The sequence below is a fragment of the Variovorax sp. GW821-FHT10D07 genome (genome assembly GCF_059415325.1).
The window spans coordinates 223678-339020 of sequence record NZ_JBWKMZ010000006.1 but is presented as its reverse complement, the minus strand read 5'-3'; the positions used below and the strand labels follow the sequence as shown (position 1 = coordinate 339020).

The 115343-nt window shown below is 68.4% G+C and carries 83 protein-coding genes (2 of these 83 only partly in view); 44 read left to right on the top strand and 39 right to left on the bottom strand.

Annotation, left to right across the window (positions count from 1 at the left end; translation table 11 throughout):
* The 6 genes in view from AC07PU_RS20245 to AC07PU_RS20220 are tightly spaced (at most 38 nt apart) and all read left to right on the top strand, a layout consistent with a single transcriptional unit that may run on beyond the window.
* Positions 1-345: the 3' portion of a nuclear transport factor 2 family protein gene (locus AC07PU_RS20245; RefSeq protein WP_495319898.1), read on the top strand. It extends 93 nt beyond the left edge of the window; 345 of the gene's 438 nt are visible here — the last part of the coding sequence; the start codon falls outside the window, past its left edge; its stop codon occupies positions 343-345.
* A gap of 38 nt (positions 346-383) precedes the next feature.
* Positions 384-1565 (top strand): ATP-NAD kinase family protein, encoded by a 1182-nt coding sequence (locus AC07PU_RS20240; protein WP_495319896.1) that lies wholly within the window; start codon positions 384-386, stop codon positions 1563-1565.
* Positions 1566-1601: 36 nt separating this feature from the next.
* Positions 1602-3005, top strand: a complete 1404-nt coding sequence (gene gcvPA / locus AC07PU_RS20235; RefSeq protein ID WP_495319894.1) for an aminomethyl-transferring glycine dehydrogenase subunit GcvPA — start codon at positions 1602-1604, stop codon at positions 3003-3005.
* Positions 3002-4588 carry an aminomethyl-transferring glycine dehydrogenase subunit GcvPB gene (gcvPB, locus tag AC07PU_RS20230; protein ID WP_495319892.1) on the top strand — a complete coding sequence of 529 codons (1587 nt, stop codon included), beginning with the start codon at positions 3002-3004 and terminating at the stop codon, positions 4586-4588. Before gcvPA ends, gcvPB begins: the two co-directional genes overlap by 4 nt.
* 12 nt (positions 4589-4600) lie before the next feature.
* Positions 4601-5581, top strand: coding sequence for an LLM class oxidoreductase (locus AC07PU_RS20225; RefSeq protein ID WP_495319890.1), 981 nt, complete (start codon positions 4601-4603; stop codon positions 5579-5581).
* A gap of 20 nt (positions 5582-5601) precedes the next feature.
* Positions 5602-7650, top strand: coding sequence for a prolyl oligopeptidase family serine peptidase (locus tag AC07PU_RS20220; RefSeq protein WP_495319888.1), 2049 nt, complete (start codon positions 5602-5604; stop codon positions 7648-7650).
* A gap of 42 nt (positions 7651-7692) precedes the next feature.
* Here the strand turns inward: AC07PU_RS20220 and AC07PU_RS20215 are convergent, their stop codons facing one another.
* From AC07PU_RS20215 to AC07PU_RS20205, 3 genes are read right to left on the bottom strand one after another with little or no spacing between them, the layout of a single operon-like run.
* Positions 7693-8442: an SDR family NAD(P)-dependent oxidoreductase gene (locus AC07PU_RS20215; protein ID WP_495319886.1), complete on the bottom strand. Its 750-nt coding sequence runs from the start codon at positions 8440-8442 to the stop codon at positions 7693-7695.
* Positions 8443-8502: 60 nt separating this feature from the next.
* Positions 8503-9054, bottom strand: coding sequence for an ester cyclase (locus tag AC07PU_RS20210; protein ID WP_495319884.1), 552 nt, complete (start codon positions 9052-9054; stop codon positions 8503-8505).
* A gap of 3 nt (positions 9055-9057) precedes the next feature.
* Positions 9058-10116: an alpha/beta fold hydrolase gene (locus AC07PU_RS20205; protein WP_495319882.1), complete on the bottom strand. Its 1059-nt coding sequence runs from the start codon at positions 10114-10116 to the stop codon at positions 9058-9060.
* A 309-nt stretch (positions 10117-10425) separates the two neighbouring features.
* On the opposite strand from AC07PU_RS20205, the gene AC07PU_RS20200 reads away from it, so the two are divergent.
* The 9 genes from AC07PU_RS20200 (at position 10426) to AC07PU_RS20160 (ending at position 23413) form a co-directional block, all read left to right on the top strand.
* Complete coding sequence (locus AC07PU_RS20200) at positions 10426-11079, top strand: TetR/AcrR family transcriptional regulator (RefSeq protein WP_495319880.1); 654 nt, start codon at positions 10426-10428, stop codon at positions 11077-11079.
* Entirely contained in the window at positions 11076-11279 is a 204-nt protein-coding gene (locus tag AC07PU_RS20195) for a hypothetical protein (RefSeq protein ID WP_495319878.1), read from the top strand. Before AC07PU_RS20200 ends, AC07PU_RS20195 begins: the two co-directional genes overlap by 4 nt.
* A gap of 535 nt (positions 11280-11814) precedes the next feature.
* On the top strand, positions 11815-13143 hold the full coding sequence (locus AC07PU_RS20190) for an EAL domain-containing protein (RefSeq protein WP_296783944.1): 1329 nt from the start codon (positions 11815-11817) through the stop codon (positions 13141-13143).
* Positions 13140-13916, top strand: coding sequence for a hypothetical protein (locus tag AC07PU_RS20185; RefSeq protein WP_495319875.1), 777 nt, complete (start codon positions 13140-13142; stop codon positions 13914-13916). The genes AC07PU_RS20190 and AC07PU_RS20185 overlap by 4 nt, the downstream gene beginning before the upstream one ends.
* 80 nt (positions 13917-13996) lie before the next feature.
* Positions 13997-14569, top strand: a complete 573-nt coding sequence (locus AC07PU_RS20180; RefSeq protein ID WP_495319874.1) for a hypothetical protein — start codon at positions 13997-13999, stop codon at positions 14567-14569.
* A 13-nt stretch (positions 14570-14582) separates the two neighbouring features.
* Entirely contained in the window at positions 14583-15998 is a 1416-nt protein-coding gene (locus tag AC07PU_RS20175) for a CsgG/HfaB family protein (protein ID WP_495319872.1), read from the top strand.
* A gap of 89 nt (positions 15999-16087) precedes the next feature.
* Entirely contained in the window at positions 16088-20788 is a 4701-nt protein-coding gene (locus tag AC07PU_RS20170) for a beta strand repeat-containing protein (RefSeq protein ID WP_495319870.1), read from the top strand.
* 438 nt (positions 20789-21226) lie between these two features.
* Entirely contained in the window at positions 21227-21973 is a 747-nt protein-coding gene (locus AC07PU_RS20165) for a Crp/Fnr family transcriptional regulator (RefSeq protein ID WP_093345249.1), read from the top strand.
* Between the two features lie 144 nt (positions 21974-22117).
* Positions 22118-23413, top strand: a complete 1296-nt coding sequence (locus tag AC07PU_RS20160; RefSeq protein ID WP_495319867.1) for an EAL domain-containing protein — start codon at positions 22118-22120, stop codon at positions 23411-23413.
* A gap of 190 nt (positions 23414-23603) precedes the next feature.
* On the opposite strand, the gene AC07PU_RS20155 is transcribed toward AC07PU_RS20160, so the two are convergent.
* Together AC07PU_RS20155 and AC07PU_RS20150 are read right to left on the bottom strand one after the other, a co-directional pair.
* Positions 23604-24353 (bottom strand): SDR family NAD(P)-dependent oxidoreductase, encoded by a 750-nt coding sequence (locus tag AC07PU_RS20155; protein ID WP_495319865.1) that lies wholly within the window; start codon positions 24351-24353, stop codon positions 23604-23606.
* 127 nt (positions 24354-24480) lie between these two features.
* Positions 24481-25227 (bottom strand): SDR family NAD(P)-dependent oxidoreductase, encoded by a 747-nt coding sequence (locus tag AC07PU_RS20150; protein ID WP_495319863.1) that lies wholly within the window; start codon positions 25225-25227, stop codon positions 24481-24483.
* A gap of 159 nt (positions 25228-25386) precedes the next feature.
* On the opposite strand from AC07PU_RS20150, the gene AC07PU_RS20145 reads away from it, so the two are divergent.
* The gene (locus AC07PU_RS20145; protein WP_495319861.1) at positions 25387-26295 is read left to right on the top strand and encodes a LysR family transcriptional regulator; all 909 of its coding nucleotides are present in this window, start codon (positions 25387-25389) and stop codon (positions 26293-26295) included.
* 21 nt (positions 26296-26316) lie between these two features.
* Here AC07PU_RS20145 and AC07PU_RS20140 read toward each other — a convergent pair whose 3' ends face one another.
* Together AC07PU_RS20140 and AC07PU_RS20135 are read right to left on the bottom strand one after the other, a co-directional pair.
* Positions 26317-27414 (bottom strand): alpha/beta hydrolase family protein, encoded by a 1098-nt coding sequence (locus tag AC07PU_RS20140; protein ID WP_495319859.1) that lies wholly within the window; start codon positions 27412-27414, stop codon positions 26317-26319.
* Complete coding sequence (locus AC07PU_RS20135) at positions 27411-28382, bottom strand: SDR family oxidoreductase (RefSeq protein WP_495319857.1); 972 nt, start codon at positions 28380-28382, stop codon at positions 27411-27413. The genes AC07PU_RS20140 and AC07PU_RS20135 overlap by 4 nt, the downstream gene beginning before the upstream one ends.
* A gap of 83 nt (positions 28383-28465) precedes the next feature.
* Here AC07PU_RS20135 and AC07PU_RS20130 point away from each other — a divergent pair, with 83 nt between their 5' ends.
* Positions 28466-29095, top strand: a complete 630-nt coding sequence (locus AC07PU_RS20130) for a TetR/AcrR family transcriptional regulator (protein WP_296783919.1) — start codon at positions 28466-28468, stop codon at positions 29093-29095.
* 125 nt (positions 29096-29220) lie between these two features.
* On the opposite strand, the gene AC07PU_RS20125 is transcribed toward AC07PU_RS20130, so the two are convergent.
* The 11 genes from AC07PU_RS20125 to AC07PU_RS20075 form a co-directional block, all read right to left on the bottom strand.
* Positions 29221-30651 carry an aldehyde dehydrogenase family protein gene (locus AC07PU_RS20125; protein WP_495319854.1) on the bottom strand — a complete coding sequence of 477 codons (1431 nt, stop codon included), beginning with the start codon at positions 30649-30651 and terminating at the stop codon, positions 29221-29223.
* A gap of 22 nt (positions 30652-30673) precedes the next feature.
* Positions 30674-31375, bottom strand: coding sequence for an ABC transporter ATP-binding protein (locus AC07PU_RS20120; protein ID WP_495319852.1), 702 nt, complete (start codon positions 31373-31375; stop codon positions 30674-30676).
* On the bottom strand, positions 31362-32147 hold the full coding sequence (locus AC07PU_RS20115; protein WP_208510471.1) for an ABC transporter ATP-binding protein: 786 nt from the start codon (positions 32145-32147) through the stop codon (positions 31362-31364). Before AC07PU_RS20115 ends, AC07PU_RS20120 begins: the two co-directional genes overlap by 14 nt.
* Positions 32144-33094, bottom strand: a complete 951-nt coding sequence (locus AC07PU_RS20110; protein WP_495319849.1) for a branched-chain amino acid ABC transporter permease — start codon at positions 33092-33094, stop codon at positions 32144-32146. The genes AC07PU_RS20115 and AC07PU_RS20110 overlap by 4 nt, the downstream gene beginning before the upstream one ends.
* Positions 33091-33963: a branched-chain amino acid ABC transporter permease gene (locus AC07PU_RS20105; protein ID WP_093345272.1), complete on the bottom strand. Its 873-nt coding sequence runs from the start codon at positions 33961-33963 to the stop codon at positions 33091-33093. Before AC07PU_RS20105 ends, AC07PU_RS20110 begins: the two co-directional genes overlap by 4 nt.
* A gap of 11 nt (positions 33964-33974) precedes the next feature.
* A complete protein-coding gene (locus AC07PU_RS20100) occupies positions 33975-35138 on the bottom strand; it encodes an ABC transporter substrate-binding protein (protein WP_495319846.1) in 1164 nt (387 codons plus the stop codon).
* On the bottom strand, positions 35135-35965 hold the full coding sequence (locus AC07PU_RS20095; RefSeq protein WP_495319844.1) for an NAD(P)-binding domain-containing protein: 831 nt from the start codon (positions 35963-35965) through the stop codon (positions 35135-35137). Before AC07PU_RS20095 ends, AC07PU_RS20100 begins: the two co-directional genes overlap by 4 nt.
* On the bottom strand, positions 35965-37323 hold the full coding sequence (locus tag AC07PU_RS20090) for an MmgE/PrpD family protein (RefSeq protein ID WP_495319841.1): 1359 nt from the start codon (positions 37321-37323) through the stop codon (positions 35965-35967). The genes AC07PU_RS20095 and AC07PU_RS20090 overlap by 1 nt, the downstream gene beginning before the upstream one ends.
* A gap of 9 nt (positions 37324-37332) precedes the next feature.
* Positions 37333-38271, bottom strand: coding sequence for an NAD(P)-dependent oxidoreductase (locus AC07PU_RS20085; protein ID WP_495319839.1), 939 nt, complete (start codon positions 38269-38271; stop codon positions 37333-37335).
* Between the two features lie 197 nt (positions 38272-38468).
* Entirely contained in the window at positions 38469-39473 is a 1005-nt protein-coding gene (locus AC07PU_RS20080) for a helix-turn-helix domain-containing protein (protein ID WP_495319837.1), read from the bottom strand.
* A gap of 91 nt (positions 39474-39564) precedes the next feature.
* The gene (locus tag AC07PU_RS20075; RefSeq protein ID WP_495319835.1) at positions 39565-41064 is read right to left on the bottom strand and encodes a GGDEF domain-containing protein; all 1500 of its coding nucleotides are present in this window, start codon (positions 41062-41064) and stop codon (positions 39565-39567) included.
* A 35-nt stretch (positions 41065-41099) separates the two neighbouring features.
* Here AC07PU_RS20075 and AC07PU_RS20070 point away from each other — a divergent pair, with 35 nt between their 5' ends.
* Positions 41100-41273 (top strand): hypothetical protein, encoded by a 174-nt coding sequence (locus AC07PU_RS20070; RefSeq protein ID WP_495319832.1) that lies wholly within the window; start codon positions 41100-41102, stop codon positions 41271-41273.
* Between the two features lie 404 nt (positions 41274-41677).
* Here AC07PU_RS20070 and AC07PU_RS20065 read toward each other — a convergent pair whose 3' ends face one another.
* Positions 41678-42340, bottom strand: coding sequence for a Crp/Fnr family transcriptional regulator (locus AC07PU_RS20065; protein WP_495319830.1), 663 nt, complete (start codon positions 42338-42340; stop codon positions 41678-41680).
* Positions 42341-42364: 24 nt separating this feature from the next.
* Positions 42365-42664: a hypothetical protein gene (locus AC07PU_RS20060; RefSeq protein WP_495319828.1), complete on the bottom strand. Its 300-nt coding sequence runs from the start codon at positions 42662-42664 to the stop codon at positions 42365-42367.
* 556 nt (positions 42665-43220) lie between these two features.
* Here AC07PU_RS20060 and AC07PU_RS20055 point away from each other — a divergent pair.
* Positions 43221-44501 (top strand): hypothetical protein, encoded by a 1281-nt coding sequence (locus AC07PU_RS20055; protein WP_495319826.1) that lies wholly within the window; start codon positions 43221-43223, stop codon positions 44499-44501.
* Positions 44502-44578: 77 nt separating this feature from the next.
* On the opposite strand, the gene AC07PU_RS20050 is transcribed toward AC07PU_RS20055, so the two are convergent.
* On the bottom strand, positions 44579-45121 hold the full coding sequence (locus AC07PU_RS20050; protein ID WP_495319824.1) for a hypothetical protein: 543 nt from the start codon (positions 45119-45121) through the stop codon (positions 44579-44581).
* Between the two features lie 277 nt (positions 45122-45398).
* On the opposite strand from AC07PU_RS20050, the gene AC07PU_RS20045 reads away from it, so the two are divergent.
* Positions 45399-46559: an acyl-CoA dehydrogenase family protein gene (locus tag AC07PU_RS20045; RefSeq protein ID WP_495319822.1), complete on the top strand. Its 1161-nt coding sequence runs from the start codon at positions 45399-45401 to the stop codon at positions 46557-46559.
* Between the two features lie 33 nt (positions 46560-46592).
* On the opposite strand, the gene AC07PU_RS20040 is transcribed toward AC07PU_RS20045, so the two are convergent.
* Positions 46593-47588: an NADPH:quinone oxidoreductase family protein gene (locus AC07PU_RS20040; protein WP_495319820.1), complete on the bottom strand. Its 996-nt coding sequence runs from the start codon at positions 47586-47588 to the stop codon at positions 46593-46595.
* Positions 47589-47740: 152 nt separating this feature from the next.
* Between AC07PU_RS20040 and AC07PU_RS20035 the strand changes: the two genes are divergently transcribed.
* A complete protein-coding gene (locus tag AC07PU_RS20035; protein WP_495319818.1) occupies positions 47741-48862 on the top strand; it encodes a CaiB/BaiF CoA transferase family protein in 1122 nt (373 codons plus the stop codon).
* 2 nt (positions 48863-48864) lie between these two features.
* Here the strand turns inward: AC07PU_RS20035 and AC07PU_RS20030 are convergent, their stop codons facing one another.
* The 7 genes from AC07PU_RS20030 to AC07PU_RS20000 all read right to left on the bottom strand — a co-directional run bounded on the left by AC07PU_RS20030 (position 48865) and on the right by AC07PU_RS20000 (position 56717).
* Positions 48865-49908, bottom strand: a complete 1044-nt coding sequence (locus AC07PU_RS20030; RefSeq protein WP_208513207.1) for an AraC family transcriptional regulator — start codon at positions 49906-49908, stop codon at positions 48865-48867.
* 71 nt (positions 49909-49979) lie between these two features.
* Positions 49980-50960 carry a Bug family tripartite tricarboxylate transporter substrate binding protein gene (locus tag AC07PU_RS20025; RefSeq protein WP_495319816.1) on the bottom strand — a complete coding sequence of 327 codons (981 nt, stop codon included), beginning with the start codon at positions 50958-50960 and terminating at the stop codon, positions 49980-49982.
* A 13-nt stretch (positions 50961-50973) separates the two neighbouring features.
* Entirely contained in the window at positions 50974-52539 is a 1566-nt protein-coding gene (locus AC07PU_RS20020) for an AMP-binding protein (protein ID WP_495319814.1), read from the bottom strand.
* A 147-nt stretch (positions 52540-52686) separates the two neighbouring features.
* Positions 52687-53520, bottom strand: a complete 834-nt coding sequence (locus AC07PU_RS20015; protein WP_495319812.1) for a ChbG/HpnK family deacetylase — start codon at positions 53518-53520, stop codon at positions 52687-52689.
* The gene (locus AC07PU_RS20010) at positions 53517-54515 is read right to left on the bottom strand and encodes a glycosyltransferase family 2 protein (RefSeq protein WP_093345303.1); all 999 of its coding nucleotides are present in this window, start codon (positions 54513-54515) and stop codon (positions 53517-53519) included. Before AC07PU_RS20010 ends, AC07PU_RS20015 begins: the two co-directional genes overlap by 4 nt.
* 77 nt (positions 54516-54592) lie before the next feature.
* Complete coding sequence (locus AC07PU_RS20005) at positions 54593-56038, bottom strand: sensor histidine kinase (RefSeq protein ID WP_495319809.1); 1446 nt, start codon at positions 56036-56038, stop codon at positions 54593-54595.
* A complete protein-coding gene (locus AC07PU_RS20000; protein ID WP_495319807.1) occupies positions 56028-56717 on the bottom strand; it encodes a response regulator transcription factor in 690 nt (229 codons plus the stop codon). The genes AC07PU_RS20005 and AC07PU_RS20000 overlap by 11 nt, the downstream gene beginning before the upstream one ends.
* 182 nt (positions 56718-56899) lie before the next feature.
* Here AC07PU_RS20000 and AC07PU_RS19995 point away from each other — a divergent pair, with 182 nt between their 5' ends.
* The 6 genes from AC07PU_RS19995 (at position 56900) to AC07PU_RS19970 (ending at position 65057) form a co-directional block, all read left to right on the top strand.
* Positions 56900-58039, top strand: a complete 1140-nt coding sequence (locus tag AC07PU_RS19995) for an efflux RND transporter periplasmic adaptor subunit (protein ID WP_495319805.1) — start codon at positions 56900-56902, stop codon at positions 58037-58039.
* Positions 58032-61127, top strand: coding sequence for an efflux RND transporter permease subunit (locus AC07PU_RS19990; RefSeq protein ID WP_208513204.1), 3096 nt, complete (start codon positions 58032-58034; stop codon positions 61125-61127). Before AC07PU_RS19995 ends, AC07PU_RS19990 begins: the two co-directional genes overlap by 8 nt.
* A 13-nt stretch (positions 61128-61140) precedes the next feature.
* Positions 61141-62658 carry an efflux transporter outer membrane subunit gene (locus AC07PU_RS19985; protein ID WP_495319803.1) on the top strand — a complete coding sequence of 506 codons (1518 nt, stop codon included), beginning with the start codon at positions 61141-61143 and terminating at the stop codon, positions 62656-62658.
* Entirely contained in the window at positions 62655-63026 is a 372-nt protein-coding gene (locus AC07PU_RS19980) for a RidA family protein (RefSeq protein ID WP_093345317.1), read from the top strand. Before AC07PU_RS19985 ends, AC07PU_RS19980 begins: the two co-directional genes overlap by 4 nt.
* On the top strand, positions 63026-63379 hold the full coding sequence (locus AC07PU_RS19975; protein ID WP_495319800.1) for a hypothetical protein: 354 nt from the start codon (positions 63026-63028) through the stop codon (positions 63377-63379). Before AC07PU_RS19980 ends, AC07PU_RS19975 begins: the two co-directional genes overlap by 1 nt.
* A gap of 61 nt (positions 63380-63440) precedes the next feature.
* Positions 63441-65057: an ArnT family glycosyltransferase gene (locus AC07PU_RS19970; protein ID WP_495319798.1), complete on the top strand. Its 1617-nt coding sequence runs from the start codon at positions 63441-63443 to the stop codon at positions 65055-65057.
* A 25-nt stretch (positions 65058-65082) separates the two neighbouring features.
* On the opposite strand, the gene AC07PU_RS19965 is transcribed toward AC07PU_RS19970, so the two are convergent.
* The 5 genes from AC07PU_RS19965 to AC07PU_RS19945 all read right to left on the bottom strand — a co-directional run bounded on the left by AC07PU_RS19965 (position 65083) and on the right by AC07PU_RS19945 (position 73101).
* Positions 65083-66483, bottom strand: a complete 1401-nt coding sequence (locus AC07PU_RS19965; RefSeq protein WP_495319796.1) for a sensor histidine kinase — start codon at positions 66481-66483, stop codon at positions 65083-65085.
* On the bottom strand, positions 66483-67184 hold the full coding sequence (locus AC07PU_RS19960; protein ID WP_208508160.1) for a response regulator: 702 nt from the start codon (positions 67182-67184) through the stop codon (positions 66483-66485). Before AC07PU_RS19960 ends, AC07PU_RS19965 begins: the two co-directional genes overlap by 1 nt.
* 64 nt (positions 67185-67248) lie before the next feature.
* Entirely contained in the window at positions 67249-68814 is a 1566-nt protein-coding gene (locus AC07PU_RS19955; RefSeq protein WP_495319794.1) for an efflux transporter outer membrane subunit, read from the bottom strand.
* Positions 68815-68830: 16 nt separating this feature from the next.
* Positions 68831-71965 carry an efflux RND transporter permease subunit gene (locus AC07PU_RS19950; protein WP_495319792.1) on the bottom strand — a complete coding sequence of 1045 codons (3135 nt, stop codon included), beginning with the start codon at positions 71963-71965 and terminating at the stop codon, positions 68831-68833.
* Complete coding sequence (locus AC07PU_RS19945) at positions 71965-73101, bottom strand: efflux RND transporter periplasmic adaptor subunit (RefSeq protein ID WP_495319989.1); 1137 nt, start codon at positions 73099-73101, stop codon at positions 71965-71967. The genes AC07PU_RS19950 and AC07PU_RS19945 overlap by 1 nt, the downstream gene beginning before the upstream one ends.
* 289 nt (positions 73102-73390) lie before the next feature.
* Between AC07PU_RS19945 and AC07PU_RS19940 the strand changes: the two genes are divergently transcribed.
* The 3 genes from AC07PU_RS19940 to AC07PU_RS19930 all read left to right on the top strand — a co-directional run bounded on the left by AC07PU_RS19940 (position 73391) and on the right by AC07PU_RS19930 (position 78752).
* Entirely contained in the window at positions 73391-73711 is a 321-nt protein-coding gene (locus tag AC07PU_RS19940) for a hypothetical protein (protein ID WP_208508156.1), read from the top strand.
* 217 nt (positions 73712-73928) lie between these two features.
* Positions 73929-74825, top strand: coding sequence for a hypothetical protein (locus AC07PU_RS19935; RefSeq protein WP_495319789.1), 897 nt, complete (start codon positions 73929-73931; stop codon positions 74823-74825).
* A 72-nt stretch (positions 74826-74897) separates the two neighbouring features.
* Positions 74898-78752 carry a patatin-like phospholipase family protein gene (locus AC07PU_RS19930; RefSeq protein ID WP_495319787.1) on the top strand — a complete coding sequence of 1285 codons (3855 nt, stop codon included), beginning with the start codon at positions 74898-74900 and terminating at the stop codon, positions 78750-78752.
* A gap of 19 nt (positions 78753-78771) precedes the next feature.
* On the opposite strand, the gene AC07PU_RS19925 is transcribed toward AC07PU_RS19930, so the two are convergent.
* Entirely contained in the window at positions 78772-79482 is a 711-nt protein-coding gene (locus tag AC07PU_RS19925; protein ID WP_490876820.1) for a peptidoglycan-binding domain-containing protein, read from the bottom strand.
* Positions 79483-79908: 426 nt separating this feature from the next.
* On the opposite strand from AC07PU_RS19925, the gene AC07PU_RS19920 reads away from it, so the two are divergent.
* From AC07PU_RS19920 to AC07PU_RS19910, 3 genes are all read left to right on the top strand, one after another.
* Positions 79909-81390 carry a hypothetical protein gene (locus AC07PU_RS19920; RefSeq protein WP_495319785.1) on the top strand — a complete coding sequence of 494 codons (1482 nt, stop codon included), beginning with the start codon at positions 79909-79911 and terminating at the stop codon, positions 81388-81390.
* Between the two features lie 111 nt (positions 81391-81501).
* The gene (locus AC07PU_RS19915) at positions 81502-82680 is read left to right on the top strand and encodes a cell wall hydrolase (protein ID WP_495319783.1); all 1179 of its coding nucleotides are present in this window, start codon (positions 81502-81504) and stop codon (positions 82678-82680) included.
* A 21-nt stretch (positions 82681-82701) separates the two neighbouring features.
* A complete protein-coding gene (locus AC07PU_RS19910; protein ID WP_495319781.1) occupies positions 82702-85527 on the top strand; it encodes a peptidoglycan-binding domain-containing protein in 2826 nt (941 codons plus the stop codon).
* Between the two features lie 59 nt (positions 85528-85586).
* Here the strand turns inward: AC07PU_RS19910 and AC07PU_RS19905 are convergent, their stop codons facing one another.
* The 3 genes from AC07PU_RS19905 to AC07PU_RS19895 are packed head-to-tail and all read right to left on the bottom strand — an operon-like array spanning position 85587 to position 90023.
* On the bottom strand, positions 85587-87980 hold the full coding sequence (locus AC07PU_RS19905; RefSeq protein WP_495319779.1) for a CHASE2 domain-containing protein: 2394 nt from the start codon (positions 87978-87980) through the stop codon (positions 85587-85589).
* Positions 87981-87987: 7 nt separating this feature from the next.
* Positions 87988-89286, bottom strand: a complete 1299-nt coding sequence (locus AC07PU_RS19900) for a FecR family protein (protein WP_495319777.1) — start codon at positions 89284-89286, stop codon at positions 87988-87990.
* On the bottom strand, positions 89286-90023 hold the full coding sequence (locus AC07PU_RS19895) for a response regulator transcription factor (protein ID WP_208512853.1): 738 nt from the start codon (positions 90021-90023) through the stop codon (positions 89286-89288). Before AC07PU_RS19895 ends, AC07PU_RS19900 begins: the two co-directional genes overlap by 1 nt.
* A gap of 314 nt (positions 90024-90337) precedes the next feature.
* Here AC07PU_RS19895 and AC07PU_RS19890 point away from each other — a divergent pair, with 314 nt between their 5' ends.
* The 3 genes from AC07PU_RS19890 to AC07PU_RS19880 all read left to right on the top strand — a co-directional run bounded on the left by AC07PU_RS19890 (position 90338) and on the right by AC07PU_RS19880 (position 105765).
* A complete protein-coding gene (locus tag AC07PU_RS19890) occupies positions 90338-104377 on the top strand; it encodes an ESPR-type extended signal peptide-containing protein (RefSeq protein WP_495319775.1) in 14040 nt (4679 codons plus the stop codon).
* A 17-nt stretch (positions 104378-104394) separates the two neighbouring features.
* Positions 104395-105270, top strand: a complete 876-nt coding sequence (locus AC07PU_RS19885; RefSeq protein ID WP_495319773.1) for an OmpA family protein — start codon at positions 104395-104397, stop codon at positions 105268-105270.
* Between the two features lie 69 nt (positions 105271-105339).
* The gene (locus tag AC07PU_RS19880) at positions 105340-105765 is read left to right on the top strand and encodes a hypothetical protein (RefSeq protein WP_208512857.1); all 426 of its coding nucleotides are present in this window, start codon (positions 105340-105342) and stop codon (positions 105763-105765) included.
* Between the two features lie 13 nt (positions 105766-105778).
* Here the strand turns inward: AC07PU_RS19880 and AC07PU_RS19875 are convergent, their stop codons facing one another.
* A complete protein-coding gene (locus AC07PU_RS19875) occupies positions 105779-106549 on the bottom strand; it encodes a winged helix-turn-helix domain-containing protein (protein ID WP_495319770.1) in 771 nt (256 codons plus the stop codon).
* A gap of 349 nt (positions 106550-106898) precedes the next feature.
* Here AC07PU_RS19875 and AC07PU_RS19870 point away from each other — a divergent pair, with 349 nt between their 5' ends.
* The 8 genes from AC07PU_RS19870 to AC07PU_RS19835 all read left to right on the top strand — a co-directional run.
* On the top strand, positions 106899-107381 hold the full coding sequence (locus AC07PU_RS19870; RefSeq protein ID WP_495319768.1) for an SMI1/KNR4 family protein: 483 nt from the start codon (positions 106899-106901) through the stop codon (positions 107379-107381).
* A gap of 276 nt (positions 107382-107657) precedes the next feature.
* Complete coding sequence (locus AC07PU_RS19865) at positions 107658-108437, top strand: sulfite exporter TauE/SafE family protein (RefSeq protein WP_495319765.1); 780 nt, start codon at positions 107658-107660, stop codon at positions 108435-108437.
* A gap of 208 nt (positions 108438-108645) precedes the next feature.
* Complete coding sequence (locus AC07PU_RS19860) at positions 108646-110142, top strand: ATPase domain-containing protein (RefSeq protein WP_495319763.1); 1497 nt, start codon at positions 108646-108648, stop codon at positions 110140-110142.
* Between the two features lie 10 nt (positions 110143-110152).
* A complete protein-coding gene (locus tag AC07PU_RS19855; protein WP_495319761.1) occupies positions 110153-111868 on the top strand; it encodes a response regulator in 1716 nt (571 codons plus the stop codon).
* 57 nt (positions 111869-111925) lie between these two features.
* Complete coding sequence (locus AC07PU_RS19850; protein WP_495319759.1) at positions 111926-112954, top strand: cupin domain-containing protein; 1029 nt, start codon at positions 111926-111928, stop codon at positions 112952-112954.
* A gap of 61 nt (positions 112955-113015) precedes the next feature.
* Complete coding sequence (locus tag AC07PU_RS19845) at positions 113016-113600, top strand: carboxymuconolactone decarboxylase family protein (RefSeq protein ID WP_490877241.1); 585 nt, start codon at positions 113016-113018, stop codon at positions 113598-113600.
* Positions 113590-114666: an acyl-CoA dehydrogenase family protein gene (locus tag AC07PU_RS19840; RefSeq protein WP_495319756.1), complete on the top strand. Its 1077-nt coding sequence runs from the start codon at positions 113590-113592 to the stop codon at positions 114664-114666. The genes AC07PU_RS19845 and AC07PU_RS19840 overlap by 11 nt, the downstream gene beginning before the upstream one ends.
* On the top strand, positions 114663-115343 hold the 5' portion of the coding sequence (locus AC07PU_RS19835; protein WP_495319754.1) for an ABC transporter ATP-binding protein. 183 nt of this gene lie beyond the right edge of the window; 681 of the gene's 864 nt are visible here — the first part of the coding sequence; the start codon lies at positions 114663-114665; the stop codon falls past the right edge of the window. Before AC07PU_RS19840 ends, AC07PU_RS19835 begins: the two co-directional genes overlap by 4 nt.

Sequence of the window (115343 nt, the reverse complement as noted above, 5' to 3'; positions counted from 1 at the left end):
CACGCGCTCTCCACGCCCGACTCGGGTGTCGCCGCGTACTTCGCGGACCCGGACATCGTGATCGCCGGCTCCGGCCTCGACGAGTACTTCATCGGACCCGAGAAGGCACAGGCCGGCGTGCGATGGGTGACCACGCTGGGTATTCGGTGGGAGCCGAAGGTCGTCCTGTGCTGGATGCAGGGCGACATCGCCTGGGCCCAGATCCGCATCGACGGCCACAAGATGGAAGCCGGTGCGTCGGCGGTGGTGCCCTACGTGGCGACCGGGATCTTCAGGCGCAAGACCGATGGCTGGACCTGGCTCTACTGGGGCGGGGGTGAACCGCAGAAGGAGCCGCGCCTGTAGTGCGGGCGCGATGCCCGATGTCGAACAGGACCACCCCGATGACTGACCGGAACGTGCTGGTTGCCGCCACCGGCGACGCGTCCCCTCGCCGAGTCGCGAGCGCGAAGAAGATCGGCCTCATCGTCAATCCGATCGCAGGCATGGGCGGGCGCGTCGGCCTCAAGGGGACCGACGGTGCCGGCGTGCTGGACGAGGCGAGACGACGGGGTGCGCGGCCGGTCTCGAGCGAAAGAGCCCTGCAGGCGCTCAAGAAGCTGGCGGCTTCGAAGGCCGAGTTCTCGCTGGTCACGGCGCAGGGAGACCTTGGCGAGGATGTCGCGCGGCAGGCCGGCTTGCATCCGGTCGTGGTCCACGGCAAGCCGCATGCGGGCAGCACCCCCGCGGACACGCGGGAGGCAGTGGCCGCGATGCTGCGCGAGTGCGTCGACCTCCTGCTGTTCGCAGGGGGCGACGGCACCGCGCGCGACGTGCTGAGCGTTGCCGGTGATCGAGTGCCGATGCTCGGAATTCCAACGGGCGTGAAGATGTACTCCGCCGTTTTCGGCACGAGCGCCCTGAACGCGGGCGACCTCGCGGCACGCTTCGTCGAAGGCGATCCATCGGTGCGGCTGCGCGAGGCCGAGGTGATGGACATCGACGAGATGGCGATGCGGGAAGACAGGATGTCGGCCCGACTCTACGGCTACGCCCAGAGCCCGCATCACCGCCAGCTGGCGCAGAACGCCAAGGCCGGATCGGGGTTGTCCGAGAACGTGGCGCTCGAGGCCGTGTCGCGGCAACTGGCCCGCCAGATGCGCCCCGGCTGCCTCTACATCCTGGGGCCGGGCACCACGACGCGCCGCGTGATGTCGGCACTCGGCTTGCCCAAGACGCTGCTGGGCGTGGACGCCGTGCTCGACGGCGCACTCGTCGGCGCCGACCTCGATGAGCACGCGCTGCTCGAACTGATGCAGGGGCGCGAAAGCTACATCGTCGTCAGCGTGCTCGGCGGGCACGGCAGCCTGTTCGGACGAGGGAACCAGCAGATCAGCGCGGACGTGATTCGCCAGGTCGGACGCGACCACATCCAGATCGTCGCGACCCTCGAAAAACTCGTCGCCCTGGAATCGGGTGCGCTGCACGTCGATACGGGCGACGAAGAAGTGGACGCCATGTTGAGCGGCTACCTGCCGCTTCGCACGGCGCCCGATCGCACGGTGTATTTCAAAGTCAGATCGTGACCCTATCCATGCCAGATTCAAGTGAAGGAACTCCAGATGCATAACGGTACCGCCCATCCCTACATGGCGAACTCGGTCCCCGCGATCAAGCGGGAGATGCTCGACGCCATCGGCGTGGAAACCATCGAAGAATTGTTCGAGCAGATTCCGCGCGAGCATCGCCTGCAGCGTCCGATCGACCTGCCGCCGGCGCTCACCGAAAGCGAGCTGCGACGGCACATGGTGACGACGCTCGCCAGGAACAGGACCGCCGAGCAGAACCTCAACTTTCTCGGCGCCGGTTGCTGGCAGCATCACGTGCCTGCTGCCTGCGACGAGGTCGTGCGCCGCAACGAATGGCTGACCTCGGTCTTCGGCGAGCCCAGTTCCGACCATGGCCGCAACCAGGCGTGGTTCGAGTTCTGCAGCCAGCTCGGTGAGCTGCTCGACATGGACCTGGTCGGGCTGCCGGTGCGAAGCTGGGGCGTTGCCGCCGGCCACGCCATTCGCATGGCATCGAGAATCACGAGCCGCAACGAGGTCGTCGTCGTTCGTGCGATCGACCCCGAGCGACTCGCGGTCATCCAGAGCCTGTGCGAGCCGGTCGACATGGCCAGCCATATCGCGATACGCATGGTCGACTACGACCCTGCGACCGGCTTGATGGATCTCGACCATCTGCGCGCGACGCTCACGTCGAAGACCGCTGCCGTGTACTTCGAAACGCCGTCGTACTTCGGTGTGATCGAGCAGCACGGCGCGCAGATCGCCGAGTTGGCCCACGCCGTGGGGGCCGAGGTGATCGTCGGCGTGGACGCCATCTCGCTGGGCGTGCTGTCCGCCCCTGTCAACTATGGTGCCGACATCGTCGTGGGAACGACCCAGCCGCTGGGCGTGCACATGAACGGCGGTGGCGGCGCCGCCGGCTTCATCGCTTCGCGCGACGAGGAGCGCTATGCGCACCAGTATCCGACGCTGTTCATCAGCATCTCCGAGACCACCAAGGAGGGCGAGTACGGATTCGGCCTGAGCCTGTTCGAGCAATCGTCGTACGGGCTGCGCGACAAGGGCAACGACTGGACCGGGCATTCCGTGTACATGTGGGCGATCGCCAATTCGGTGTACATGGCCATGATGGGTCCCCAGGGCTTCGAGGAAGTCGGCGAGCTCATTCTTCAGCGAGCGCACCATGCCGCCCGGCTGCTGGGCCGGATCCCCGGGGTGCGCGTCGTCTTTCCCGAGGGCTTCTTCAAGGAGTTCGTCGTCAACTTCGACGGCACCGGAGTGCCCGTGGCGCAGATCAACAAGCGGCTGCTCGCGCTCGGCATCTTCGGCGGCAAGGACCTGAGCAAGGACTTCCCGGCGCTCGGCGCCAGCGCCTTGTACTGCGTGACCGAAATCCACACGCTGGCCGACATCGAGCGCCTGGCCAACGCCATCCAGAAAGCGATCCAACCATGAACACCAAGCTGCGCGAATATCACGCTCCGGTATGGAGCGAGCCCGTCATTCTCGAAATGGGCCATCCAGGGCGCCGAGGCGTTCTCTTCTCTCCCGTCGAAGACAAGGTGCGTGCCATGGTCGGCGACGCCGCGAACCTGATCCCCTCGACCATGCGGCGAGCGCGCAAGCCCGCGCTGCCGGAGCTGTCGGAGCCCGAGGTGCTCTACCACTATCTGCGCCTGTCCCAGCAGACCCTGGGCATGATGAACATCAGCCTGTTCGGCACCTGCACGATGAAATACAACGCGCAGATCAACGAGGCGATGGCCTGGCGGCCCGAGGTCACGCACTTGCATCCGTACCAGGACGAGGACACGATGCAGGGCGCGCTCGAGATCGTCCACGGGATGGACAAGATCCTGCGCGAGCTGTCGGGCATGGACCAGTTCGTGTTCCAGGCCGGCGGCGGCGCGGACGCCGCCTACACGAGCTGCGCCGTGACCCGGGCCTACCACGCGGCACGCGGCGAGCTCGCGCAGCGCGACGAGATCATCACCACGATCCAGACCCATCCCAGCAGCGCGGCCACCGCCGCCGCGGCCGGGTTCAAGGTCATCACGCTGATGATCGAGGAGAACGGCTATCCGTCGCTCGAAGCGCTCAAGGCCGCCGTCTCGAACCGCACGGCCGCCTTGATGCTCAACAACCCCGACGACATGGGCGTCTACAACCCGGAGATCCGCGAGTGGACCCGCATCGTGCGCGAAGCGGGAGGCATCAGCTTCTACGACCACGCGAACTTCAACGGTGCGATGACCAAGATCCGCGCCCGCGAGCTGGGGTTCGATGCCTGCATGTTCATGCTGCACAAGACCTTCGGTGCGCCCAAGAGCGGCGTGGGTGGCCCCGCGGTCGGCGCCTATGGCTGCTCGGCCGAACTTGCGCCTTTCATGCCCAAGCCGCTGGTGGCGTTCGACGGCGAGCGCTATCGCCTCGACTACGACCGGCCGCAGAGCTGCGGCAAGATCCGCGAGTTCTGGGGCAACCTGCCGGTGATCGTCAAGGCCTATGCGTGGTCGCGTTCCATGGGGGCCGAAGGCATGGCCGAGGCCTCGGACCTGTCGGTGCTCGCGAACAACTACATGGAGCGTGGCCTGCTCGCGATTCGCGGCGTCACGCGCTCCCATCCCGATGCGAAGAGCCCGCGCCTCGAGATGACGCGCTACAGCCTCCAGCAGCTCAAGGAAGACACCGGTGTCGACGTGCATGACGTGCAGAACCGCATGGCCGATTTCGGCATCGACCCGATGTGGACCAGCCACCATCCGTGGCTGGTTCCCGAGCCCTTCACGCCGGAGGCGGGCGAGATGTATGGCAAGGAAGCCCTCGACACCTGGATCGCCGTGCTGGCCCGGATCTCGGACGAAGCCTATTCGACGCCCGAGATCGTGAAGACGGCTCCGCACAACCAGGCGGTGCACCGACTGAAGAACGCGTTGATCGACAACCCCGAGCACTGGGCCATGACCTGGCGCGCCTACCAACGCAAGAGCAAGCTGGAAAAGTCGCCTTTGGCCGAACCGCCGCGGCACGGGCACTGAGTTGGCCAAGGCATGACGAACTTCGACCAGCACCCCGGTTACTCGGCCATGTTCAAGGACGGGCACCTGACGCTGGGCCTCTTCTTCGCGATCGAGTCCTACCAGGGCGCGATCCCGGAGATGGACGTGTCCAGCCAGGTCGGCATCGCGAAGATGGCCGAGTCGCATGGCTTCGCGGCGCTCTATTTCAGGGACGTGCCCCTGAATGTGCCCTCCTTCGGCGACGTGGGGCATATCTACGACCCCTGGGTGTTCATGGGCCATGTGGGGGCGCACACCTCGCGCATCGCGCTGGCCACCGGCAGCATCATCACGACGCTGCGGCATCCCCTGCATGTCGCCAAGGCCGCCGCGTCCGTGGACCGGCTTTCGAACCAGCGCCTGGTGCTGGGGCTGGCCACCGGCGACCGGCCGACGGAATTCGCAGCCTTCAACCAATCGCTCGACAACCGCGGCGAGCTGTTTCGTGAAGCACTCGCCGTCATGCGTACGGCCTGGCGGGAGGACTTCCCGCGTGTCGCCACACCCAGGGTCGACCTGTCGGGTGGCGACACGCTGCCCAAGCCGGCGCTGCGCGACATTCCGGTGCTGGTCACGGGCCACTCGCGCCAGTCCGTCGCGTGGATCGCGCAGCACGCGGATGGATGGCTGCACTACCCGCAGAACGTGGACCCGCAGGCCCGAACGATCCGCCAATGGCGCTCGCTGCATCAGGGCTTCAAGCCCTTTGCCCAGTCCCTCTACCTCGATCTGGCCGAAGATCCCGATGCACCACCCACGCCCATCTTCCTGGGCTTCAAGTCCGGCCACCGTTTTCTCGTCGAGTACCTCGGCGCCTTGAGGGACATTGGCGTGAACCACGTCGGCTTCAATCTCAAATACGGATCGCGCCCGGCGGCCGAGGTGGTCCAGGAGCTTGGCGAGTTCGTGGTGCCGCATTTCCCTGCGCATGCGGTATCTCGAGATCTCACTAAAGACAAGGCTGGAAGCTGAACAACGTGTCCGAACCCCTCATGACCAAGATGGCCTATCCCACAACCCGTCGTGTCGACGTTGTCGACGAATTGTTCGGCCGGAAGGTCGCCGATCCTTTTCGCTGGCTCGAAGCCGACGCGCGCAGCGATGGCGACGTGGCCGCCTGGATCCAGGCGCAGAGCGCGCTGACGGCGGGCGCCTTGGCGTCGCTGCCCGCGCGCGATGTCTTTCGCGAGCGGCTGACCGCGCTGTTCGACCACGAGCATCTCACCGCGCCCCACCCGCGTGGCGGGCGCTACTTCCACCTGCGCCAGTCCGGCCTGAAGAACCAGCCCACGCTCCTCGTGCGCGAGGGCGTGGAGGGGGAGGACCGCGTGCTCCTCGATCCCGACACATGGTCCGACGACGGCACCGTCGCGCTGGCGGAGTGGGCCGCATCCAGGGACGGCCGCCATGTCGCCTATGCGGTTCAGGAGGGCGGTACCGATTGGCGGACCATCAAGGTCGTCGATGCGGCCACCGGCGAGGTGCTCGAAGACAAGGTCGAGTGGGTCCGGTTCACGGCGATCGCCTGGGCCGCCGACGGTTCCGGCTTCTTCTATGCACGCTATCCCGAGCCTGGTGATGGCGCCACGTCTCAGGCGGCCCTTGCCAACCACGCGGTCTACTTTCATGCGATTGGTACGCGGCAATCGGACGACAGGTTGTTGCATGCGACGCCTGAGCGGCCCGAGCTGCTGCATTTTCCCGATGTCACCAGCGGTGGCCGCCATGCGCTGATCTACTCCACGCCGGGCTCACAGACCAATTCGCTGACCGTCGTGGATCTCGCTAGCGACGGTTGGGAGACGCACACGCTGGTCGTGGATTTCGACAACGAATGGACGGTGGTCGGCGACATGGGCAGCACGCTCTATGTGCTGACCAGCCATGCGGCGGAGCGCCGCAGGATCGTGACCCTCGACCTCGCGGCCGAGAATCTGGTCGCGGTCGAACTGGTGCCCGAAGACGCCGCGGTGCTGAGCCATGCCTGGCTGGTCGGCGGGCGCTTGATGGCCACCTATTTCGTCGACGTCAAGAGCGAGATCCGGCGCTACACGCTCGACGGCCAGCCCGACGGCACGATCGCGTTGCCGGGCATCGGCAGCGCGGGCGGCTTCCAGGGCCATCGCGACGACAACGAAGCCTTCTTCGTCTTCACCAGCTTCAATGCGCCGACCACGATCTATCGCTACGACGTGGCCGCCAACACGCAGGCCGTGTGGGCGGCGCCGAAGGTGGGCGCCGATCTGGAACGCATCGTGGTCGAGCAGCATTTCTACGGCGCGAAGGACGGCACCCGCGTGCCGATGTTCATCGTGCGGCGCGACGACGTCGTTGGCGCGGCGCCCACGCTGCTGCACGGCTACGGCAGCTTCGGCATCAGCATGGTTCCGTTCTATTCACCCGACCAGCTGGCGTGGGTCGAGCAGGGCGGCGTGCTGGCCATTGCCAACATCCGTGGCGGCGGGGAGTACGGCAAGGCCTGGCACAACGGCGCGCGCGTGGACAGGAAGCAGACCAGCTTCGACGACTTCATCGCCGCCGCCGAGTATCTGCACGACCGCGGGATCGCATCCGAGGATGGCCTGGCGGTCCATGGGGAATCCGCCGGCGGCCTGCTCGTGGGCGCGGTCGTCAACCAACGCCCCGAGTTGTTCGCGGCCGCCTTGCCGGGCGTCGGGGTGATGGACATGCTGCGTTTCAACCAATTCACCGGCGGCCACCTGTGGACGGGCGAGTATGGCGATCCGGCAGACCCGGCGCACTTCGACACCTTGCTGGCCTACTCGCCGTATCACAACGTGGCCGCCGGCAAGCGCTATCCCGCAATCCTCGCCACCACGGCAGACACCGACGATCGCGTGGTGCCCGCACACACCTTCAAGTACATCGCGGCGATCCAGGCCGCCGACGCCGGGTCGCGGCCGCATCTCGTGCGCATCGAGACGCGCGCGGGCCATGGTGCCGGCAAGCCGATGACGAAGGTGATCGACGAGCTGGCTGACAAGTGGGCGTTCGCCGCGCATTGGACGGGGCTGAAGTAAAGGCGACCGTGGCGCTGGTCGCCGCTGGTCAGGCGTGCCTTGTCACGCAGTCCATCCGCCGTCGGCGTTGATGGCCTGGCCGGTAATGAGACGGCCGTGCTCCGATGCGAGGAACGCGACGAGCGCGGCGACTTCTTCCGGCTTGCCGTAACGTCCGATGGCCATCATCCTGGCGTGCGCGACCGCGTGCGGATTCCGGTCCGGATCCGCCGGATTCATTTCGGTGTCGGTTGGTCCGGGATTGACCGTGTTCACGGTAATGCCACGGCTGCCGAGTTCCCGCGCCAATGCACGCGTGAGTCCCGCCACCGCCGCTTTCGACGCGGTATAGATCGAGAGTCCGGGAAAATTGGCCACCTGCCCGAAGGCGGATCCGATGGCCACGATCGTGCCGCCGTCCTGCATGTGCGGAACCGCAGCCTTCGCCGCTTCGAAGACGCTGCGCACATGGATGTCGAAAGTGGCGTCGAAGCGATGGCCATCCAATTCATCGATGGGCGCGGCGTCGAACACGCCGGCGGCGGACACCAGAATATCGACCTTCCCGAATTCGGAGACGACCGCTTCTACAGCACGCGCGGTCGCGCCACGTTCGAGCGCGTCGGCCTGAATGGCAAAGCCCTTGCGACCGGCCTGGCGTACCTGCTCGATCACCGATTGAGCACGCTCGGCCGAACGCGCATAGGTGATGGCGACGTCGGCGCCTTGGCGCGCCAGCGTGAGCGCGATCGCCGCGCCGATGCCACCACTGCCGCCGACAACGAGTGCGGTCTTGTTGGAGAGTTCGATCATGAAGATTTCCTTGGTCTTGATTGCTGTGGATGTGGGATGCGGGGCTCGTGTCGGCTTTGTCTACTTCTTGCCGGCAAGCTGCCGCTGAACCTCGAGCACGTCGATCGCGTAGTTCTGTTCGTAGAACTTCCCGTCGCGCACTTTGTGAAATGCGAACTCGCCGTACTCCACCGTGACTCCGGTGGGTTGGAGTCCAAGCCATTGCTTCGCCGGGGTGCCGATGTTGTAGAGCCGGGCGGCGACGGTATCTCCGTCGATCGCGAGATCGACGACCCGCCACTTGAAGTCGGGCACGGCTTCGATGTGGCCCTTCAACGACGCGATGACGTCATCGCGGGTGATCGTTTTTCCGTGCTGGGTCAGCCGCTCATGGACGAACTCCGTCATGCGATCCATGTCGTGCGCATTGAGCGCGTCTATGTATCGCTCGAAGAATGCCTTGAGTTCGCTTCTGGACATCGCCGTGCCTCCTCGGGTGTGGGTTGAGATAGGGGACTGAGCGAACGCCGCGCCCGCATGCATGAGCGCCATTGCGCCACCCAGTGCGGTGGTCTGCATCACGAAGTCGCGCCGTCCTTGTGGAGAATTCATTTCGTCCATCTCGCTCGCCATCTGTCAGCGGCGGCCTTGACGCTCTGCGGAGCGCAAGAAATTCAGCGTGAGATCGGCGACTTGATCGGGCGCTTCCTCGGCGATGTAGTGGCCGCTCTCTTGAATGTGGACCATCTGCGGGTTGACGATGCGGGCTCGCATGAAGTCGACCAGCAGGGGATTACCGAGGCCGCCGATTCCCAACGAAGGAACATCGATCTGCTTCGGATAGGCAGCGTTGTCCTCGAGATCCTGAGGGAAGGCCTTGTACCAGCCGTTCCCGCCGCGTATGCCGTCCGGCGTGTTGTAGGCATTGGCATAGACGGCGCGGTCGCGCTGCGTGAGTGCATCCTGCTTGTAGAGCAGGTTCTTCCAGAACCAGTCGAGGTAGATATGCGCTCTCCCTTCGATCAGCGCTTCAGGCAACTGATCCATTTGGTGGAATGCGAACCACCAGATGAAGAAGTGATCCTTGAAGGGTCCTGACAGCGGCTTCGCGGGCACCATCTTCAGGTCGGCAACGGATGCAGGAAGCGCGGAGACATCGAGATAGACGGTGGAAAGCGTCGCCTCAGGGAATTGGGCGGCGAACGCGTAGGCGACATGCGAGCCGATGTCGTGCCCGACGATGTGCGCGCGTTGATGGCCCAGGCTCTTGAGAAGCTCGCGGATATCGACGGCCATGTTCTTCTTGTCGTAGCCACCTTCGGGCTTGCTCGACGTTCCCATGCCCCGAAGATCCACCGCGATGACGCGATGGTTCCGCGCCAGCGCCGGCATGATCTTGTGAAAGGCCCACCAGGTCTGCGGCCAACCCGGCATCAAGATGACCGGCGTGCCTTGCCCGCCTTCGACGTAATGCAGCCGGGTGCCGTTCACATCGGCAAAGCCGTTCTTGAAGCCCTTCAGCTCGCGCACGAGGGCTTCATCGGAGACATCCATCGAAGCGTAGGGATTGCCTTTGTCGGTGGTCTGGGCCGATGCCGCCGCTGGCAGAAAAAGGCTCAAGCCAAGAAGGACGGCGCTCAGGTTGCAGCGTGCCAATGCCATCAAGCCCGAAGACCGTGTGTGCGCGAGTCCCATCGAATTCCTTTCGTTGCAAGTTGCCGAATCACAAGACGTTCAAGCAGGGCGCGGTCTTCACTTGGGCCTCGCAAGGTGAAAGCGACCTGGAATCGTTGAATTATGTGGTGATCGATAAAGTATTGCAACCGTCCGCCAGAAAGATGTGGGGATTCGACCGCCAGCCCGACCTGGCTGCCAGGGAGGTCTCACCGCGTCGACGTGTCATCTATCTGTAACGGTGCGATAAGATGCCACGGAAGCAGGTCGTCCTGACCCGGAGAGATCCGGCCAGCACTGCTCGAAAATTTGTCTTATATGTATCGAGCGATGAAGAAATCGATCAACACGGAAACCGAGTCGTCGAAGATCGAACGCAGCAGAGGACGGCCGCGCGAGTTCGATCGCGCCAAAGCTCTGGAGCAGGCGACGCGACTGTTCTGGGCCAAGGGTTACGAAGCCACCTCGATCTCCGACCTGATCAAGTCCATGGGGATTGCATCCCCGAGCCTCTACGCTGCGTTCGGTTCGAAGGAGGCGCTCTATGCCGAGGTGATTCGCCACTACGGCGAAACGCAGGAGCCGCATTTCTGGAATGGATTCCAGGCGGCTGCGAAAGCGCGCGATGCGGTCAGGTGGCTGTTGATGGATACCGCCGTTTTTCTGAGCGGATCGCCGGGCGAGCACTCCAATGGATGCATGGTGGCGCTCTCATCGGTGGGCGTCGGCAATGAGAAGTTGGCCGAGCAACTTCGATCGGCGCGCGGGGTCGGTCTGCAGCGACTCAGGGATCGCCTTCGACAAGCGGTCGAAGAAGGCGAGATTGCGAGCACCACGGATATCCATGCGCTCGCACGCTTCGTACAGACGGTGCAAAGCGGCATGTCGATACTGGCGCGCGACGGAGCGACCCGCGAGGAGTTCGAGGGCATCATCGAGATCGCGATGCTGGGTTGGGATGCTCGAACGAATGGCCAGGGGTGATTGCGCCTGCCCAGGTTGTCGTCGAATTGCCGCCGGTCTTGCGTGAGCATCACTTGTTGATGCGGCTCATGCGGGCGATCACCAGGAGTGAACGCATTGCCATTTTCGTAGCACCCACCGGCACGCCGGATCTGGAACAACAGGCAATTCCGATCTGCGCGAAGCCAGGCCAATGCACGCTCATCGCGAGCGACAAATAGCACGTATCTCCGCGTGTGGCCTATCCCACAAATACGGTAGAAGCCCGCGATCGTTGCGTGGGGAAAACAGCGCGCCGGATGCGGGGCCGCGTTACTGCGAAATGTTTCCCAAAAGTGAATGCATTCACATACTCATTCTGCGCACCTACCTGTTTCCTACCGTTATCTGTAGTATCCATTCGTACTACAGCTTGCAACGGAGATAACGATGACGATCGCGCGTGCTATAGGCAGCTCACCTTAGACAGTGCCGCCAGGGATCTCGACAGCTCGCCCTAGCGCACCACTCGAGCATTAACCGCCCACAGCGGTAGCCGGTCGTCAGAACGTAGACGACTCGCCCACGACCCCAGACGCCCCCTTCGCTCAACGAGCCGCTTCGGCTCGTATGGATGGGTGCGCCTGCGCGAAAACAGCCGGACTCCATGCAAAGACCCGCGTGCTGCGGGAGGGATGAGTCTTGCCGTTCGAAAAACAACCGACGTTGCCTCGCCCGAGGTCGACGCTTTCGAAACAAGACTCTGGAGAGTTTTGGATGCTTGCCCTATCGCCCAGCGGGGGACATCGTTTCTTTGCTGGACTTCATGCCCGCACGACGGTTTCGCCTCGTACGCTGATCTCTTCGATCGCGAGCGCTCACAACCGCACCGATGCAACTGCCAGTCAGTTGCAGCAACGTGCGTGCGCATACGTCTTCATCGGGAATCTTCCACAGCTCTCGCAGGCATACGGCATCGATTTCGCGATGGCCGTCAGTCGCGAGGTCCGCCGCCGACTCTGTTTCTCGTTCGTTCGCACGGAGAGCACCGACTTCGCCTTTCTGCGTGATGACTGCTACTTGCTGTGGTCTAACGAAAGTTTCCCCGTTCCGGTTGACTCCTCGCTGACTTCGGCCTGCGAACGCCTCGAATCCTTGCTCGCACATGTGGCCAAGCGTCCGATCGTGTACCGCGGTATCGCAGCGCTGGTGCAACTGCACAGCGACTGGATCGACGTACGCCCTCCTGCGGAGATGGACAGCACGGACGTCGAGCTCGCGCTATGGACGGCCCAGCAATGCGCGGAGTTCGAGCCGATGGAGCTGGATGGCTGGCGCCATCGATACCGCAGCGACATGGACGTCGCCGTGCGGGTGGCCGACGCGCTGTCCCGAGGATTCCTCAGCATGTCCTGGCGCCCGGTGGTCGGCGTGTATGGCGGCTCGACCTCCCTGTATCACTCGCTCGTTGCAAGCGCGGGGCCGGTGCCGGAGGAAAGCCGCGCCGATGCAGTGCGCGACAGCCTCTATGGGCCGTGCCTGGAGCGACTCGGCCTGGCGCGGCTGTGGGATCGCCATGCGATGCGCAAGACCCTGGCGATCCTGCGTCAGCGCCCGGCGTTGCGTCTCGGCGTGCGCCTCTCGACGCAAAGCGCGCACTGCGATCACTGGTGGACCTCCCTCTTCGCCGCGCTGCAGACCGAGCCGATGCTCGCTTCGCGCCTGGTGGTGGAGTTCAGCGCGAGCGGCGCTGTCTGCGCACTCGAGGCCATGCGCAAGTTCTGCAGCCGCCTGCAGGCCCTGGGTTGCCGTATCGCAGTTCGCAACCTCGGATGCCGCGACGGTGACCTCGCCATCGTTCACGCCTGCCGTCCCGACATCGCAAAGGTCGATCCGTCCTTCTTGCGTCGAGCCCGCGGCGGCGAGTTCGGACTGGAAGGGCTGCAGGAGATGGTGTCGCTGGCCGGCCACCTGGCGACCTATGCGGTCGTCGATGGCATCGAGCGCGAAGAAGACATGCACCTGGCACTGCGCGCAGGAGCCCAGTGGCTGGAGGGCTCCTTTCTCGAGAGCGCGAAGCTCGGGCGAGGGGAGGCGTACGCGTGAACGGCGAGATGCACATTCTTCTCGCGCGCATGGGTCTTCTGCTGGAACAGCTGCAGGAGACCGTGGGTGACCTGCTCGTTTGCAATGACTCGAACCGGCACCGGGTGCAGCTTCCGCCCGCCACGAAGCCCGCGCCGGGTGAAGCCGACAGCGCGACCGATGCCCAGTATCTGGCGCTCGAGGAGGCCATCCGCCAGCAGCGAAGAAGCGAGGTCCGCGAAAAGCTGCGTCCCGGCCGGCCCGTGGCGGCGCCCGCCGCCGCGGCAGAGGTCTCGTTGGGCTCGAGCAGTTGGCGGCTCGCGATGAATGGTTGGCGACTCGTGGCCGATGAGAAGGGCTTCGAGGTACGACTGCGTCCGCAGGAACGCTCGCTGCTGTTGCGGGTGGCTCATGCGCCGAGCCAGTTCCTCGCGCCGCACGAGGTCCGGGAACTCAATCGCTCGCTCGCCACCTCGGCCGTTGATGTCGCCGGTGCCTTCGTCCCCGGGCGCGACGAGGACGCGGAGGAGGGCGAGACATCGATCGATCTGCTGCACACCAAGGTCATCGGCCGTCTGCGTCGGCGCATGCGCACGCATGGCCATCTGCTTCCGCTGCGCACCTCCGCGGCAGGCAGCGTCTACGTCGATGAAGGCGGCGATCTCCCGCGCCAGATTCGGCGTCGGCCCGGCGTTTCCAAGACCCGTCACTCGCAACGAAGCGACAAGTCGCAGATCGCCCTGCACCTGGACATCCGCTCCTCCTCGACAGAGCACACGGGCGGCGCGACATGAGCGCGTTGCCTTCTGCCGTCTCCGCCGGCGGCCCTTCGCCCAGGCCCTCCCACCGCACTCCACAAGCAAACGGACACCTCATGACCACTTCATCTCACCCCCACCCAAAGCTCTGGCGCGTGCACGACATCACCCGATCGCTCGAGAAGGGTCTTGTCGCAGCCTGCCTGATCGCTGGCGCGGGCCAGGGGATGGCGAACAACGTCGGAGAGAACTCCGCGTGGCAGTTCCAGACCTCGGCCGACAAGGCCAACCAGGCCGCCATCCAGGACATGGTCCAGCGGCGCAAGGCCGGCAGCTACGGTGCCGCCAGCACCACCAACAACACCTACATCCAGCGCCAGTTCAACTGCGACGTCAGCGCGACCGCGCAGGGCAACCAGGGCTCGAACAGCACCGTTGCCAACTCGCCGAGCACCAGCGGCGCCGCGGCCACCTCGACCGGCAACGACAACACCGGCTGGAGCGGCAGCGGCACGGTGAGCACCGGCCAGGCCAACGCCGGCACCGTCGGCTCCCAGGTGAACGGCTCCACGACCACCGGGGTGCAGGGCTGGGCAGCCCAGGCACTCAACTCCAACCAGACCAACAGCGGCAGCCAGAGCGCAAGCGTCAGCGGCAGCACCGCCTGTGCCTACGGAACGCTCAACTGACGGAAATCCAGTCATGACATCGATCACCTTCGCTCGACCACGCCCGATGCCCACCACGGCGGTACGCACGCTCGGTGCGGCCGTTGCACTCGCCGCACTCGCGGGCTGCGTCACCGCCCCGCAGGAACGTGCCGCGCCCAAGGAAGCCCCCATCGTTCTCGGACCGGCCGTGCGCGACAACGTGACGCCGATGGAGGCCGTGCTCGCCTGCTATGGCGATCACGTCGCCGCCACTTCCAGGCCTCCCATCGTGGTCTCCGTGGGAGACGTGAAGGACTACACCGGCAAGTACAGCATCAACGAGGGCAATGCCATCACGCAGGGCGGTGCGCTGATGGTGTATTCGGCCCTGGGCAAGATGGGCGGCGCGGTCCAGGTCGCGGAGCGCTTCGATCCGGTCATCGCGGAGCGCGAGCTCGGCTATGCCGACCGTCGGCAGCTCGGCGACGGCCGCTCGCACCAACTGGCGGGTCCGGCCGGCAACCAGGTGGTGCCCTGGCTGCCTTACTTCGGCGGCTCGATCAACAAGTCCGACTACTTCATCGTCGGCGGCATCACCGAGCTCAACTACAACATCAACTCGGGTGGCGCCGAGTTCGCCGTCAACCAGGTCGGCATCAAGGCCAGGACCTTCAGCCAGTCGGTGGGCGTGGACCTGCGCATCGTCGACACCCGCACGCTGATGATCCTCAAGACCATCAGCCTGACCAAGCAGTTCAACGGCTACGAGGTCGGCTTCAACGTCTTCCGCTTCTTCCGCAACGACCTGTTCGACGTGGACGTCGGCGCCAAGGGCCAGGAGCCGGTGCAGCTGGGCATTCGCGCGGCGCTGGAAGAGGCCGTGGTCCGGCTGGTCGCCGCCGTCACCAAGGTCGACCCGAAGCCCTGCCTCGGGATGCGCGTGTTCGATGAACTGCCGCGCCAGTCGGCGGAGTCGCTTCGCAAGGTTCCCAACCCGATCGTCGATTCCAGCGGCGCGCGCGTGCTCACGGGCGAGGCCGTCAACGCGGCCAGCAACGCATCGTCTGTCAACACAGGCGACGGCGCGAGCGTGCAGATCCCGTTCGAGTTCGGCGCCGCGGCACTGACCGGCGGCACCTTGAATCTGCTCGACCAGATCGCGGCGGCCGCCGCCAAGGCACCCACCGAAGTGGTGCTGGTGGCGCGCGACACCGAGAACTGGGACGCGGGCAAACGCGATCTGCTGACGGACCAGCGCATCGGCGTCGTGACATCGGCGCTGGTCTCGCGCGGGATCGCCCCCGGCGGCATCAGCGTGAGCTGGCGGCCCGACAAGGCCGACACGGCCATCCATCGCGACGGTCCAGGGCTGCAAGAGGTCGCCAAGTTGCGCGTCCAGGGCGCGGGCTCGGGCAAGGGCGGGCCGGTTCAACCAGCCCGAGAGGAGAACACACGACGAGGGAGCTAAACCGCACTGAAAGCTGAACGCCACCACCACATCGATCCTCCGGATCCACCGAATTTTCGGAACTTTTGATCAATACCCAAGGAACTTCCATGAAGAAGACTCGCAATCTCCAGTCGCGTGCCATCAAGGCGCCGGCACTCAGCCGCGTCGGCCTCGCCGTGCTCGCCAGCTTGGCTGCCGGCGGCGCCATGGCCGCACCGCCCGAACTGGGCGCGACCACCACCATCAACGCGACCACCTCGACCGCCACCGCCTCGGGCTTCCTCACCGTGGATTCGGTGCAGACGAAGTCGCAGCCGGTGTCGGCGACCGCCGCCGGCCAGCAGATCGGCATCACGGTGGACGGCGTGCAGACCGGCACGTCGAACACCACGACGCAGAACACGGTGAACGCCACGGCCAAGGCCAATGAGTTCTCCAACGCGATCGACCTGTCCCTGACCGGCAACACGATCGCGCTCGATGGCGCGGCATCGCTGGGCGTGCAGACCAACACCGGCGCCATCACCAGCAACGCGAGCGGCAACTCGGTGGGCGTGAACCTCAATGGCTTCTCCTCGGGCGGCGCCTCGAACACGCAGAACACGATCTCGGCCACCACCGTGATCAATGGCGGTGCCTCCTCGGTGGCGGGTACCGTTCCGGTCGACTACGCCTCCAACGCCCCCGGCATCACCACGAGCACGCATTCGGTCGCCACGAACAGCAGCCAGGCCTCGGGCAGCATCGTGGTCACCACGGCGCAGCAGGGCACCGGCCCCGCATCGTCCGCGAGCGCCAGCGGCAATGCCGTCACGCTCGATCTGACCGCGGACGGCGCGAACGCCGTGAGTTCGGCGCCCGCGCTCGACGGCAACACCGTCTCCGCCACGCTCAAGGGCAACGCGGCGACCAACACCGCCTCGATCCAGGCCGGCGGCGCACCGACCTTCGCCGGCTCGGCCGTCGTGAGCAACCTGCAACTGAACCAGGGCGTGGGCGTGACGCACAACGCGTCGAACACCGCCACCTCGATCGATGCCACGATCGGCAGCAACGGCACGGGCACCACCAACGTGTTGAACGGTGCCCTGTCGGTTCAAGGCAACACGATCTCCAGCGCTGCCACGGGCAACGAAGCCCTGGGTGCCGCCGGCGTCGCCGGCAACCGCATCGTGCTGGCTGATGGGATCTCCGTCGCCGGTTCGGGCGACCCGACCGTCAACAGCAGCACCTACAGTGCCGGCAGCCAGAGCTCGCAGCTCGGTGCGGACCTCGCGATCCTGAACACCCAGGGCAATGTCGGCGTGGCGCTGCAAGGCTCCACCAATGCCGCCAGCGTGACCGCCACCGTGCAGTCGATCGACGGCGGCGCGGCGACCGTCTCGGGCAACGCGATCACCTCCGCGGCCACCGGCAACGCCGTTTCCAGCGCCATTGCGACCGGCCAGAACGGTGCGACCTTCTCCGCCACCGCCGCGCTCGCGAACCAGCAGAGCAACTTCGGCGGCGGCGTTTCGGCCGTCACCGCACCGTCGATCATCGGTGCTGCAACCGGCCTGGAAAACGGCACCACCAAGGACAGCACGGTGGCCGTCGAGCAGAACCGCGCTGCCGCTTCCGCTTACGGCAACAGCGCGACCCAGAGCCTTTCGCTGGCCGCCAACGCCTTGCCGCTGGGCGCCGGCGCCACCGTCCTGAGCGGTGGCCGCACGCCCGATGGCAACGTCTCGGCCAGCGGCGCCGCCACGATCACCAGCCTGCAGAGCAACTACGCCAGCCCGGTTTCGGCCACGCTGGGCGGCTCGTACGTGGGCGCGTACGTCGACTCGCGCGGCACCGGCGGTGACACCATCACCGGCAGCACGGTCAGCGCGAGCAAGAACACGCAGGAAGCCGTCGGCCTGGCCAACAGCGCTTCCAACACGCTGTCGCTCACTGGCACGAGCATCGGTTCGGGCGCAGGCATCGCGAACATCCAGGTGGTGGACGCAGCCTCGCCGGTGAGCACCGTGCTGGGCGGCTCGGCCGCCGCGGTCTACGCCGGCACGCACATCACGGACACCAGCCTGAGCCTGTCGGACAACCTGCAGCGCTCCATCGCCTACGGCAACTCGACCGGCAACACCCTGACGGTTGCCGCCAACGGCGCCACCGTGCCCACCTCGGTGGCACCGGCGTCCACGCTGTCGAGCACCCCGAGCCTGGGCGGCACGGTCACCGCCGCCTACGGCCTGCTGAACAACCAGTCGGCACTCGGCGACGTGGATGCGCAAGCCACCGGCTTCGGCGGTCCCCTGGGCGCGCTGACGGTCCTGCTGGAAGGCAACGCCACCCGCAGCCAGATCGCCAACCAGGGCAATGCCTTCGTCGCGGCCGCCTACGGCAACGACGCGAGCAACGCCGGCAGCGTGAGCCTGGGTACCGGTGTCGACGCAGCGGGCGCGGCATCGATCGCCAACGTCACCAGCGCACAGACGGCCAGCGGTGCCGTTTCGGCAACCGCCACCGGCGGCGCCGTTATTGCCACCGCCATCCAGGACAACGTCTCGGCCTCGACGGTTGCCACCTCCGGCAACCAGATCCAGGCCCTGGCGTTCGGAAGCCGCGGCACGAACAGCCTGAGCGCGTCGGGCAATGGCATCGACACCGCATCGGCCACGCCGCTCACCGGCGCGACCTCGAACGCCGGCACGCTCACGACCAACGCCGCCTTCAGCGTGCAGAACGCGCAATCGGGCGCGGGTTCGGTCACCGCGACACAGCGTGACGGAGCGCTGGTCGGTGGCACCGCCGCTGGCGTGCTGACCGCCGTGGGTGGCAACGTGACCGGCTCGAGCATCGCCTCGAACGACAACGTCTCCACCGCCTCGGCGACCAGCAACGCCGCGACGAACAACCTGGGCCTGTCGGGCAACGGCCTGTCGACCACCACCGCCTTGCAGAACTCGCAGACGACCAGCGCCAGCGTCAATGCGCTGATCGGCCAGGCGGGTGTGGCGGGAAGCGCGGGTACCGCACCCGAGCCCTTCACGTTCAGTGCCACGGGAAGCGGACTGACCGTTTCGGGCTCCGGCGCCACCCTGACCTTGACGGGCGGTACGCTGACGGTGCTGGCATCCAGCCTCTCGCCGGCGCAACTGAGCTATCTCACCAGCAACGGCTGGACGCAGTCGGGCGGAAACGTCAGTGGTTCGGCGACTTTGCTCGGCACGATCTCGTTGTCGGCCTACTCGTCGATCGTGGACGGTGGCGCGGCCGTGCTGTCGGGGCTCATCCCCGGCACGCCGGCCACGCCGAGCGTCCCGAACCAGGGCGGCGTCATCCTGGCCGTCTCGGGTGCCGTGACCGGCTCGCAGTTGTCCGTCAACGGCAACAGCAACACCGGCTCGGTCACGGGCAACAGCGCGACCAACACCACGAGCGTCACCGGCAACTCCGTCGCAGCCGGCAGCGGCCGCACGGTGGCGACCGCTGGTGCCCTCGTGACCGGCTCGGGCGCGCAGGCGGACAACGCGCTGTCGAACGTGCAATCGGTGACCGGTGACTCGGCGCTGGTGAGCAACGTGTACGGCAGCTTCGCCGTGGATACCGTGGCCGGCTCGGCCATCGGCAACTCCACGGTGAGCGTGTCCAACAACAGCCAGCGCGCAAGCTCGGTGGCCAACACGGCCACCAACACCCTGGGCGTGACCGCCACCAACCTGGCGGCGACTTCCGCGCTGGCTTCGCAGCAATCGAGCACCGCCTCGGTCGCCGCGAGCTCGGACGCGGAGCTGTACGCGCCGGGCGCCGTGTCGGGCTCGTCGGTGGCGCTGGCCAACAACCGCAACGTTTCGCTGGGCGTGATCAACGATGCCACGAACGCGCTGACGGTCACCGCGGGTAACGCAACGCCGGTCGGTGCCGCGACCAATGCCGTTCTGAACGCGGCGGGCGCCACCGGCGACCACGTGCTCAGCAACAGCCAGGCCGCGTCCACCTCGGTCTCCAGCACGGCGAGCACGCGCCTGTACAACCAGGATCGCGTGGCCACGGCCACCACGGGCCTGGCGGACAGCACGTTCTCGATCACCGGCAATGCGACCACGGCCGAGGCTTCGGCCAACCGCGCCGACAACAGCGTGACGCTCTCCGGCGCCGCGCTGCAAGGCAGCAACGCCGGTCTGAGCAATGCGCAGACCAGCAGCGCCGCCGTCAACGCGAGCTCGACCACCGCCGCGGGCTTCAGCCTGGCGGGTGGCGTGCCGGCAGCGACCGCCGCGCTCAACAGCGGGCTGACCATCGACGGCAACAGCACGACGGCGCTGGCTCGCGGCAACGCGGCAAGCAACGTGCTCAACGTGTCGGCTGGCAGCAGCTACGCAACGCCCGCACCGGTTGCCGGCAGCACCGTCGGCGCCTCGCAAGCGGCCGCCGCCGTGCTCAACAACCAGGGCAACACGGGCAACGTGAGCTCGTTCGCGACGGCCAGCTACCAGGTGGCCCTGAACGCGACGGCTCCCGTGCTCGTGCCTGGCGTGAGCGGCAGCACCGTGGCCGTCACCGGCAACACGACCGCCGCCGAAGCGTATGGCAACACCGCGACCAACCGCGTCAATGTGAGTGCGCCGAGCGCCAGCCGTCCGACGGCTGCGGTCGGAAACTTCCAGACCAACAGCGGCACGGTCGTGGCGACTGCCACCGGCGTGAACTACGGCATCGGCGTCACTGGCGCGGCGACGGGCAGCACGCTGCGCGCGGCCGGCAACCAGGTCAGCGCCACGGCCGTGGGCAACTCCGCCGTGTCGACGATCGCGTCGGTGCGGTGATCTAGTTTCGCCCCTCCCCCGGCGGACGGTTTGCTGCCGGGGACTTTTGCTCAAACCGCTTCGGCGGTTTGAGCCTTTTGATTCGCCGGTTCTTCTCTTGACTCCCTGCATTCTCATCAGAGCCCATCACCTCGAAGTCGCGCGCAGCCGCTGCGCAGCCTCGATTTCGACGCGCTCGAACGCGGTGGATCTGGCGCACCGAGTGAAGGCATACGGCCCCGCCAACGACGGCTCGCCACGTGATGGCGCACGCGTTGTCCTGCCGACTTATCACTTTCAGCCTTTCACACAACTGCTGCAAAGAGAGAGAACAGCTTCAGTTTTTATCAACTTCATTTCATCAATCACGGAAAAGCCGGGACCCTGACGGCCAGCGATACAGGTCCCTCTTGGGGGGATGAGCTGGAGCACGAAGGAGGAGACCGCGTCCGTTCCAGCATGTATCTGCACCCACTTATTGCCACGCTGCCCGACAGCGAGCGTGCGTTGCTTGTTCAAAGCACCGAGTTCCGAAACTATCGCCGCAACGATGTCGTACTCGCCGTCGACGAGACATCCGAACATGTTTATTGCGTCGCCACTGGACTGCTGCGTGTCGTGGTACACGGCAGCGGTGGCGACAGCGAAGGCGTCACCACCGATTTCGTCAGCAAGGACGACTTCTTCTTCAGCCCTTCGTTGAAGGAAGACAGCTATGTGGCGCAGTCCACGTTGATCGCGGCGCTTCCTTCTTCCGTCTACCTCATCCCCATCCATGTGCTGCGGCGTCTTTGCACGCTTTTTCCGCAGGTCGCCGTGGGTCTCCTGGAGTCGGCCGTCAAGCGGGTCTCCATGGTGCATGGCCAGCTGCGGCGAATTTCCTCGCTCCCGCCCGTCGAACTGGTCGGCCGGGTGCTTCATGAATTGACCCACCTGGCACCGGCCGGCCCCGGCGGCTACGACAAGCGGATCACGCAGGCCGTGATCGCTTCGTATGCCGGGCTCTCGCGCGAGGGGGTGAACAAGGCGATGCGCGAACTCGAGAACCGCGGCCTCGTCCGGCGGGACGACGAGGGCGTGCACGTGCCTCCAGAGTTTGCTTCCACCGATTTCGGCGCCCTGGAACTCGAAGGCGACAACGAGGACGCATCGGACACCAAGCTGCAGAACCCCTCCGATAGGCACCGCTCACGTCGAGGCTCCTGACGCCATGGCACCGTTCCCCTTCACACCAAAGAGCGCGCCCATGAAGCGCGGAGGGGACACGCAACCACTACGAGAAAAACACAGGGATGGATGTCACGGATCGGATCTTCAGGATGGATGCCGTCGGGAATCAGAGAGGGAAAGATGAAGAGTGTCCAAGATCCGCTCACGGGCTTGCTCGCTCGTCAGAGCTTCGTCGATGCGGCTTCGCATTGGCTCGGATCGGAGAAGCGGCCGCGCCAGCGCCTGGTGATCTTCGAAGTCTTCGGCTTGTCGATCATCAACGAGACGCAAGGGCTGGCATGGGGAGACAAGGTGCTGCAGGAGGTGGCTCGATGGCTGGCATCGAAGTTCGATCCGGCCCGGTGTGTGCTGGGCCGGTGGGCGGGCAACAAGTTCGTCGTGCTCTACGAGCCGCGCGGTACCGAGGCCTTTCCCGGCGATATCCATCGCGCGAGCCTCGGGTCCCTCGGGCTTGGGTCGAGTCTCGGCAGACAGGCGGACCTGACGCGTCTGCACATCGGCTTCTGCGACAGCGGTTCACGCCAGATCGATGAGCTCCTGACCTTCGCGAGCGAGGCGCTTCACGCGTCCGCGCGCTCGGTGGGGGCATGGGGCTATCGCTTCGACGAGGCGATGCATCGACGCCTGTTGCGCCGCCAGGACATCGAGAAGGATCTGGCCTGTGCCATCGAGGCACGGGAGATCGGGCTCTGGTATCAGCCGATCCTCTCGAGCGATGGAGCCAGCCTTCATAGCCTGGAGGCGCTGTTGCGCTGGCACCATCCGAGGCAGGGATGGACTTCACCGGAGGAGGTGGTTCACGCGGCCGCGGTCATGGGGATGGGCGAAACGCTGTTGCAGCACATCCTGCAGGAGGTCTGTCACGGCTTGCACGCGTTGGCGGATGCGGACCCCCGGTTCGAAAAGGTTCCGGTGGCCATGAACGTGTCGCCCCGTGAGATCGGAGATCTTCCTCTGAGCGACATCGTGTTGAGGACATTGCTGCGCGAGGGCATCGCCCCTCGGCATCTGAGGATCGAGATCACCGAGGAAAGCGCGCTGGACAGCCTGTCGTCTTCGGGGCAGCTCGAAGCGCTTGCGGCAGCCGGGATCGCCATCGCGGTGGACGACTTCGGCACCGGCTATTCGTCGCTGGCGATGCTGGGCGACAAGTACGTCAAGCAGATCAAGATCGATCGACTGCTGATATCGGAATTCCACCGGTCCGACAGGCGCATGCTGCTCGTGGATTCGATCATTCACCTCGGGAACGCACTGGGCATGGAGGTGGTGGGCGAGGGCGTGGAAACGCTCGAAGAGCTCGAGCACCTGCGCTTGCTCGGTTGTTCGCTGGTGCAGGGCTACTACCTGGCGCGGCCGACGCCGCTCGAGACATTGATCGCCCAGGTTCGTCACGCAAGATTGGATGGGGGCTAGCCCGCGCACCCCGATTGTTGGCAACGCGCACTGGCGCAGCTCACGGATCCGCCTGCGGCCGCCGAGCTGCTGCTGTTGCTGGCTTGAATGCTGTTCGCCTCCACCCGGATCGATCGGGATAGCGGAAGGGGCAGGCCCTTATTCAGCCAGCAACATGCATGCGAGCGATGGAGGAATGGACAGCGCAGCTTCAGAGCTTCGAGCCGCCGTCGACGTGCAAGGTGTGGCCCGTGACCCAGCGAGCCTCGTCGGACGCCAGGAAAGTCACGGCATCGCCGATGTCCTCCGGCTGAGCCAGGCGCTTGAGTGCCTGCATGCCCAAGGTGGCAGCGCGTCCGGCGTCCGTCCTGGTGAAGCTGGACATCTCGGTCTCGACCACGCCCGGCGCGACCGCGTTGACGCGGATGCCGCGCTCGCCGAGCGCCGTGGCGAAATGCGTCACGAGCGTGTCGATGGCCCCCTTGCTGGCCGCATAGGCGGACAGGGTGCCGACCGACGCGCGCGCAGCCAGTGAGGAAACCAGCACGATGCTGCTGCCTTCGCACAGTGCCGGCAGCAATTGCTGCACCAGGAAGAACGGCGCGCGCACGTTCACCGCGAAGAGATGGTCGAAGTCCTCCACGGTCGTGTCCTCGATCGAGGCGGCCTTGGAGATGCCGGCGTTCGCCACCAGCACATCGAGGCGGCCGCCGATGATGTTGCGCACGCGTTGCGCCAGGTCATGCGGTCCGGTGGGCGAGCGCAAGTCGGCTGCGACCTTCTCCGCCTTGCCCCCTGCACCGCGGATCTCGTCGACAACGGCGGCCGCTTCCTTCTCGCCGCTGCCGTAGTGAACCAGTACCTGGGCCCCGGCGCGAGCCAGCGCCAAAGCACTGGCTCGGCCGATGCCGCGCGATGCGCCCGTGACCAGGGCGGTCTTGCCCGAAAGGGTGTTGTTCACGGTGTGCTCCTCAGATTGCAACGGCTTCGAGCGGGAAACGATGCGCGTCGGCGACGGCCTGGCTGCGCTCGCTGAGCGATGGACGGTCTGACATGGTGGAACTCCTGCATGTGCGGTTCGTGGCGAGTCAGCCGGCGGTCTTGCCGCCGTCCACCGTGACGATCTGGCCCGTCACGAAGGCGGCCCCTTCCGAGGCCAGGAAGAGCACGGCGGCAGCGATCTCGTCCGGCTTGCCGACACGGCCCAGGGGTACCCCCGCGGCCAGGGCCGCCTTGTTCTCCGGCGTGCCTGTGAAACGGTCCAGCATGCCGGTGTCGGTCGGTCCGGGGGCCACGGCGTTCACGCGCACGCCGGAGGCCGCGACTTCGAGCGCGGCCGACTTCGTCATCCCTTCGACGGCATGCTTGCTGCCCGCGTAGATCGAGGCGTAGGCAGCACCTTCATGGCCATAGGTCGAGGAGATGTTGACGATGCTTCCGCTGCCCTGCGCGGTCATTGCACGCAGCTCGTGTTTCATGCTCAGCAGCGTGCCGAGCACATTGGTGTCGAAGGTCGCGGCGTAGCTCTGCGCCGTCTGATCGACGATCGGGCCAGGCTGGCCTTCGGTGCCGGCGTTGTTGACGGCGACATCGAGGCGGCCGAAGCGGGCGACGGTCTGGTCCACCAATTGGCCGACCTCGGCGTCGTTGCGCACGTCGGCTTCGATGAAGAAGGCCTGCGCACCCAGCGCATGGAGTTCGGCTTCGAGCGCCTTGCCTTGCGGCACGCGGCGTCCGGAGACGACGAGGCGGGCATGGGTGCGGGCGAATGCCAAGGCGGTGGCACGGCCGATGCCGGTCAGGGCGCCGGTGATGAGGACAACGGGTTGGTTCATGATGAAAAATCCTATGGGCATGACGATGGAAGCATGGATGGCTCGACTGACCACTTCGCTGCCGGTCGCGTCTCCATAGGGGAGAATCTAGGGATTCGGCGCAACTTTTAAAAAGACTTTGTGGGCTGGTGGGCATGCCTGTGAAGCATGGGGATGCACATGGAACTGCGACATCTGAGGTATTTCATCGCGGTCGCGGAGACGGGCAGCCTGACCGTCGCGGCCGAGCGGCGCCTGCATACCTCGCAGCCGTCGCTGAGTCGACAGATCCGCGACCTGGAAGACCAGGTCGGGGTGGCGTTGTTGCATCGAAGCGCCCGCGGGGTGGAGTTGACGGCGGCCGGCAAGGCGTTCATCGACCATGCGCGGCTGGCGCTGACCCAGGTCGACGCGGCTGTCGAAGCTGCTCGGCGGGCCGCGCTGCCTTCGAAGCAGCGCTTCGCGCTGGGCTTCCTGACGGGGCAGGAGATGACCTGGTTGCCCCGAGCCATGCATCTGCTTCGAGACGAGTTGCCGAACATCGACGTGACGGTCTCCAGCGACTATTCCCCCGATCTGGCGGATGCCGTGGCACGCGGCAAGCTGGATCTGGCCTTTCTGCGCGCCGAGCCGGGCTTCGACCTGAGCTATCGAACCGTGGGCCGAGAGCCTTTGGTGGTCCTGATGCCCAGCGATCATGCGCTGACGGCTCGGGCCGCCGTCACGCCGCAGGACCTGGTCGGCAGTCCGTTCATTGGCATGGCCAACAAGGCGCGGGTGCTGCAGGCCGTGGTGGACGACTACCTGGTGCGCTCGGGCGTGAAGATCACGCCGACACAAGGCGTGGACAACCCCGCCATGGTGATGTCGCTGGTCGCCTCGACACGTGGCCTGGCGCTGATTCCCGACTATGTCGAGAACCTGCTTCCCTGGTCGGTCGTCAGCCGTCCGCTGGCAGGCGAGGTGCCGACCATCGATCTGGTGGTGGGGTACAGCAAGTCCAATGCGTCGCCGGCGCTCCAGCTGTTTGTTTCCAGGCTGGGAGAGTTGGTGGCGAGGGCAGCGGAGAGGCCCGCCGCGGCATCGTGAGATCAGTTGGCGCTCGAAAGGCTATGTCGGGCGGTCTTGGGTCGAGTCCGGTGCGAGGTCCCGGAAGGCTGGGCTCGGACTCGTGCGGACGCGCGTCATCCTGACGGTTTGTGCGCTGTCGGGCCTGGGGGCTCGCGCCAAGATGGACTGCCAGGTCGTCTGCCACCGTGCGAGCGCCGTGCCGTCGTGCTCGAAGATCAGGTCGAAGAATGCCAGTGCGAGATCCGCGGTGGCGACCTTGACTTTGGGGTTGAGCGATGGACCGCCGGTCAGCGAACGATCGGTGAACATGCTGTGGGAGCCGCCCTGGAACACGGCCAGCAGCTTGTGGGGATTGGTGATTGCATCGAAGACGGCCAGTCGATCGTCCACGCCTGAGCGGTAGCCCGGGATCTCGATCACGTCCTCGGTCGCCGTCACATGGATGGTTGGAATCGACACCTTGCCCAGCACTGCCCCCAGATCGGGTTCGCCATAGAACGGCGGCGCAGAGATGACGACTGCCGCCGAGAAGCGGGAATCGAGGCAGTCGAGCGTCAGGCCGTTCCTCACGATCTGCGCGCCGATCGCGAGGAGCGTCGTGTTCGCGCCGTAGGAATGGCCCGCCGCCACAAGGCGCTGGCGGTTCACCGCAGCGCCAAGACTGCCCGTTTCGTCGGAGAGCATTCGGTCGAGCGCGAAGCGCACATCGGCGGCACGTGCGATGGCCTCCTTTTCCTGAGCCGCAGCCTGCAGGCGGCCCACCACGCCGAACGGGTTGCCTCGCCAAAGCTGCGCATCGCTGCCGACATGCTGGACATGCAGACTGGCGACACCACGGGTCGACCAGTGTTTTCCGAGATAGCTGTAGCCCTGCCGCGAACCGCCGATCCCGTGCGAGAACACCACCAGCGGCACCGACACTTCGGACGTCGCAACCGTCGGCCAGTACAGGCGCGCCGGCACCGGGCGGGATCGCGCCTGGTCGACCCAGTCGAAATCCATCACCCGATAGGGCGGCTCGGTGGGTTGCGCTGTCGCTTTCGTCGGGCCTGAGGCCAGCGCAGCCCACAGCAACATGGCATTGACTTGCCGCCGGCTCAGATTCATCTGCATGTCTTGGGTGCTGCGATGTTTCATGCGCGCGAGGGCTGGATGACATCGAGCGGTTCTGCGGACTTCCGACCATCGTGGGTGGGAAACACCGCACCGGTCAGCGCCTCCGACTCCAGCCACAGCTTCGCGGCGACGCTCTTGTCCAGTGCCTGAGGCGGGATCCTGGCCAGGACCGGATAACCGCGCGTTTCGCCGAGCCTGTTCGGGCCGTAGTAGGCGCCGCCTCTCGCCTGCGGCGAAGTCGCGGCGAAGAGGGTGGGCAACGCGCCTTGCGCGGCCGGCTGGAACAGGAACCACATGTAGCGGCGAGCGATGCCCGCAGCGCTCCATGCGCCCGCGCCGTTGGGCAACAGATCCGTGCGCGAAACGCCGGGGTGGGCAGGGATGCTCTGAATGCCCCAGCCCCCGGCATCGCTGCGGCGTTGCAACTCGAGGGCGAACATCAGGCACGCGAGTTTCGATTGACCGTAAACCGGCATCGGCCTGTAGCCGTGCCGAGCCTGCAGGTCATCGAAGTTGATGGCGCCGCTTCGGGCGGCAACACTCGACAGGCTGACCACGCGCGGTTGATTGCCTTGGCGCAGCAAGGGGAGGAGCCTGGCGGTCAAGGCAAAGTGGCCCAGGTAGTTGGTGCCGAACTGCATCTCGAATCCGTCGGCGGTCGCCAGGCGTTTGGGCGGTGCCATCACCGCCGCGTTGTTGATCAGCAGGTCCAACCGGTCGTGCGAACTCCGAAGGCGCTCGGCAAAAGCCTCGATGGAATCAAGGCTGGCGAGATCCAGCGCCCCGAAAACCACTTTCGCGTCGGGAACGCTTTGGCGAATGAGGTCGACTGCTGCCGCCCCTTTCGACGGATTGCGACCTGCAATGACGACGTTCGCACCTGCACGGGCCAACGCGAGCGCGTCCTGGAACCCAAGACCGCCGGTGCCGGTGACGACCGCGGTGCGGCCGCGCTGGGAAGGAATGTCGGAAGCTGTCCAGTGGGCCATGTCTTAGCTGGGGAAGAGGGGACGGTAGAATCAGTGCATATAAAACAGCACTGAGTGCATAATTTAATGCACTTCGTGCAGCTATGCAAGAGGCCATCGAAATGCCAGGAAATCCCTCGCCTGCGGGCACGGTGCCCACAGAGGGCCTGCGGGAACGCAAGCGCCGCGAGACACGTCAGCGCATCGCCGAGGTCGGCCAGCGCCTGTTCCTCGCCAACGGCTACGAAAGCACCACGCTGGACGCCATTGCGGCGGAAGCCGGTATTTCGCGCCGGACTTTCTTTTCGTACTTCAAGTCGAAGGACGAGATCATCGTGTTCTGGCAGCAGACCGGATCGGCCAGTCTGTATGCCGATCTGCTGAAGACATCGCCCGATGTGCCGCCGCTCGATGCGGTCCGCGATGTCATGGTGAAGCACATCTCGCTCTACACGACCGAGCAGATGACGGCCCTCGACAATCTCATGCGATCGAGCGAAGCGCTTCTTGCGCGCAAGCAGACGCACTACGTGGAGCAGGAGCAGGCGCTCTTCAGCACGCTGTGCGAAGTCTGGCGGCAGCCCGAGCGCCGTACGTCGCTTCGGATGGTGGCCATGGTGTCCACCGGTGCGATGAGATTGGCGCTTCAGGCCTGGAGAGACCAGACCGGCCCGCGAAAGCCGGTGGCCAGGTTTCTGCGGGAGGCCTTCGACAGCCTGCGAACGGAGCTTTGACGGCGCACCTCGAGGCAGGCCGCCAATGGCTTCTTCAGGCTCGAGCCCGCCTGATTGATTGAAGGCTCGCGTTGCTCGAAGCGCCGAGCATGCCGCGCGATGCCAAGGATGGGGTGCGCGCCCCGTTACTTCGGAATGCTGATCACCTGTGGCTGCGTGACCGCCTTGAGGCCCTCGGCGCCGAATTCCACCCCCCAGCCCGAGCCCTTGACGCCGCCGAAGGGCACCATCGGATGGATCGCGCCGTGCTGGTTGATCCACACGGTGCCGGCCTGCAGCCGCACGGCAACCGCGCGCGCCTGCGCCACGTCGGAAGACCACACGGAGGCGCCGAGTCCGACGTCGAGCCGGTTCGCGCTTGCGATCGCATCCTCGAGCTCGCGGTACTTGATGATGGGAAGCACGGGGCCGAACTGCTCTTCGTCCACCAGCGCGGCGCCATCGGCCAGGCCGGTCACGAGCGTGAGCGGATAGAAGTTGCCGGCGCCTTCGCGCGCCTGGCCGCCGCAGACGATCTCGCCACCATCGCGGCGCGATGCCTCCACCAGGCGGCTCACCTTGTCGAACTGCATCCGGTTCTGCACCGGCCCCATGACCACGCCGGCACCGAAGCCGTCGCCCATCGGCACCGTGGTTGCGATCTTCCTGAGTTCGTTCACCACCGCGTCGTGCAATGACTCCGGCACGTACAGGCGCTTGATGGCCGCGCAGGTCTGTCCCATGTTGATGAAGGCGCCCCAGAACAGGCCCATGGCGATGGCGGCCGGGTCCGCGTCGGCCAGCACGATGGCTGCGTCGTTGCCGCCCAGTTCCATGGTGGTCGGCGTCAGATGACGTGCCGCGATCGCCGTGATCTTGGCGCCGGTCGAACCCGAGCCCGTGAACATGATCTTGTCGATCTGCGGGTTGTCGACCAGTGCGGCACCGACTTCTCCAGGACCGCTGACGCTGTTGAGCACGCCCGGCGGCAGGTGCTCGGCCATGATCCGCACCATCTCGAGCGTGCCGATGCTCGTGTACTCGGAAGGCTTGATCACCACCGTGTTGCCGGCCCGCAGCGCCGGCACGATCTGCCAGATGGCAATCAGCAACGGCCAGTTCCACGGCGCGATGGCGGCGATCACGCCATAGGGCTTGCGGTGCACTTCGTAGCGCCGGCCATCGTCTTCGAACACGGTCTCCACCGGCAGCTCGAGGCTGGCGGGCACCCGGGTCCAGGCCTCGCAACCGGCCAGCTCGAACAGCGCGCCGGGCACCTGGTCCGGCCCCAGGCCGCCGAGCGGCTTGCCCTGTTCGCGCGTGACCCATTCGGCGAGGTAGGTCGCGTTGCGCTTCAGGGCGTCGGCCACGTGCTCGAGGTGCTCGCGTCGCTTGCCATCGGGCAACGCGGCCCACGCCGGCTGGGCCGCCTTCGCGGAAGCGATCGCCTGCGCGATCTGCTCCGGCTCGGAATGCGGCACCAGCCCGATCGCCTCGCCGTTGGCGGGGTTCTTCGATTCGAAGGTCCGGGCGGAGGGGACGGCGCGGCCGTCGACGGTGTTCGTGAAGGATTTCAATGGCTTCTCCGGTGAATGTTTTTCAGACGCCCAGGTAGGCGTTGCGAACCGCCGGGTCCGCGAGCAGCGCGCGGCCGGTGCCGCTGTGCACGATGCGGCCGGTCTCGAGCACGTAGCCGCGGTCGGCCACGGTCAGTGCGGCGGCGGCGTTCTGCTCGACCACGAGGATGGTCACGCCCTGTGCGCGCAGTCGCACCAGCACCTCGAAGATCTGGTCGATCAGCAGGGGCGCGAGGCCCAGAGATGGCTCGTCCAGCAGCAGCAGCTTGGGCCGGCTCATGAGCGCGCGGCCGATGGCCAGCATCTGCTGCTGGCCCCCCGAGAGATCGGAGGCCACGCGGCGGCGCATCTCGCCGAGCACCGGAAACATGGCATAGACCATGTCGGTGTCCGCCGCGATCTCGGCGTCCTTGCGCCGGTAGGCGCCCAGGCGCAGGTTGTCGGCCACCGAGAGGGGCTTGAACACCTGCCGGCCTTCGGGCGCATGACCCAGCCCCATGCCGACGCGACGGTGCGGGCTCATCGCGTCGAGCTTCGCGCCTTCGAGCCAGACGCTGCCACTGAGTTGCGAGTGCAGGCCCGAGATGGTGTGCATCAAGGTGGTCTTTCCCGCGCCATTGGCGCCGAGCAGCGCCACGATCTCGCCGGCGTGCACCTCGAGCGTCACGTCCTTGAGCACCGACACCCGCCCGTAGGCGGTACACAGGCCTTCAACCCTCAGCATGGGCCAGCTCCTTTGCGTGACTACCGAGATAGGCCGCGATCACATCCGGGTTCTCGCGCACCTCTTGCGGCGTGCCCTGGGCCAGGATGCGGCCCTGGTTCAGCACCAGCACCTGGTGGGAGAGCCGCATCACCATCTTCATGTCGTGTTCGATCAGCACCACCGACACCTCGCCCGCGATGCCGCGCAGCATGTGCTCGATCTCCTCGGTCTCGACGGCGTTGCAACCGGCCGCCGGCTCGTCGAGCAGCAGCACCTTGGGCTCGCTGGCCAGTGCGCGCGCGATCTCGAGGCGCTTGAGCACGCCATAGGAGAGGCTGCCCGCCACCGCGTTCGCATGGGCCGCGAGGCCCGTGCGCTCCAGCGCTGCCATGGCGCGCTCGCGGCTTTGCCGGTTCTGCCGGCCCACCGAGGGAAGGCGCAGCAGATCCTCGAGCAGCGTGGTGCTTTCCCAGCGAGCGCGACCGACCATGACGTTGTCGAGCGCGGTCTGTTGCGCAAACACCTGCAGGTTCTGGAAGGTGCGCGACATGCCCTTGCGGGCCAGCCTGAACGGCGGCAGGCCGCTCACGTCCTCGCCGCCCATGCGCACGCTGCCCGAGCGCGGCGTGTAGAGGCCGGACACCATGTTGAAGAGCGTGGTCTTGCCCGCGCCGTTGGGTCCGATGATCGACAGGATCTCGCCCGTCGGCGCATCGAAGGAGACGCCGTCCACCGCGACCACGCCGCCGAAGGCGATGCCCAGGTCCCTGACTTCGAGTGCCGCGCTCATTTGCTGGCCCTCCGCAGCAGTTGGCCCAGCGTGGGCACGATGCCCTGGCGCAGGAAGATCATCGACAGCATGATGATCAGCCCGACCGCGATGTCCTGGTAATCATGGAAGGATGCGAGCAATTGCGGCAGCAGGGTCAGCAGTGCCGCGCCGACCAGCGCGCCGAAAGGCGTTGCGGCGCCGCCGATCACCACCATCGCGACGAACTCCACCGAGGTCATGAAGCCCGCGAGGTCCGGCGTGATGAAGCCGTTCATGAGCGCCAGCGTGCTGCCGGCCACGGCCGCATAGACCGATGCGATCACGAAGGCCTGAAGCTTGCGCCGCGCGACGTCCACGCCCATGCTGGCGGCCGCCACCTCGCTGTCGAGGATCGCGCGCAGGGCGCGGCCGGTCGGACTGTCGCGCAGCACCATCGCGACGGCGACGCCGGCGACCATCAGCGCGGCGCTGATCCAGTACCAGGTGCTCGGCGATTCGAGCGCGAAGCCGGCGATGCCGAGGCGCTTCACGTCCATGCCGTCGGGGCCGCCGGTGAGTGCGACCTCGCTGGTGATCACCAGCCCGATCAGCAACGAGAAGCCCAGCGTCGCGATGGCGAGGTAGTGGCCCTTGAGCCGCAGGATCGGCTTGCCGACCAGGTAGGCGATCAGTCCCGCCAGAACGATGCCGCCGGCCGCCGCCACCACCACCGGCACGCCGTAGCGCGCCGGCAGCACGGCGCTGGCATAGGCGCCGATGCCGAAGAAGCCCGCATGGCCCAGGCTGATCTGCCCGGCCATGCCCATGAGGATGTGCAGGCCGACGGCCGCGAGTCCCATGATCCACACCAGTGCCGCGATGCGCATCACGTAGCTGGAGCCCGCCACGATGGGCAGCAGCGCCACGATCAGTACGAGCAGCGCCAAGGCGCGCCAGCCTGCGTTGAAACCTCGAAGTGCTTTCATACGCGGTCCACCAGTTTGCTGCCGAGCAGGCCGTTGGGCATCACCAGCAGCATCAGGATCAGCGCGACAAAGGCGACGCCGTCCTTGTAGACGGAGGTCACGTAACCGGCCGCGCCGGCTTCGAGCAGGCCCAGCAGCAGCCCGCCGAGCACCGCACCCACCGGATTGCCGAGGCCGCCGAAGATCGCGGCCGAGAAGCCCTTGAGCGCCAGCAGCGCACCGATGTCGTAGCGCGTCAGCGTCACGGGCGTGACCAGGATGCCGGCGATGGCACCGAGCGCGGCCGACAGGCCGAAGGCGAGCACCAGCACGAAGGAGATGTTGATGCCCACCAGGCGCGCCGCCAGCCGGTTGGCCGCGCTCGCGCGCAGGGCCTTGCCGGTGAGGGTCTTGTCGAGGAAGAGCCAGAGCGCGAGAAACATCACGATCGCGCTGCCCAGCACCCAGAGGCTCTGCGGCAGCACACTCGCGCCGCCGACCGCGATCGGCGTGTTGCCCGAGAAGGGCGCCAGGTTGTGGAACTGCTTGTCGAACAGGAGCCCGGCCACGCCGCGGATGAAGATCGAGGCGCCCAGCGTGATGATGATGAGCGTCACGGGCGAGGCATCGCGGGCGCGCTCGATGGCGAGCTTCTGCAGCAGGATGCCGACGATGACCGCAACGGCCACCGCCGAGGCAGCCGCCAGCCATACCGGCAGCCCCATGGCGATCAGGAACACCGTGGTCATGCCACCCAGCATGACGAACTCGCCCTGCGCGAAATTGACCACGTCCGAGGCGGCGTAGATCAGCGTGAAGCCGATCGCCACCACCGCGTAGACGGCGCCGACCGTGAGTCCGGAGAAGACGAACTGGAGAAACTGCGACATGGAGTGCTTCGTCAGTCGATCAGCAGCCAGTCGCCGTTCTTGACCTCGAGCATCCGGAAGGCCTCGACCGTGAGGCCCAGGTGGTCCTGCGGCGTCATGTTCACCACGCCCGACGTGCCGACGAAGCCGCGGGTCTGCTCGAGTGCGTCGCGGATCTTCCTGGGATCGGCGCTGTTGGCGCGCTTGATCGCCTCGACCACCATCATCAGGCCGTCGTAGGCACCACCGCCGAAGGTGGAGACCGGCTGGCCCGTGGCCTTCTCGTAGGTCGCCATGTAGCCCGTGACCACCGGCTTCTGCGGATCGCTGGCCGGCAGCTTCGACGCCACCAGCAGCGCCGCGGCCGGCAGCCGCACGCCTTCGGCGGCGGCACCGGAGAGCTCGATGTAGCTCTTCGATGCCACGCCGGGGTTCTGGTAGAGCGGGATGCTCTTCATGTCGAGCTGGCCGTAGTTGCGCGTCAGCACCGCCGGGCCCTGGCCCGAGGCGCCGGTGTTGAGGATGGCCTGCACGCCCGGCGTGGCCTTGATCTTCGCCAACTGCGGCGTCATGTCGGTGTCCTGCGCGCCGTAGGTCTGGTCGATCAGGATCTTGATGCCGTACTTGTCGACCACCTTGAGGCACTGCTCGCGCATCGAGGTGCCGAATCCGTCGGTGCCGGCGATCAGCGCGATCGACGTGAAGTTGCGCTTCTTCATGTCCGAGAACACGCGCTCGCAACCCATGCGGTCGGTGTGCGGGCTCTTGAAGACCTGCTGGCGCACCGGCTCGATGATGTTCACGCTGCCGGCGAGCGACATGAAGGGGAGCTTGGCCGCTTCGAACACCGGGATCATCGCCATCGTCGTGCCGGTGGTGGAGCCGCCGACCATCGCCACCACGTTGTCGCGTTCGACCAGGCGCTGGGCGAAGGTGCGGGCCTTGTTGGCATCGCCCGCGTCGTCGTAGGTGACCAGTTCGATCGGCCGTCCGAGCACGCCGCCGGCGGCGTTGATCCGCTCGGCATAGAGCTTGAGCGTCTTCGCTTCGGGGTCGCCGATATAGGAAGCCGCGCCCGTCACCGACAGCACGGAGCCGATGCGGATGGGTTCGGCCGCCTGCACCGAGGCCGAGAGGCCCAGGGGCAGGGCGATGGCAAGCGCCAGGTGGCGAAGGCGCGCGGAAATTCTTTTCATGGAACTGTCTCCTTGTCGTTGGCGGGGGTGGTGAATTCGATGAGCAGGCGCGTGAGGCCCGGTGCCGAGGCAGGCGCTGCCAGCTGGCCGGCGCGGCTTTGGGCGAACAGTCCGAGCGCCAGTCCGGTCACGAAGCCTTGGCCGGAGCTGCCGGCCTGCTCGAGCGCCTCGCGCTCGGCGCCGCGGCGGATCGCGGCCGCGACGCGGGCGCGAAGGCCGGCGGGCGCGAGCCCGATGCGGTCGCCGACCAGCAGTGCTTCGGCACTGGCCGCCAGCACGTCGGCATGCACGTGGGCCTCGACCAGGCGCAGCGCCTGGCCGCATCCCAGCGCGCCACCGGCAACGAGCTCGTGGCCCAGCGTGCGCAGCACGGGCAGTGCGACGTCGAGCGCGGAGTCGTCGTCGCAGCCATGAACGATGGCAGCGGCAGCGCTGTCTTGCGCGTCGCCGCACAGGGGCGCGTCGATCAGCACGATGCCGCGCTGCGCGAGTCGTGCACCGAGGCTGCGGGTGAGCGTTGGATCGGCAGCGCCGAGATCGACCACGATCGCGCCCGCGTGCAGGCCCTGCGAGACGGACGCGATCCGCTCTCGTACCGCGAAGCCCGGCGGCGCGAAGAGCAACAGGCCGGACGCCGACAGCCCGGCCAGATCGTTCGCCGCGCGGCACTGGAACTCCTGCGCGAAGGCGCGGGCCCGCGCGGCGTCGTCGTCATGCACCACCAGCGCATGGCCGGCGCGCGCAAGGCTGGACGCCAGCGCCCATCCCACGCCGTCGAGGCCGTCGAAACCGACCGCCGCGCCGGAACCGATCGCAACCGCGTCCATCAGGCGACCAGCAGCGGAATCAGGCTGCGTACGTCGGCGACTTCGGGCAAGGCGCGCAGCGCCTGCAGGTATTGTTCGATGCGCTCCGCCGCGATGGGTCGTGGCGCATAGGCCAGGCAGTCGTCGAAGCGCGCGCGGTGCTGCGTCTCGTCGAGGTCGGCGCCCGGAAAGCCCGGCGCGATGTCGAGCGAGCGCCGCAGGCTGCGGCCATCGGTGGTGTGCACAGTGAGGTCGACCGCGGTATGGCCACGCGCATCGAGCGCGGCATCGGGCACGACCGTGATGCGGTCGATCAGCGTGCGCAGCGCGGGATCGAGCACCTGCTCCGGCGCGAAGTGCGCGAGCTTCGACGCGCGGCGCGCGAAGGCATTGGCCACGCAGTAGGCGGCGCTGAACTGGCCGTCGACACGCGGGTTGGTGCCCGGATCGAAGGGCTTGCCGACCAGCCGGAAGGCGTAGGGCGGCAAGCGCACTTCGGCCGCGCGCAAGTCCTCGGCCGAGACGCCGTCCTCGAGGAGCGACAGCGCCAGCTCGGTCACGCCCTGCGTGACGCCGCAGCTCGGGTATTTCTTGAAGACCATGCGGTGCAGGCGCCAGGTCGTGCCCAGTCCTTCGCCGACGGCGTCGAGGTCCAGCGTGCCGCGGCCATAGAGGTGGCCGTAGCCGTAGTGGCCCGAGAGGAAATTGACCGGCCCCGTGACGCCGCGGCGCGCCAGCTCGGCACACTGCACGCCGGCCTGCGCGACCCAGCCCTGCACCACGCGCACGCCCAGCGAGCCATCGACATGACTCTGGAAGCTGCCGCCGCAGCGGTTGAATGCCAGCGCCAGTGCATGCAGGGTCTGCTCGCTCGTGAGCCCGAGGATGCGCGAGGCGGCCGCGGCGGCCGAGAACACGACCGCGATGCCGGTGGGATCGAAGCCGTCGTACTGGGCTTCGCTGAGGTTGAGCCGCGAACTCAGTTCGGCACCGGCCGCCAGCGCGGCCAGGAACTCCGAGCCGCTGCAGCCGCCCGCCAGCTCCGCGGCCGCGAAGGCCGCCGGCAGCAGGGCCGAGCCGATGTGCGGGCCGGGCGCCATCGCGTCGCAGTAGTCGAGCGCACGGCACATCGTGGCGTTGAACTGGGCCGCGGCATTCGCGGGCAGGCGATCGCCGTAGACCAGCGCGGTCGCCTGCGGCGTACCGCCGGACTCGGCAAGCACCGCGCGCAGGGCCTCGATGCCGTCCTCGGCCGCGCCCGCGATACCGGTGCCGGTCACCGCCATGACCATCCAGCGCAGGATGCGGCGCGCGTCCTCGGGCACCTCGTCGGCGCGCAAGGTGACAACGAAATCGGCGAGTCGGCGTTCCAGCTTCATCGCGCCACCTCAGGCCTGGCGCGGCGTGGCACCGGGCTCGATCACCGTGCCGGACTGCTGCTCGACCCAGCGGCCCAGCTCGCTCACGCTGGCGCCGGGCCCGGCGAAGCGCGAAGCCGCCATCCACAACTGCTGACCCAGCGCCGAGATCGGTGCCGAGGTCTCGGTCTCGCGCGCCAGTGCGTTGGCGATGCCGATGTCCTTGAGCATCAGCTCGAGCTTGAAGGGATCGTCGAAAGTGCGGCTCAGGATCCGCTGCTCGATGTGGGTCTTGCTGATCCACGACATGCCGGTGGAGACGTTGAGCACGCGCACCATCTCGGCCGGGTCGAGGCCGTAGCGCTTGCCCATCGTCAAGCCCTCGCAGGTGGCACTGAAGGTCATGGCCGTGATCAGGTTGTTGATGCACTTCATGGCATGGCCGCTGCCCACCTCGCCCAGGTGGAACACCGAGGTCCCCATGCGGTCGAGCAAGGGCCGCACGCGCTCGAGGTCCTCGGTCGCGCCGCCGGCCATGAAGACCAGCGCGGCCTCCTGCGCCCCCCATTGCGCGCCCGACACCGGGGCGTCGACCATCGCGATGCCGGCCGCGGCCAGTTGCTTCGCCGTCTGCTGGGTCAGCCAGGGTTGCGAGGAAGAGGTATCGAGCAACAGCGTGCCGGGCCGCCAGCCGGCCAGCAGGCCGTTCTCGCCGAGCGCCACCGCCTGCACGACTTCTCCGTTGGGCAGCATCGTGATCACGATGTCGCTGCGAGCCGCGACCTCCCTGGGCGTTGCCACCGCGACCGCCTCGCCGCCGAGCGTGCGTGCCAGTTCCCGCGCGGCTTCCAGGTTCGCATCGTTGAGCGTCAGCCGATGGCCGGCATGCGCCAGGTGCGTCGCCATCGGCGATCCCATCACGCCCAGGCCGATGAAGCCCACATTCAAACTCTCGCCAGCTGTTTCCATAAGGTCCTCGAGATCAGCTTCACGGAGTCGGATGCTGGCGATGCGCCAGTCATGCCCGAGCTCCGTCGATGATGGATCGAGGTTATGAAAAGGAGGCCGAACGGGCTTGCACCTTGATGCGGCGCCTTGGCTGACCGTGCACAAGCGCCCGGGTATTTACCCTGAGGCCGACGAGCACCGGCCGAAGTGAAGGCGCGTCAGTGGCCGGCGATCTGCTGGTTGCGCCAGCGGCTCGGGCTTTGGCCGAACTTCTCGCTGAACACGCGCGAGAAATGCGCCGCATCCGAGAAGCCGAGTTCGAAGGCGACCTGCGTGATGGTCGTGCGCTCGGACTGCTCGACCAGCCGCTGCGCCGCCACCGCCAGGCGCCGGTTCATGATGTAGCTGCTGGGCGTCTGGCCGAGTGCGTTGAAGGCCGCGTAGAGGCTGCGGCGCGACATGCCGCATTCGCGTGCCACCAGTTCGGGGCTCAGCTCGGGCTCGGTGAGCCGGCTCTCGATGAAGGCCTGCACCTTCTGCAGCCGCTGCGAGAGGGCCCCGTCCTGCTTCGGCGAACTGCCATGGATCTGCGCCACCGCGGTGCCGATCAATGCACTGATCGAGTCCTGCATCACGATGGCGCCCTGTTGTTCGAGCTCGACGAAGCCGGACAACATGCCCGAAAGGGCCGAGCGTGCGATCTCCGCGGTTCCGCGTGTCGGCAGCACCTTCCCGGTGACGAACTCGATGCCCGGGTTCCAGCGTCCCATCTCGGAGACCGGCACCAGCAGCACCATGAAGCGCGATCCGTTCGAGGTTTCGACCGAGTAGGGGCGGGAGGTGTCGTAGATCGTCCATTGGCCGGGATCGATCGTCACCGAATGGCCGTTGTGCTCGATCAGGTTGCGGCCCTGGATCTGCCAGATCACCTTGAAGTAGCGGTCCTGGTCTTCCGACGCCAGGGCGCGCGTGCGCATGACACGGTGCGCGCTGCTGTGGATGTCCGCCACCACGCAGCGGTGGAAGCGCGCGATGCAGGCCTGCCCCGAGAAGTGCTCGGAAGGCTGGAGATTCTGGGCCTGCAGCGTGAGGATCTTCGACGACATCGTCTCGCCCCAGCGGCTGAAGACGTTGGTGCTCAGCGGCTCGGGTTCGAAGGCGCGCTCGGTGGGCACGGTCCGCATCAAGGCAAGCGAATCCGGCACGGTCTGAGGCAGGGTCATTCGGGGCTCCAATTACCTCGTACCGCGTGGCTGCCGAGGTGTGTCTGTCGTCTCTTCGGCAAAAAGCTTAACAGGGCTGCCCTCGAGTCACTCAACCCATCGCCTTGTCGCGCCCACTTTCCTTGGCCTTGTAGAGCGAGCGATCCGCTGCTTCGATGAGTTGCAGCTTCCAATTGGCGGAGTCCATGCCATTCAATGTGGCCGCGCCGGCACTGGCGGTGACGCGCCCATGCGGGCTGGCGCTGTGCGGGATGTTCAGGGAGCGTATGCGATCGAGCAATGCGTTGGCCAGCTCGCATGCCCCTTTCAGTTCGGTATGGGGCAAGATGATCGCAAGCTCCTCGCCCCCGTATCGAGCGACCAGATCGCCCGGGCGGTGAACGTTGTAGGCCAATGTGTCGGAGACGATCTTCAGGCATTGATCCCCGGCCACGTGGCCATAGGTGTCGTTGAAGCGCTTGAAGTAGTCGAGATCGAAAAGCAGCAACGACAAAGGCGTGTGCTCGCGTTCTGCCCGTCGCGCTTCCAGCTCCAGCGCCTGCTCGAAAACCCGACGGTTGGCCAGGCCGGTGAGCGAATCCTGTGACGCCAGGACCTCCAGGCGGCGATTGGCCTGCAATAGTTCTTCCCGAGCCATGACCAGCGAGGATTCCGCGCTGACGCGACCGTTGATGTTGACGATCAGCCGCAACCCCGCCGTCGTCACGGCGGCCAGCAATGCGCCCACGACGCACAATGTCAGCAACGACTGGTGTCGCCAGGCAGAGAGCATTTCATCCCTGCCGAGTGCCACGGTCGTCACGATCGGATAGTGGTCGCCCTTTCGAAAGGCGTAGAGTCGATGGGTCCCATCCAATTGGGAGCGAAAAGACGCAGTCCCCCTGGTGGCAATTTCGCTGTAGTAACGCCGAAAGTTAGGCGATCCGGACAGGTTGCGGCCCATGTCTTCGACCCGCGAAGGGTAACGCAGCAGCAATTGCCCATCGGTTGTGCTGAGACTGATGGCGCCGCTTTTTCCAATATCGATGGCGCCGAATGGTTGCAGGAAGTCGCCAATGTCCAGCGTTGCAACAACGACGCCGGCGAAGTTTCCGTCGCTGTCCTGCAGGCGACGACTGACGGTGAGCTCCCATTCGCTGCCCGGGCGACTGCGAGCCGCCGAGCTGATAAAGATGTCATGCGTGGCGTTGTCTCGATGGTGAACGAAGTAGGCGTTCTTGCTGCTGTCGGTCGGTCTCGGATCCTCTGAATGGGTCGGCATCAGGCGATGGCCTCGAGCGTCGACGATGAAGACGCTGTCGAGTTGATCGAGCAGTCCTTCCCGGTGGCTGACGAGCGACTGCATGCGCTGCAGATTTTTAGGGGCGCGACCTTCGGCCTCCAGGTTCTCGACCACACTCAACAACATGGCGCTTTGAGAAAAGATGCCTTCGGCGTAAGTGCTCAATGCCTGTGCCAGATTGAGGCTGTTGGTATTGATCTCATTCAGGGTGCGCTGGCGCGTCGCCCAGATTTGCCAAATGGTGGCGCACGACACTGAAACTACGACGGTCAATAGCAGAAACTTGGCCAGGCGAAGATCGCGCTTCATTTTTTTAATTGCTGAACTTCCTCAGAGGGCCGGTCATGCCTGAGCTGGAAGCGCTCATCGCCTGCTCAAGTCTCGCAGCTGAATTGCAATGTGCTGAGAAATACCGCTGCGATCATGGCCGCCGCTCGCTCATCGGCGACGATGCTCTTCAAGCACATGGGAGGCTCGTCTTCATGGCGAAGATCGCGCAGTTCCAGCGAATAGCGTAGAACGAGGTCTCTGTCCGTTCTGAAAGATCGCCCCTTCTTCAGCAGCCAGGAGTCGACCTCCTCCCTGGTCGCGAGGCGGAACAAAGCACTCGCCGGATGAGAGGAGCGACGGAATTCGCTCAGTTGAAAGGGGAGGCTGAATCGACAAAGTACCGTGCCATGACCTGCAGAGGCCTGCGGCTCGCCATCGTCCCGACGCCCATCTGTCAATTCGGGTGGCGGGTCTTGCTCTCCAGGGCTGCTCATACGGTACGAAAGTCAGCTGGTTTTGCTTGTGCGAGCAAAGAAGCAATGTGTAGAAGAACGTACTATAGATAAGGATCTGCTCCGAAATCGGCTCTTCCCTTTTTTTGTATCGAGGATGTGTTGTGTGGCACAAAGGCGCATCAAGAATGTGATCGAGATCACAAGTAGGGCGGCCCGATCTCTTCGCGCAACGAAGCTGGTGTTCCAGCTTTCGAAGCCATCTGCAGATGAACGGCATTTCGATCTTTTCGCAGCAAGCCTCGAACCTGCAGATCGCGCATGGCTCTGTTGACGACTTCGCGTGAAAGTGCCGTGTACGACGCAATGACTCCTTGTGAAATGCGCTTGTCATAGCCGCCATTTCTGCCAGGTGCCAAAAGCGTGAGTTCATGCATGGCACAGGCGATTCGAGCCTCCGATGTATTCGAAGAAATTTGCTGCAAATGCTTTCTGAGGTTTGCAACGCGCTCGATGGTGAGTCTGAGAAGCTCCAACGCGACTTGGGGATACTCCCTGCAGATCGTCCAGATGTCGTCCGCCGGGACGAAGTAGGCGGAAGTCGGCAGAGCGGCCACGAGAACGTATGTCGGTTCGGTTGCTTCGAGATGGAGGTACAGATCACCTTCGCGAACGAAGTCTGTCGTAACGTCTTCGTCTACGACCACTCGAAGCAGGCCTGAGGCAACCAGACATACTTTTTCGATTCGCTCATCTGTCGCACATACCTTCTCATTGCGCCGATAGGTCTTCAACTCACTGCGGCTTACGAGGTACTCGCGCTCGGTAGTGGGAAGGTGTTTGAACAGGCTGTGTAGATACATGGGTGCAAGCGGAATCGAGCTGAGTCACAGGTTCATCGGCCCGACATGGGCTTCAGGGCTGGATGACGGATGCGGCGGATTGGCGCGGCTGTAGGAATTGCGCGCGAATTGCCGATTCTTTTTTGAATCTTTCTTCGAAGGACGCTTGCGCGATGCCGGGTCGTCGAGCATTGGCGCGATGGCTCGCGAACCGGGCCCGGTCGGCGTCGTGTAGCGCGCAGCTCGAATGGCAAGCGCGTTGTGCATTCCGGGCGAATGTGCCGAGGTGAAGGCCGTCAGGAAGAGATCGACGACGCCCTCGATGTCGGGTGCGAAGAAGTCCAACCAGTGACGATCGTGCCGACCTTGGGCGCCGCATCGGGCCCCGACGGAAGCGAAGCCGACTGGGCCAAGGCCGTGCCGCCTGCGAGCAAGAAGGCGGCGGCGATGAAGAGGGTGCGGACTGCCATGGGATGCTCTTTGCGGGGTGGATGTTCCAGGGACATCTCACGCAACGTGCCAACGCCGAGATCTTTTGAGATCAATGACTTACGGAAACTTCTGCGCCCGCATGCGGATGATTCGGGGACAGCGTGCGTCCGCTTTTCGGACACCCTCCATTGCGCAACGCAGGAAGAGCACGGTCAGCGGGATGATGTTGGCCAGCCGCTGATTGCCGGGATGCGCACCTTTGAAGCTTCGAGCTTCTGTCTTGAATCGCCGGTACTTCGCCCAAGTCGTTGCAACACAGGTATCGATAGCCTGAGTGCCACCTGACGGTTCGCGACTGAAAAGAAAAGAACCGCGTTGAAGAGAAATTCTCTTCAATGCTGTCAGCGCCAATTTCTCGGTGCCCGTTAGGTTCTTCCCGTGCCGCGATGCACGCTAATCGAGAAGAACAATGAGCAATACATCTTCATTCTCCATTGTCAAAATTTCGGCAATGACCTTGGCACTTCTGGCCGCGGGCTGTGTCGTGCAGCCACCGCTGGTGTCCCATGCCACGGTTCAACCCGTGCCGGTCGCATCTGTCGCTCCGCGTGTCGTCAGCGTGTATGTCGATCCGCCGCTGTATCAGCCTCCGCCGATTGCCGTGGCATGGGCGCCGCCGCCCATGCTGGTGGAGAGACCGCCGTCACCTCCCTTCGCGGGGGCAGTCTGGACTGGTGGCTATTGGACATGGCAGGGCAACTGGGTGTGGGCCGCGGGACGTTGGGCCTCGCCGCCCGAACCGGGCTATAGCTGGGTGCAGCCGTACTACGAGCATCGCGATGGCATGGTGGTCTTCATCACCGGCCATTGGTCGGCACCGGGCGTCGCGTTCATTCCGCCGCCGCCGGGTCTTGGCCTGGTGGTTTCAGCCGCGGCAGCAGGCGTGGTGGCCGGGCTCGCACCCATCGGGCCGCAAGGCGTATTCGTTCCCGCACCGCCCGGCTCGCGCCTCGGCCTGATCGTGCCGGCACCCGTGGGAACTCCACCCGCGGTGGTCGTCAGCGCACCGCCGGTGACCAACGTCGGCATGCGCGTGCAGAACACGACCATCTACAACGTGACGAACACCACGACGAACGTCACGAATGTCACGAACATCAACAACACGCGCACGGTCACGGTGGTGGCGCCCGCCAGCGCCACGGCCAGCGGCCGCTCCTTTGAAGCAGCAGTTCCGGCAAGTGCCCATCTGGCCGCCGCGCTGCCTTCCGTGGTGCATGCGATGGCCCCCGTCCCGGAGAGCGCGAAGCCGGTCGCGGCGCTTGTGCCTGGGCATCCGCCCGTCGCCCCCCGGCCTGTCGAGCCTGCGCGGCAGACGGCCGCAGTGCCGCCGCAGATCCAGGTGGCACCTGCTGAGGGGCATCCCCGGGTCGCGCCACCCCCTTTTGCGGCCAAGGTGGTCGAGCCCGCCGTGCCGGCCGCAGCCTCCGCTCGGCTGACGCCTGAAGCGCCGCGAAGGGCGGAACCTGCGGCAAGCGCACAGCAGCGGCCGCCATCCGTTGCCCCCGCATCGGGGGAGAGAGAACGCCAGGTCGATGCACCACGCCGATCGGAAGCGCAACAGGCCTTGCGCATGCATGAGCCGATGCCGAAAGAGCGCCCGGCACCTCCTGTGCACGTCCAGGCGGGGCACCCACCGGCTTCGCCTCAGCATGTCGAACAGCCGAAGAAGGAAGAGCACCGGGAGTAGGGCAGCGGTGCCGCGCTCGGCCGCACGGCCAGGCAAGTCGATGCCCAACAGGACGACTGTCGGGCCATGGCGCAAGCTCAAAGCACTTCGCCGTTCACGCTGTGCGCTTCGATCACCCATCCGCTGCCCGTGACGAGCGGATGCGCCGCGCCTTCCGCCTGGACCTGATCTCCGGGCTTCAGTTGCAGGCGCTCCATGCCTTGCGGACGGAGGTGAACGAAGTCGCCGCTGTCCAGAACGACGCCATTGGCGGCGCCATGCTTCGCAAAATTCAGGCGCACGACCTTTCCATGCACCTGCGTTTCTCGTGCAGCCGAGTGGGTCGCGCGACCGTCGACGGCGGCCAGTCGCTCGAAGTGGTAGACCACGTGTTCGCCGTCGCCCTTCGGTGAAGGTCTGGCTTCGCGGCCTTCGACGACCAGCGCCTGGTCGCGACGAAGGCTCAGCAACTGGGCGACGCTGGCGGCGTCGTCGGGATCGATCGCGAACTGCGTGACGATGCCTTCGGTTTCGATCAACAGCCCTTCGATGCCGCCTTTGGGGCTGTAGATCAGGTGCTGGAAGCGGCCCTTCACGGACCAGATGTCGTCGTGCTCGGCGGGCTGATGGTGATGTGGCATGGGGAGGTCCTCGGAAGCTTGTGTGGGGTGGATGTCCCCAGGACATCTCACGCAACGTGCCAGCACCGCAATCCTTTGAAATCAACGACTTGCGATCGCCGCCGCGGCGGCATCCGGATGATCTGGGGACAGCGGGCGTCCGCTTTCCGGACACCGCGGCACGGCAGCGATGTCATGCAGTTTGAACGACGGTGCCATGGAGGCCACGCGCCCGCGCCGATCCAATCGATTGCGTTGACATGCCATCGGGCGCATGTCCGAACACAAGAGGCACACCATGGATTTCGAACTCAACCCCGCGCAACGCGATCTTCAGCAGCGCGCACGCAGCTTCATCGGGACGGAAGTCCTGCCGCACTACCGCGAATGGCCGGTCGCCAACAGCGACTACAGCCCCGAGCTCAACGCGCACCTCAAGGGAAAGCTGGCCGAGTACGGCCTGGCCAAGCTGATCGTGCCCAAGGAATTCGGCGGCCAGGGCCTGGGGCCGATGGAGGACGTGATCGTGCTGGCCGAGTTCTCGAAGTCGCCGCGCCGCATGCCCGGCGGGCCGTTCGCGCCCTGGCCGGTGCTCTACCAGGCGCCCGAGAAGATCCGCGAGAAGTACCTCTATCCGGTGCTCGAGGGCAAGACCGGCTGGTCGATGTGCTTCACCGAACCCGAGGCCGGCTCCGACCTCGCGGGGATCCGCACGACGGCCGTGCGAAAAAGCGACCACTGGGTGCTCAACGGCACGAAGATGTGGCGCACCGGCCATCACTTCGCGTCGTACACGGCGGTCGCGGCGGTCACCGATCCGAGCAAGGGGCCGAAGGGAATCAGCGTGTTCCTGGTCGACAACGACACGCCGGGCTTCACGAAGTCGCGCGACATCCCGGTGATCGCGCGGCAATGGGGCACGGAGCAGGAGGTGCGGCTCGAGAACGTGATCGTGCCGGCCGAGAACCTGCTGGGCGCGGAGGGCGAGGGCTTCTCCATCGCGCAGCACCAGTTCAACCGCTTCCGCCTGCGCCTGGGCGGCACCGCGCTCGGGATGGCCGAGCGCAGCCAGGAGCTGGCGGTCGAATACGCGCGCGAGCGCAGGGTGTTCGGCAAGGCGCTCGGCGACAACCAGGCGATCCAGTGGATGCTGACCGACAACCAGTACGACATCGAATCGATCCGCCTCAACACCTACTACGCGGCCTGGATGGTGGCGCGCGGCGGCTACTCGGCCTCGCGGATGCAGGCGGCCATGGTGAAGGCCTACTGCGTGGATGCGGGCCTTCGCGTGATCGACCGCTCGATGCAGGTGCTGGGCGGCCGCGGCCTCGCGATCGAGGACTATCCCTTCTTCGACTTCCACAACCTGCTGCGCATGTGCAAGCAGATGGAGGGCTCGACCGAGATCATGAAGATCGTGATGGCGCGCGAGATCCTGTCGGGCGAACTCAACTGAGACAGAAGACGGCGGCCCGGGCGGCCGCCGCCTTCACGCGACCACGACGATCTTGCCGAGCGCGCCGCGCGCATCGAGTCGCGCGATGGCCGAAGGCGCATCGGCCAGCGCGAAGGTCTCGGTCACTTCCGGCTGCAGCAGGCCCTCGCGCCACATCGCGAGCAGCGAGTGCACGTTGCGGTCGTTGAGCTTCGGGTCTTCCTGTACGAAGCTGCGCCAGTCCACGCCGACGATGTGGCGGCTCTTGAGCAGCGCCAGGTTGAGCGGCACGCTCGGGATGCCGGCGGTGAAGCCCACCACCAGGTGGCGGCCGCCGCGGCGCAGGCTGCGCAAGGCGGGTTCGGTGTAGCCGCCGCCGACCGGATCGAACACCACGTCGCAGCCGTCGCCGCCCACCGCCTCCTTGATGCGGCGTGCGAGCGCCTGCTGCGCCTCCCTGCCTTCGACCTGCTGTTCGTAGACGAGGCCGCCCGACGCACCGCGCGCCATCGCGAAGGCCAGCTTGGAGGGCGAGGACACGGCGGCCACCACGCGGGCCCCCAGCGCATGCGCGACCTCGACCGCGGCCGACCCCACGCCGCCCGCGGCGCCGAGCACCAGCACCGTCTGCTTCGCTTGCAGCTGGGCGGCGTCGCACAGCGCGTGGTAGGCGGTGGCATAGGCGAACATGAAGGCGGCCGCCTGCGTGCGCGGCGTGTCGGCCGGCACGCGCACGCAGCGCTGTTCGGCCACGGCGATGCGATCGGCCATGGCGCCCCAGCCGCAGCGGCCGATGACGAGGTCGCCCTCGCGCAGGCCCGACACGCCCCGGCCCGCCTGCTCCACGACGCCGCAGAACTCGCTGCCGGGAACGAAGGGCCGCTCGGGCCTGACCTGGTAGAGGTCGCGGATCAGCAGGCCGTCGGGGTAGTTGACGCCCACCGCAGCGATCTTCACGAGCACCTCGCCGTCGGCGGGCACCGGATCCGGCAGCTCCTGCCACACCAGCGTCTCCGGTCCCCCGGGGCGATGACTCACCCATGCTTTCATGTTCGGCTCCTTTGGTTGGCGCCATGATGAAAGGCCCGTCCGGCCCGCGCCATGACCGCCGCGCGCAACCCGCATGGCGCGGCGCGCAGGGGTCATGGGGAACGAGCGCGACGGTCATCGCGGCCATGCAGGCGCGACGGCACCATGCAGCGATGAACGACGAGACGAAGAAAGCATCCCCATCGCCCGCCGGCCCGCTGCGCGGCCTGCGGGTCGTCGAGTTCGCGGGCCTGGGGCCGGTCTCCTTCACCGCGATGCTGCTCGCCGACATGGGCGCGCGGGTGGTTCGCATCGAGCGTCCCGGCGCGGTGGCAATGGAGCACGGCGCCACGATGCGCGGGCGCGAACGCCTCGCGCTCGACCTGCGCTCGACGGAAGGCCTCGCGACGGCGCGCGAGCTGCTGCGCCATGCCGACGTGGCGATCGAGGGCTTCCGGCCCGGCGTGATGGAAAGGCTGGGTCTCGGTCCTGCCGAGCTGTTCGCGTTGCGGCCCGCGCTGGTGTTCGGCCGCATGACGGGCTGGGGGCAGGAGGGTCCGCGCTCCCAGCAGGCGGGCCATGACATCGACTACCTCGCGGTCGCGGGCGCGCTGCATCCCATCGGTCCCGCCGAGGAACCAAGCGTGCCGCTGAACCTGGTCGGCGACTATGGCGGCGGCGCGCTCTACCTGGCCGTGGGCGTGCTCGCGGCGCTGCACGAGGCGGCGCGCAGCGGGCGCGGCCAGGTGGTCGATGCCGCGATCTGCGACGGCGCGGTGTCGCTGCTGTCGCTGATCCATGGCCTGCGCGCCGCATCGCGCTGGCACGACGAGCGGCAGTCCAACGTGCTCGATGGCGCCGCGCCGTACTACCGCAGCTACCGCTGCGCGGATGGGCTGCATCTGGCGGTGGGCGCGATCGAGCCGCAGTTCCATGCCGAGTTCCTCGCGCGCCTGGGCCTGGACGGCAAGGCCTTCGCGCAACACGATCGCGACCGCTGGCCCGAACAGGCGCGCGCGCTCGAGGCGCTGTTCGCACGCGAGCCACGCGCGCATTGGGAGGCGCTGTTCCAAGGCAGCGATGCCTGCGTGGCGCCCGTCAACAACCTCGCCGCAAGCACGCGCGACCCGCACCTCGTGGCACGCCAGGTCTTCGTCGAACTCGAAGGCGAACTGCAGCCGGCACCAGCCCCGCGCTTCAGCCATTCGCCTTCGCTGCCGCGGCCCGCGACATCCGTGGTGGCCGATGCGCAGTGGCTCGCGGACTGGGCACGGCCCGCGAACCCCGGACCCTGAACTCAGGACGCCGGCGGATTGGCCCGGTACTCGGTCGGCCCCGTGCCCGTCCAGCGCCGGAAGGCCCGGTGGAAAGTGCTGTACTCGGCAAAGCCCAGCCGCAGCGCGATGGTCTCGAGCTTCACATGGCCCTGGCGCACCATGTCGAGCGCCGCGCGGCGGCGCACGTCGTCGCGCAGCTCCGAGAAGCCGCAGCCTTCATCGACCAGGTGCCGCCGCAAGGTCACCGGTGTCAGGTGCAGCCGGGCCGCCACGTCGTCCAGGCTCATCGGCGTGCCCACCTGCGCGCGCAGGATGGACTTCACGCGGTCGCTCACGCGGCTGTGGTCGTAGTAGCGCGTGATGAGCGTGCGCGGCGCCTCGGAGAGGAAACGGCTCAGGCGCTCTTCGCCGCCGATGATCGGCAGCGAGGCCAGGTGGCTTTCGAGCCGCAGCGCGGTGAACGGCTGCTCGAAGCGGATCTCGCGCGTGTCGTAGGTGCGCAGCGTTTCGGCGCTGGTCGGCCGGCGCGGGTACGAGAACTCGACCGCGGTCAGCGGAATGCGGCGGTCGACCAGCCAGCACATGAACTGGTAGAGCAGGAAGACGGTCGCGCCATGCAGGCTCACGTGCCGCTCGGGCGAGAGCGTGCGCAGCGGCTTGAGCCAGACGATGGCCTCGCCGCCCTCGCGGCGGATCTTGATCGAGAAGTCGTCGACCACCAGCGCATAGAAGCGGCCGATGACGACCAGCGCCTCGCCGAGCGTGCGGCAATTGACGATCAGCCGGCACAGGGTGTGGAAGGTGCCCGGCGGAATCGGCCGCGAGGCGATGCCCCAGGCCTCGTCGCGCGCGCGCCGCGCCAGCAGGATCAGGAAGCGCGTGAAGGCCTGCTCGGTGACGCGCAGCCCGCGCGTGTCGAGTTGCAGCGGATCGATGCCGGAACGGCGCAGCACGGCCTCGGCCTGCGCCGGCGGCAGGTCCGCGCTGCGCAGGAACAGTTGCACGAACCAGCCGGCGATCGGCGGCGGCGTGGCGCTCGGCGAGGGGCCGGGGACGGCGGTCATGAAGCGGGCGGGTACGGGGAAAGCGCGGGCATGCGCTTCGCATTGTCGCGCCGCCCGCACGAGCGACAGCGTCAATCGGCCGTGATGTTGAAGCGCCGGCTCAGCGCCTCCCAGTGGCGGTACTCGTTCTGCATCGCGGCCGTGATCTGCTCGGGCGTCTCGCTGCTGGGCTCCAGGCCGGCCAGCTGCAGCCGGCCGACCATGTCGGGCTCCTGCAGGATGGCGCGGATCGCGTTGCGCAGGCGCTCGGCCACCGGCGCCGGCGTGCCCGCGCGCAGGAACAGCCCCCACCAGCCGGTGTAGTCGAAGCCCGCATAGCCGAGCTCGTGCAGCGTGGGCACCTGCGGCAGCGCGGTCAGCCGCTTGCTGTGCGCCACCGCGATCGAGCGCAGTCCCTTGTCGCCCTGGCGCTCGATCGCGGTGGCGGCCGAGACGAAGGCCATCGGCACGCGCCCGCCCAGCATGTCCTGCAGCAGCGGGCTGGTGCCGCGGAAGGCCACGTGCGGCATCTCGATGTTCCAGGCCGCGCGCAGCTGCTCGCCGTAGATGTGCGAGGTCGAGCCCGCGCCATAGGAGCCGAACGAGAAGTTGCCCGGGTTGGCCTTGGCCGCGCGCGCGAGGTCGGCCAGGCTCTGGTAGGGGCTCGACGCGGGCACCACCAGCACCACCGCCTGCCGGCCCAGCAGCACCAGCGGCTCGATGTCCTTCGCGAAGTCGTAGGGCGGCTTGCCGCGCGACAGCGCGATGTTCTGGATCAGGCTCGTGATGTGGAACAGCATCGTCAGCCCGTCGGGCGGCTGGCGCAGCAGGTACTGCGTGCCGATGAGTCCGTTGGCGCCGGCCTTGTTGTCGACCAGCACGGTGCGCGCGAGCACCTCCTGCAGGCGCTGCGCGAGCGGGCGCACCACGGGGTCGGCGGCGCCGCCGGCGGCATAGGGCACGAGCAAGGTCAGCGGCCGGGTGTCCTGCTGCGCGCTGGCCAGTTCGGGCAGGCCGGCCAGCGAGGCCACCACGGCCATCGTCCAGTGCCTGCGTCCGATGTCGATCGTCATGGTCGGGTCTCCGTCACGGTTGGGAAGCGGGCGCGGCGAGCGCGCGGTAGCGGTCGCGCACGACGCGCTTGAGCAGCTTGCCGGTCTCGGTGCGCGGCAGGTCGGTCGCGAAGTCCACGCTGCGCGGGCACTTGATGGCCGACAGGTGGGCGCGGCAGTGGTCGATGAGCTGCTGCGCGGTCGAGGCATCGGCGAGCGCGGGGTCCTTGAGCTGGACCACGGCCTTCACCTCCTCGCCGAACTCGGCATGCGGCACGCCGATGACGGCCACCTCGTGCACCAGCGGGTGGTCCTGCAGCAGGTTCTCCGCCTCCTGCGGATAGATGTTCACGCCGCCCGAGATGATCATGTTGGCGCGCCGGTCCGTGAGGTAGAGGTAGCCCTCCGCATCCACGTGCCCGATGTCGCCGAAGGTGCCCCAGCCCTGCGGCGTGTGGGTCTCGGCGGTCTTCACCGGATCGTTGTGGTACGCGAAGCTCGGGCCGCCCTCGAAGCAGACCAGGCCGTCGACCATCGGCGCGCATTCGCCGCCGTCGTTGCCGACGATGTGCAGCACGCCCTGCTTCGCGCGGCCCACCGAGCCGGGGTGCGCGAGCCATTCGGGCGCCGAGATCGCGGTGGCGCCGGCGCGCTCCGATCCCGTGTAGTACTCCCAGACGATCGGGCCCCACCAGTCGATCATGCGGCGCTTGACCTCGAGAGGGCAGGGCGCCGCCGCATGCAGCGCCAGCCGGTGGCTCGAGAGGTCGTGGGCCGCGCGCCGCTCGGCCGGCAGCGCGAGCAGGCGGATGAACATCGTCGGCACCCATTGCGAATGGGTGACGCGCCAGCGCGCGATCGCCGCGAGCGCGCCTTCGGCATCGAAGCGGCGCATCAGCACCACCGTGCCGCCGAAGGCCACGCAGCGCACGCTGAAGCGCAGCGGTGCCGCGTGGTAGAGCGGTGCGGGCGAGAGATAGACGCTCGCGGGATCGAAGGCGAAGAACGAGAGCCAGTCGCCCGCGAGCGCCTTGCGCAGTTGCTGGTCCTCGAGCTTGTGCTTGATGCCCTTGGGCCGGCCGGTGGTGCCCGAGGAGTAGGCGAAGTCCAGGCCCAGGGGCCGATCGGGCAGCGGCGGCACCGGGCCGTCGCCCGCGACGAGCGCGCGGTAGCTCGCGGCGCCTTCGATGGGATCGTCGGCGTCGATGCAGAGCACTTCCTCGAGCGGCGCCGGCCAGGCCGAGCGCTCGGCCCAGGGCCGCAGCGCCATCTCGGTCAGCAGGATGCGCGCGCCCGAGTCCCGCAGGATGTAGTCGATCTCGCCCGGCGTGAGGTGCGTGCTGATCGGCACGTAGTAGAGGCCGGCGCGGCGCGCGGCGAAGGTGAGCTCGAAGTATTCGAGCCGGTTGCCCAGCAGGATCGCCACCACCTCGCCGGCCTCGAGGCGGGCCGCGAGGAACTGCGCGAGCCGCGCCGAGCGTTCGTGCAGGCTTCGGTAGTCCAGCGTTTCGCCGGTCTCGGCGAGGATGGCGGCCGGTCGTGCGGGGGCCTCGGCGGCGAAGCGCGCCAGGCCGTCAAGGACGGGTTCTTTCGGTGGCAAGACGGTCTCCGTGTGGCCCTGGCCACCTGCGGTGGCGCGGACCTTGTCTCTCGTTCAATGGTCCGAGGATACGAAGCCGGGTCGGCGCACGGCATGACCGGGCCGATCAAACTGCATGACGCGCGGCGAAGGCGCCCTGGCCGGACCTCAGGCGCCCGGCTGCAGGCCGCCGGCCGACAACGCAGTGAGCTCGACCTGCCCGCCGCGGGGATCGCGCCATGGAAAGGCCATGGCCGCCAGCACCGTGTACTCGGCCGCCCTCGCCTCGTGGTGCGGCGTGCCGGCGTCCTCGGCCAGTGCGGGATGGCACATCAGCACATCGCCGCTGCGTGCCGCGGACAGCCAGGCGAGCAGGCGCCGCCGGTAGCCGGTCACCCCGCCCGCGAAGTCGTAGACCCCGAGCAGCCCCCGGCTGGTCGGGATCGACCGTCGCGCGGCTTCGTGCACCAGCGCACGGCCTCCCAGCGCGTGGATGACCCGGGGCTTGAGCGCCGCGGCGCCGGGCTGCGTGTTGCGCAGCCACGGCGGCGCGGCCGTGTAGCGGCGCGACAGCTCCTCGAGCAGCAGCTCCCGCACCATCGGCAACTGGTGCACGTGCCGGTGCCCGTCGACGAAGGCGGGCGCGCGGCCCAGGCCGTCCTCGAAGCGCGCGAGCTGTTCGGCGATGGTCTGGCGCAGATGGCGCCGCGGCGCGGACCGCGTGTAGCAGCGCAGGATCAGCGGGCCGAGGCCGGGCTCCCCGGCGCGCGGTGTCCGCGGCGGGGTCAGGTCCAGGTGCAGGCCGACGTCGACGCGCACGGCATCGACGCGCCGCAGCGCGGGCAGGCCCCGGGGCCAGGCTTCGCGCAGCACGAGGCAGCCGGTGGCCGAGAGGTTGCCCCGCGCGATCAGGTCGAGCACCGCCGCGTTGATGCCGGGGCTCATGCCGAAGTCGTCGGCGCAGATGCAAAGCCGCTGCGTTCTGGCCGCGGATGCGGTCATGGCTCCTCGGCTTCCAGCCCGTGGCCGCGCTGCTCGCGCACCACGTAGACGGGCCGGCCCTTGACCTCCTCGAAGATGCGGGCGACGTACTCGCCGAGGATGCCGGTGGAGATCATCTGCACGCCGATGAAGAACATCAGGCTCACGACGATGGTGGACCAGCCCGACACCTCGTTGCCGAAGCACATGTAGTCGAGGACCACGTAGCTGCCGTAGCCGAAGGCCGGCAGCGCGAGCATCAGGCCGGCCACGCTGACCATGCGCAGCGGCCAGGTGGTGAAGGAGGTCAGGCCGTCGAGTGCCAGCTTGAACAGGCGCCGCGCGTTGAAGCGGCTGCGCCCCTCGGCGCGCGGCGCCGGCGTGTAGGGCAGCGCCACGGCGCGAAAGCCGACCCAGGCGTAGAGGCCCTTCATGAAGCGGCTGCGCTCGGGCAGCTTCAGCAGCGCATCGACCACCTTGCGGTCCATGAGCCGGAAGTCGCCCGCGTTCTCGGGCACCGCGAAACGGTCGGAGGCATTCAGCAGCTTGTAGAACAGGCGCGTGCTCAGCGTCTTGAGCGGCCCTTCGTCGCTGCGGTCCTGGCGCACCGCATAGACCACCTCGGCGCCCGCGCGCCACTGGTCGATCATGGCGCGCACCAGCGCGGGCGAGTGCTGCATGTCGCCGTCGAGCAGCACCACCGCGTCGCCCCGGGCCGCGCCCAGTCCGGCGGTCAGCGCCGCTTCCTTGCCGAAGTTGCGCGACAGCGAGAGGCAGCGGATGCCCGGCCGCTGGCACCACTGCTCGATGACGGCATCGGTGTCGTCGGTGCTGCCGTCGTTGACCACGATCACTTCCCAACGCAACTGGGTGGCGCGCAGCATCCGGTCGAGTTCCGGCAGCAGCGCGCCGAGGTTGCGTGCCTCGTTGAAGCACGGAACGACGCACGAGATGCCCGGGACCGAGGCCGTCCGGGGCCGTTGCAGGTTCGAGAGATCGCGCAGGGGAGCGTTCATGGATGGGCTGGAGATTAAGGGCTCGTGGATAGGAAAGCACTCAATCCCATGCACGCGAAGCGACCCATTCCGCACGGTCAGTGCGGGGTCAGCATGACCGGCTCCGCGGGCGTCGCGGCCAGCGGCAGCCGCAACTCGAAGCGCGCGCCGCCGCCCGGCGCGTTCATGGCCTCGATGCGGCCCCCATGCACCTGCACCACGGCCTGCGACAGCGCGAGCCCGAGTCCCAGGCCCGGCGTGGCCTCGTCCGAACGCGCACCGGCGCCGCGGTAGAAGCGCTCGAACAGGTGCGGCAGTTCGTCGCTGCGGATGCCCGGGCCGTGGTCGGCGACGCGGACCACGGCCTCGCCGCCGCCGGGCGGTGCGAACACGTCCACGTGCACGGTGCCGCCATCGGGCGAGAACTTCAGCGCGTTGTCGAGCAGATTGGCCAGCGCCAGGTTCGCGGCACCGCGCGCCACGCGGACCGCGACCGGCTCCATCAGTTCGAGCCGCAACCGGACGCCGCGCTCGCGCGCCATCGGCTCGAGGCGGCGCAGCGCCTCCTCGGCCAGCTGATCGAGCGCCACCGTCTCCGCGGCCTCGCGTTCCTGGCCCGCATCGATGCGCGCCAGCACCAGCAGTTCCTCCACCAGCAGCGAGAGCGATTCCACCTCGTCGAGCGCCGAGCGCAGGGTCTGGACGTAGACCGCCGGTTCGCGCGGCCGGCGCAGCGCGAGCTCGAGCTCGGTGCGCAGCCGCGACAGGGGCGAACGCAACTCGTGCGAGGCATCGGCGGTGAAGCGCCGCTGCGCTTCCATGCCGTGCTCGATGCGCGCCAGCATCGCATTGAGCGTCTCGACGAGCCGGCCGACCTCGTCGGCGGTTCCGGGGGCCGGCAGGCGCTCGCTGAGGTTGGCGTCGCTGATGCGATGCGCCTGCTGCACCACGTCGTCGATGGCGCGGAAGGCGCGCCGCGTGATCAGCGTGCCGGCCAGGCCCAGCGCCAGCAGCAGCGTGCCGCCGAGCACGAGGAACAGCACGCTGGCCATCGCGACGGTGCGGTTGATGTCGTCGAGCGAACCGGCCACCTGCACCGCCAGCGTCGCGTCGCGGCCCGGCACCGGCACCGAGACCATGCGCGTGGGTTCCTCGCCGAAGCCCTCGAGCGTCTCGAACACGGTCTCGCCCGCGGCGAGCCGCGCGCGCAGCAGCGGCGGGATCGGCAGCTGGGCCTCGCCCAGGTTGGCGCTGCGCGCGAGCACGCGGCCATCGGGGCCGACGATCTGCACCAGCCGGTCGAGCCGCACGAAGGAGGGCGCGCCGGGGCCGGACGGTGCCTCGTGCACCGTGGCCGCGGTGCCCGGGCCGGCCGACAGCAGCATGCCGAGCTCGGTCTCGGCCAGCGCCAGCAGCGCGGCGTCGAGTTCGCGGTGCACGTTGCGCGAGAACACCGCGTAGGCGCCGAAGGCCGCGATGGCCATCACCACCACGGTCACGCCGACCTGCACCAGCACCAGCCGCCGGCGCAGGCTAATAAGCATGCGCGCCGTCCGCCGCCGCGAGCCGGAAGCCGCGCCCGCGCACGGTCTGGATCAGCGGCACCGCCGGCGCCGCGTCGACCTTGCGGCGCAGGTTGCCCACGTGCACGTCGATCAGGTTGTCGATGCCGATCAGGTCGTCCTTCCACACCTGCTCGGCCAGCCGCGCGCGGCTCACGACCTCGCCGGCATGGCGCAGCAGCATGTGCAGGATCGCGAACTCCTTGCGCGTCAGGTCCAGCGCCGTGCCGCCGCGCCGCGCGCTCTGGCGCTGCGGGTCGAGGCTCAGGTCGGCCAGCGACAGGATCACGGGCCGCATGCTCTCGGGGCGCCGCAGCAGGGCGCGCACGCGCGCCAGCAGCTCGTCGAAGGCGAAGGGCTTGGTCAGGTAGTCGTCGGCACCGGTGTTGAGGCCGGCCACGCGGTCCTGCAGGGCGTCGCGCGCCGTGAGCATCAGCACCGGCGTGCCGCAGCCGCGCCGGCGCAGGTCGCCGCACAGGGCCAGGCCGTCGCGGCCCGGCAGCATCCAGTCGAGGATCAGCAGGTCGTAGGTCTGGACGAAGGCCTTCTCGTCGCCCGCCTCGGCCGTGTGCACCGCATCGACGACGAAGCCTTCCTCCTCGAGGCCGCGCGCGAGCAGCCGGGCCGCCTTGCGGTCGTCTTCGATCAACAGGATTCGCATGGCGCGGATCATCCCGCCGCTACCTGACTGCCCGCTGCCCACGGTGCGCGTGGCATCGATGCGTCGCGGTCGCGAACCTGAAGACGTCTTCAGGATTTCTTCGGGCGTTCTTCAGCCGCGCCTTTCTACGCTGTGGCACCGGCGAAGGCAACGGGCCGCATCGCCGCGACGCATCCACTGTCATGAAGAACTCCCTGCACAAGACCCTCCTCGCGCCCGCCGCCGCGGGCGTGCTGGCCTGCGCGGCCCTGTACGCGGTCTGGTTCCACACCGCCGCGCACGGCGCCCAGGCCACGGCCGCGCCCGCGCCGCTGCTGGTGCGCGAGGGCCACCGCCTCAGCGTGCCCGCGGGCTCTCCCTTGCGCGAGCGGCTGCAGGTCGCCGCCGCCACCGAGGGCGCGCGTTCGCACGTGCTGAGCCTGCCCGCGACGGTGGAGGCGGACCCGGCGCGCACCGTCAACATCCTGCCGCCGCTGGCCGGGCGCCTGCTCGAGCTCAAGGTGCGCCTCGGCGATGCGGTGCGCGCCGGGCAGCTGCTCGCGACGATGGCCTCGCCCGATCTCGCGCAGGCCGTGGCCGACGCGCAGAAGGCGCGCGATGCGCTCGCGCTGGCCGAGCGCGCGCTCGCGCGGGCGCAGGGCGTTAACGAGGCCGGCTCCAACGCGGCCAAGGACGTGGAGGCGGCACGCAGCGCGGTGGTGCAGCAGACGGCCGAGCTGCGGCGCAGCGAGGCGCGCCTGCACGGCATCGGCGCGAGCGCCGGCGATGGCCGGGTGCTGCGCATCGTCGCGCCCATGGCCGGCACCGTCACCGCGCTGAATGCCGCGAGCGGCGCGGTGCTCAACGACGCCAACGCGGCGCTGATGACCGTCTCCAACCTCGAGCGCGTCTGGGTCACGGTCGGCGTGCCCGAGGACCTGCTGGGGCTGGTCGCCGCGGGCCAGAACGCGACGGTGACGCTGGCCTCGCAGCCGGGGCGCCGGTTCGCGGGCCAGGTCGCCTTCGTGAGCGCGGCGCTCGATGCCGACACGCGCCGGGCCCGGGCGCGGATCGTGTTCGCGAACCCCGAGGGCGTGTTCAAGCCCAACATGTACGCAAGCGCGGCGCTCGAGCTGCCGCAGGCCGCGCAGCCGCAGGTGCCGAGCTCGGCCCTGCTGATGAACAACGACAGCGTGAGCGTGTTCGTCGAGGTGCAGCCATGGACCTTCGAGCGGCGCGCGGTCGAGCTCGGGCGCGAGGACGGCGACCGGGTGCGCATCCGCGGCGGCCTCGTGGCCGGCGAGCGCGTGGTGGTCCGTGGCGGCGTACTGCTCAATGATTAATCTCGTCATTTCCCAGTTCCTGCGCCGCCGGCACCTGGCCTGGGCGCTGTCGGTCGCGCTGGTGCTGTTCGGCGCCTGGTCGTGGACGCAGATGACCGTCGAGGCCTATCCCGACCTCGGCGACGTCACGGTGCAGGTGACGACGCAGGTCAACGGCCTGGCTTCGGAAGAGATGGAGCAGCAGATCACCACGCCGCTGGAGCGCGCGCTGAGCAACACGCCGGGGCTGGCCTCGATCCGCTCGAGCAGCACCTTCGGCCTGTCGCTGATCACGCTGACCTTCAAGGACGGCACCGACGACTACTTCGCGCGCCAGCGCGTGACCGAGCGCATCGGGCAGGTCAGCCTGCCGGCGGGCGCGCAGCCCGCGCTCGGGCCGGTGGCGGGGCCGGCGGGCGAGATCTACCGCTACACGCTCGAGTCCGACCGCATGAACCTGATGGAGCTGTCGGAGCTGCAGCGCTGGAAGGTGATCCCGGCCCTCAAGCAGGTGGCGGGCGTGGTCGACGTCAACAACTTCGGCGGCTTCACGCGCGAGTTCCAGCTCGAGCTCGATCCCGCGCGGCTGCAGGCGCACGGGCTGGTGCTCAACGACGTGGTGTCGGCGATCAACAACGGCAGCGCCAACGCGGGCGGCGGGCGCATCGCGCGCGGCGAGCAGAGCTACGTGGTGCGCGGCATCGGCCAGATCCGCTCGCTCGACGACCTGGGCGCGGTGATGGTGTCGAACAGCGGCGGCGCGCCGGTGCTGGTGCGCGACCTCGGGCGGCTGCAGTTCGGGCACCAGGAGCGCGGCGGCATCCTGGGCAAGAACACCGACCCCGACACGATCGAGGGCATCGTGCTGATGCTCAAGTACGAGAACCCCTCGCGCGTGCTCGAGGGCGTGCACCGGAAGATCGACGCGCTGCAGGCCGAGCTGGCCCCGCTGGGCGTGCGCATCGTGCCCTACATCGACCGCGACGACCTGGTGAAGCTCACGGTCGACAAGGTGACGCACACCGTGCTCGAGGGCATGGCGCTGGTGTGCTTCGTGCTCATCCTGTTCCTCGGCAGCCCGCGCAGCGCGGTGGTCGCGGCGATGGCCATCCCGATGTCGCTGGTGACGGTGTTCATCGTGATGCACTTCACCCGCATGCCGGCCAACCTGTTCTCGCTCGGCGCGATCGACTTCGGGATCATCGTGGACGGCGCCATCGTGGTGATGGAGGCGATCCTGCGGCGGCGCGAGGAGGAACCGAACGCCACGCTCACCGAGGGCAACATCCTCGAGACCGTGAGCCACGTGTCGGGGCCGATCTTCTTCGCCACGCTGATCATCATCACGGCCTACTTCCCGCTGTTCGCCTTCGAGCGCGCCGAGGGCAAGCTGTTCCGGCCCATGGCCTTCACGGTCGGCTACGCGCTGGTCGGCGCGCTGCTGTGCGCGCTCACGCTGATCCCGAGCCTGGCCTACGTGGCGCTGCGCAAGCCGCGGCGTCCCTTCGTCAACCGGCCGTTGCTGTGGCTCACCGCGGCCTACCGGCGCGCGCTCGACCTGCTGCTGGGGATGCCCGCCATCGCCTACGGCCTGGGCGTGGCCGCGCTGCTGGCGGTGGCCGTGCTCGGCGCCACGGCCGGGCGCGAGTTCCTGCCCGACATCGACGAGGGCGCGCTGTGGCTGCAGGTGCAGCTGCCCTCGGGCCTGTCGCTCGACAAGGCCAGCGAGATGGCCACCGAGCTGCGCCACGTGCTGCTCGAGTACCCGGAGGTCTCCTACGTGGTCACGCAGCTGGGCCGCAACGACGACGGCACCGACCCCTGGACGCCCTCGCACATGGAGGTGCCGGTGGGCCTCAAGCCCTATGCCGAATGGCCCGCGGGCATGCACAAGGCCGACTTCGTGCGCATGCTGGGCGAGCGCTTCGCGCGCATGCCGGGCTTCGACGTGGGCATCAGCCAGCCGATCATCGACGGCGTGAACGACGCCGTGGGCGGGGCCCACAGTCCGCTGGTGCTGCGCATCTACGGCGACGACCTCGCGGAGAGCCGGCGCATCGGCAACCGGATCGTCGAGCTGCTGGGCACGGTGCGCGGCACGGCCTCGGCCTCGCTGTTCCAGGAGCCACCGATCCCGCAGGTGGTGATCCGGCTCGACCGCGAGGCGGCCGCGCGGCTGGGCGTGAGCGCGGCCGACGTGGCGGGCCTGGTGCAGACCGGCATCGGCGGCGCGCCCGTCATCACGGTGTATGCGGGTGCGCGCACCTACAACGTGTCGGTGAAGCTGCCGGCCAGCGCCAAGGGCGGCACCGAGGCCATCGGCGCGCTGCTGCTCAACGGCGCCAACGGCGCGAAGGTGCCGCTCGCGCAGGTGGCCGACATCCGGCTGCAGACCGGCGAGAGCACCATCTCGCACGAGATGAACGAGCGCCAGATCACGGTGCGCGTGGACAACCGCGACCGCGACCTGGCCTCCTACCTCGAGGAGGCGCGCGCGCGCATCGCGAAGGAAGTGCCCTTCGATCCCGCGAAGTTCCGGCTGCAGTGGGCCGGCCAGTTCGAGAACCAGCAGCGCGCGCAGGCGCGCCTGGGCGTGTCGCTCGCGATCGTGGTCGCGATCATGGCGGTGCTGCTGTTCTTCCAGTTCGGCAAGATCCGGCACGTGGCGCTGATCCTCGGCGTGGTGCCGATGGCCACGCTCGGCGGGCTGATCGCGGTCCACCTCGCGGGCGAGACGCTCAACATGGCGACCGCGGTGGGCTTCATCGCGCTGTTCGGCGTGTCGATACAGAACGGGATCATCATGGTCGCCAACTTCCGCCGCGTGCGCGGCGAGGGGCTGGCGCTGCGGGCCTCGGTGCTCGAGGGCGCGACCGAGCGGCTGCGCCCGGTGCTGATGACGGCCTCGGTGGCCTCGGTCGGCATGCTGCCCGCGGCGCTGGCCACGGGCGTGGGCACCGACGTGCAGCGCGGGCTGGCCACGGTGGTGGTCGGTGGCCTGGTGGTGTCGACCCTGCTCACGCTGTTCATCCTGCCGGCCTTCTACTACGCGATGGAGCGGCTGTTCGAGCGCAAGGGCTGGGGCGTGCGCTCGCGGCGCGATCGTTGAAGCGGAGAGAACGATGAACAAGAGCATTCCCGCCGCGTTGGCCGTCGCGCTGTGCCTGGCCGGCTGCGCGGCCGGTCCCGACTACGCGCGCCCGCCGCTCGATCTGCCCGCGCGCTACACGGCCGCGCCGCCGCTGGCCGAGGCCGGCGAGGGCGTGCCGCTGCCGCGGCTGGCGCCCGGCCTCGACATCCCGGCCCAATGGTGGGCCGCCTTCCACAACGAGCCGCTGAACGCGCTGGTGGCGCAGAGCCTGGCCGGCAACCCTGGCGTGGAGGCCGCCGACGCGGCGCTGCGCGCGGCACGCGAGAACGAGGCGGCCCAGCGCGCGGCCTTCTGGCCCGTGCTGACGGCCGGCCTGGCGCCCACGCGCCAGCGCGTGGCGAATGCGGTCGCGAGCCCGGTGTCGTCGAACGCGAGCCTCTACACGCTGCACACGGCACAGCTCAACGTGAGCTATGCGCCCGACGTGTTCGGCGCCACGCGCCGGCAGGTCGAGGGCGCGCAGGCGCAGACCGAGGCGCAGCGCTTCCAGCTGCTCGCCGCGCGGCTCACGCTCAGCAGCAACGTGGTGGCGGCCGCGATCGCCGAGGCCTCGCTGCGCGCGCAGCGGCGTGCCACGCTGGCGATCGCTGAGAGCCAGTCGCAGGCGCTGCAGGCCTATCGCCGCCAGCTCGCGCTGGGGCAGGTCGCGCAGGCCGACGTGGAGGCGCAGGCCGCCCTGCTGGCCGCGACCGAGGCCGCCGTGCCCGCGCTCGACAAGCAGCTCGCGCAGCAACGCAACCAGCTGGCGGTGCTCGGCGGCCACTACCCGAGCGAGGAGGTGGCCGCGCGCTTCGAGCTCGACACGCTGGCATTGCCCACCGAGCTGCCGCTCGCGCTGCCCGCCCTGCTGGTCGAACACCGGCCCGACGTGCGCGCCGCCGAGGCCCAGCTGCAGGCCGCGAGCGCGGCCATCGGCGTCGCGGTGGCGGCGCGGCTGCCGGCCGTGACGCTGAGCGCCAACCTCGGTTCCTCGGCCTACACCTTGTCGCAGCTGTTCCGTTCGCCCGCGATGTTCTGGACCGTGGCGGCCGGCGTCGCGCAGCCGCTGTTCGATGCCGGTGCGCTCGGCCACCGCGAGGCAGCTGCGCGCGCCTCGTTCGACGAGGCGGCCGCGCAGTACCGCGCGACCGTGCTCTCGGCCTTCCAGGACGTGGCCAACACGCTGGCCGCCATCGATGCCGACACGCGCGCGCTGCAGGCATCGGTGCGGGCCGAGCGCACCGCCGCACAGGCGCTCGCGCGCACCCGTGCGCAGCTGCAGTGGGGCGATGCCAGCGCGCTGGCGCTGCTGCTCGCGCAGCAGCAGCAGGCGCAGGCCGAGATCAACATCGTGCAGGCGCGCGCGCAGCGGCTCACCGACGCGGCCGCGCTGTTCCAGGCGCTCGGCGGCGGCTGGTGGAACGCGCCCGCCGATCCACGGCCGCCGACGGCTGCCCCGGTCGCTTCTTCCTTGTCTTCTTCTTCTTCTTCTTCGAGCGCAACGCCATGAACATCAGCCGCCACGAGATGGGCCCGCGCTTCAGCGAGATGGTGACCGTCGACCTCGGCGCCGCCCGCCTGCTCTACCTGTCGGGGCAGGTGGCGGAGAACCCCTCGCTCGACGTGACCGGCCAGATGCGCCAGATCCTGCGCCAGATCGACGACCTGCTCGGCCTCGAGGGCGCCACGCGCGAGAACCTGGTCAGCGTCACGATCTACCTGCGCACGGTGGGCGACTACGCCGCGATGAACGCGGTGTGGGACGAATGGGTGCCGGCGGGCCACACGCCGGCGCGCGCGACCGTGGGTGCGAGGCTGATCGATTCGGAGTACCGCGTGGAGATCCAGGCCACCGCCGCGGTGGGAGCGCGCGGCTGATGCGCGGCCTCGGCTGCGTGCTGGCGGCGTGCCTGTTCGCGCTGGCCGGCTGTGCCGGGCTCGCGGCCAGCCATGCCGACTTCGTGGCCGGCTGGCGCACCGGGCGCGTCGAAGCCCTGGGCCGCGCCGACGAACTCGCGCGCGGCATGTACCACGACTGCGCGCCGCGGGCCGGTGCGGACGAACCCTATGCGGTCGTGCGCTACCACGACGGCGGACTGCGCACGCGCGCGCTCGGCACCACGCGCCTGCCGCCGGACCTGCGCGTCGGCGACACCGTGCGCGTCGACGTGCTCGATTGCAGCGCGCCGCTTGAGCTGCTCTCGCGGCCGGCGCCCGCCGACGCATCGTGAGGGCCGGGCGACGCGCCCGAAGTCAGGCGGCGGTGGGGTGCGGTCCCTATAAATCCCGCCCATGACTTCTGGATCGACGCCCGTGCCGGGCCGCTTTCTTTCCACCGCCGCCACGGCCCGCGAGCCGATCGAGCGCTGGATGCCCGCGTTGCTCGTGGCGCTGGTGCTGGCATGGGCCTGGCCGATGGTGGCGCTCGATGTCACGCCGCCCTGGGACAACGTGGAGGAGCTGTTCTGGAGCGGCAGCCTGCAGTGGGGCTACTACAAGCATCCGCCGCTGCCGAGCTGGCTGCTGAGCCTGCCGGTGGCGCTGCTCGGCCGGCAGCCGTGGCTGACCTATGTGGCCGGCGTGGGCTGCGGCGTCGGCGCGCTCTACCTGCTGTGGCGCTGGTCGCGCGAGATGATGACGCCGGCGCGCGCCGCCTTCGCGCTGCTGCTGGGCACGCTGGTCACCTACCACGTGCAGCGCGCGGTGGTCTACAACCACAACACGGTGCAGCTGCTGCCGCTCGCGGGCTACTGGTGGATGCTGTGGCGCGTGCTGCGGCCGGCCGGAAGCGGCCGCGCCGACTGGGTCTGGCTCGGGCTGTTCGCGGCCCTGTCGATGCTCACCAAGTACAGCGCCGCGGTGCAGTTCGCCGTGGGCCTGGGCTTCGTGGTCCGCCAGGGCCTATGGCGCGACGCGCGCGTGCGGCGCGACCTGCTGCTGGCCACCGGCCTCGCGTTGCTGCTGCTGTCGCCGCACCTGTGGTGGGTGCTGCAGCATGGCGACACCACGGTGCTCTATGCACGGCACTCGGTCCATTCGGTGCATGTACCCGGCAGGCACCTGCTGCCCCGGCCGGTGTTCGTGCTGCTGGTCCAGCTCGCGCGGCTGTCGCCGATGCTGCTGTTCATCGGCTGGGCCTGGTTCGCGCAGCGGCGCGAAGCGGCCACGCAGCGGGCGCCGCTGCCCGCCGCATTCGACCGGCGCTTCCTGGCCTGGGCGACCCTCGGTCCCACCGTGCTGGTGCTGGTCGCTTCGGCCTTGCTGCATTCGCGGCTGATTCCCGCCTGGCTCACGACCTTCTTCCTGCCGCTGGGCGTATGGGCGGCCGCCTCGCTGCCATGGCTCGACGTGGAGCGCTGGAGCCGGCGCCGGTGGCAGGCGGTGCTGGCGGTGGTGGGAGTGCTGCACATCGCCACCGCCTGGGGCTATGCCGGCGTCGACGGGGTCTGGAGCGCGCGGGCCGGCCGCGCCACGCGCGCCAACCTGCCATCGCAGCGGATCGCCGCGGCGGTCGAGGCGACATGGCGCGATCGCATGGGCGAGCGTCCGCTGACGCTGCTGGTCGGCGACACCTGGTTCGCGGGCGCCGTCGCGCTGCGGATGGATCCCGGCATGCGCCTGCTCATCGACGGCGACGAGCGGACCTCGCCCTGGCTGGCACCGGGCGTGCTGGCGCGCGAGGGTGGCATGGTGCTGATGCTCGACACGCGGCCGTTCCAGGCCGAGGGGCCGTTGCTCGAGCCCTTGATGAAGACCGTGGATTGCGCCGGCAGCATGGAGCTGCCGTGGACCGGCGAGGGGCCCGATCGTCGCGTGCGCCTGCGCTGGGGCATCGTGCTGGCGGAGAACGAACGGGGCGCGCCGGGCATCGCCTGCGGCCACGATCCGCAGGCGAGCGCCGCGCGCTGAGCCGGCCGCCGCGCGCCGAGCGCGATCAGTGCCCGGCCGGAAAGCGCAGCGTGACCGCGAGGCCACCCCAGGCGCTGTCCGACAGCACGACCGTGGCGCCGTGCATCGCCGCGATGTCGCGCACGATCGCCAGTCCCAGCCCGCTGCCGTCGCCGGTCGCGTCGCGGCCGCGCACGAAGCGCTCGAGCACGGCCTCGCGCTCGTCCTCGGGGATGCCCGGTCCCGAGTCGCTCACGCGCAGCGCGGGCGGATCGCTCTCGAACTCCACCAGCACGCGTCCGCCCGGCGGCGTGTAGCGGATCGCGTTGTCGAGCAGGTTGCTCAGCGCGTCGGCGATCAGCTCGGGCTGCACCGCGACGCACACCGGCCGCTCGGGCGCCGCGAGTTCCAGCTCGATCGCGCGCGCCGAGGCCTGCTCGATGTGCGTCGCGCCCACGTCCTGCGCCAGCGCGACGAGGTCGATGCGGCGCCGGTCGAGGTCGGCGCGCGCCTCGGGGTCGAGGGCGCCGAAGGTCAGCAGCTGCTGCACCAGCCGGCCCGAACGCTGGATCGAGCCGCCGAGCTCGTCGACGATGCGCCGCATCGCCTGCGGATCGGGCGCCTCGCTGGCACGCGCGAGCCCGAGCTGCAGGCCGGTCAGCGAGGTGCGCAGCTGGTGCGCCGCGGTTGCGGCGAACTGCCGCTCGCGCGCCAGCATGGTCCGGATGCGCGCGAGCAGCTCGTTGTGCGAACTCGCGAAGGCCTGCAGCTCGCGCGGCACTTCGTCCACGCCGATGGGATCGAGCGAGGCATGCGAGCGCTCGTTCCAGCGCGTGGCGATGGCCTGCAGCGGCCGCACCGTGCGGCGCACCGCGATTGCGATGGCCAGCGCCGCCGCCACGACCAGCGCGACGACGGGCCACAGCAGCACCCAGAGTTCCTGCTCGGCGCGATGGCGCTTGGTCAGCGTCTCGCCCATCAGCATCGTGACCGGCGCGGCGCCGGGCCGCGTCAGCTCGACCCGCACCACGCGCACCGGCTGGCCCAGGTACTCGGCATCGAAGGCTTCGCCGCGGCGGTAGTGCACGCGCGCGGTGCCGCCGTCGGGCAGGCCGGGCTGCCCGGCGAGCAGGCGGTCGGACTGCGTGACGCTGAACCAGTTCTGGTCGATCTCGTCGAACAGCAGCATGGCCTTGAGCTGCGGCGACATGTCGATCGCCGCGATGCCCCGGTCGTCGTAGCGCAGCAGCGCGATGCTCGAGCGCGCGGCATCGAGCAGCCAGCGGTCGAACACGCGCTCGATCACCGCGTGCGTGTAGTGAAGGCCGAAGCCGCCGGCCACGGCCATCATCGTGATCAGCGGCAGCATCAGGCGCAGCAGCAGTTCGCGCCGCAGCCAGCGGATGCGGCGCGGCGGTTGTGGTTGCTGTGGTGGCAACGCTTCCATCAGGCCTCCTGCGCGCCGGGAGCGGCCGCGTCGAGCACCAGCATGTAGCCGAAGCCGCGCACCGTGCGCACCTGCACGCCCGCGTCGACCAGCTTGCGGCGCAGGCGCGAGACGTAGATCTCCGAGGCGCTGTCGCCGAGCTCGATGTTGCGCTCGGCCAGCGCATCGACCAGCGCGCGCTTGGCGACCAGCCGCGGCGCGCGCTGCATCAGCAGGCCCAGCACCTCGAACTCGCGCGGCGCCAGCTCGAGCACGCGGTCGTCCACGTAGGCCCGGCCCAGGTCGCCGCGCCAGGTCAGGCGGCCGTAGTGCAGGTGGTCGCCGCGCGCCACCTGGGCGCGGCGGCCGAGCACCTCGATGCGCGCATCGAGCTCCTCGGGCGCGAAGGGCTTGACCAGGTAGTCGTCCGCGCCGCCCTGCAGGCCCAGCACGCGGTCGGCCACGCGGCTGCGCGCGGTCAGGATCAGCGCGGGCGTGAGGCGGTCGCGCTGGCGCAGTCGCCGCAGCCAGTCCAGGCCGTCGCCGTCGGGCAGGTTGAGGTCGAGCACGATGAGCTCGAAGTCCTGCACGTCGCGCTCGGCCAGCGCGCGGTCGGCCTCGGCGAGGTCGCCGCAGCCGCGCACCACCCAGCCGCGCTGGCGCCAGCGCAGTTGCAGTTCCCGCGAGATCACGGGGTCGTCTTCGATCAGCAGCAGGAGCATCGCGGTGCGAGGCGGCGGGACGCGTGGGCGGAGGGGCCGCCATTGTCGGCCAGCGGCGGCGCGTTCACGAGGTCGGCGCGCGTTGCCACCAGCCGCCGCCCGAGGCCTGGAACAGCGCGGCGCTGTCGCCCAGGCGCGCGGCCTGCGCCTGCACGCGCACGAGCATCGCCTGGTCGTGGGCCTGCTGCGCATTGAGCAGCGCGAGGCGGTTGACGTCGCCGAGCCGCAGCTGGCGGCGCACCAGTTCCAGCCCGGTGCGGGCCTTCTCCTCGGCCAGCGCCGCGTCCTGCAGCGATTGCGCGTTGGCCTGGATCGACTGCAGCGTGTCGGCCACGTTCTGCAGCGCCGCGATCACGGTCGCGCGGTACTGCGCATCGGCCTGGCGCAGCCCTTCCTCGGCCGCGCGCTGGCGATGCTCGAGCGTGCCGCCGTCGAACAGGGTCTGCCCGACATTGCCCGCGAGGCTGAAGAAGCGCCCCGACTTCAGGAACATCTCGCCGAGCCGGCTGGCCGCGCCGCCCCAGCTCGCATCGATGGAGAACTGCGGCAGCCGGTCGGCCACCGCCACACCGACCTGCGCGCTGGCGGCATGCAGCTGCTCCTCGGCGGCGCGGATGTCGGGCCGCTGCTCTACCAGGCGCGAGGGCAGGGCCAGTGGCAGTTCGCGCGGCAGCACCAGCGCATCGAGGTCGAAGTCGATCGCGAGGTCCTCGTCGGGGCCATCACCGGCCAGCGCGCGCAGCAGGTTGTGCGTCTGCTCGCGCTGCTTGCGCAGCGGCGGCAGCTGCTGGCGCGCCTGCGCGAGCGCGAGCTCCTGCTGCGCCAGGTCCTGCCGCGCCGCGTAGCCGGCCCGCAGCTGGCGCTGCACCAGCGCCACCGCCTGCTCGTTGGCCTCGACGATGCCCTCGGCGATCGCGAGCTGCCGGCGCAGCAGCGCCTCCTGGATCGAGGCCGCCACCAGATTCGAGGCCAGCGTGAGGCGCGCCGCCTCGAGCTGGTAGCTTTGCATCCTCGCCTGCGCCTCGAGGCTCTCGAGCTGCCGCCGCTGGCCGCCGAAGATGTCGGGCGCATAGCCGACCGTGAGCTGCGCGGTGTGGAAGTTGTAGATCACCGGCGCGTTGAAGGGCGCGCTGCCGCCCTCGCTGGCCGGCGTGCCCTGGTAGGTGGAGATCACGCGGCCATTGCCCTGCACGCCCGGCGAGTTGCCGCCGAGGTTGCCCGCGATCTTGGTGCGCGCGGGCGAATAGCCGATGCCGACCGTGGGAAAGAAGAAGCCGCGCTGCGCGTAGACGTTCTCCTGCGCCGCGCGCAGCGCCGCCTGCGCGGCCTCGAGCGTGGGGCTGCGCGCGAGCGCGCGCGCGATCAAGGCGTCGAGGCGCGGCGAGCCGAACAGCGTCCACCAGTCGGCCTGGATGTCGCGTCCCGGCGCGAAGCGCTGCGCGTCGCCGCCGGGCACCGGTGCCGACGCGGTGTCGAGCGGCAGCGCCGACGGTGCATAACCTTTGGACGCGGGCGCATCGGGGCGTCGGAAGTCGGGGCCGACCGTGCAGCCGGCCAGCAGCGCCGCGCAGGCCAGCGCGAGCATCGGTCGAACGCGGGGACGGAACGGAGAGGAAGAGGCGTGCTTCATCGCGGACTCCGGTGCATCAGGGCGCGGCCGGCGGGCGCGCCTCGCGCGCCTGCTGCGGCTCGTCGTAGAAATCGCCGAAGCGGCGGATCGCCACCGGCAGCACCAGCAGCGTGAACAGCGTGCCGGTGACGATGCCGCCGACGATCACGCAGGCGAAGGGCCGCTGGGTCTCGCTGCCGATGCCGTGCGAGAGCGCGGCCGGCAGCAGGCCCAGGCCCGCCATCAGCGCCGTCATCAGGATCGGGCGCAGCCGCGTCGTCGCGCCTTCGACGATCGCCGTCGCGACCGCGGCGCCCGAGCGCACGCGCGCCATGATCTCCTCGACCATGATCACGCCGTTCTGCACCGAGATGCCCGCCACCGCGATGAACCCGACCGCGGCCGAGACCGACAGGTGCAGTCCCGCGAGCCCGAGCGCGGCCAGCCCGCCCACCAGCGTGAACGGCACCATGCCGAGCACCAGCGAGGCCAGCCGCACCGAGCGGAAGGCCCAGAACAGCAGCGAGAAGATCAGCAGCGCCGTGAACGGCACGATCACCGCGAGCCGGGCCGCGGCCCGCTGCGAGTTCTCGAACTGCCCGCCCCACACCAGCTGGTAGCCCGGCGGCAGCACGACCTGGCGCGCCGCCGTGCGCTGCGCCTCCTCCACGAAGCTGCCCTGGTCGCGCCCCAGCAGGTTGACCTTGACGATGACCATGCGCGAGCCCGACTCGCGGAAGATGCGAGAGGCGCCCTGGCGCACCTCGACGTTCGCGACCTCGCCCAGCGAGATGGTGCCGGGGCCGTTGCCGACCTGCGTGCCGGCCACGGCGAGCTGCAGCCCGCGCACCGCGTCCACGCTGTCGCGGTGCGGCTGCGCGAGCCGCACCACCACGTCGAAGCGGCGGTCGGCGTCGTAGAAGCTGGTGGTCGGGGCGCCCGACATCGACTGGGCGATGACGTTGTCGACGTCGTTGACCGTGAGGCCGTAGCGCGCGAGCCGCGCGCGGTCGGGCGTGACGACCAATTCGCTCTGCCCGCCGATGCGCGTGCTGTCCACGTCGGTGGCGCCGGGAATGCCGCGCAAGGTGGTGGCCACCTTCTCGCCGAGCTCGTCGAGGATGTCGAGGTTGTTGCCGATCACCTTCGCGACGATCTCGCCGCGAAAGCCCGACAGCGACTCCTCGACGTTGTCCTGGATCACCTGCGAGAAATTGGTGCTGATGCCGGGGATGTCTTCCAGCTTGGCCGACATGTCGGCGATCAGCGCCTCCTTGCCCGCGAAGCGCCAGCCCGAGCGCGGCTGCAGGTCGACCAGGATCTCGAGGTTGTTCGGCCCCTTCGGGTCCGAGCCGTCGTCGGGCCGGCCGACCTGGCTGATCAGCCGCGCCACCTCGGGGTACGTCAGCAGGGTGGCGCGCACGCTGCGTTCCACCTGTTTGGTGGTCTCGAGCGCGGCCGAGGTCGGCAGCGTGATGGTCAGCCAGATGTTGCCCTCGTCGAGCTTGGGCAGGAATTCGCTGCCCAGCCGCGGTGCCAGTCCCAGCGCGAGCGCCACGGGCAGTGCCGCGAGCCACAGCGTGCGGCCCGCGTGGCGCATGGTCGCCGCGAGCAGGCCGCGGTAGCGCGCCTGCAGCCAGTCCAGCCAGGGCTTGTGCTTCTCGGCCAGGGTGCGGCGCTGCAGCACCGTGGCCAGCAGCGCGGGCAGGTGCGTGAAGGTCAGCAGCACCGCGCCGAGCAGCGCGAAGCTCAGGGTCAGGGCCACCGGCGTGAAGATCTTTCCCTCCACGCGCTGGAAGGTGAAGATCGGCACGAAGGCCAGGATGATGATCGCCTTCGAGAACAGCACCGGGTGCGCGAGGTCGCTGACCGTGTGGTGCAGCACGCCCAGCCGCTGGTGGCGCGCCTCGGGCGAATCGGCGTCGAGCGCGGTCTTGGCCGCGAGCCGCACCATCAGCGCCTCGACGATCACGACCGCGCTGTCGATGATGATGCCGAAGTCGACCGCGCCCAGCGAGATCAGGTTGGCCGACACGCCGCGCGCGGTGATCAGGATGAAGGCGAACAGCAGGGCCAGCGGGATCACGGTGGCCACCACCAGCGCCGCGCGCCAGCTCGAGAGGAAGATCACGAGCACCGCCACCACCAGCAGCGCGCCCACCACCAGGTTCTCGACCACCGTGGCCACCGTGTGGTGCACGAGCTGCGTGCGGTCGTAGATCGGTACGATCTTCACGCCGGCCGGCAGGCGCGGCTCGAGCTGCGCGATGCGCTGGCGCAGCTCGGCATTGATCTTCGCCGGATCGCCGCCCTTGGTCATCGAGACGATGCCCTCGACGATGCTGTCGCGTTTGCCCGCTGCGGCGATGCCCAGGCGCGGGCGCTCGCCCTCGCGCACCTGCGCCAGGTCGGCCACCGTCACGGGCCGACCCTGGCGCGAGGCGACCACCGCCGCGCGGATGTCGGCGAGGCTGTCGAAAAGACCGCTGGCGCGCACCACCAGCGAGGTGTCGCCGCGGCGCATCAGCCCGCCGCCCGCGCTGCCGTTGGCATTCGAGACCGCCTGGCCGAGCTGGTCCAGCGTCACCTGGTACTTGCGCAGCGCCACCGGGTCGACCTCGATCTGGAACTCCCTGAGCGCGCCGCCGAAGGTGACGATGTCGGCCACGCCGGGCGTCATGCGCAGGAACGGGCGCACGGTCCAGTCCTGCAGCGTGCGCGCCTCCATCTCGGACAGGCCCGGCGCCTCGAGCGTGTAGCGGTAGATCTCGCCGACGGCCGTCGACAGCGGCGCGAGCTGCGGCTGCACGCCGGTGGGCAGGTCGACGGTCGAGAGCTTCTCGAGCACCTGCTGGCGCGCGAAGTAGTCGTCGGTGCCGTCGGCGAAGGTCAGCGTCACGATCGACAGGCCGGTCATCGTGACCGAGCGCACGTTCGACAGGCGCGGAATCCCGGCTACCTCGCGCTCGATCGGCAGCGTGACCGAGCGCTCCATGTCCTGCGGCGCCGCGCCGGTGCGCTGCGAGATCACGCGCACCTGCACGTCCTGCACGTCGGGAAACGCCTCGATCGGCAGGTTCGAGGCCGCGTAGCCGCCGAAGCCCACGAGTGCCGCGACCAGCACGAACACGAAGACGCGCTGCGTCAGCGCGAAGGCGATGAGCCGCTGCATCACGGCCGCTCGCTCGTGCGGGTCGTCAGCTCGGCGTCGAGCAGCAGCGCGCCCGCCGTGACCACGCGTTCGTTGCCCGCCAGGCCCTCGCGCACGTAGCTGGTGTCGCTGCCCTGCGCCAGCAGTTCGACCTGGCGGCGCCGGAACGCACCGGGCGACTCCTCGACGAACACGTAGCTGTGCACGCCGCGGTTGACCAGCGCCTCGTTGGGCACGCGCACGCCGCTGCCGTCTTCCTGCAGCAGCTGCGCGCGCACGAACATCTCGGGCAGCAGTTCCAGCCCGGCGTTGTCGAGCTGCGCGCGCACCGGCACGCGCCGGGTGTTGGTGTCGACCGCATGGCCGACCTGGCGCACCGTGGCGGCGAAGCGCCGGCCCGGATAGGCATCCGACTCCACGCTCACCGCGCTGCCCAGCTTGATCCGGCCGAGCAGCCGCTCGGGCAGGTCGATCATCAGCCACAGCCGCCGCGGATCGGTGACCACGAACAGCGGCGCCGCCATGCCCGGCGCGACCTCGAGCGCCGGCGTGGCCGTGCGCTCGGCGACCAACCCGTCCATCGGGCTGACCAGCTGCAGGCGCTGGCCTTCGCCGCGCAGCCCGCGCGGATTCATGTTCTGCAGCCGCCGGCGCGCGCGCTCCACTTCTTCCAGCGCCTGCGCATGGTCGGCCTCGAGCGCCTCGAGGTCCTTGTGCGCGATGGCATCGCCCGGCGCCAGCTCGCGCCCGCGTTCGGCCGCCAGCTGCTTGCGCTTCTCGTCGGCCAGCGCCTTGCCGAGGTCGGCGCGCGCGGTGCCGTAGTCGGGCGAGTCGATGTCGGCCAGCACCTGGCCCGCGCGCACGCTGTCGCCGGGGCCCACGCGCAGCGCCACGATGCGGCCCGAGAAGCCGACGCCGATGCGCGCGGTCGCGTCCTCGTCGTAGACCAGGCGCGCGCTCAGCGGTTCGGCCAGGGGCAGCGGCACGCGCGGCATGGCGTCGGTGCGGATCATCGCGAGCTGGGCCGCGCCCTTCGGGTAGCGCAACTGTTCGGGATCGGCGGCGCTGGCTGTGTTGCTCGCGCCCGCAGGCGGCGTGGACGGCCCGGCATCGGATCGCGGCGCGCGCCAGACGAGGAATGCCGCGCCGGCGAGCACCAGCAAGGCGAGAAGGACCAGGAGGACCCGGCGGGAGGCAGGAGGACGCAGGCTCATCGGTGCGGCGGTACGTACGGACCGACCGTGCGGGCACGACGTCGGAGAAGGAGGGAGCCGACCAGCCTAGGCCGCGAAGCTTTCGGGAAGCTATCTATCCACGGGCGGCGCTCCGGCAATCGCCACCGGCTTGCGAATGCGCGGTCGATGCGCGATCCTGAAGGGCGCGCACCGTGCGCCGCCTGTCATGGCCACAGCCACCCCCCTCGTCAACGGAACCCTTTCCAGAACCATGAGCAAACTGGACCTCAGGCAGGTCGAGCTGCGCCGATTGCTGTCGGACGCACGGCCCACGCAGGTCTTCGAGGACCTGCTGCAGCGCGGCCTGGTCGCCTGCCGGCAGGACTTCGGCTCGCTGCTGCTCGAGGTCTTCCCGAAGATCGATTCGACCGTGGTCGCGATGCTCTGGCGCTGGCGGCGGGACGGCGAGTGGCATCCGGCGTTGTCGGATGCGCATGTGGATTCGCAGGTGAGGCGGCTGCTGGCGGAGGCGGGGTACTTCGATGCGGTGCTGCAGGCGGTCGGCAGCGAGAAGATGGACGGGCCGAACTGACATGGACGCCGAATCGCGGAGGTGCGAGAAAAATCAACTCCCTCATGGCGGAGGCCATTGAGTCGGCGGAGGCCATTGAGTCGCATGCGCGTGTCGCAGAATCGATCGACATCTCGCATTCATGCAGAAACCACCGAAAGCCGGAGCACATCCCTATTTCGGATCCGGGTTCGATGAAATATGCTGCACGCATTCCAATGAGCGAGGAGTCGAGCGAATGCCATACCTTCTGCCTGTGCCGGTAGGCCACTACCTCGACCCGAATCAGCCATTCCAGCTCGCCCAATACAACTGGCAATTCCTCGCGGAGGGAGACTCCTGGTTCTCGATCACCGATGCGGTGCTGAACAACCGGAACCTGCTGCCTTGTCTTCATTTCCCCAAGGCGGCCGCGGCGATCAATTGCGCAGCACCCGGCGATATCGCAGGGGAAATGTTCAAGCGCAACCCGCAGTTCAAGATGCTTCTGCAGCAACGCTGGTGGCTCGCGATCCTGGTGTCCGCGTCGGGCAATGACCTCATCGATGCGATCAACGTCACGCCGAACGACTCCGCGGGCCAGCTTCGTCCGGCTCGGGAGCGGATTCTTCTCACCAAGGCGGAGGCGATCGACGCATCGGATCCCCATGCCTATGTCAGCGAGGCCGGCATGAATGCGCTGGCGGGTTATCTGCTGTGGTGGTTCGCGAGCCTGGTCGAGTGGCGGGATGCGGGCCAGAGCAAGGGGCGCCCTGTCTTCCTGCATACCTACTCGGTGCCCGTCGCGCGTCCGGCAGGTGTGCCCGGAAAGTCCAAGGGCTGGCTCCATCCCGCCTTGGTCAGGAATGGCGTGCCGAAGGATCTGCACCAGGGCGTGACCGACATCGTGTTCGGAAAATTGCGGCTGTTCCTGCTCGGTCTCGATACGGATGCCAGGAGCGGATACCAGCTCCCGAACGTGCATGTGTTCGACTCCGCCGCGATTCCCCTCGATCAGGCGGACCCGGACGCCACGGGCCCGAGCGGAGACTGGGTCAATGAGATCCACCTCAGCACCTCCGGTGCGGAAAAGCTCGGCCAACCGTTCTCTTCGTTCATCCTGCAGAGGTTCAGCCGCTACAGCATGCCCGGGTAGGTCCGCAGCCTTCGTGCGCGGCCGCTTTCTCCGCGCCCGGATCCGATCATCCTCATCGAGGCGGAGGTGACCATGGAGAAGGAAAAGTCCGTCGAACGCCTGGACCGGCTGGTGGAGCGCCGACGCAGGCAACTGGCGCGGGCACGAGGTGCGAATGCGGCGGGCAGGGAGAGCGCCCCGCAAGGCAGCGGCGAGATCTGGGGACTGGCCTTGTCCGGGGGAGGAATCCGCAGCGCGACCTTCTGCTTCGGTGTATTGCGTGCGCTGGCGCAGCACAAGTTGCTTCTGCGCTTCGACCTGCTTTCGACGGTGTCGGGGGGAGGCTACGTGGGCGGGATGCTCGGCAGGCTCTTCGACCGGGCGACGGCGCCGGACGACGTCGTGAAGGTCGAGGATTCGATGGCTGGCGCCGAGACGCGCAGGTTCGGATGGTGGTTGCGCTCCAATGGTCGATACCTCGCGCCCGGCGGTGGCGCCGACCGCCTGTTCGCGCTGGCGCTGTACATGCGCAATCTCCTCGGCATTCACGTGGAGCTCGCGCTCGTCGGCCTGCTGATCGGCCTCTTGATCACCGGCTTCGATCTCGGCGTGTGGGCGGTGCTGGACTGCATGGGGTATGCATCCCGATCCGTGTTCGATCATCTTCGCGGCCTCGAGCCGTGGTTGCCCACAGCCTGGTTGCTCGCGCCCATTCCAGCGGCGATCGCGGCGCGCTACGCCTTGGCCTATTGGCAACTGCCCTGGGCCACTCGATCGGATGGGGCCGCGCTCGCCTGGTGGTGGGGCGTCGCCGCGTCGGCCCTCGGCGTCGCGAGCTTCATGTACCTGTACTGGTTCCCACGCAGCGCCGCCATCGCCCAATCCTTCCGCGACACGATCGCCGCCGTCATCCTGGCGATCTGGCTCGTCGGTCTTTGGGCCGTGCCATTGGCGCGAAGCATCGGGTTGCGGGAGGGGTCGATCGACCGGGCGAGGAACGCGATGACCACGAGCCTCGCCACCTGGGGCATGCTGACGGCAACGGTGCTCGCGGCGGGAATCGTCGATCGGCTGGCCTGGCGGGTCGCTTTCGAGGCCTCGCTGACCCTGGACCTGGGGCTTGCGCTGGGCCTGGCGGCGGTGCTGCTGCGCGGCATCCTGCCCGCGATCGCCGCCTCCGGCACGCGGGCTCCCCGAATCTCCGCGTTCGCCGGCACGGTGGCGCGCTTCGCCGGCATCCTGCTGGCATTCGCGCTCCTGGTGTGGTGGATCGCGGTGATCCACAAGACGATCGCCAGCACCGTCTTTACGGACAGGGAGCTCACGTTCAGCAATGCGCTGGCGCCGATCCTTCTCGCTTCCGTGATCCTGGGCGCGTACATGCTCTTGTCGGGGTCGAACCTCGAATTCCTGAATCTGTCCTCGCTGCATGCCTTCTATCGCGCGCGGCTCGTCAGGAGCTACCTCGGAGCGGCCAATGGTGCGCGCTTCGACAGGCCGCCGCTCGATGGCGCCCTCGAGCCGATGGAGCGGTGGGCGCATACCGCGCCCGTGGGTTCGAACGTCGGCGAAGTTCACGGAGACGACGACAGGTTTCTCAAGCACTACAAACCGCAGCGTTTCGGTGGTCCGATCCATCTGATCAACGTCTGCATCAACCAGACCGCCGATCCCAAGGGCGCGCTCTTCAATCAGGACCGAAAGGGCCTGTCGCTGACCATCGCTTCCGGCGGACGCTCGCAGGTCAGCCAGGAAGGCTGGACCGTGAGCAGCGGTCTTCGCGAAAGAGGGCTCGGAACCTGGATGGCGGTGTCGGGTGCGGCAGTCTCCCCGGGGCTCGGATACCGGACCAGCCGAGGTCTTTCGGCGCTTCTGACCTTTGCCGGCATCCGGCTCGGCTTCTGGCTCACCGAGGCGGCACGAAACGGCAGAGCCGCGGGATTCCTCGCCCTCGGAAAGACGCGAGGCCTGCTGCGCGAGACCTTCGGCATCTTCGACGGGGCTCGCGGCAAGGACTGGTTTCTGTCGGATGGCGGCCATTTCGAGAACACGGGGGCCTACGCGCTGCTGGCGGAGAGGGCCAAGGTCATCGTGCTCGTCGACTGCGGTGCCGACCCCGAGTACCAGTTCCATGATCTGGAGAACCTCGTGCGCCGGGCGCGCATCGACCTCGGCGCCGACATCAAGTTCCAGAGACCCGTCTTCTCGAGTGCCACGAACGCAGTCGAAGCGCAGCAGAAAGCTCCTGCGGGATGGCCATCGCAAATGACGTATTTCGGATCGCTCAACGATCTGGTGTCGGCGGACAGCACGGCCTGCCTGGCGATCGCCAAGGTCGAGTATTCGGAAGACCGATCCCAGGGGTTTCTGATACTGATCAAGCCCAACATGTGCCAAGGCCTGGGCATGGACCTGATCAACTACAAGGCGCAGTGCCCCGACTTTCCCCAGCAGAGCACCGGCGATCAGTTCTTCTCGGAGGCTCAGTGGGAGAGCTATTTCCAGCTGGGAAACTTTCTCGCGGAGAAGCTCGAGCCGAAATTTCTGAAGTCGCTGATCGCGGATCCAGGCCTCTACTTCGAAGAGGACATCTTCCCCGTCAAGGGCAAGGATTCGGCGGCGACACCCGAAAAGCCCAAGGAAAGCGCGGACTCGAAATCGGGCGCCGAGGACAAGGAGAAGACGCGGCGTCTACCCACCCGCATCAACGTTGCGGCGGTGGGTGCAACCCTGGGCCTCGGCGCCGCTGCCACGGTGGGCATCTCGCTGTGGCAAGCGCTCGACAGCGCCCGCGCGGCCGAAGCGAATCAGGTCAAGTCGCGGCGCGAGGCCATGAAGGAACTGACGGAGCTGTGGTCCAGGTTGCCTCCTCTTCCCGTCGATCAAACGCTGCAGGCGGAGGTGAACCAGGCTCGATCGGAGGCCTCCGATATCCGCACCGGCAATCTGAATCGTGGTGCTTCGGACCCGTACTCGGCGCTGGCGGCGGCGATCGTTCGAACGGCCGACAGCCTGTGCCCTGGGGACGAGGCCGGATGGCTCAAGCGATCCGAACTCGGCAATCACATCGTGACGACGGCGGTCTCCGCCTGCCAGCTCCTGGTCATTCCCAAGACGCCGGCATGCATCGCACTGCTCGAGGCCGACAATCCCACGATACGGAGCAATCTCCCGGGCTGCCTGCGATACGACGACAAGTTGCTTCCATCGGCGCAGGTCAGGTACTGGGGCTACGACTACACGATGGATGCGGCCGTGGGAACCATGCACCCCTGTGATCCGCAGCTTGCCAAGCTCGCGGAGGATGAAAAGCTCCATGAGAGAGAAAGAGCGAAGCTGAAGCTTCGCCAGGCAGGAGATCAACCGGACACGCAAAAGCCGTGCTATTGGCAACTCACGCCCGTTAGCAGCCGGCCGCCGACGGACACAGCGAAAACCCCCACGGTGCCCGCCTCGGACGTGCAGCCGACTCAGCCACCGCTTCCTTCCGCGTCTCAACCGGCGAGTGCTTCCGCACAACCTGCATCCTCCGCCGCTTCGGCTGCGAATCGGCCGAGCAACCTGCCCGCGATAGACAGCAACATCTGCCGCCGCAAGACGGTGTACGTGCAGATCTACGGGCCTGCGCAACGCGATGCCGTGAGGCAGTTCCGACCCGTATGGCAAGCCCTGGGGGCGAGCGTTCCTCCGATCGAGAACGTCAACGATGCGGCAAGGCGTGCCGGCAGGCCCGATCCGAAACCGGTCAGCTCGACCATCGTGCGATATCACGACGAGGGCAGCCGTGCCTGTGCCGATGCGATCGCCCAGAACGCGTCAGGCAATGGGAAGCTTCCCAACTGGAAGGTCGAACGTCTGTCCGCGCGGCTCCAACCGACACCCGGAAACATCGAGGTATGGATCGCGCCCGACGCTCCAATCGTCGCGAAGCCTGTGCCGACGCAATAGGCGGGTGCGCCGCAGACGGTTACGCAGGCCAGGCAACGCCGAGTTTTCGCGCTGTGAGCGGGCCCGTGTCTCCATCGGCGACCAAGCGGTTCTGTTTCTGGAATGCATGAACAGCGGCAACGGTGTGCGGGCCATATTCGCCATCGATCGCTCCGGGATCGAAGCCGGCCTGCTTCAGTGCGCGTTGTACGGCCTTGACCAGCGGCCCCGACATGTTGGGCGATTGCAGGGTGAGGATGAACGGTAGCGGCTTCGGTGTGACGTTCACGTTGTTGGCGCTGTACTGGACTCCGGGAATCTGTGCGTAGAAGTGCCAGATGCGTCCTTCGACCTTGCCCCGTTTGACGCCCAGCCCTTTTCCGGCCGCCTCGACGGTTCCACCATTTCCATCTGAAATCGCCACGTGTCCCATCTGTTTCGGCATGGGAGGCCTGCGAACCAGAATGACGCCGGGCGTGCTGTTTGCCACGGCCTTCGTGACTGGGGTGAGCGTTCCGTTCTCGGCGTCCCGGACCCACGAGCCTGAATAGGCTTCCGTGGTGGCGGGATTCCCTCGGTTGTCGGTACAGCCGTAGAGCTCTCCCGTGATCTGGAAGACGACCCACGACGCGAACTCGGCGCAGTCCCAAGGGCCAGTCCATTTGGCGTTGTCCTTCGGAACGAGCACATTCTCGTATTTATCCCCGATGCGCTTTTCGGCCAGCTTCAGCAAATCTTTTCCGGTTGCCATCTCTTCTCCCCTTCGCGTGGTTGATGAAAAGTCCGGTCGATCGATGACCCGGTGTTGCGTGCACGTCGGTGGACCGCTCGGGACGGCGATGGCGCAGCAATGCCAATTGGATGTCCATCATCTGGATCAGGTATGACATGGGAATGTCATGTTGCGTGAATCGAGCTATTGCAATGGGACGAAATTTCGAAATACGTTGACGATGAATTGATCGGCGGCAACGAAACCCTCGGGAAAGTCATGGATCACCTTCCTCCAAAGGCGAGGGCGCATCCCTCAAACAGGGGATGCCGGCGCAATTAGGTACTGCTAAAAGCTACTCAAAATTCGAGGAGCGGAAGAATGCAATGCCAAGCGCGACCTGGTCCGAGCGGCCACGGCTTTCCGTTGGGATTTCGCAGATCGAGGCGACTTCGGATCGTCGCATTGACTTCCGCCGTGCTATTGGCGGGCTGTGCCACCCTTTCTCCCCAGATCTATTCCGACGATCTGCTTCTCGACGCTTCGCGGAGTTCCGAAACCTTGTCGTACGCAGACGCAAGGAAAGACGCGGAACAGGCGATCCGGCGCTATATCGCCGCTGTTCAGGAACTGTCGAGCTTCAACCCCCGCGTGGGAGCCGCTCTGATCCTTTCGAGCGCGGTCGCGGTGATCAAGGGCGTCACGAACCCCTCGGGCTCCGCGCTCGCCAAGGTCGCGGTCGGGGGATCGGCGGGTGTGGCCTACGGCAGCACGCTCGTGTCGAAGCAGCGCGAGGAAATCTACATGGCTGGCGCCAGCGCATTGAATTGCGTCATCGCCGCGAGCGAGCCGTTTAATGTCGCGGCGTCGACGTCGGGCAATTGGGACGCGTCGCAGCAATCGATGAACGCGCGTCTCGCAGAACTGCAGGAATTGCTGCGCGTCCACGCCGGTGCCATCCGGGACACGGCGCTCGCCGCGGAACCGGCGAGGGCACAGCCGCAGAGCTGCAAGGCGGAGCCCGCGCCGAACTGCAACCTCAAACCCGAGAGCCTGACGGCGATGACGACCGAGGAAAGGAACCGGCTCACCACGTCGTGCCTCGCGGCAAAGGCGACAAGGGATCAGGAGTGCGCCGTGCCCGGCAAGAAGACGACGACGGTATTGACGGCCGATCCGGTCTTGCAGCGAACGGTTGGTCGTGCCGACGTGGCGGTCGCGGATGCCCTGGCTCTGGATGCCAGGGTGAAGGCGCTGCGCGCCAGGATCGCTGGCGCGGCCAGCGACCTGCGCTTCCGATCGAGAGAGATCCAATTCAATGTGGGCAGGGAGGTCTCGAAGACCGTGCCGGACATTGCATCCTTCCTGGCCGCGAGCGAGAAGATAAAGACCACCGCCCTTGCGATAGGCGGCCAGGATGCGTTGAAGCCCGTGCCGAGCGTCGCTCAAAGCGGGTCGATCGGCGGCAAGTCCAGGGCGCGGCCGTTCGATGCGAAGGCACGCAATATCGAACGGGAGATCGCAAAAGCCACGGAGGACCTGGCCGCCGCGACGATGGATCTGAGCAAACTGGTCGGTCCGATCCTTCTGGAGGTCGACAAGCCCAAGGCGACCTGCAAGCTGCAGGTGCCGGGGCGCACACTGACCCTCGTGCCGGATCTGGAGGAGATCGAAGTGCCGGCCGGTTCCCAGCAGACCTTCTACGTGATGGGCGCAGGCGAAGGCCTGGCCTGGTTCGCAAGGAGCCGCGGAGGTGGAAAGGCCGGAACGATCAAGCCGGGCGATGAGAGCGGAAAGAGGTCGTTCATCTACACGGCACCGGCGGAAGGCGCGGCGCCCCAAGGCGACCAGATCCTTTTCACGGATCCTGCGGGTCCTTCGAGAACGGTCAACGTCAAGATCGTCGCGCCGTTGCAATCCGCCCGAGTTCCGGCGGTGAAATCATGAGAGGCAGCGAGAAGCCTTCAATGAAAGTTTTCACCGCTGCGCACCCGTGCAGGCCGGCGGGCGCGGGCGATGCCTTCCTCAAGCCAGGCTCCAGCAAGAAAGGGGGCGCGCATGTGGCCATCGGTTGAGAATTCGGCACGCGGCCGCCCGGGCGAAGGAGGCACTCTCGGCGCCATCCTGCGCGACCGGCGGCTCCCGCACCGGCTCTACGCGCTGACGGCTGGACACGCCGTCGGGGCCGATCCCGGCACCACGGCCGGAGACGTCATCGCCTTCGCGGATTCTTCCGGGCAATTGCAATTCGCGGGAGGATTGGTCGATTGGGCGCCGACTTTCCCTCCCGACGCGAAGACCGGAGCGGTGGATGCGGCGATAGTGCTCGTGGCGCAGGAAGACCTGCGGGACCTCGCGATGCAATCCGCGCTCTGGCCCGTCGGTGCCGCGATCGCGCGCAGCGGTGATGCGCTGCGACTGCTGACGAGCGATCGGGGGCCGGTCGACGGCAGTGCGCAGAACAGTGTTGCGGTGTCGGTGCGCGTCGAGGCGGGCGGTCCGGCATACACGCTGTCGGCAGTGCAGGCCTGGAACGCACCGGGCGGGACGCAGGGAGGCGACAGCGGAGGAGCGGTCTGGAACGATCAGGACCAACTGGTCGGCATCCACGGAGGGATCCGGCTCGGAGATCCCGCGCAGCCCTTCTTCATCCCGATCGACACGATCCTGCGCTATTTCAACGCGGACCTGGTCGTGAGGGACGAGTTGTCGAACGCTCTTGCGGCGGTCCGCGGCCGGCGGCCCCTCGCGAGCACCGTCGAGCGTGCGCCGATCCAGCCGGTCCAGCCGATCGTCGCGTCGAAGCCATCGCCGTTCGACGATGCCCACGCCGAGATCCTCGCTCGCACCATCTGGGGCGAGGCGCGTGGCGAGAAGGAACCGGGCATGCGCGCCATCGCCTTCGTCGTGCGCAACCGGGTGCAACGCAGAAGCTACTGGGGCTCCGACGTCGCCAAGGTGTGCCGCTATCCCTCGGCTTTCAGTTGCTGGAACCCGGGAGATCCCAATCTTCCGCTGCTGCAGGCGGTCGGCGCGAACGATCCCTGGTTCAGGTCGGCGTTGACGATCGCCACCCAGATGCTCGCCGATGCCCGTGCGGGAGTCAGCGCACAGGACCCCACGAACGGGGGAACCCACTACCACGCGAGCAGCCTGGTGCCGCCGCCATGGTGGACGGAAGGCCACGCCATCTGCGCGCACATCGGAAAACACGTCTTCTACAACGACGTCAAGTGAGGCAGCCAAATGGACATGCGAATGATTGAGGTGGCGCTCGGCCTGGCGCTGATCTTTGCGTTGACCAGCCTGCTCGTGACGGCCTTGCGCGAACTCTGGGCGTCGGCCTGGGGATCCCGCGGCAAGGTGCTGCAGCAGGCCCTGACTTCCTTCCTGGGCGACAACAAGGCGCTCGCGAGCACGCTGATGGCGCATCCGCTGCTCACTTCCTTGAGCAAGAAGCAAGAAGGTGGAACGCCGTCGTACATGGGGGCCGACATCGTCGTGACCTCGCTGATCGCTTCGCTCGTGGAGACCTGTCTTCAGGGCGTGCGCCCCGCAACGCCCGCGAAGTTTCTCGATGGGGTGCGCGAGTTTCTGGACACGCCCGCGAATCGGGGCGATGCGCAGGCAGAGTTCGCTGCGGACGGCTCCGGGGCTCGAAGGGCTTTCGTTCCGAACCCCAAGCTGCTTCGCGCGATGCGCAGCCTGATCCATGGCGTGGAGAACGATTGGCCCGGCTTCGAAGCGCGGCTTTGCGCCTGGTACGACGCCGTCACCGAGCGCTCGATCGGATGGTTCAAGCGAAAGAACCAGGTCACCCTGCTGATCTTCGGCTTCGTCGTTGCCGCGGCCGCCAACATCAACCCGATAGCGATTGCGCCTCGACTCTGGCAAGACGCACCGATGCGACAGGCGCTTGCCGCGGCGGGAAAGACCGCGGGCGAAGAATTCGCGGCAGCCAACGCCTCGAACGGCGCGGACATCGATGCCGCCGCGCTGAGAGCGGCCCGCTCGTCGATTGTTCCGGCGCAGGCCGAGGAAAAGAAGAGGCACCGCAGTTCGGTCGAGGAAACCGAGCGCAGCCTGCAGGCATTGAAGCTGGCCTTCGAGCAGGTGTTGGACAAGCCAGGTGCGTCGGCTTCCACGCCGGTGTGGCGAGAGGCCTACGACGGCTACCAACAACTGCTGGCACTGCGCTCGGCGCTCGATGCCATGCGTGTTCCCGAGAATGGGTCGTTCCGCGGCATACGTCGGCAGCTCGAGGCCGATGCCAACGTCGATGCGCGCATGAAGTCACTGGAAAGCGTTTCGACGGCGGGCTTTCAGTCGCTCGTGACGACGCTGCGCAAGGCGATGGATGCCGAGAAGAGGGCGCAGTCTCGACTGCTGGGCTCGGTCGTGGATGCAGGGTGCAGGCAGGACACGGTCCTGCCCGGGAGCGACAGGGAAGTCGAGAGTTTCTGCGAGCGCCTGGATGCCATGAACTCGCTGAAATCCATCGGCCTGCCCATCGGTTGGGAGCCGTTCATCGCACCCCAGGTGTTCAAGTCCCGATGCGTGCAGAGCTCGGACTGCTGGGATGCAGAGCGGGTGGGAAATGCCTTGCTCATCGCGATCGGCTGGCTCATCACGGCGGTGGCCGCCAGCCTGGGCGCTCCATTCTGGTTCGACCTCCTGAGCAAGATCGGCAAGCTGCGCGCTTCCGGCGCCAAGCCGTCCGAGGTGGAGGACGCGGGGACCGTGCGAACGCCACCGGGCGGCTCCACCATGGCCCTGCCTTCGGAGCCGCCGGACGAAGGTGGCGGGGATGGTGGAGCGGCAGACGCAGGCACCCACGCAGACGATGGCGGCGCAAAGCCCGGCCCGAAGCCGGAGGTGCCAACCGGAGCGGACCAGGGACCGGTGAACAAGGGGCCGAGTCCCCACGAGCAGCAGCTCGTGGTCAGCGAGGTGCGGCGGGTGCAGATGGCGCTGGGGCTCGTCGGCGCGCGGCTCAGCGGGCAGTTCGATGCAGCCATCCGCCAGGCGATCCTGGAGTGGCAACGCGACAAGGGCTACGGCGAGACCGGTCAACTGACGGAGATCCAGCTCGACGAGCTTCTGAGCATGGCACCCGGTGCAGCGGCCAAGCTGTTGCCGCGCAACGTGCCCGCATCCGTTTCACCTCCCGGCAATGGAGGGGCGAATGGAACCATGCCGCTGCTGCAGGGTATTGCGTCGGGTGGCCGCGCCGTTTCGCTCGAAGAATTGGGGACCCAGAAGGGGCTCGCGAGGGAAATCCAGACGGCACTCGCCGAGATCGGACTGCTCGATCCGCCCGCGGACGGTGTTTTCGGACCCGTGTCGCTCTGGGCATTGCGAGAATTCGGCAAGGCGATGAATGCCGCCCCGGTCGAGATCGTCGATGCCGGATTGGCCGAGATGCTGCTGTCCAGCGAGGCAAGAGCCCTGTATCCGATCGTGCTCGACCACTCGCCTGCGGGCCGCACGGCGGCCGCGATGCTCAAGAAGGGCTACTGGCTGTGCCGGCACCCGGACGCCGTCAACATCGTCTACGTCGAAGGCATGAAGCGCGATGGCACACCCAACGCGAACGAACCGAACCGGTTCAACGATCTGCGGACCTTGCTGCGCATCGCGCCGGGCGGCAAGGCCGAATGGGTCGGCTGCTGGGAGGCCTCCACCGAGCCCGGACTGGTCTACACGATGAAGCCGCTGGACGGCACCCCCGGGGTCGCACGCATTGCCCTGGGGCAGTTCAAGGCATGGAGCGTGGGTTTTCACAAGGGAACGCAACCGGCACTCGTGCAAACCGCGCCCATCGTCATCTATCGCGATCTCGACAAGAACTTCAGGCGCGACGAGGGCGAGCGCGTGTCCATCGCCTCGTCGATCAATCAGCATTCGGGCTACGACGCGCCGGACAACAACGTCGGGAACACGAGCGCCGGGTGCCTGGTCGGACAGTCGCGCGCCGGGCATTCGGAGTTCATGGCGCGTTGCGAGCGGGATGCCCGCTACCAGGCCAATCACGGCTATCGCTTCATGACCACGGTGCTGGAAGCGGCCGAGCTGGGGCATTGAGGCCAAGACAGCCGCGCGCATCTGCGAACTGGACGCTCGCGGGTCGCTGCGGCATCGGCTCAGCGCAACTCCCGCCGCAGCGGCAACAGCAGCCAGAACCGCGTACCCGCGCCCGGCGTGCTCTCGCCCCCGAGCTGCCCCCCATGCTTCTGGACCACGGCCCGCACCACCGCGAAGCCCAGCCCCATGCGCCGCGGCGCAGCGGCGGCCGAGGCATCAGGATCGGCGCGCGGCGTGGCCACGGGCTCGGGTGCGAACTGGGCGCGCTGCCCGCGCGGCGCATGGAGCAGAGCATGCAGCTGCGCAGGCGTCATGCCCGAGCCCTGGTCGGCGATGGTGATGCGCACGCGGTCCGGTACAGCGTCGTCGGGGGTGGCGGACTCGAGATCCATGCGCAGCTCGATGCGCGCGCCCGGCGCGCTGTGGCGGATGGCGTTGTTCAGCAGGTTGACGATGGCGCGCGTGAGCAGCGAGCCGTCGGCGCGCACGAGGGTCTCGTCGGCGTCGTCGAGGCGCGCATCGATGCGCACGCCGTTGGCCTGCGCATAGTGCCAGGCCTGGTCCCGGGCATCGAGCAGCACGGCGCCCACGTGGGTGTCGGCGAAGCGGTAGTCGTCCGACTCGGCCTGCGCGAAATCCATGAAGCCCTCGGCCAGGTCGAGGGTGCGCTTGGCCTCGCGCCGGATGGCCTTGCGCATGTCGGCGGTGCTGGCCGCGTCCGGGTCGCCCTCGTGCATGGACAGCAGGCTCAGGATGGTGACCTGCGGGCTGCGCAGGTCGTGCGAGAGAAAGCGCCGCCATTCGTCGCGCTGCCGCTGCGCCTCGCGCTCGGTCGTGAGCTCGGGCAGCATGACGACCCAGCCGCGGTCGTCGGGCGCGTCCGCGCCGAAGGCGGCGGCCTCGAGGCGGAACACGCGCGCGTCGGCGGTGGTGTATTCGTCGCGCAGCCGGATCGTCCAGTGCAGCCGCGCCGAACCCGGGGCATCGGCCTTCGCGGCCGCCGCCATCGGCGCGATCAGCTGCGGCAGCGACAGGCCGCGCAGCGCATCGGGATCGCTGTCGCGCTGCGCGAGCTCGCCGCCGCCGAGCAGGCGGGAAGCGGCCGCGTTGCCCGAGGCGATACGGCCCTGGTCGTCGCAGATCAGCATGGCGACGGGCATCGCATGCATCGCCTCGTCCATCAGCTTCTGCATGCGCTGCACGCGCGCGATGGCGCGGTCGAGCGCCTGCTTGGGATGCACCACCGGGTCGCCCGAGAGCGCGGGCGGCGCGGGCATGACCTCGAACGCGCCGCTCGGGATGGCATGCAGCACCCGCGCGCGCTGGCGCAGGTAGGCCAGCTGCGACTCGAGCCGGCGCCAGCTCCACAGCAGGTAGAGCAGGAACAGCCCGGCGATCGGCGCCGCAGGCGGCAGCCACCAGTGCCAGCCCAGCATGGCGATGCCGCTGGCCAGCAGGCAGGCGACGGCGAGGCCGAAGGCGATCGGCAGCGCATGGCGCTGCAGGCGCACCAGCAGCCACAGCGCGATCCACAGGGGCACGACGGTCCAGGCCGCGTAGCCGTCCGGCGGCAGCAGCGCGACGTTGCGCGCGTTCATCAGGTCGTCGATGGCGTTGGCATTGACCTCGATGCCGGGCAGCACGCCGCGCATGCCGGCGTTCGGCGTCAGGGTCTGGTCGCCGAGGCCGGGCGCGGTGGCGCCCACGAGCAGCAGCTTGTCGCGCAGCAGCTCGGCGGGCACTTCGCCGCGCAGCACGCTGACGTAGGGCACCGTGCGGTAGCTGCCGCGCGGGCCCGCGAAGACCAGGCGCAGCGGGTCCTGGCGCAGCCAGTCGCCGGGCCGACCGGCCTCGGGCGACGGCGGCGGCACCCGCCCGGCGATCAGTGCGCCCACGTAGGGCTGCAGATGGCCCGCGTAGCCTTCGCGCAGGTAGAGCGTGCGCGCCACGCCGTCGGGATCGGGCGCGAGGCCGGCGTGGCCGAGGCCGCGCGCGCGGTCGGCGAACTGCGGCAGCGGCGCGAGGAAGCCCGGGTGCGTGCCTTCGTCGAGCGCGTCCGGCCCCGCATGCGCCCCGGCATGCAGCAGCGGCAGGTAGACCGGCAGCAGGCCCATCGCCTCGGCCAGCCGCGCATCCTCGCGCGGGTCGGTGCTGGGCTCGGTCAGGAACATGTCGAGCAGCACGGCGCGCGGCGCGGCCGGCGCCAGCCGCTCGAGCAGGCGCGCATGGATCTCGCGGCTCCAGGGCCAGCGCCCGAGTTCGCCGAGGCTGCGTTCGTCGATCGCGATGATCAGGATCTCGGGCGCCGCGGTGTGCGAGGCGAGGATCAGCAGCCGGTCGTGGATGAACGCATCCATCTGCAGCAGGCCGGGCCGCTGGGCCAGCACCAGCATGGCCAGCGGCAGCAGCAGCGCCATCAGCAGCCGTTCGACGACGAGCCGGGTCGAGGGCATGACGGCTTCAGCGCGCCGGGATCTCGAAGCTGCCGCCGAAGCCGGCGGCGCCAGCCTCGCCCTCGCCCACGGGGCGCGCGCGCCAGTGGTAGCGCCCGCCCAGCACGAAGGGCCCGACCACCATGCCGGCGACATGGGCCGCGGGCTCGTCGATCAGCAGCACCGAGAAGTCGGCGCCGCGCGAGAGTTCGAAGGCATAGCGCTGGCCCGCGGCGCCCGGCCAGCGGATCTCGACGCGGCCATCGGACAGCAGGGTCGCGCTGCCGCGGCCCGTGTCGGCGCCGGCGGCCGCGGGCAGGTAGACGGTGCTGTCGCCCGGCAGGCCTTCGAGCTGGTTCGCATCGAAGGCGGTGAGGCGCAGCTGGTAGAAGCCGGGCTCGAGGTCGGCCGGCGCCGTGAAGGCCGGGGCCTCGCCGCGCTGCTCGTGCACCGGCAGCAGGAAGCGCTCGTCGCGCGCGAGCTGGAGGCGATAGCTCTGGGCACCGGCCACCGGCTCGAACTGCAGCGCGCGATCGGCGCGCGGCGCGTTCGAGGCCAGCAGTTGCGGTGCCGGCAGCAGCGTGCGCGCCTGCGCCCCGGCGCCGTCGAGCAGCACCGCGCCGCTGCCGGCGCGCAGCACCAGCGGCGGTTCGGCGCCGCCGCGGTCCTGGCGCACCACCACCTCGCCCTCGATCACCTCGCTGGCCAGCGTGCCGTTCTCGTCGCGCACGCGAAAGTGCGTGCCGCGCACGCCGAGGCCCATCGAGCGCGCGCGGATCTCGAACTGCTGGCCCGGCTGCTGCTTCTGCACCTGCGATTCGACGCGGCCCCGGATCAGCCGCAGCTGGATCGTCTGGGTGTCGATGGCCTGCACCTCGAGCGCGCTCTGCGACGGCAGCACGACGCGGTTGCCGCCGGGCAGGCCCAGCGTGACGAAGGCATCGGGACCGGTGACCAGCACGTCGCCCGGCAGGATCGGGGTGCCGGGCGCGAGCACCTGCTCGGGGCCGCCCGGGCGCTGGCGCGAGGCCCGGCCCTCCACCGCCGCGACCACGGCGGCGCCCTCGGGCACGAGGCGGCCGTCGGCGAAATACAGCAGCTTGCCCGGCTGCAGCAGCCGGGGCTCGCCGACCTGGTTGCGCTGCTGCACCTCGGGCCAGCGCAGCGGGGTGCGCAGGTGCTGGTTCGAGATGCCCCAGAGGGTTTCGCCAGGCTGCACCACGTGGGGCGACTGGGCCATGGCCAGCGGCGCGACCAGGCCGGCGCAGACCGCGAGCGCGCCGGCCAGGCGCCGCGCGAGCCGGGTGGCGGCGCGCCACGGCGCCATCAGGATTCCACCTGCTGCATGGCCTCGAGCCGGTAGCCGCGGCCGTAGACCGTGCGCAGGCTCAGGCCGCGCGCGGCCTCGAGGCCGAGCTTGTTGCGCAGGCGGTAGATGTGGCTGTCGAGCGTGCGCGAGGGCAGCTCGTCGCTGCTGTAGCCGGCGCTCTCGAGCAGGTGGGCGCGCGACACGATGCCGCCCAGGTGCTGGAACAGCGTGAGGGCGAGGCTGAACTCGCGGTCCGACAGCGCATGGCGTTCGGGCGCCGCCGCCTCGCCCGGGGCCGGATGGATCAGCACGCTGTGCGTGAGGCGCTCGAACTCCCAACGGCCGAAGCGCTCGCCGGGCGAGCTTTCCACCGGCGCGCGGCGCGCCATCAGGCGCTGCACGCGCGCGCGCAGCTCGAGCGGGCGAAACGGTTTGACGATGTAGTCGTCGGCGCCGAGGCTCAGCGCCTCCACCACGTCCTGCTCGGAGGCGCGCGAACTCAGCATCAGCGTGGGCACCTGGTCGGCCTGCCAGGTGCGCAGCCAGCGCAGCAGCTCGACGCCGGCCAGGCCCGGCACGTTCCAGTCGAGCACCAGCAGGTCGAAGCTTTCGCGCCGCAGCACCTGCTGCAGCGCGAGGCCGTCGGAGAGGGCCGTGCAGCTGACCGTGGTGTCGCCAATTGTTAACAACTGCTCCAGTGTCCGGACCAGGTGTGACAGCTGGTCGGGGTCGTCTTCGAGGATGGCAATGCGCATGGTCCGAGAGGTAGCGAGGCGATTCTGACAGTGAATCCCGACGCGAAATCTGACGAATTCACGCAGGCGAGACGCCACGTCCCATTGTTTGCAATTGCAAGAAAGTAGTAAAGAAATTCACAAATGCGGGCAGAAGCTTTCTGCAAATCTGACCAAACCTCGCGCACCGGTCTCGCCCGGCAGGGCCCCTCGACATCATCCGCCGCCTGTGCAGCGAACAAGCGCTGCCCTCCCATCACATCGCCGCCCTTCGGGCCCAGCCAGGGGCCAGGTCGTGCGCATGCGGCCCATCTGATTTTGAGGATCACGAAGAAATGAACAAGACGTACCGATCGGTCTGGAACGAAGCGCTCGGAGCCTGGGTGGCGGCGTCGGAAACGGTGAAGGCCCGCGGCAAGGGAGGCGGTCGCGTACGCGCGGCTGTGTTGGCCGCGGGCCTGGCGGCGGTGACGGCGCTGGGCGCCGGCGATGCCTGGGCGCAGGCCGGCATCCATGACGGCACCGGGCATGCCAACCCCGACCCGGTGCCCGGCGCGGTGCTCGACATCAACTCCTCGACCCGCGGCGTGATGATGCCGCGCGTGGCGCTGACCGACGCGACCGTCTGGGGCCTGCCCGGCGGCGTGCCGGCCGACGGCATGGTGCTGTTCAACACCACCCCCGGCACGGCCGCCAACGGCCTCACGCAGGGCTTGGTGACCTGGAAGGGCGGGCGCTGGGTGAGCGTCGACGAGACGCCCTACCTGCACGTGAACGCGACCGCCGCCGGCAATTCGACGCTCGCCAATTCGGGCGCGACCGGCGCCAACAGCGTGGCGATCGGGCCCGACGCCAAGGCGAGCGCGGGCGACACGGTGGCCATGGGCAACGGCACCGAGGCACGCAAGCTCGGCGACATCGCCATCGGCCGCGGCGCGCTGGCGAGCGGCGGCAACAACCTCAACAGCCCGACCGAGAACTGGAGCTCGGTGGCGCTGGGCGCCTATGCCGCGGCCACCGAGAGCAACTCGGTCGCCGTCGGCGGTTCGGCCAAGGCCGAGGGACGCGGCACGGCGCTGGGATCGCGCGCCGAGGCCGGCTACGACACGGTCGCGGTCGGCATGTACGCGGGCATGAGCCGGCCGGCCAAGTCCGATCCCAACGATTTCAGCAATGCCTTCAACACCTTCGTGGGCAGCGGCGCCGGCGCCGCGGGCAGCGGTGCCCGCAACGCCTACGTCGGCAACCAGGCCGGCGCCATCGTCACCGGCGACGAGAACGTCGGCATGGGCTTCGGCGCGGGCGGGCTGACCACCGGCAACCGCAACATCGCGCTCGGCCAGCGCGCGGGCCAGGTCGTGACCGGCGACCAGAACATCCACCAGGGCACGCTCGCGGGGCTGCAGTCCACCGGCAGCAACAACATCGCGCTGGGCACCGGCGCCGGCGCCAACCTGGCGCTGGCCGCGCAGGATCCGAACAGCCCCATTCCCCAGGCCGTGGTGCAGGCGGCGAGCCTGGCGGCGCAGAACGAGTTCATGGGCTTCCTCGCCTCGCGCGGCGTGACGCAGGCCGGCATCGACGACGGCAGCTACACCATCGACGGCGCCGGCAACGTGGTGCAGGCCAGCAGCGGCAACGTGGTGGTGACGGCCGCCGAGCTGCAGGACTCGTTCGTGCGCGCCTCGCAGCGCAACGGCGTGGCCGGCACCAACGCCAGTCGCACCACGGCCATCGGCTACCTCTCGCGCGCCACCGGCGACGACGCGCTGGCCATCGGCTCCTCGGCGGTCGCGGGCGAGAAGGCCGCGGTGGCGATCGGCAGCGGCAGCCAGGCTTCCGGCGTCTCGGCCGTGGCCATCGGCACGGGCGCGCAGGCCAACGGCACGCAGTCGATCAGCATCGGCACGGGCAACATCGTCAACGGCGATCACAGCGGCGCCATCGGCGATCCGAACACGATCAGCGGCAACAATTCCTATGCGGTCGGCAACCACAACACGATCGCCGCCAGTTCGAGCCACGCGCAGGGCAACAACAACGCGCTGACCGATGCCACGGGCAGCTACCTGTTCGCCAACGGCGAGCAGAACAGCGTCTCGGGCAGCGGCAACTACGGTGCCATCGTCTCGGGCGGGCTCAACGCGATCGAGGGCAACATCAATGAATACAACCAGCTGATCGGCTACCAGAACGAGCTCAGCGGCAACGACAACCAGAGCACGAGCCAGATCGGCCGGAACAACAGCATCACGGGCGACGGCAACCGGCTGGTGAGCGTGATCGGCAACCAGAACGCGCTGACGGGCAAGAACGACAACACCAGCGTCCTCGGCACGGTCAACACGCTGGATGGCACCTCGCTGACCAGCGTCATCGGCGCCAACAACAAGGTCGGCGCGACTTCGGCCACCAGCGTGATCGGCAAGGGCCTCAGCGTGACCGGCGGCGAGAAGAACTTCGTCGGTGGCGTGGACACGACGCTCAACGGCCTGAGCTCCAGCGTGGTGCTGGCCGACGGCGGCCAGGTCGCGGACAACGCCAGCGGCGTGGTGCTGCTCGGCAAGGGCGCGCAGGCCGGTGCCAGCGACACCGTGGCGGTGGGCACCTCGGCGAGCGCGCTGCAGACCAGCGCCACCGCGGTCGGCAACGGCGCGCGCGCCGACGGCGCCACCGCCGTGGCGATCAACGGCCAGGCCACGGGCACCCAGTCGACCGCCATCAACGGCATCGCCAACGGCGCGGCGGCGGTGGCGATCGGCGGTGCCTCCAGCGGCACGGCCCGGGCCGACGGCTTCAGCGCCATCGCCATCGGCGGCCAGGCCACGGGCGACAACACCGTCGCGCTGGGCTGGGCCGCGCGCGTGGACAACGCCGAGAACGCGATGGCGCTCGGCGCGAACTCGCGCGCCAACGTCGCCGACGGCGTGGCGCTGGGCAGCCAGTCCGAGGCGAACACGGCGGCCGGCGTGGCCGGCTTCGATCCGGCCACGGGCAAGGCCTCCACCAACACCGGCGCGGCCTGGACCAGCACGCTGGGCGCGGTCAGCGTGGGCAGCAACGGCCAGACGCGCCAGATCACCAACGTGGCGGCCGGCAAGGAAGCGACCGACGCGGTGAACGTGGCGCAGCTGCAGGCGGTGCAGCAGGCGGTGGCCACGCACTACTACAGCGTGAACGACAACGGCGTGACGGGCGGCAACCACGGCAACGACGGCGCCACGGGCCTGAATGCCCTGGCGGCCGGCGTCGATGCCGCGGCGGCGGGCGACCATGCGACCGCGGTGGGTTCGGGTGCCCAGGCGGCCGGTGCCGGCTCGACGGCCGTCGGCGTGGGCGCGGGCCAGGGCACGCCGGGCGCGAGCAACACCGCGGTAGGCGCCTCGGCCGGTGCGTCGGTGACCGGCAGCGAGAACGCGGCCTTCGGCAGCGGCGCCGGCACGGGCGTCACGGGAGAGGCCAACACCAGCCTCGGCACCTCGGCCGGGGTCGATGCCCAGGGCGACCGCAACACCTTCGTGGGCAACGACTCGGGGACCGGCGCCAAGGGCACGCGCAACGTGGCGGTCGGCAACAACGCGGGCGACAGCATCGACGGCAACGACAACCTGGGCCTGGGCAGCAGCGCGGGCAACGGCGTGCAGGGCAACCGCAACGTCGGCGTCGGCGCGGTGGCCGGCAGCGTGGTGACGGGGACCGACAACGCCGCGCTCGGCACGGGGGCCGTGAGCCTCGTGAAGGGCAGCGGCAATGTCGGCGTGGGGCAGGGCGCGGGCGGCGTGGTCGATGGCGACAACAACGTCTCCATCGGCAGGGGCGCCGGCACGGCGGCGATGCTCGACCTGGACCGCGGCGGCTACGTCGACCGCAGCGGCAACCTGCTGGCGGGACAGCCGGCGGCCACGAAGGCGAACGACACGGTCTCGATCGGCAACCTCGCCTATGCCTCGAAGGACCGCGCGATCGCGGTGGGCAAGGGCACCGAGGCCAGCGGTCTCGAGGCCGTGGCCATGGGCCCGGGCGCGCAGGCCAACGGCGACGAGAGCCTCAGCGTCGGCCCGAACGCGGGCCGGGGCTCGAGCGGTGCCTACAACGCCGCCTTCGGCACCAAGGCCGGACAGAACGTGACCGGCACCAGCAACGTCGCATTTGGCGGCAATGCGGGCAACGGCGTGGCCGGCGACTTCAACCTCGGCGTAGGCGAGGGCGCGGGCACGCGCACCGCGGGCTCGTACAACGCGGCCCAGGGCCACTATGCGGGCACCGACATCAAGGGCAACGCGAACCTGTCCGCCGGCTTCTACGCGGGCTTGGGCACCCAGGGCGACAACAACGTGGCCCTGGGCAGCATGGCGGGCGTCAACGTCGAGGCCAGCGACACGGTGAGCATCGGCAGCAGCGCCGTGGCCGGCAAGGACGGCGCGGTCGCGGTCGGCCGCGAGGCCCAGGCCAGCGCGGCCGACGGCGTGGCGCTGGGCGCCGGATCGCAGGCGACGCAGGATGCGGCCGCGCTGGCGCTGAAGAACGCCTATGCGCCCGATGGCGCCGCGGTGGCCGGCGGCGCGCCGGTGGGCGAGGTGTCGGTGGGCAGCGCGGGCAAGGAGCGCCGCATCACCAACCTCGCGGCAGGTTCGGACGACACCGACGCGGTGAACGTGAGCCAGCTCAAGGCGGCACAGACGCACTACTACAGCGTGAACGACAACGGCACGCCCCAGGGCAACCACGACAACAACGGGGCCACGGGCATCAACAGCCTGGCGGCGGGCGTGAATGCCGCGGCGACGGCGGACCAGTCGGTGGCCGTCGGCGTTTCGTCCGTGGCCTCGGGCGGCGGCGGCGTGGCCGTGGGCAATTCTTCGCAGGCGCTGGGCCAGCAGACCACGGCCATCGGCGGGAACGCCGGCAATGGCGTGACCGGCGGCGACTATGCCACCTATGTCGGTACGAGTGCCGGCGCGGCTTCCAAGGGCGCGTCCAACACCTACGTCGGCAGCAGCGCGGGCCTTGGCGCGACCGGAAACTACAACGCGACATTGGGCACCACGTCCGGCTACAAGCTGGCGGGGGACTACAACACCATCGTCGGGACCTCCGCCGGCCTGTCGACCCAGGGGGACCGCAACGTCGCCGTCGGCACCTTCGCGGGAATGAACCTGCAAGGCAGCGACAACCATGTCGCCGGCAGCGCGGCCGGCTTCGCCCTCCAGGGCGACAACAACGTCGCGGTCGGTACCTCGGCCGGCACCGGCTACTTCATCGACACCAAGACGGGCCTGCTCACCGACCGCAACGGCAACAAGGTGGCGGCCACGCCGCCGCGCACCGTGCTGAACGACACCGTGGCCGTCGGCAACCATGCCATCACCGACTCGGACCGTTCGATCGCGCTGGGCAAGCGCGCCATCGCCGGTGCCAGCGGCAGGACGGACGCCATTGCCATCGGCACCGGCGCGCAGGCCCTCGGCGCGAGCAGCATCGGCATCGGCACCGGCAACATCGTCAGCGGCGACAACAGCGGTGCCATCGGCGACCCGAACATCGTCAGCGGATCGGGCAGCTACGCGGTGGGCAACAACAACGACATCGCGGCCAACAACGCCTTCGCGGTAGGCAACAACGTGACTATCGCCGCGGGTCTGGATGGCGCGGTGGGCATCGGCAACGGCAGCACGGTGAGCGCGGCGACCGTGGCGTCGTATGCGCCCAATGGGGCCGCCGTGGCCGGCACGGCCACCGGCAGCAACGTGGTAAGCGTCGGCGCCTCGGGCGCGGAGCGGCGCCTCACCAACGTGGCTGCCGGCGGCGCGGACACCGACGCGGTGAACGTGAGCCAGCTCAAGGCCGCGCAGACGCACTACTACAGCGTGAACGACAACGGCACGCCGGGCGACAACTACGACAACAAGGGCGCGACCGGAACCAACGCGCTGGCCGCGGGCGTGGGCGCCGCGGCCAAGGCGAACGACGGCGTGGCCGTCGGTGCCTCGGCGGTGGCGGACGGCACCTCGGGGGGCTCGGTGGCCATCGGCCGCGGCGCCAGCGCCTTCACCTCCAGCGGCGGGGCGGTCAACCATGGCGCCACCGCGATCGGCAGCGGCGCGACCGCGAGCTTCTCGAACTCGACGGCGCTCGGCGGCGATGCCAGCGCGCTGGCTTCGGAAGCGACCTCGCTGGGCGCGGGCAGCAGCGCCGGCACCAATGCCGTGGCCGCCGGCTTCCAGGCCAAGGCCGCCAATGGCGGCGCGGCCATCGGTTTCAACGCGACCACCGTGGGCACCGCGGCCGTGGCCGTCGGCCCCGGTGCGACCGGCACCGGCCTCGCGTCGGTGTCCGTGGGGTCCAACACCGATGCGCAGGGCGTCGGCGCCGTGACCGTGGGCGCGGCCAGCCGCGCGTTCCAGGATGGCAGCACCGCACTCGGCGTGCGTGCGTCCGCCGCCCTGGCCGACAGCGTGGCGCTGGGCAGCAACTCGCTGGCGAACACGGCCGCGGGCGTGGTCGGCTACGACCCGAGCACCGGCACCGCCGCGAAGAGCGGCACGGCGATCGCCGACACCACCAGCACGCTGGCGGCGGTGAGCGTGGGCGGCAATGGCCAGTTGCGCCAGATCACCAACGTGGCCGCGGGCGCCGCGGACAGCGACGCGGTCAACGTGAGCCAGCTCAAGGCCGTGAGCCAGGTCGCGAACGCGGGCTGGAACGTGGCGGCCAATGGCGAGGCCACGGGCGGCAACGTCGCGCCTGGCGGCAAGGTGGACTTCGGCAACTCGGATGGCAACGTCACGATCACCCGCACCGGGACCGATCTCGATGTGAAGCTGGCCGATGACGTGAAGATCAACAACAGCGTGACGGTGGGGCAGAGCGTGCTCGACACCACGGGGCTGACGGTCAACAACGGGACCACGACGACCGCCGTGTCGGCGGGTGGCGTGAGCAGCGGGACGGTGAAGCTCAGTGGGGTCACGAACGACATCCAGGGGCTGAGCAACAAGACGCTGACCGATCCGGGCTTTGCGACCGTGGGGCGTGCTGCCACCGAGGAGCAACTCAAGCTGGTCGATCAGACCGCCAATGCAGGCTGGAACGTGACGGCCAATGGCGCGGGTTCGTCGACGGCGAACATCGGCCCGAACGGCAAGGTCACGTTCAATGGCGACAGCAACATGACCGTGACGCAGACGGGGGCTGCCAATGACGGCCAGGTGAATGTCGCGCTCAACAAGGACGTGAACCTCACGGCGGCGGGCAGCCTGAGCACGGGCAACAGCCGGGTCGACAACGCGGGCCTGACCGTCAACGACGGGACCACCACGACGGCGGTGTCGGCTGGGGGCGTGAGCAGCGGTACGGTGAATCTCAGCGGTGTCAGCAACGACATTCAGGGGCTGAGCAACAAGACGTTGACCGATCCGAGCTTTGCGACTGTCGGTCGTGCGGCGACCGAAGAGCAGCTGAAGCTCGTCGACCAGACCGCCAATGCAGGCTGGAACGTGGCGGCCAATGGTGAGGCCACGGGTGCGAACGTGGCGCCGGGCGGCAAGGTGGACTTCAGCAACTCGGACGGCAATGTCACGATCACTCGCACGGGCACCAACCTCGACGTGAAGCTGGCCGACGATGTGAAGGTCAACAACAGCGTGACCGTGGGCCAGAGCGTCGTGAACACGACGGGCTTGACCGTCAACAACGGAACCACCACGACGGCTGTCTCTGCCGGTGGCGTGACCAGCGGCACGGTGAATCTCAGCGGTGTCAGCAACGACATCCAGGGCCTGAGCAACAAGACCTTGACCGATCCGACATTCGCGACTGTCGGTCGCGCGGCAACGGAAGAACAGCTCAAGCTCGTCGACCAGACCGCCAACGCGGGCTGGAACGTGGCCGCCAATGGCGAGGCCACTGGCGGCAATGTGGCGCCGGGTGGCAAGGTGAACTTCGGCAGCTCCGACGGCAACATCGCGATCCAGCGCACGGGCACCGACCTCGACTTCAAGCTCGCCGACGACGTCAAGGTGAACAACAGCGTGACCGTGGGCCAGAGCGTCGTGAACACGACGGGCCTGACAGTCAACAACGGGACTACCACGACGGTGGTGTCGGCGGGCGGCGTGAGCAGCGGCACGGTCAAGCTCAGCGGTGTCACGAACGACATCCAGGGCCTGAGCAACAAGACCTTGACCGATCCGACGTTCGCGACTGTCGGTCGTGCGGCGACCGAAGAGCAACTGAAGATCGTCGACCAGACGGCCAATGCAGGCTGGAATGTGGCGGCCAACGGCGAAGCCACGGGTGCGAACGTTGCGCCTGGCGGCAAGGTCGACTTCAGCAATTCGGACGGCAACGTCACGATCACTCGCACGGGTACCAATCTCGATGTGAAGCTGGCTGACGACGTGAAGGTCAACAACAGCGTGACGGTGGGCCAAAGTGTCGTGAACACGACGGGGCTGACGGTCAACAACGGAACGACCACGACGGCCGTCTCGGCCGGTGGCGTGACCAGCGGCACAGTGAGCCTCAGTGGGGTCACGAATGACATCCAGGGCTTGAGCAACAAGACCTTGACCGATCCGAGCTTCGCGACCGTGGGCCGTGCCGCTACTGAAGAACAACTGAAGCTCGTCGACCAGACCGCCAATGCGGGCTGGAACGTGGCGGCCAACGGAGAAGCCACGGGTGCGAACGTTGCGCCTGGTGGCAAGGTCGATTTCAGCAACTCGGACGGCAACGTCACGATCACCCGCACGGGTACGAACCTGGACGTGAAGCTGGCCGACGATGTGAAGGTCAACAACAGCGTGACCGTGGGCCAGAGCGTGGTGAACACGACAGGGCTGACGGTCAACAACGGAACGACCACGACGGCGGTTTCGGCGAGCGGAGTGACCAGCGGCACAGTGAACCTTAGCGGCGTCACCAACGACGTCCAAGGCCTCAGCAACAAGACCCTGACGGATCCGACATTCGCGACTGTCGGCCGTGCGGCGACCGAAGAGCAATTGAAGCTCGTCGACCAGACCGCCAATGCGGGCTGGAACGTGGCAGCCAACGGAGAAGCCACAGGCGCGAACGTTGCACCCGGCGGCAAGGTCGACTTCAGCAATTCGGATAGCAACGTCACGATTACCCGTACGGGCACCAATCTCGATGTGAAGCTGGCCGATGACGTGAAAGTCAACAACAGCGTGACGGTGGGGCAGAGCGTTGTGAACACGACGGGGCTGACGGTCAACAACGGAACCACCACGACGGCGGTTTCTGCTGGTGGCGTGACCAGCGGAACGATCAACCTCAGTGGTGTCACCAACGACGTCCAAGGGTTGAGCAACAAGACGCTGACCGACCCGAGCTTTGCGACCGTGGGTCGCGCGGCGACCGAAGAGCAATTGAAGCTCGTCGATCAAACCGCCAATGCGGGCTGGAACGTGGCCGCGAACGGAGAAGCCACAGGCGCGAACGTTGCGCCCGGCGGCAAGGTGGACTTCAGCAACTCGGACGGCAACGTCACGATCAAGCGCACGGGTACGAACCTGGACGTGAAGTTGGCCGACGACGTGAAGGTCAACAGCAGCGTGACGGTGGGCCAGAGCGTCGTGAACACCACGGGTCTGACCGTCAACAACGGAACCACGACAACCGCGGTTTCGGCGGGAGGCGTGACCAGCGGCACGGTGAACCTCAGCGGCATCACCAACGACGTCCAAGGCCTCAGCAACAAGACGCTGACCGATCCGACATTCGCGACCGTGGGTCGTGCGGCGACCGAAGAGCAGCTCAAGCTGGTCGACCAGACCGCCAGCGCGGGCTGGAACGTGGCAGCCAATGGTGAGGCCACGGGTGGCAATGTGGCGCCTGGCGGCAAGGTCGACTTCAGCAACTCGGATGGCAATGTCACGATCAAGCGCACGGGCACCAACCTGGACGTGAAGCTCGCGGACGACGTGAAAGTCAACAACAGCGTGACGGTGGGCCAAAGCGTCGTCAACACGACGGGCCTGACGGTTGCCAACGGGACCACGACGACGGCCGTGTCGGCTGGCGGCGTGACCAGCGGAACGGTCAACCTCAGCGGTGTCACGAACGACATCAAAGGCCTGAGCAACAAGACCCTGACCGATCCGACATTCGCGACGGTGGGCCGCGCGGCGACCGAAGAGCAGCTCAAGCTCGTGGACCAGACCGCCAGCGCCGGCTGGAATGTGGCGGCCAACGGCGAAGCCACGGGAGGCAATGTCGCGCCGGGCGGCAAGGTCGACTTCAGCAACTCGGATGGCAATGTCACGATCAAGCGCACGGGCACCGATCTGGATTTCAAGCTCGCGGACGACGTGAAGGTCAACAACAGCGTGACGGTGGGGCAGAGCGTCGTGAACACGACGGGCCTGACCGTCAACAACGGGACCACGACGACGGCCGTGTCGGCCGGTGGCGTGACCAGTGGAACGGTGAACCTCAGTGGGGTCACCAACGACGTCCAAGGCCTCAGCAACAAGACGCTGACCGATCCGACATTCGCAACCGTGGGCCGTGCCGCAACGGAAGAGCAGCTCAAGCTGGTCGACCAGACCGCCAGCGCAGGCTGGAACGTTGCCGCCAACGGCGAAGCGACCGGCGGCAATGTGGCGCCGGGCGGCAAGGTCGATTTCAGCAACTCGGACGGCAACGTCACGATCACCCGTACCGGGACCAACCTGGACGTGAAGCTCGCCGATGACGTCAAGGTCAACAACAGCGTGACGGTCGGCCAGAGCGTCATGAACACGACGGGCCTGACGGTTGCCAACGGGACCACGACGACGGCCGTGTCGGCTGGCGGCGTGACCAGCGGCACGGTCAACCTCAGCGGTGTCACGAACGACATCAAAGGTCTGAGCAACAAGACCCTGACTGACCCGACATTCGCGACGGTGGGCCGCGCGGCGACCGAAGAGCAGCTCAAGCTGGTCGACCAGACCGCCAACGCAGGCTGGAACGTGGCCGCCAATGGCGAGGCCACGGGCGGCAATGTGGCACCGGGTGGCAAGGTGAACTTCGGCAACTCGGATGGAAATGTCACGATCAAGCGCGCGGGTACCGATCTGGACTTCAAGCTCGCCGACGACGTCAAGGTGAACAACAGCCTGACCGTGGGACAGAGCGTCGTGAACACGACGGGCCTGACCATCAACAACGGCACGACAACCACGGCCGTCTCGGCCGGCGGCGTGACCAGTGGCACGGTGAACCTCAGCGGCATCACCAACGACGTCCAAGGCCTCAGCAACAAGACGCTGACCGATCCAACGTTCGCGACCGTGGGCCGTGCTGCAACCGAAGAGCAGCTCAAGCTCGTCGACCAGACGGCCAGCGCGGGCTGGAACGTGACGGCCAATGGCGCGGGCTCGACCATGGCCAACATCGGTCCGAACGGCAAGGTCACGTTCAATGGCGACAGCAACATGACCGTGACGCAGAGCGGCGTGGCCAACGACGGGCAGGTGAAGGTGGCGCTCAACAAGGACGTAAACCTCACGGCCGCGGGCAGCCTGAGCACGGGCAACAGCCTCGTCAACAACGCGGGCCTGACGGTGAACGACGGGAGCACCACGACGGCCGTGTCGGCCGGAGGCGTGAGCAGCGGCACCGTCAAGCTCAGCGGCGTCACGAACGACATCCAGGGCCTGAGCAACAAGACCCTGACCGATCCGACATTCGCGACCGTGGGCCGCGCAGCGACTGAAGAGCAGCTCAAGCTCGTCGACCAGACGGCCAATGCAGGCTGGAACGTGGCGGCCAACGGCGAAGCCACGGGCGGCAATGTGGCACCGGGTGGCAAGGTGAACTTCGGCAACTCGGATGGCAACGTCGCGATCCAGCGCACGGGCACCGATCTGGACTTCAAGCTCGCCGACGACGTCAAGGTCAACAACAGCGTGACCGTGGGCCAGAGCGTCGTGAACACGACGGGCCTGACAGTCAACAATGGGACCACCACGACGGCGGTGTCGGCGGGCGGCGTGACCAGCGGCACGGTCAAGCTCAGCGGTTTCACGAACGACATCCAGGGCCTGAGCAACAAGACGCTGAACGATCCGAGCTTTGCGACCGTGGGCCGCGCAGCGACCGAAGAACAGCTCAAGCTCGTCGACCAGACCGCCAGCGCGGGCTGGAATGTGGCCGCCAACGGCGAAGCCACGGGCGGCAATGTGGCGCCGGGCGGCAAGGTGAACTTCGGCAGCTCCGACGGCAACGTCGCGATCCAGCGCACGGGCACCGACCTCGACTTCAAGCTCGCCGACGACGTCAAGGTCAACCGCAGCGTGACCGTGGGCGACACGGTGATGAACAACGCCGGGGTGGCCGTGGGTCCGGACGTCAAGCTCGGGTCGACCGGCCTGACGATCGCGGGTGGTCCGAGCGTGACCACCTCGGGCATCGATGCCGGGGGCAAGGTGATCACCAACGTCGCGCCGGGCGTGGCCGACACCGACGCGGTCAACGTGAGCCAGCTCAACGACACGGTGGACAAGGGCAAGACCAGGTACTACAGCGTGAACTCGACCGGCGGCGGCAACGAGCAGAACGACGGCGCGACCGGTGCCGACGCCATCGCCTCGGGCAAGGACGCGAAGGCCGCGGGCGACAACGCGGTGGCCATGGGCACGGCGGCGCAGGCCACCGGCGCCAGCGCCACGGCGCTCGGGAATGCCGCCTGGGCGCTCGGCGACCGCGGCACCGCGGTGGGCTACTTCTCGACCGCGGGCGGCATCGACAGCACCGCTTTCGGTGCCTGGTCGCGGGCCCTGGGCAACGGCAGCGTGGCGGCCGGCGCGGCCTCGACCGCCGCGGGCACGGCCAGCGTGGCCGTGGGGGCGGGCAGCACCGCGACCGCCGATGGCGGCGTGGCGCTGGGCGCGCTCTCGGTGGCCGACCGCGCGGCGGGCACGGCGGGCTACGTGCCGCCGGGCGCCGATGCCGCGTCATCGAAGGCGATCGCCTCCACCACCGCCACGGCGGGCGCCGTCGGCGTCGGCGATGCGGCCAACGGCCTGCTGCGCCAGATCACCGGCGTGGCCGCGGGCTCGGCGCTCACCGATGCGGTCAACGTGGCGCAGCTGCAGGCCGTGGCCAGCCAGGCCGCGAGCGCGGGCAACAAGTGGATCACCGGGTCGCCGACCACCTACGTGGCGCCGACGTCCAGCGGCAAGGACGGCACCGCGGTGGGATCGGGCGCGGTCGTCAAGGCCGACAGGGGCGTGGCGATCGGCACCGGTGCCGTGGTCAGCACCGACAACAGCGTGGCGCTGGGCAACGACTCGACGACCTCGAAGGCCAGGCCCACCGAGGAGGTGACGATCCAGGGCACGACCTACAAGTTCGCCGGCGCCAAGCCGGTGGGCGTGGTCAGCGTGGGCTCGGAAGGCAAGGAGCGCCAGATCACCAACGTCGCGGCCGGCGAGATCAGCGCCACCAGCACCGACGCGGTGAACGGCAGCCAGCTCTACGCGACCAACCAGGCCATCAACAACATCCAGACCGGCTCGGGCATCAAGTACTTCCATGCCAACTCGCAGGCGGCGGACTCGAACGCCGCCGGCGCCGAGAGCGTGGCCATCGGCCCGCGCGCCGAGGCACTGGGCCCCAGCGCGGTCGCCACCGGCAACGGCGCGCGCGCCATCGGCGCGGGCAGCCTCGCGCTCGGCGGCAACTCGCTGGCCTCGAGCAGCAATGGCGTGGCGCTGGGCAACGGCGCGGTGGCCGACCGCGCGGGCATGAACGGCCAGCGCGAGATGTTCTCGGGCGTGGCCGTGGCTTCCGCGCAGGGCGCGCTGTCGGTCGGCGCGAGCGGCAACGAACGCCAGATCACCAACGTGGCCGGCGGCACGCAGGCCACCGACGCGGTCAACGTGCGGCAGCTGCAGGCGGTGCAGCAGAGCACGGTGCGCTACGACACCAACCCCGACGGCACCGTCAACTACAACAGCGTGACGATGGGCAACGGCGCCTCCAGCGGGCCGGTGACCATCCAGAACGTGGCGCCGGGTGTCGCGCCCACCGACGCGGTCAACGTGCAGCAGCTCAACCAGTCGAGCGCCGCCAACAACGCCTACACCGACATGCGCGCGAATGCGCTGGGCAACGAGATCCGCAGCGTGGCGCGCAATGCCTACGCCGGCGTCGCGGCCGCGATGGCGGTGCAGATGCCGGGCTCCTACGTGCCGGGCAAGACGGTGATGCGCATGGGCTACGGCGTCTTCAAGGGCGAGAGCGCGATGGGCGTGAGCTTCCGCCGCACGGCCGAGAGCAACGCCTGGAGCCTGACCGGCGGCGTCGGCCTGAGCCGTGCCGGCGCGTCGGCCACGGTGGGCGCGGAATGGGTCTTCAATTGAGCACGGGGAGAAGGACGATGAGCACGAGTCGAACGAAGCAGGCGGCGGGGCTGGCCCTGCTGGTCATGGCGGGGACGCTGATCCAGGGCTGCGCGTCGCCCGGTGCGGCGATCGACAAGGAGGCGCAGGCGCGCGCCGCCGCGGAGCAGCCCGCGCCGCCGAAGCCCGAGGAGTTTCCGGATCCGGCCAGGGCCAACTGGAAGCAGGGCGCGTTCCCGGCACCGAAGGCGTTCGAGCGGGTGCGCCCCGGCATGGGCAAGGACCCGCTGCGCGAGCTGCTGGGCTGGCCGCATTTCAGCGAGGGCCTGTGGGGCGTGCGCGAGTGGAACTACATCTTCCACTTCTACAACGGCAAGGGCAGCGACTACACCACCTGCCAGTACATGGTGCGCTTCAATGCCGACAACCTGGCGACCGGCGCATGGTGGAAGAACCCCGAGTGCGCGCTGCTCGCGCAGCCGCCCGCGGTCACGCCGATTCCCGCCGGTACCAGGCTCGCGCCGCCGCAGAAGCTCACGCTCAGCGCCGACGGCCTGTTCCGCTTCGACGGCGCCGCGGCCACCGACCTGCTGCCCGAGGGCCGTGCACGGGTGGAGCGCCTGGCCGGCGAGCTGCGCCACGGCTTCCGCGCGCTGCACTACGTCGTCGTGACCGGCCACACCGATCGGCTCGGCGGCGATGCCTACAACGAGGCCCTGTCGCTGGCGCGCGCGAACACCGTGCGCGACCTGCTCGTGCAGCAGGGCATCGAGCGCAAGCTGATCCGGACCGCCGGCATGGGCAAGCGCCAGCCCGTGGTCAGCGACTGCGAGGGCACGCGCGCATCGCCGGCGCTGCTGCAATGCCTGCAGCCCAACCGGCGGGTCGAGATCGACGTGGCGGGGGAGCAGTAGGCCATGCGCGCGGCGCCGAGCCGCCCCCTGGCCAGCCCGCATCGCGGCGCGACGCACGGCGGTGTTTCGATGGGCAAGCGCGTCCAGCTCGGGCTGCGGATCGCGCTGGTCGACGCCGACGCGCTGCAGCGTGCCTGCACCGCCAATTCGCTCATCGCGCTCGGGGCCGATGTCGTGCCCTTCGTGCATCTCGCCGACCTCGTCGGCGCCTTCGATGCCCGGCAGAAGTTCGACGGCGTGGTCGTGGGCCTGCATGCCGATGCGCGGCGGACGCTGTCGCGCGTGCCCGACCTCGAGGCCGCGGCCGGCCGCGCGCTGCCGCTGGTGTACGTGACGCACCGCAGCGAGCTGCAGGCCGTCGATGCCGTGCCGACCGCCCTGCGCGCGGGCCGGTCGTTCCAGCTGCTGTGCTCGCCGGTCGAGGACGCGCAGCTGCTGGCCTGGCTGGAGACGCTGGCGGCCTGGGGCCGCGGCACGCTGCGCGCCCGGGCCTGACGCAAGACGGCCGCTACGGCTGCGCCGGCTCGGCCGGCACCGCGACGATCTGGTAGCCCTGGCCGTACACCGCGCGCAGCACGAAGCCGTTCTCGGCGCGCAGGTCGAGCCGGCTGCGCACGTTGGTGGCGCAGACGTCGAGCACGCGCGCACCGGCGCGCGGCGTGGGCGTCTGCCAGACCGATTGCCAGAGCCATTCGCGCGTGACCACCTGGCCGAGGTGGCGGAACAGGGTCAGCGCGAAGGCGTACTGGCGCGGCTGCAGCCGGATGCTGCGATGGCGGTGCAGCACCGTGCTGGCCGTGCCGAGAAAACGGTAGTCGCCCCAGGCGCCGAAACCCGAGGTGGCGGCCGGCGCGTTGCGGGGCGGGCGCTGCTTCGACAGCAGCGCCCGCAGGCGCCATTCGAGTTCGGTCGTCGCGCTCTCGCTCGGGACCTCGTCGAACTCGATCAGGTCGTCCCAGCCCGGCGCGCCGTGCCAGGAGGCGAGCTGCGCCCACTGCCGCGTGCGCACCACGAGCAGCGTGGGCAGTTCCAGCGTGCGGCAGACGGCGAACAGGCTGCGGCGCGTCAGTTCGTCCTCCACCGCCACGAGCAGCAGGTCGAAGTGCTCGCCGGCACTCAGCGCGGCCAGGAAGTTCGTCGGCCCCGCGAAGGCGACCGCGTCGTGGCCCATGCGCCGCAACTGGCCGAGCAGGCGGCCGCCATCGCCGTGCCGATCGTCGATCAATGCCACGTGCGCCCCGCCGGCCCCATCGGTCCTGTCGAGGGAGGGCGTCTTCATTTCCATCTTGCTGACATGCCTGTGCGCGGGTGCCGGGAGCTCCAACCGGGAAGGCGCAATGGCATGCCGCCAGGGCCCCGGCATCACGGTGTCCGCATCCAGTGCTGTCGCGGCAAGGGCCATGGTCGGGGTTTCTGGTTGTCGCTGGCGGCATGCCTTGCGCTCGAATCCTGGATGGTGGCGGGGGCGGGGGAAGGCTGCTTGCGTGCCGCGACAATTGGTCAGGATGCGGGCATATTTCTGATGGAGAACGTGATTTTTTTGTGTCTTCGCCTGTCGCTATCGAAGGGCAGGTGGTGCGCTCTGGGCCTTACGCAAAAAATTAACAAAATTACCGGAGGGTGATCCAATGAATATCGACTACGTTGGGCAACTGATTTCTTCTGGATTGAATGAGGAAAGTCCAATCGACGGAATAAATTCGGACGAGCTTCTTGATTTAGAGGGAGGGCAAAAATTCCCCCTTCCCGGGGCGTACAAGCAGTTCATGCTTCAGTGTGGAAAGTCTGCCGGTCTTTATCTGCGTGATATCGATTATTCTTATCCGTATGTCAAGAAGATAAAAAGCAATCTAATTGAATGTTTGGTGGAGTATGAGTTGTCTTTCGACGTGAAAGACTCTTACTTTTTCTTTCTCTCTTACCAAGGGAGTCAATACTCGTTTTTTGATTGCAATCAAGGAGATAATCCTCCGGTTTATTCTCTTGGTGTCTCTGATTTAAAGTGTGATTTGATTTCTGATTCTTTTAGTGATTTTGTACGATTGACTATTTCTCAGTATAAAAATTATTTTTATGCGGGCAAATCAGGACATCGGTCGCCCGCCGACTGACGGCGGCATCGGCACCAGGCTGGATGCAGCGCCATACACGGCAGCACAAGGCGCTTCCGCAAGGCATTTACAATGCCTGCCCTGATGTCACCGCCGACATCGCTCCGACCAGAGGCGCCTCCCATTCCGGGATTGCGCCGCTCCCGTTGCCCCATGTCTCCCCTCGTGTTTTCATTCGCTCCCGATCCCTTCGGATCGCGCCCCAAGCATCGCCCTCCGCTCTCTTTGCCCCGCGACGCCGCCGCAGCCGAGCCCGGCTCGCGCTGAAGGCGCCGCATGCAAGCGCTCCTCTCCGGCGCCGGCCCGGTGCTGGCCTTCATGGCCTGCGTTGCCCTCGCCACCTACGCCCAGAACCTCACCGGCTTCGCCTTCAGCCTGATCCTGCTCGGCCTGGTCTCGGTGTTCCATATCGCGAGCGTCAGCGACGCGGCCAACGCGGCCACGGTGCTGAGCCTGATCAATGCCTGGACCTACTTCCGCGCGCGGCCCGGCCCGGTGCCCTGGCAGCTGATGAAGCCGGCGCTCAATGGCAGCACCGTGGGCGTGATCGTCGGGCTGATGCTGCTGACCTGGCTTAGCGGCAGCGCGGTCGACTGGCTGCGCGCGCTGCTGGGGGTATCGATCCTCGGCTGCGCGGTGCTGCTGGTGTTGCAGGCGAAGCCGCTGCCCGCGATCTCTGGGCGCAGGAGCTTCGCCGTGGTCGGCTGCCTGTCGGGCGTGCTCGGCGGGCTGTTCTCGAGCTCGGGGCCGCCGATCGTGTTCCACATGTACCGGCAGCCGCTGGATCGCGAGCTGGTGCGGCGCGCGCTGCTGCTGATGTTCGCGTTCAACTCGCTGGTGCGGCTCGTGATCGTGGTGCCGACCGGGCACTTCTCGTGGCGTGCCGCGCTGCTCGCGGCCTGCGCGATGCCGGTGGTCTATGGGGCCACGCGGCTGCACCACCGGCTGCCCAATCGGCTGCAGCCGCGCACGCTCAAATGGCTGGTGGGCGGACTGCTGGCTGCCGCGGGTTCGACGCTGTTCGCCGCGGCCTGGGCCGCGATCGCGCACGGCTGAGCGCCACCGATCGCGGTGGCATGGCGCCGCCGCGCGGGGCCTTCACGAGGCGGCGGCTTACACGCGAAGTGCCCGAACCGCCCCTGTCGCGGCGCATGCCGCATTGGAAAATCCGGCTGAAACCTCCCCAGGTCGTTCGCGTTGCACGAAGACAGGCTCCGGTCGCCCCGGGCGTGTGTTCCTTCCAAAAAAAACCGCCCTCGCTGTCATGCCATCCTCGTCATCCCTCACCTCCACGGGAATTCCCGGCCTCGACGACATCCTGGGCGGCGGGCTGCCCGCGCAGCACCTCTACCTGGTCGAGGGCACGCCGGGCACCGGCAAGACCACGCTCGCGCTGCAGTTCCTGCAGGCCGGCCGCGCCGCGGGCGAGCGCGGGCTCTACGTCACCTTGTCCGAAACCTCCGAGGAACTGACCCAGGTCGCGGCCTCGCACGGCTGGTCGCTCGACGGCATCGAGGTCTACGACCTGGTGAGCGACGAGGGGCTCAGCGAGGAGGCCGAGCAGACGGTGCTGCATCCCTCGGAGTTCGAACTGGGCGAGACCACGCGCGACGTGATGCGCCTGGTCAACGAGCAGAAGCCGCAGCGCGTGGTCTTCGACAGCCTGTCGGAGATGCGGCTGCTGGCCCAGAGCGCGCTGCGCTACCGGCGCCAGATCCTCGCGCTCAAGCGCTTCTTCGCGCAGCGCGGCTGCACGGTGCTGATGCTCGACGACCGTTCGGGCGGCGATGGCGACCAGCACCTGCACAGCATCGCGCACGGCGTGCTGCACCTGGAGCAGAACACCAACGACTATGGCGCCGACAAGCGGCGGCTGCGCGTGGTGAAGCTGCGCGGCGTGAAATTCCGCAGCGGCGAGCACGACTTCAACCTCGACCGCGGCGGGCTGCAGGTGTTTCCGCGGCTGGTGGCCAGCGAGCACGAGCAGAAGATCGACGAGCGGCTGGTCTCGACCGGCACCCCGGCGCTCGACGCTTTGCTCGGCGGCGGCCTGACGCCCGGCAGCAGCCTGCTGCTGGCCGGGCCGGCGGGCGTGGGCAAGACCACCACCGCGATCAGCTGCGCCGTGGCCGCCGCGCGGCGCGGTGCGAAGGTGGCCTACTACCTGTTCGACGAAGGCCTGGGCACGCTGCGGCAGCGCTCGCGGGCGCTGGGGCTCGATGTCGAGCCCTACATGAGCTCGGGCCACATCACGATCCGCACGCTGGATCCGGCCGAGGTCTCGCCGGGCCAGTTCGCGCATTCGGTGCGCATGGCGGTGGAGCAGGACGGCGTGCAGATGGTGGTGATCGACAGCCTCAATGCCTACCTGCACGCCATGCCCGGCGGCAAGTACCTGATACTGCAGATGCACGAGCTGCTGGCCTACCTGAACCTGCGCGGGCTCACCACGCTGCTGATCCTGTCGCTGCATGGCACCGTGGGCGAGATGCGCGCCGACGTGGACCTGAGCTACCTGAGCGATGCGATGCTGAACTTCAGGTACTTCGAGGCACGCGGCAACCTGCTGAAGGCGATCTCGGTGATCAAGAGCCGCACGAACGCGCACGAGCAATCGATCCGCGAGTTCCGCCTGGGCCAGCACGGGGTCGAGGTCGGCAAGGCGCTGAGCGACTTCCAGGGGGTGCTGTCGGGCGCGGCCCGCTACACGGGCACGCAGCCGTTGCTGGGCGATAGCGATATCGCCACGCCGACCCCATGAAAGGGCCGGTGTGGAAGACCGCATCCTGATCCTCGCGCCGCGCGGCCGGGATGCGCAGGTGATCCGGGCCGTGCTCGAAGGCCAGGCCATCGAATGCCTGGTCTGCCCGGACGCGTCGTCGCTGCTGGCGGAACTGGAGACCGCGGCCGCGGCCGCGATCGTGACCGAGGAGTCGCTGGCGGACGGCTTCGACGGCGCGCTCGGCGCCTGCCTGGCGAAGCAGCCGGCCTGGTCAGACCTGCCCTTCGTGGTGCTGGCGATGCGCCAGTCGGGGCGGCGTTCGGCCAGCGCGCAGGCCTCGCTGCAGCAACTGGGCAACTCGGTGCTGCTCGAGCGGCCGCTCAATCCCGAGACGCTCGCGAGCGCCGCGCGTTCCGCCCTGCGCGCGCGCCAGCGGCAATACGCCACGCGCCGCCACCTGAACGACATCGAGTCGGCCAAGGCCACGGTCGAGCGGCTCAATGCCGAGCTCGAAGGGCGCATCGCCACCCGCACGGCCGAGCTCGCGGGCGCCAACGACTGGCTGATGCGCGAGATCGCCGAGCGCGAACGGCTGCAGGCCAACGTGGTGCAGGGCCAGAAGCTCGAGGCCATCGGCCGGCTCACGGGCGGCATCGCGCACGACTTCAACAACCTGCTGCACGTGGTCAACCTCAACCTGGAGTTCATCGCGCGGCTGGCGCCCGAGGGCAAGCTGACCGACTACGCGCGCCGCGCGAAGGAGTCGGTGGCGCGCGGCTCGCGCCTGACCGGGCAGCTGCTGTCGTTCGCGCGGGCGCGCAGCCTGGTGCCGCGGCTGCATGGCGTGAATGCGCTGGTCACCAATCTGCGCGAGCTCATCGAGGTCTCGGTCGGCTCGAAGGTGCGGGTGGCATTCGATCTCTGGCCCAGCGAGCTCTGGGTGATGCTCGATGGCGCGCAGCTCGAGATGGCGCTGCTGAACATGTCGGTGAACTCGCGCGACGCGATGCCCGAGGGCGGGCAGCTGACCATCCGCACGGCATTGGCGAGCGCGCCCGACGGTTCGCCGCAGGTGCTGGTGAGCGTGGAGGACACCGGCAGCGGCATACCGAGCGCGGTGCTGTCGAAGGTATTCGATCCCTTCTTCACCACCAAGGCCAACGGCCATGGCACGGGGCTGGGGCTGAGCCAGGTCTACGGCTTCGCCAGCCAGTCGGGCGGCCAGGCCGAGATCCGCAGCACGCCGGGCCAGGGCGCGACCGTGACCCTGCGCTTCCCGCTGTCGCAGCCCGAGCAGGCGGATGACACCGCATTGCCGCGCGAGCGCGAAGGCACCGCGCCCGCGAGGCAGGACCCGCGCAGCGAGGTGCTGGTGGTGGAGGACGATGCCGAGGTCCGTCAGGGCATCGCCGAAGGCCTGCGCCTGCTGCAGTACACCGTGCGCGAAGCCAGCGATGGCCACAGCGGCCTGCAGGAGCTGCAGCGCCGCCGGCCCGACCTGCTGATGGTCGACTACCTGATGCCGGGCATGAACGGCGCCGAGCTCGCGGCCGCCGCGCGCCGGCTCTATCCGCAGATGCCGGTGCTGGTCGCGACCGGCTATGCCGACATGGCGGAGGTGCAGAAGGTGGTGGGTTCGCACTCCGTGCTGCGCAAGCCCTTCGACCTCGAGACGCTCAGCGGCGCGGTGAGCGCGGAGCTCGGCCGTGCGCGGACGACGGCGCAGGCCGCGGACGAGCGCGAACGGATCGTTTCCGGGTCATAAGCTCACAGCGATTCGTTCTTTGGCGCCGCGCGCGGCCTCGGCCACACTGGCGGGCCCATGTCTTCCCTCACCGTCATTCCCGACGCAGCCAGCCCGTCGGCCGATGCCGGGTTCGATGCCCAGGCCGACCGGGTGGCCGACTGGCTGCTCGGCAGCCTCGAGTGGAACGCCACGCTGTTCCACGTGGGCCAGTACTGCGGCCGCTGGCGCGCCTCGACGGCGGGCCGTGCGCGCGCGAGCTTCCACCTGATCCTCGAGGGCCGCTGCTGGCTGCATCGGCCGGGGCTCGAATCGGTGGCGCTGTCGCCGCGCGACGGCGTGTTCCTGATGCGCGACGTGCCGCATTTCCTCTCGCCCTATGCCGACCCCGGCATCGACTGCGCGCCGCGCGCGATGCAGCCGCTGTCGGCCAGCCCCGCGCTCGGTGAAACGGCACTGGCCTGCGGCTTCTTCTCGTTCGACGGGCCGCTGCGCGACCTGGTGGCGCAGTCCTTTCCCGACTGCCTGGTGCTGCGCGCCGACGACCTCGCGATGGCCTCGGCCGCCACCCTGTTCGACCTGATGCGCAGCGAGGCGCTGCGCGCCGGCACCGAGCCCTCGGTGCTGATGGACCGGCTGGCCGGCCTGCTGTTCTTCTATGGCCTGCGCCACGTGGCGCGCAGCGACGCGAACGCGCGTGGCTTCTGGGGGCTGCTGCGCCGGCGCGGCTTCGCGCCCTTGCTGGCGGCGCTGCTGCAGTCGCCCGAGCGGCCCTGGAGCGTGGCCGACATGGCGCAGCGCGTGCATCTCTCGCGCGCGGCCTTCTTCCGCCAGTTCGGCGAGGCCTGCGGCCAGTCGCCGCTGCAGTTCCTGCAACTGCTGCGCATGCAGATCGCGGCGCGCAAGCTGACGCAGGGCGAGTCGATCGCGCAGGCCGCCGAGGCCGTGGGCTATGACTCCTATGCCGCGTTCTCGCGCACCTTCAAGCGCGTGATCGGCGAGCAGCCGGGCGCTTGGCAGCGCGCGCGCCGGCTCGACCGCAGCGAGGCCGCCGGCGTGACCGCGGGCGAGACGAACCGGCACAGATTCGAGACGCCCGGTCATTGATGCCCGCGGGCGCGCCGCGAAGAATCGGTGCCAGTTTCCGCACTACACGAGCCGCACCGACATGACACGCCTGACCCTGCACACCGAGACCTCCGCGCCCGAAGCCAGCCGTGCGCTGGTGGCGCGCGCCGCCGCCAACAACGGCTTCCTGCCGAACCTGATTGGCATCCTCGCCAATTCGCCGCAGGCGCTCGAGACCTACCTCGGCGTGGCCCAGACCACCGCGCGCGGCGAACTCACGCTGGCCGAGCGCGAGGTGCTGCAGATCACGGCCGCGCGCATCCACGGCTGCGACTTCTGCGTGGCCGGCCATTCGGCCGCGGCGCTCAAGCAGGCCAAATTGCCGGCCTCGGCCGTGGTGGCGCTGCAGCGCGGCGAGGCCACGGGCGAGGCCCGGCTCGATGCGGTGCGCGCCTTCACCGAGGCCGTGATCGCGAGCCGCGGCAAGGTGAGCGACGAGGCGCTCGCGGCCTTCCGCGGCGTGGGCTTCTCCGAGCGTCAGGTGCTCGAGGTGGTGCTCGGCGTGAGCCTGGCCACGCTGTGCAACTTCGCCAACAGCCTGGCCGGCAGCGCGGTCAACCCGCAACTGCAGCCCTACCTGCCCGAGAACCTGCGCGCCGACGCAGCGCCTGCCCATGCTGGCTGAGGCCGACCGGCACTGGCTCGACGCGCAGGCCGAGGCGCTCGACAGCGACAACGCGCAGGCGCACGCGGTGCTGCCGCGGCTCGCGGGTGGGCAGCTGTTCGGGCTCGGCGTGCCGCGTGCGATCGGCGGGCAGGGCGGCGACACGCGCGATGCCATCGAGGCCATCGCCGCCGTGGCCGGCCATTCGCTCGCGGCGGCCTTCACCTTCTGGGGCCAGCGGGTCTTCATCGAATACCTGCTGCAGTCGCCCAACCAGGCGTTGCGCGAGCGTTGGCTGCCCGCGTTGCTCGACGGCTCGCTGGCCGGTGCCTCGGGGCTGTCGAACGCGATGAAGTTCCTCGGCGGCATCGAGGCGTTGCAGATCACGGCCACGCGGCAGGAGGGCGCGCCCGGCTGGCGGCTCGACGGCAGCGTGCCGTGGTGCACCAACCTGCGGCCGCAGGGCTTCGTGGCCGCGGTGGTGGTGCAGCGTGCCGATGGCGGCGCGCCGCTGGTGGCCGCGCTGCAGGGCGGGCAGGCGGGCGTGGAGCGTAGCGCCGACCTGGACCTGATCGCGCTGCGCGGCAGCAACACCGCGTCGCTGCGCATCGAAGGCGCGCGGCTCGCGGCCGACGAACTGATCCACGACGAGGCCAACCGCTTCCTGCCCACGGCGCGACCGGAATTCCTCGGCCTGCAGTGCGGGCTGTCGATCGGGCTGGCGCGCGCCGCGCTCGCGACCGCGGCGCAGGTCGGTGGCGCCGGGCGCGCGGTGCTCGACGCATCGCTCGTCGAACAGCGGCAGGCGCTCGATGCCACGGTCGATGCGCTCTATGCCGGCATCGCCGATGGCCGCTTCCGCACGCAACCCGAGGCGCTGTTCCGCGCCCGCCTCGCGCTGGCCGACATCGCACAGGCCGCGGTGCAGCTCGAGCTGCAGGCCAGCGGTGGCCGCGGCTACCACCGCGACCAGCCGCTGAGCCTGGCGCGGCACTGGCGCGAGGTGGCGTTCGTGCCGATCGTGACGCCGAGCGTGGTGCAACTGCGTGGCGAACTCGCGCGCCGCGCGGCGCAGTCCGCATCGTGAGCGCCCTGGCTGCCGAGATCGGCCTCGACGAGGCCGCGAATGCGCCGCACCCGGTGCTCGAGGCGCGCGATCTCGCCTTCGGCTTCGATGCGGCAAGGCCGGTGTTCAACGGCGTGTCGCTCGCGGTGGCGCCGCGCGAGATCGTCTGCCTGCTCGGCGGCAGCGGCTGCGGCAAGTCCACCTTGCTGCGCCAGCTTGCGCGGCTCGAGGTGCCCGGCGTCGGGCATGCCCAGGGCGAGATCCGGTTTCTCGGCGAAGCGTTGAGCGCACCGCATCCGCGCGCGGCGCTGGTATTCCAGCAGCCGGGCCTGCTGCCATGGCTCGATGCGGCGCGCAACGTGGGCTTCGGGCTCGACTTCGCGCGCCAGCCGAAGCTCGAACGCGAGCTGCGCGCGCGCCGCGTGCGTGACGCACTCGCGGCCGTGGGGCTTGCGGGGCAGGGCGGGCTCTATCCCTCGCAGCTGTCGGGCGGCATGGCACAGCGTGTGGCGCTGGCCCGGGCACTCGCGCGCGAACCGGTGCTGCTGCTGGCCGACGAACCCTTCTCGGCGCTCGACGCCATCACCCGCACCGAGATGCAGGAACTGCTGGTCGATGTGGTGCACCGCTGGCGCACCGCCGCGTTGCTGGTCACGCACGACATCGACGAGGCGATCCTCGTCGGTGATCGCATCCTG

What these genes read in the sequence shown, in the direction of transcription:
- AC07PU_RS20000 (WP_495319807.1), bottom strand. Translation starts at nt 56,717, where the DNA reads ATGCGAATCCTGTTGATCGAAGACGACCGCAAGGCGGCCCGGCTGCTC.
- gcvPA (WP_495319894.1), top strand. Translation starts at nt 1,602, where the DNA reads ATGCATAACGGTACCGCCCATCCCTACATGGCGAACTCGGTCCCCGCG.
- AC07PU_RS19975 (WP_495319800.1), top strand. Translation starts at nt 63,026, where the DNA reads ATGCGCGGCCTCGGCTGCGTGCTGGCGGCGTGCCTGTTCGCGCTGGCC.
- AC07PU_RS20140 (WP_495319859.1), bottom strand. Translation starts at nt 27,414, where the DNA reads ATGAAACATCGCAGCACCCAAGACATGCAGATGAATCTGAGCCGGCGG.
- AC07PU_RS20085 (WP_495319839.1), bottom strand. Translation starts at nt 38,271, where the DNA reads ATGGAAACAGCTGGCGAGAGTTTGAATGTGGGCTTCATCGGCCTGGGC.
- AC07PU_RS19955 (WP_495319794.1), bottom strand. Translation starts at nt 68,814, where the DNA reads ATGAAGCACGCCTCTTCCTCTCCGTTCCGTCCCCGCGTTCGACCGATG.
- AC07PU_RS20040 (WP_495319820.1), bottom strand. Translation starts at nt 47,588, where the DNA reads ATGAAAGCATGGGTGAGTCATCGCCCCGGGGGACCGGAGACGCTGGTG.
- AC07PU_RS19970 (WP_495319798.1), top strand. Translation starts at nt 63,441, where the DNA reads ATGACTTCTGGATCGACGCCCGTGCCGGGCCGCTTTCTTTCCACCGCC.
- AC07PU_RS19860 (WP_495319763.1), top strand. Translation starts at nt 108,646, where the DNA reads ATGCCATCCTCGTCATCCCTCACCTCCACGGGAATTCCCGGCCTCGAC.
- AC07PU_RS20050 (WP_495319824.1), bottom strand. Translation starts at nt 45,121, where the DNA reads ATGCCACATCACCATCAGCCCGCCGAGCACGACGACATCTGGTCCGTG.
- AC07PU_RS19850 (WP_495319759.1), top strand. Translation starts at nt 111,926, where the DNA reads ATGTCTTCCCTCACCGTCATTCCCGACGCAGCCAGCCCGTCGGCCGAT.
- AC07PU_RS20100 (WP_495319846.1), bottom strand. Translation starts at nt 35,138, where the DNA reads ATGAAAAGAATTTCCGCGCGCCTTCGCCACCTGGCGCTTGCCATCGCC.
- AC07PU_RS19985 (WP_495319803.1), top strand. Translation starts at nt 61,141, where the DNA reads ATGAACAAGAGCATTCCCGCCGCGTTGGCCGTCGCGCTGTGCCTGGCC.
- AC07PU_RS20200 (WP_495319880.1), top strand. Translation starts at nt 10,426, where the DNA reads ATGAAGAAATCGATCAACACGGAAACCGAGTCGTCGAAGATCGAACGC.
- AC07PU_RS20210 (WP_495319884.1), bottom strand. Translation starts at nt 9,054, where the DNA reads ATGGCGAGCGAGATGGACGAAATGAATTCTCCACAAGGACGGCGCGAC.
- gcvPB (WP_495319892.1), top strand. Translation starts at nt 3,002, where the DNA reads ATGAACACCAAGCTGCGCGAATATCACGCTCCGGTATGGAGCGAGCCC.
- AC07PU_RS19940 (WP_208508156.1), top strand. Translation starts at nt 73,391, where the DNA reads ATGAGCAAACTGGACCTCAGGCAGGTCGAGCTGCGCCGATTGCTGTCG.
- AC07PU_RS19865 (WP_495319765.1), top strand. Translation starts at nt 107,658, where the DNA reads ATGCAAGCGCTCCTCTCCGGCGCCGGCCCGGTGCTGGCCTTCATGGCC.
- AC07PU_RS20045 (WP_495319822.1), top strand. Translation starts at nt 45,399, where the DNA reads ATGGATTTCGAACTCAACCCCGCGCAACGCGATCTTCAGCAGCGCGCA.
- AC07PU_RS19885 (WP_495319773.1), top strand. Translation starts at nt 104,395, where the DNA reads ATGAGCACGAGTCGAACGAAGCAGGCGGCGGGGCTGGCCCTGCTGGTC.
- AC07PU_RS20225 (WP_495319890.1), top strand. Translation starts at nt 4,601, where the DNA reads ATGACGAACTTCGACCAGCACCCCGGTTACTCGGCCATGTTCAAGGAC.
- AC07PU_RS20120 (WP_495319852.1), bottom strand. Translation starts at nt 31,375, where the DNA reads ATGCTGAGGGTTGAAGGCCTGTGTACCGCCTACGGGCGGGTGTCGGTG.
- AC07PU_RS19895 (WP_208512853.1), bottom strand. Translation starts at nt 90,023, where the DNA reads ATGCGCATTGCCATCCTCGAAGACGACCCCGACCAGCTGTCACACCTG.
- AC07PU_RS20190 (WP_296783944.1), top strand. Translation starts at nt 11,815, where the DNA reads ATGCTTGCCCTATCGCCCAGCGGGGGACATCGTTTCTTTGCTGGACTT.
- AC07PU_RS20090 (WP_495319841.1), bottom strand. Translation starts at nt 37,323, where the DNA reads ATGAAGCTGGAACGCCGACTCGCCGATTTCGTTGTCACCTTGCGCGCC.
- AC07PU_RS19880 (WP_208512857.1), top strand. Translation starts at nt 105,340, where the DNA reads ATGGGCAAGCGCGTCCAGCTCGGGCTGCGGATCGCGCTGGTCGACGCC.
- AC07PU_RS19875 (WP_495319770.1), bottom strand. Translation starts at nt 106,549, where the DNA reads ATGAAGACGCCCTCCCTCGACAGGACCGATGGGGCCGGCGGGGCGCAC.
- AC07PU_RS19915 (WP_495319783.1), top strand. Translation starts at nt 81,502, where the DNA reads ATGTGGCCATCGGTTGAGAATTCGGCACGCGGCCGCCCGGGCGAAGGA.
- AC07PU_RS20025 (WP_495319816.1), bottom strand. Translation starts at nt 50,960, where the DNA reads ATGACGATCGACATCGGACGCAGGCACTGGACGATGGCCGTGGTGGCC.
- AC07PU_RS20110 (WP_495319849.1), bottom strand. Translation starts at nt 33,094, where the DNA reads ATGAAAGCACTTCGAGGTTTCAACGCAGGCTGGCGCGCCTTGGCGCTG.
- AC07PU_RS20180 (WP_495319874.1), top strand. Translation starts at nt 13,997, where the DNA reads ATGACCACTTCATCTCACCCCCACCCAAAGCTCTGGCGCGTGCACGAC.
- AC07PU_RS19840 (WP_495319756.1), top strand. Translation starts at nt 113,590, where the DNA reads ATGCTGGCTGAGGCCGACCGGCACTGGCTCGACGCGCAGGCCGAGGCG.
- AC07PU_RS20150 (WP_495319863.1), bottom strand. Translation starts at nt 25,227, where the DNA reads ATGAACCAACCCGTTGTCCTCATCACCGGCGCCCTGACCGGCATCGGC.
- AC07PU_RS20095 (WP_495319844.1), bottom strand. Translation starts at nt 35,965, where the DNA reads ATGGACGCGGTTGCGATCGGTTCCGGCGCGGCGGTCGGTTTCGACGGC.
- AC07PU_RS19935 (WP_495319789.1), top strand. Translation starts at nt 73,929, where the DNA reads ATGCCATACCTTCTGCCTGTGCCGGTAGGCCACTACCTCGACCCGAAT.
- AC07PU_RS19870 (WP_495319768.1), top strand. Translation starts at nt 106,899, where the DNA reads ATGAATATCGACTACGTTGGGCAACTGATTTCTTCTGGATTGAATGAG.
- AC07PU_RS19905 (WP_495319779.1), bottom strand. Translation starts at nt 87,980, where the DNA reads ATGCCCTCGACCCGGCTCGTCGTCGAACGGCTGCTGATGGCGCTGCTG.
- AC07PU_RS19965 (WP_495319796.1), bottom strand. Translation starts at nt 66,483, where the DNA reads ATGGAAGCGTTGCCACCACAGCAACCACAACCGCCGCGCCGCATCCGC.
- AC07PU_RS19910 (WP_495319781.1), top strand. Translation starts at nt 82,702, where the DNA reads ATGATTGAGGTGGCGCTCGGCCTGGCGCTGATCTTTGCGTTGACCAGC.
- AC07PU_RS20165 (WP_093345249.1), top strand. Translation starts at nt 21,227, where the DNA reads ATGTATCTGCACCCACTTATTGCCACGCTGCCCGACAGCGAGCGTGCG.
- AC07PU_RS19995 (WP_495319805.1), top strand. Translation starts at nt 56,900, where the DNA reads ATGAAGAACTCCCTGCACAAGACCCTCCTCGCGCCCGCCGCCGCGGGC.
- AC07PU_RS19960 (WP_208508160.1), bottom strand. Translation starts at nt 67,184, where the DNA reads ATGCTCCTGCTGCTGATCGAAGACGACCCCGTGATCTCGCGGGAACTG.
- AC07PU_RS20130 (WP_296783919.1), top strand. Translation starts at nt 28,466, where the DNA reads ATGCAAGAGGCCATCGAAATGCCAGGAAATCCCTCGCCTGCGGGCACG.
- AC07PU_RS19925 (WP_490876820.1), bottom strand. Translation starts at nt 79,482, where the DNA reads ATGGCAACCGGAAAAGATTTGCTGAAGCTGGCCGAAAAGCGCATCGGG.
- AC07PU_RS19845 (WP_490877241.1), top strand. Translation starts at nt 113,016, where the DNA reads ATGACACGCCTGACCCTGCACACCGAGACCTCCGCGCCCGAAGCCAGC.
- AC07PU_RS20205 (WP_495319882.1), bottom strand. Translation starts at nt 10,116, where the DNA reads ATGGGACTCGCGCACACACGGTCTTCGGGCTTGATGGCATTGGCACGC.
- AC07PU_RS20220 (WP_495319888.1), top strand. Translation starts at nt 5,602, where the DNA reads ATGACCAAGATGGCCTATCCCACAACCCGTCGTGTCGACGTTGTCGAC.
- AC07PU_RS20030 (WP_208513207.1), bottom strand. Translation starts at nt 49,908, where the DNA reads ATGACCGCCGTCCCCGGCCCCTCGCCGAGCGCCACGCCGCCGCCGATC.
- AC07PU_RS20105 (WP_093345272.1), bottom strand. Translation starts at nt 33,963, where the DNA reads ATGTCGCAGTTTCTCCAGTTCGTCTTCTCCGGACTCACGGTCGGCGCC.
- AC07PU_RS20080 (WP_495319837.1), bottom strand. Translation starts at nt 39,473, where the DNA reads ATGACCCTGCCTCAGACCGTGCCGGATTCGCTTGCCTTGATGCGGACC.
- AC07PU_RS20055 (WP_495319826.1), top strand. Translation starts at nt 43,221, where the DNA reads ATGAGCAATACATCTTCATTCTCCATTGTCAAAATTTCGGCAATGACC.
- AC07PU_RS19930 (WP_495319787.1), top strand. Translation starts at nt 74,898, where the DNA reads ATGGAGAAGGAAAAGTCCGTCGAACGCCTGGACCGGCTGGTGGAGCGC.
- AC07PU_RS20175 (WP_495319872.1), top strand. Translation starts at nt 14,583, where the DNA reads ATGACATCGATCACCTTCGCTCGACCACGCCCGATGCCCACCACGGCG.
- AC07PU_RS20135 (WP_495319857.1), bottom strand. Translation starts at nt 28,382, where the DNA reads ATGGCCCACTGGACAGCTTCCGACATTCCTTCCCAGCGCGGCCGCACC.
- AC07PU_RS19950 (WP_495319792.1), bottom strand. Translation starts at nt 71,965, where the DNA reads ATGCAGCGGCTCATCGCCTTCGCGCTGACGCAGCGCGTCTTCGTGTTC.
- AC07PU_RS20065 (WP_495319830.1), bottom strand. Translation starts at nt 42,340, where the DNA reads ATGTATCTACACAGCCTGTTCAAACACCTTCCCACTACCGAGCGCGAG.
- AC07PU_RS20170 (WP_495319870.1), top strand. Translation starts at nt 16,088, where the DNA reads ATGAAGAAGACTCGCAATCTCCAGTCGCGTGCCATCAAGGCGCCGGCA.
- AC07PU_RS20240 (WP_495319896.1), top strand. Translation starts at nt 384, where the DNA reads ATGACTGACCGGAACGTGCTGGTTGCCGCCACCGGCGACGCGTCCCCT.
- AC07PU_RS20075 (WP_495319835.1), bottom strand. Translation starts at nt 41,064, where the DNA reads ATGAAGCGCGATCTTCGCCTGGCCAAGTTTCTGCTATTGACCGTCGTA.
- AC07PU_RS20005 (WP_495319809.1), bottom strand. Translation starts at nt 56,038, where the DNA reads ATGCTTATTAGCCTGCGCCGGCGGCTGGTGCTGGTGCAGGTCGGCGTG.
- AC07PU_RS20145 (WP_495319861.1), top strand. Translation starts at nt 25,387, where the DNA reads ATGGAACTGCGACATCTGAGGTATTTCATCGCGGTCGCGGAGACGGGC.
- AC07PU_RS19990 (WP_208513204.1), top strand. Translation starts at nt 58,032, where the DNA reads ATGATTAATCTCGTCATTTCCCAGTTCCTGCGCCGCCGGCACCTGGCC.
- AC07PU_RS20115 (WP_208510471.1), bottom strand. Translation starts at nt 32,147, where the DNA reads ATGAGCGCGGCACTCGAAGTCAGGGACCTGGGCATCGCCTTCGGCGGC.
- AC07PU_RS20010 (WP_093345303.1), bottom strand. Translation starts at nt 54,515, where the DNA reads ATGAACGCTCCCCTGCGCGATCTCTCGAACCTGCAACGGCCCCGGACG.
- AC07PU_RS19890 (WP_495319775.1), top strand. Translation starts at nt 90,338, where the DNA reads ATGAACAAGACGTACCGATCGGTCTGGAACGAAGCGCTCGGAGCCTGG.
- AC07PU_RS20035 (WP_495319818.1), top strand. Translation starts at nt 47,741, where the DNA reads ATGAACGACGAGACGAAGAAAGCATCCCCATCGCCCGCCGGCCCGCTG.
- AC07PU_RS19980 (WP_093345317.1), top strand. Translation starts at nt 62,655, where the DNA reads ATGAACATCAGCCGCCACGAGATGGGCCCGCGCTTCAGCGAGATGGTG.
- AC07PU_RS20215 (WP_495319886.1), bottom strand. Translation starts at nt 8,442, where the DNA reads ATGATCGAACTCTCCAACAAGACCGCACTCGTTGTCGGCGGCAGTGGT.
- AC07PU_RS20015 (WP_495319812.1), bottom strand. Translation starts at nt 53,520, where the DNA reads ATGACCGCATCCGCGGCCAGAACGCAGCGGCTTTGCATCTGCGCCGAC.
- AC07PU_RS20160 (WP_495319867.1), top strand. Translation starts at nt 22,118, where the DNA reads ATGAAGAGTGTCCAAGATCCGCTCACGGGCTTGCTCGCTCGTCAGAGC.
- AC07PU_RS19900 (WP_495319777.1), bottom strand. Translation starts at nt 89,286, where the DNA reads ATGGCGCCGTGGCGCGCCGCCACCCGGCTCGCGCGGCGCCTGGCCGGC.
- AC07PU_RS20070 (WP_495319832.1), top strand. Translation starts at nt 41,100, where the DNA reads ATGCCTGAGCTGGAAGCGCTCATCGCCTGCTCAAGTCTCGCAGCTGAA.